Origin of the sequence: Alcaligenes sp. 13f (assembly GCF_020496585.1) — a bacterium.
In the GTDB taxonomy this organism is placed as follows: domain Bacteria; phylum Pseudomonadota; class Gammaproteobacteria; order Burkholderiales; family Burkholderiaceae_B; genus Alcaligenes; species Alcaligenes phenolicus.
The window spans coordinates 1-113,755 of the sequence record NZ_JAHKKC010000011.1; the positions used below are offsets into that span (position 1 = coordinate 1).

Sequence of the window (113,755 nt, forward strand, 5' to 3'; positions counted from 1 at the left end):
ATCTGATCCGCGTCGGAAACGTCGCCGAGGTTGATTGTGCCCATCCGTCCCGCGTCCGTGTCGCCATTGGTGATCTGACAACCAACTGGCTGCGCTGGCTGGAATTACGTGCCGGTGACACCCGCACTTGGTCCCCGCTGACGGTGGGCGAGCAGGTCGTGGTGCTGGCTCCCGAGGGGGACTTATCTGCAGGTATCGTGCTGGCCGGTCTGCCCTCCGATGAACGACCCGCGCCATCGTCAAACCCTGATGCCATCGTCACGACTCACAAAGACGGCACTCGTCATGAGCATGACGCAGCAGCAGGCCATTTGGCGACCACTGGCCTGAAGACTCGCCTTTTGCAGGCGTCCGACTCCATTACCCTTAAAGCCCCTCTGATCACTTTAGATGCCGACCAGGTCGTGTCCACAGGCAAGCACACCGTTGAGGGTTTGTTGACGTACCTAGCGGGTATGTCTGGTCAAGGCGGTAAAGGCGGCAGCACCCGCATTAGTGGCGAGTTTCGCCATAGTGGCGGTGAGCTTTCCTCCAATGGCGTGGTGTTGCACATCCACGTGCATGGCGGGGTTCGCTCGGGCGATAGCGATACGGAGAAACCACGATGAGCCGCTATCAGGGCCTGAACATGATGACTGGCCGCGCCGTGACGGATCACGACCATCTGGCGCAGTCCATCACCAAAATCCTGACCACGCCGATCGGCTCCCGCGTGATGCGTCGAGAGTTTGGCAGCTTGCTGCCTGAGCTGCTGGACCATCCTTTGAACGATTCCACGGTCGTGCTGCTGTATGCGGCATCCGCCACTGCTTTGGTACGCCAAGAACCACGCTTGCGACTGACGCGGGTGGAGCTGCAGCCAAGTCATGATGCGCCTGGTCAAAGCGACCTGGTCGTTCATGGCTATGAGCGGGACCAGGATTTGCCGGTCACTGTCCCAGTGAGCTTGCCATGAGTTTGTCTGACACGATTGACTTGTCGCGTCTGCCGCCTCCTGCGGTTGTTGAGGTGCTGGACTACGAGGCCATCCTCGCACAGCGTAAAGCCCGCCTGCTGGAGCTGCTGCCTGCCGAGCAGCGTATGGCCTTGGCCACTGTACTGGATCTAGACTCCGAGCCAGCGACCATTCAGTTGCAGGAGAACAGCTATCGAGAGTTGGTTTTGCGCCATCGCATCAATCAGGCAGCACGCTCGGTTATGTTGGCCACGGCCACAGGGACCGATCTGGATGCGCTCGTGGCGCTGTTGGGCGTAGGGCGTATGCAGATTGCCCAGGATGTTTTTGAGAGTGATGATGATCTGCGTCGCCGCGCTCAGCTGTCGCTGGAAGGCACCACCTCGGCAGGCTCTCGCGGTTCGTACCAGTTCCATGCCTTGTCTGCCCATCCTGATGTGGCCGATGTGTATGTGGATTCGCCTACGCCGGGTGAGGTGCGCCTTTATGTGCTGTCTCGTCGCGGTAATGGCACCCCGTCTGCACAAGTGCTGCAGGCTGTTTATGACTCCGTATCAGCTGAAGACGTCCGACCGCTGAGTGACTTTGTATCAGTTGTGGGGGCTGAGCTTGTTTCATTTGACGTAGCCGCTTCACTGTTTGTTCAGACGGGACCGGCTCCGTCTGCGGTGCTTGAGAATGCCCGAGCTGCGCTCCAGGCCTTCCTGGACAGGCCACGTCGTATTGGTGCGAGTGTTGCCATTTCTGCTATCTATTCTGAGTTACATCAACCAGGCGTCGTCCGCGTGGACATGACCAGGCCGACTACGGACATTGAGTGTGCGCCTCACCAGGCCGCTTACTGCCGGTCCATTGATCTGCGTGCCGAGGTGGCTTGATGGTCAATTTATTGCCACCGAACTCCACGACGCTGGAAAAAGCACTGGCCCAGGCCATGGCCCCGGAGCTGGATCCATCTGCCGATCTGATCCGTACTCTTTGGAATCCCGAAACGTGCCCATTGCAGCTCTTGCCCTGGTTGGCCTGGGCCTTGTCTGTCGATCTGTGGGATGAGTCCTGGAGCGAGGAGGCTAAACGTGCAGCCGTCGCGGGATCCATTGCATGGCATCGCAAGAAGGGCACCCCCTGGGCCGTCAAACAAGTCCTGGCGTCTATCGGCTTTCCTGACTCCCAGATTATTGAGCATCGGATCCTTCACCAGGCCTGGCTGCAGGCCGGTGGCGAGCTGCTGGATGGGGTCGGTTTCTTAGATGGTTCTGGTGATTTGTCGCCACCGCCAGGAGATTTTCGGTTTGCCACCAATCACTGGGCGGAGTTCGCAGTCAAGTTGAATGTAGGTGAGCAGGAATGGATAGATACACGCCAGGCTGAAATTCGGGCGATCTGTCGGGCCTATGGCCCAGCTCGTTCGCACCTAGTGGCCATCATCCTGAGTTCGCTGCATTCATTCGACAGCACGATCCGCATGAAAGGCTTTAAAGCCAAGGGCAAAGTCGTGTTTGACGGGTGCCGCCGGTTTGTTGTGCCTGGCTTTGACACGTTGAACGGTTGCGACATTCTGGGCGGTGACTCAGTACCGAATCTCCTTGATGGTTCTGGCGTCCTCGATGGCAGCTCCCATTTAATTCCTTGGACTGCGACCGGCGAACCACTGGACGGTGGCCAATTGGCCATCTGCGAGAGCATCAGCATTCCTTTGCAGGCCGGTCATTTGGGCGGTAACCGTGCTGAACCGCCAGAGGTGCTGTGTGGCGGCATGCTGCTTGATGGTCGTTACACCATCTCCGGCCCATTGCTGGACGGCCTGGATGCGCTTGATGGTCAGGGCGACCTCTCATATCCCTTGCTTTTAACCCCCGATGATTGCCTGGATGGCACATCGAACCTGGGCGATATGCCCGGCCCTGACATGCCCTGGTTCAGCGGCATGCTGCGCGTGCGCCGGGGTGCTCAGGTGATTCAGGAGCCTATCTGATGAGTACGACTGCAATCGCGGCTACTTATGCCTACCGCAAGAAAGTTGCCCTGGCTGCAGCTAATGGCGGCAGCCTTCCCAAGATCGCCTACCTAGCCTTCGGTACTGGCGACCGGCCTTACAGCCTGGACGATACCGCGCTGCATCAGCAATTCCTGGTTGTTGCGGCACAAACCTCAGTGTCTGGCGTTCTCGTCAAAGCGACAGCGGTGCTGACTGGCGTGCAGCTAGGCCAGAAGACATTGCGCGAAGTAGGTGCATTGGCGCAGGACGGCACCTTGCTCGGTCGTCGTGTGTTGCTTCCCAAGCAATTGGAGGCAGAGGCCCAGATCGAGTTTGAGCTTACTTTCCAATATTGAGGATTTGAACATGGCCAATTTGACCGGCAACCCTAAAGCGTTTAAGAGCACGCTTCGTAAGCTGGAAACTACCGATCCAAAGCATCCAGATACCTGGAATCCGAATTATCAGACGCTGATCGACAACGATGCCTACCTGAAGCAGTTCGCGGATGAGGTTGCTGGTGCTCGATCAGGCAAGGCCGATTTGTCAACTCGAATAGATGAGTTGGCCGGTAGCGTGGCAGGCCAATCGGAAGAGGCTGACAACAACAAGGTTGGCATTTTGCTATATGCGCTGCAGTTGGCAGGCCTGGCTAACTTAGGTGTGCAGAACCTGCGGGATGTTGCTCAGCAACAGGGTGAATTGCTTATTGCAAACCGGGGTCTGGTACGTGGGTGCGAGGCCAGTAAATCTACTACTGCTACACGGAACTTGAATTTTACTGAGGGTGTTTGTTTTGCTCAGGGACGGGCATTCTCAGTACGCGGCACCGATAATTCGGCCAGCGTGCCCAGCAATCCGTCAGGTGCAGCAGTGACGGTACGGGCCTATCTGTTCCAGGATAGCAATGACGTATGGCGCCCTGCTGTCACGCCCATTGGTAGCAGCATGCCGCCAGGTGCTATCCCGATGTATCAGCTCACCATCCCATCCGGTAATACGGATGCCACCGATCCTTATCTGACGAACGTGATTCTGACGAGCGTACGGCGCTTTGAGCCTGAGTTCCCTCTTATGTTGGATAGCCCGCCCAATCAGTCTGTCGTTATTAGGCTTGTTAATGCCTCGGACTATCAGCTCATTTTCGATGTGGTGGAGGCGCAGGGAGCACCCTGCGGCATTGATGCGGTGGTGGCTAGCAGTCGCGCCACAAATGGCTTCGTTGTTTCGTTGCATAGCGCAGCGGACAACGTCCGAGTGCGCTGGAAGCTAGTACGTCTGAGCAATTAATTACTTAAGGAGAAATTTGATGGCACGCATTGAACTCAAACAGCCTGGCCAGGCGGTAGCTGATTTTTCGGTGAATGGCCACCTCATCACCATCGCTGGTGTCTTGGTGGACTGCCTGTCTCTTCAAAATGACAGCGCCCAGATTATCGAGGTGCGTCTGTCTGAGCGGGGTGCACACATTGGTGGTGAGGGCGCTTATCTAGCGCATATCGAAATCCCTGCGAAAGCATATGCAGAGGTTGTAGTAGGTGAGGGCGATGTCGTCGAACGTGTAGCTCAGGATCTCGACGCAAACGCCATTACCGTGACTCTGTGGCCCGTGGCGAACTGATCAACGTAAAAAATATTAAATGGAGTTAATCCAATGCCCAGCATTTATGTGAAAGACGAGTTGCGTGCAGCTGTTGAGGCGGCCAGCGGTGGCAAACAAACCGTGTTGTACACGGCTAGTGGTCAGCCAAGCATCATGAACATCATCCCTAAGTTCAACCTGGAGGACATCGACCCGAGCCTGGGCAGTGGTGTTCACCCAGCGTTTATCGTGGGTGGTGTTGAGAAACGGGAACTGTTCATCGGTAGCTATCAGGGCATTATCAAAAACGGTGAGTTCATTTCACTCCCTGGTGTCGATCCAAGTGTGTCGGCTCCCTATGATTCCTTTATTAACGCTGCGCGCGCTGCTGGTCCGGGTTTCCACGTAATGACCAACGCGGAATATGCGGCCCTGGCTTTGTGGTGTTGGAAGAACGGTTTTCAGCCGCGTGGCAATACGAACTATGGGCGCTCGCATGAGGCGACCTATGAAACGGCACGACGTCAAGACGCTGGGGCGCCGGGCGATACCAATAATAATGGCCGCAGCCTGACTGGTTCAGGCCCTGTATCTTGGCGTCATGACAACAGCCCGAATGGAATCTCCGATCTGTGCGGAAATATTTTGGAGTGGGCGGCAGGCATGCGTTTGGTTGATGGTGAGATCCAGGTGATTGCAAATAACGATGCAGCCCTGCATACCACCGATATGGGCCGTAGTTCTAAGGCTTGGCGTGCTATCAGTTCCAGCGATGGTGCCCTGGTTGCGCCAGGGACGGCAGGAACGCTCAAGTATGACGCGGGAACCCCTACGGGAGGAGATGTCATCTTGTCCAATAGCATCGTTAACCAACTAGGTGATTCAAACGATGACTCGAATAGCGCCGGTTCAGCGAGTATGTCAGTGAAGAATCTGACTGCAAAGCCGGGTCTAAAGGTGCCTGAACTTGTGAAGGCTCTTGGTTTGTTTCCGGTTTCAGCCGAAGGCATGAAGGAGGACACAATCTATATGCGTAACTTCGGGGAACGGGTGCCATTTCGTGGTGGTAACTGGAACAACGGTTCGAGAGCGGGCATATTCACATTGAACCTGTCCTACCCACGCACGAGTAACCTCACCAATCTTGGTGCCCGTCCTGCTTTTGTGGAATAGCGCGTACCAATCCGGGCTTCAAAGCTCGCTAAGAAAGACGCGGCGCTGCCCCAGGTGTTAGAGCACCAGGAGCAGCCCGCTTCAGCAGTGTGTACCTGCATGAGTTGGCCAAGGCCGCGCCACCTGTCGACAGGCGGGGCAAAGGTTAACATACATAACACACCGTAACACAATGACTTCCCCCATTATTCCCTGGATGGGCGGCAAACGCCGTCTGGCCAAACACATCTTGCCCCTTTTCCCCGAACACCAGTGCTACGTCGAACCCTTTGCTGGTGGCGCTGCCATGTTCTTTGTCAGACCTGAGCCAGCCAAGGTTGAAGTGCTGAACGACATCAACAGTGACCTGGTCAATCTGTACCGGGTTGTGCAGCACCACCTAGAAGAACTGGTCCGTCAGTTCAAATGGTCCTTGGTCAGTCGCCAGATGTTCACCTGGTTAAAACTGACAGACGTGCGAACCCTGACAGATATTCAGCGGGCAGCGCGGTTCTTTTACCTGCAGCACACCGCATTCGGTGGCCGTAGTTATGGCCAATCGTTCGGGATCGCTACTACGTCTAAGCCACGTCTGAATCTGCTGCGTATTGAGGAGGCGCTATCGAGCGCCCACCTACGGCTGTCACAAGTGTTTATTGAGAACCTCTCATGGCAAGAGATCGTGAAGCGCTATGACCGACCGCATACGCTTTTCTTTCTGGACCCGCCTTATTGGCAGCTCTCAGGATACGGAGCGGAGTTCACCTGGGATCAGTATGAAGAGATGGCCACCGTCATGCGTAGCATGAAAGGTAAAGCTATTTTGACGATCAATGACCATCCCGATATAGCCGAACTGTTCCAGGAGTTCCGACAGCAGAAGGTGGGTATCCAGTACACGGTAGGTCAAGTTGCCGAACGTAAGAAGTCCTCCGAGCTGATCATTTGCAACTGGTAGCGTGGTGCTTCTTCGTAACGGCTATCTGAGAAATCACCAGCGGTGAACTACGCCGCCATGCACGCCACCATAGAGCTGTTCTAACCCGATCACGCTCATAGGGAGGCCCGCATGGCGGCTGACTATCATCACGGTGTCCGTGTCACTGAAATTGAAGGTGGCACACGACCCATTCGCACTATTTCTACCGGCATTGTCGGCATGGTGGCCACGGCTGACGATGCTGATGCCGAACTTTTCCCCCTCAATCGCCCGGTTCTGCTGACCAATGTGCTGTCTGCCGTGGGTAAGGCCGGTGAGAAGGGCACGCTGGCCCGCTCGTTGGATGCAATGGCTGCCCAGGCATCGCCCACTACGGTGGTCGTGCGTGTGGCCGAAGGTGTAACGCCAGAAGAGACCACGGCCAATGTGATCGGTGGTTCCGATGCCTCCGGTCGATACACCGGCATGCAGGCCTTACTAGCGGCGCAGTCATCCGGTCCTCGTGTCAAACCCCGCATTATTGGCGCCCCAGGGCTGGAGAATGCGGCCGTTACTGCCGAGCTGGCCACCACCGCACAAAAGCTGCGTGGCTTTGCCTATGCCTCTGACCTGGTCAGCCAGACCAAGGAAGAGGCCGCCGCGTTCCGTGAGACATTCGGGCAGCGCGAGCTGATGCTGATTTGGCCTGAGTTGATGCGCTTTGATACTGCATCCAAGAAGGAGTCGGCCATTGCTGCATCCGCTTTTGCCTTGGGTTTACGTGCCAAGCTGGACGAGCAGGTAGGCTGGCATAAGACGCTGTCCAATATCGTCATCAATGGCGCGACGGGTATCTCTCGGGATGTGTTCTGGGATCTGCAGGATCCAGCGACTGATGCGGGCTATCTGAATGAAAAAGACATCACCACCCTGATTAACCGGCAAGGCTTCCGGTTCTGGGGATCCCGCACTTGCGCCGGTCCGCAAAGCCTATATCCCTTTGAGAACTACACACGCACGGCGCAGGTCCTGGCCGACACGATGGCCGAGGGCCATATGTGGGCGGTTGACGGTCCGATGAACCCATCCTTGATCAAGGACATCATCGACGGGATCAATGCCAAGTTCCGCGAGCTGAAGTCCCTGGGCTACATCATTGATGGCCAGGCCTGGTTTGATGAGGAGCCCAACACTGCTGAGGTACTGCAGTCGGGCAAGGCCTACATCGACTACGACTACACGCCGGTCCCACCGCTGGAAAACCTGAATTTCCGTCAGCGCATCACTAACCGCTACCTGGTGGACTTCGCTCAGCGCGTCTCCCAGGCGGCATAACAGGGGCTAACGATGGCATTACCTGCAAAGCTCAAGAATTTCAATTTGTTCAACGAAGGCCAGAACTACATTGGCCAGGTCGAAGAGATCGTCTTGCCCAAGCTGACCGCAAAAATGGAAGAGTGGCGAGGTGGCGGCATGGACGTGCCTGTCGACATCGACTTTGGCATGGAAAAAATGACGATGGAGTGGACCGTGGGCGGTTTCGATCCCCAGGTGTTCCGCCAATTCGGATCTATGACACATGGTTCCTTCGGCCTGCGTTTCGCTGGTGCCGTGCAAAGCGATGATGTGGCCGAAGTGAAAGCACTCGAAATTGTGGTGCGAGGCCGTCATAGCGAGATCGACATGGGTACGGCCAAGGCCGGTGAAGACACCAAGAAGAAGATCACGACCTCGCTGAGCTACTACAAGCTCACGCTCAATGGCGAAGAGCTGATCGAGATCGATGCCATCAATCTGATCAAACGCATTGGTGGCAATGATCTGAGCCAGGGCATCCGTGCCGCTCTGGGCCTGTAAACCTTTTTCCGAAAGAGAAAACCATGAAAGACGAAACGATCCAGACACAAACCCCGGTCGCTGCTCAGCCTGGCCAGGTCGAGCTGGACACTCCCATCAAGCGCGGTGCCGATGTGATCACGCATGTGCAGTTGCGTAAACCTAAGTCCGGCGAGCTGCGTGGCCTGAATTTGTCCAACCTGGCCAACCTGGACGTGTCCAGTCTGATCAAGCTGATTCCCCGTATCAGTCAGCCAGCCCTGGTAGAACAAGAGGTGGCAAATTTGGATCCGGCTGATTTGACTGCCCTGGGCGTGGAAGTTGCCACTTTTTTGGCACCGAAGAAGCTGCAGCAGGACTTCCAATAAGTGTGGACGAGATCATGGCCGACCTGGCCGTGGTCTTTCACTGGCCGCCGTCGGCCATGACAGACATGACCGTGTCTGAACTGATGGACTGGCATGAACGCGCCCGCGAGCGCACTCAGCCCGAATCCTGACGGATGTAGGGTCTGGAATCGACATGAGCAAGACCCTACAACTCAAAATTCTCACTGCCCTGCAGGACAAGATCTCCGCTCCACTTCAGAGGATCCGAGGCGGGGCAGGCACATCCTCCCAATCCCTGAAGCAATTACGCGACCGGCTGCGCGGCCTGGAGGCCACCCAGAAGGATGTAGGCCGTTTTCGGGAGCTGTCGGCTGGGCTCAATCAAACCAAAACAGAGCTGCAGCAGGCCCAGGGCCGGGTTCAGCAGTTAGCACGCGCAATGGGCGGGGTGGCACAGCCTTCCCGAGCGATGCAGCAAGAGTTCAAGCGTGCTGTGGCGGACGCGCAGCGACTTAAACAAACGCATGGCCAGCAAATCACTGAGCTGCAGACATTGCGCACCAGACTCAACTCTGCTGGCATGTCGACCCGTCAACTGTCCTCTGGCGAACGTGAGTTGCGCTCAAACATCGCTCAAACCAATCGTGCGTTGACGGAACAGAAGTCGCGCCTGGACCAAGTCGCCCGGCAGCAGCAGCGTGTCAATGAAGCAAAAGAGCGTATGGCTCGCGGCCAAGCCCTGTCCTCAAGCATGGCTGCCAACGGCGCGACCGGGCTGGCCGTGGGGACTGGTGCGTTGTACGCCGGCGCGAAGATGATGGCTCCTGGTCTTGAGTTTGATGCCACCATGAGTAAGGTGCAGGCTTTATCTCGTCTGGGTAAAGAGGATGCGGCATTGGCGGCATTGCGCCAACAAGCGCGGGAGCTGGGTGCAGATACCATGTTCAGCGCCACAGAGGCAGCGCAAGGGCAAAGCTTCTTTGCGATGGCTGGATTCAAGCCCGAGGACATCATCGCCTCGATGCCTGCCATGCTGGATGTTGCAAAGGCGGGGGACATGGATCTGGCTCAGACGGCAGACATCGCCTCCAATATTTTGACGGGCTTTAGCCTGCAGGCAAGTGACATGACGCGAGTCGGTGACGTGCTTACAGCTGCGTTCACCAGGTCAAATACCTCTCTGTATATGCTTGGCGAGACCATGAAGTATGCGGCACCGAATGCCGCCGCCTACGGTCAGGACATCGAAATCATGGCCGCAGCAGCCGGGAAACTGGGTGATGCTGGTATTCAGGGGTCAATGGGTGGTACTGCCTTACGGGCAATCCTGAGCCGTCTTGCAGCTCCGCCCAAAGAAGCGGCTAAAGCGCTGGACCAATTGGGCATCAAGGTAAAGGACGCGCAGGGCAACATGCGTCCCTTGCCGGACTTGTTGGAAGAGATCCACGACCGCACAAAGAAAATGGGCAATGTTCAGCGGGGTGGGCTGCTTAAGCATATTGCAGGTGAGGAGGCCGGTGCGGCCATGACTGTGCTGACGCAGCAAGCTGGTAGTGGTGAGCTGCAAGCGCTGATTGCGACGCTTCGAGAAGCGCAAGGCGAAGCTTCAGCAACAGCCAAAACAATGGGCGATAACCTGGTAGGCGATTTGGACGAGCTGAGCAGCGGCTGGGAAGATCTGGGCATTCAGTTGCAGGAGCAGCAGAACGGAGCTTTGCGCGGCCTGGTGCAGTCTGTCACAGGACTTGTTGGGAGCATCAAAGCATGGACTGTTGCGAACCCTGAACTGACTTCGGGCCTGATTCGCGTGGCCGCTGTTCTGGCGGTTGTTATCGCTGCCGGTGGTGCGTTGACGCTTATGCTGGCCTCCATTCTTGGCCCGATAGTCATGGTTCGGTTCGGGCTCAGCATGTTGGGGATCAAGGGAGGAGGCGCATTATCTCTGCTTGCGAAAGTGGGTGGAAGTGCTTTTTCAATGCTGGCTCGTGGCTTTTTGGCGTTCAGTCGCTTGTTGCTACTCAACCCCATTGGCTTGGCGATCACTGCAATAGCGCTCGGTGCTTACTTGATCATCAAATACTGGGAGCCAATCCGGCAGTTCTTCGCTGGGTTATGGAGCCAGATTCGGTCCGCATTTGACCAAGGGGTAGGTGCCGTAGTCGCACTCCTAGTGAACTGGTCACCTTTGGGGTGGATCTACAAGGCCTGGGCAGGCGTATTGCGTTATCTAGGTGTCGAGGTGCCAGGTTCGCTAAGCGAAGCGGGTATGGCGATGCTCCGGGCTTTGGGCGAGGGTGCCACTCGGGCCTGGGCCGCTGTGCAGGCTTTGTTTACACGGCTTTGGTCGGGATTAATACAGGGGGCAGACCTGGTCGTTAAGTACTGGCAACCTATTCGGCAATTCTTTGCTGGGTTGTGGGGCCAGGTCAAATCCGCGTTTGACCAGGGAGTGGGAGGAGTAACTGCTTTGCTGGTGAACTGGTCGCCTTTGGGCTGGGTCTACAAGGCCTGGGCCGGGGTGATGCGCTACCTGGGCATTGAGTTACCCAGCTCGTTGAGTGAAGCAGGTATGGCAATGCTGCGCGGCCTGGGCGATGGTGCAAGTCGTGCCTGGTCGGCAGTGCAGGGGCTATTTACAAAGTTCTGGTCTGATTTGTCGCTGGGAGCATCAGGGGGTTTGGCTGGCATTGGTGCAGTCATTCTTAACTGGTCACCGTTGGGGTTGTTCTACCAGGTGATGTCTGGCGTCATGTCCTACTTTGGTGTGGAGCTACCTGAAAAATTTACGGGCTTTGGCTCGATGATGCTGTCGGGCCTAATCAACGGTATCCAGGGAATGGCCGGTGCCGTAAAGGACTCGATCACCGGCCTGGGCGACCAGGTCACCGGCTGGTTCAAAGAAAAGTTGGGGATTCACTCGCCCAGCCGTGTTTTTATGGGCTTTGGCCAGAATATTTCTGAGGGCGCGGCTATCGGTGTGACGCAGCGTAAGCCGACTGTAGGCAAGGCTGTTAAGGGGCTTGTCGCAACCGTGCTGTCTGCTGGTGTGGCAATGGCCGCTGGCGCAAATCCCTTGCAAGCCCAGGCACACAAGTACATCTCTAAAGCGGTTGAGGCAGTGGAGCAAGCGAAGCCTTTGGAGAAACTGCAGGAGCTGCGTGAGCGGAGTCGAACGGTTCCAAAGGTGCGTAAGCCAATCGTTCGTAAGGATCCTATCCCACAACTGGTGAAAGATGAGGGGACGATCCGCTGGCAGGAAAAGCTGCCTGTGTTGCCGCCGCCGGTGCCCACTACTGTGAGTGATGCGAGTAATCAGCCCATCTCTATGCTGGATCAATTACGCGAGCGCCTGGGCAGTTTCTTGGCCCCAGCCGGTGATGTGCTTTCTCGCGTGGGTCAGACCGTGGAGCAGGCCTTGCAGCGTATGGGTGCTTTGGTGTTCGACAGTCGACCATCTATTTATCACCAGGTCCAGCAGAACACTTATCGGCAAGAGTCCACAAACTCCCGCTTTAGCCAGGGAGGCGACCACATCGAGATCAATATCTATCCGCAGGCTGGTCAAAGTCCAACGGACATCGCGCAGGCTATACGTGTAGAGATGGAACGCTACGAGCGCGAGAAGCGTGCCCGGCAGCGCTCCAGCCTAACCGACTATTGAGGATCCCAAAATGATGATGGCATTGGGTCTGTTCATGTTTGGAATGAACACGGCAGCATATCAAACCCTTGAGCGGCAGACATCCTGGCGTCACGCGCAAAGCAGTCGTGTAGGTGCCAGAGCTGCTTTTCAGTACCTGGGCGTAGGCGACGAAACCATTACTTTGCCTGGGTGGCTCGCCCCTGGCCAGATGGGCATGGCAGCGTCTATCAGTTTCTTACGGAACATGGGTGATACGGGTAAGGCCTTCACTTTGGTGGATGGCCTGGGTTTTTTCCATGGGGTTTATGTGATTACGAACCTGACGGAAAGCCAGTCCGTACACAATCAATTTGGTCAGGCTCGTCGTATCGAGTTCAGTGTGTCCTTGACTCGCATTGATGAAGATAAAGCCGATGCCTTCCTGGGCGATTTAAAACTCCCATCACACGTATTGCTGTAAGGCGGCATGCTTTATGAATCCCCTTTATCCTCGTGCGGTTTGGCGCGTGCTGTTGGATGGTAAAGATCTGGCACCGGCGCTTAATCCGCGTTTGATCAGTCTGTCGATTCGAGAATGTCGTGGTGATGAGGCTGACCAGCTCGACATTACCCTTAGTGATCACGATGGCTTGTTGGAGATTCCGCCATTGGGAGCCGTGCTTGCAGTCTCAATTGGCTGGAGTCATATCGGCCTGGTCGACAAAGGTACGTTTACGGTAGACGAGCTGACGCATAGCGGCACACCCGACATCATCACGTTGCGTGGCCGCTCTGCGGATATGACCAGTCCGCTACGCACACGTACTGAGCGCAGCTTTCATAAGAAGACCGTGAAGGAAATTGTGGAGGCTGTGGCGGCAGATCATGGCTTGACGCCAGTTGTGGATCCGATGTTCGCGAAGATCAAGGTGGAGCACATTGATCAAACCAATGAGTCTGACCTGGCTTTCTTGAATCGTATTGGCAAGCGCTACGATGCCGTGGCCAACGTCAAAGATGGGCGACTGGTGTTCCTGGTGATTACTGGTGCCAGAACTCAGAACGGGCAACAGATGCCTCTGTTGGAGCTGCTACGAAGTGATGGTGATAGCCATAGCTTTCAGCAAGTGGGGCGGGATTCGTATACCGGCGTTAAAGCAATGTGGCTTGATACCCGTAAAAGTAAGAAGCGCTCTGTGGTCGTAGGGGTTCTGGGCAATGCCAAGCACCTGCGCGAGACATATGCCAACGAGACAGATGCTTTACAGGCCGCACAGGCTGAATGGCAGCGGATCCGTCGCGGCACAGCAAGTATGAAATTCAGTATGGCAGTGAGTCGCCCCGAAATGACACCACAGTATCGGGTCAAGTTTTTAAATATGAAGTCACCTATTCGGGAGATTGAATGGCTTGTAAAAAATCTGGAGCACAGCCTTGATGGTTCTGGTGGTTTACGACTGACGCTTGATCTAGAAACCCAAGAAGTCGAAGAACTCGAAAGCGAAGAAGAAAACGGATAGGGCTAAAATAGGCCCCTAATTAAAGGGGCTTAGCTTCTAAGTTTTTAAAATCAAAATGCGAACGTCAAACTGATCTGACTTGCAGTTAAGCCTGTGGCTTTTTTTTTAATTCGGACAGGTCAGTTTCCTCTAGTGGCGTAGCTTCTGCCAGGAGATCCCTTAGGTAGTCACGGTGAGGCGTAGTCTCCGTGGATGGTTCGCCAAAAAGATAATGCACGTTCATGCGGTATTTACAGCTCGTTGGTTGAAAAAACAAAATGTTATAAAAGATTACTTTATTAACATCCGCTAGGTCTATCAACGAGGAGAAGTAATGCGTTTTATGGTTCGCAGTTTAGTTGCAATTTGGATGGTGCTATTTGCATCAATGGCCCTAGCACAGCAATGGTATGAAGGAGGAACGTTGCACGAAGCAACCTTGGTAGAGTGGAATCAGGCAGCGCCAGAAAATAAATTAGCTACCATAGGAGACATGGTATCTGCCACATACAACCAAGGAAGTTTTGTTCCTCTTATTCAGAACACAATTAGTAGTGGCCGCATGCCGGCGATTAAGAAAATTGCTGAAACGCTTGTTGGGCAGATGGACCAGGTAGCGAATGACCCTAAAGTTTCAGCTTCTGATCATATGGTGGTAGAGGCACTGCTCATGCTCATGATGGCCAACGATATGCTCAAAAAATGATTTGAATCCAACCGCTCAGCAGAGCGGTTTTTTTATGCGGCTTTGCTAAGCAAGCGGGCCAGCGGTTTGGCTTCACCTTCCCCATGTTTGACAGCCATATACAGAGCTTCAGCAGCTTTGCGCTTTTTCTCTGATGGCAGCGTTTTCTTGGCCTCAGCCAGCGCCCAATCAATCGCTTCCCAGGCATCTGATAGCGCTGATAGTTCGTTGGCTAGTGACGGACCATTCGCAGCGCGTACACCAGAAAGCAAATAGCAAGTGTCTACCTTGTTCTCATGCAGCGCGCATAAATACTTCGCATCAGGGCTGCGTACATCCTTTTCGTAGTTGATCTGGCTCACCTTTGAGACACCGGCTAATGCGCCGAAGTCCGCTTGCGACAGTCCAATCCTTTCCCGTTCTTCTTTTAAGCGCTGCCCAAAGGTAAACATTTCTTTCCTTTCTGGTTGACAGGTAAACGTTTGTTTACCACAATAACGAATGTCACTTCTGTTATCGAGAGTCACGCCATGAAACATACCACTAAGGGGGCAGCACGCACCAGCCCCGAACAAAAGACCCAAATGATCGGCTTGCGTTTACCGCCAGCCGAGATGGCCCAAGTACGTGAGTTGGCTGCTGCTGACGAACGGACCCTTGCACAGTTCGCCCGAATCTGCTTCCGCATGGGGTTGGAGCAGATGCGTCAGGGCAAGAAGGAGTAGCGCTATGGCACTCCGTGTAGGCATGGACTGCCCACATTGCGGCAGCCGTGCGCAGATCCGAACCAGCACCGGCGTTTCCCGGACGATGCGCAAAGTCTATTTCTTATGCAACAAGGTGCCATGCGGCCATTCGTGGGTAGCCACGTTGGAAGCCGTACGCACTATTTCCCCTTCCGGTCTACCGGATCCAAGTGTTGACCTGCCCGTCATGGAGCGGTCCGAGGTCGAGCATGTTTTTGATGTGCTCAACCAGTCGTCACAGAGGAGCATTTTCGATGTCAATGAGTAATTCAATGCGTAGCACAACGGCAGTGGACGACCAGTTTGTTTTGCATCCTGACGATGTGAAAGAGGGTATTCGAGCACGGGCCTTGTCAGTTTATTTGCCTGACGCCACGAAAATGACCGAACCAGGGCAATGGATAAGTGTTTATGACCGGCTGCCAGATGTTCCTCCGGGCGTTCTTTCGAGCACAAAAGTGCTTGCGTTTTGGGAAGGTGGCGATCCAGATGAAGAGGCAACAGGGCCTGACGTGAGCTTGTGTGGAAGCGATGGTCGCTGGCAGCGTGCGAACGGTGAAATGGACTACCACGGCAACGGACGCGTTACTCATTGGCAGCCTCTGCCTGAGCCACCTGGTGTAACTGGTGAAGGAAAGCAGACATGAAACAGATCCGCCCATCTGCCGAGCAAAAATCTTTACATCGGCATCTCACTCAAGGCCAGTTGAACCTGGCACGTGCCAGCGCAGTTTACGAGCACAAGTCTTTGATAAATATGGAGGCCAGGAGCGCTTTTCGCGTTGCTGAGTTCCGCAAATTGGTTGACCGTTAAATGCTCATGTCCCCTGACATTTTGAACGAAGCCTTGATCAAGCTGGGTGAGTTTGACTTCAAGGAGCGCTCCGGCTGGCTGCGGCAGGGGCGCTGCCCTTCCTGCGGCAAAAAGGAGCTGTATACCAAAGCTGATAATCCCTGGGTCATTAAGTGCGGCCGCCTAAATAAATGCGGCTATGAGGTGCCAATCAAGGAGCTGTACCCGGACCTATTTGAACATTGGTCTCGTCGCTACCCCCAAACAAAGGAAAGCCCCACTGCAGCTGCAGATGCCTACTTAAACATAGGTCGCGGGTTTGATTTATCGCTGATTAAAGGCTGCTACACGCAAGAGAGCTACTACGATAAGAACCTGAATATAGGTACGGCTACAGTGCGTTTTGCTGTTGGCGATACCTGGTGGGAGCGTCTTATTGATGAGCCAGGCCGCTTTGAGAAAAAAGCTAATTTCAAGTTTGGGGTACCGTTCAAGGGGCATTGTTTTGTTCCTCCGTCAGTCAAGCTCCAGGAGGTTCGCAAACTCTGGATTGTGGAAGGGATTTTTGATGCTATCGCGCTGACTCAGGCAGGGGCGCCAGCGATCGCGGCAATGACCAGCAATGTTTACCCAGCATTGTTCTTGGATCAGTTGCGGGAGACCCGTAAGGGTCGTTTGCCTAGCCTGGTCTGGGCCTTGGATGGTGATAAATCAGGACGCACATACATTCCGAGGTGGAAGGCCCGTGCAGAGAAAGAAGGGTGGCTTTGTCAGGCAGCTATCATTCCGCAAGGGAAGGTCAAACGAGACTGGAGTGACCTCCTGCTTTTTGACCGTAACCAGGAGGATCCGGCCAGGCACTACCTAAGCAGCAAAGGGCTTGAGGAGTTTCTTTACGAAGGCGCAGTTCTAACGTCTAGAACAGCTGCAGAGCGTGGTCGGCTGATTTATGAGAAGAAAGGCCATAACTCCTTTGAGTTTGGCTTTGGCAATCGTCAGTACTGGTTTGACCTGGACATTGAGAAATACAACAAGGCAATTGATCGAATCTCAGAAGAAAAATCAGGCCTGGACCAGGAGGAATTACGCGAGCAGGCCATGCGTGAGTCTGGAAGCGTTCGTGAAATTGCCAATTGCTTGCCTACACCCCTGTACTTTCAACAGAACAAAATCACTGATGAGTCCTGGTACTACTTCAGAGTGGAGTTTCCACACGATGGCGCAGCCATCAAAAATACTTTTACTGCTGGGCAAATTTCTACAGCGAGTGAGTTCAAGAAACGGCTGCTAGGTATCGCACCTGGGGCCGTCTATACCGGCTCCAATTCCATGCTTGAACGGACCATGCGGCATCAATTGTTCGATATTAAGCGAGTGGAGACCGTGGATTTCATTGGCTATTCGCGTGAGCACGATACCTATGTGTACAAAAATGTGGCTGTGCGGGATGGCAGGGTCTATCCCCTAAATGAAGAAGACTATTTCGACGTCGGCAAGCTATCTATAAAAAGCCTACTGCAATCAGTGGATGTTCAGTTGAATAGTGACCTGCGTGACTATAGGTCCGACTGGTTTCAGTTCTATGCAGAGGCGTTTGGGAGTAATGGCCTGGCTGCGCTGACCTTTTTCTTTGGATCGCTTTTTGCAGAGCAAATCCGCAAGGAGCAAAAAAGCTATCCATTCTTAGAAATAGTAGGGGAGGCGGGCGCCGGCAAAACTACAGTGATTGAGTTCCTGTGGAAGTTGCTTGGGCGTGATGAGCATGAGGGGTGGGACCCTTCAAAATCCACGAATGCTGGGAGGGCGCGTAACCTTGCCCAAATTTCAAACATGCCATCGGTGCTGATCGAGTCCGAGCGGGAGCAAAGTGGCGACGGCAAGGCTCACGTTAAGTCGTTTGATTGGGACGAGCTAAAGACGGCCTACAACGGTCGCAGCCTGCGGTCGCGCGGTATGGCCACAAGCGGGAACGAGACCTATGAGCCACCTTTTCGAGGTGCGATTGTTATTGCTCAAAACAATGTTGTCAGTGCTTCTGAGGCGATTCTTTCTCGGATCGTGCATTTGTATTTTGACAAATCTAACCACACGAAAGGCTCAGCTGCGGCATACAAACGAATAAGTGGCATGACAGTCGAGGAGCTCAGTGGCTTCACGCTAAGGTCGATTTTGCGTGCCAAGGACGTGCTTGAGCTTGTTGTGTCAAAAACTGAGGAGCATAAAACAGCGCTTCTTGAGGAAGAGGGTATTAAGAATGTGCGTACTGCTTTGAATCATGCCCAGATGATGGCGCTTGCTGAAGCACTGCAACTGATCGTGCCAATGACCGATAACCAGCTTCATGAGTTGCATGAGCATTTTCGATTGTTGGCCAAGCAGCGTGAGCAAGCCTTGAGCGCCGATCATCCGCTGGTCCAGGAATTCTGGGAGGCATATGACTACCTGAACGGTTCAGACCCGGTGGCACCGCGATTGAACCATTCCCGTGACCCTGGGTTGATAGCCATCAATTTGAACCATTTTATTCAGGCAGCTGCAGAGGCTCGGCAGCAGATCCCTGCCATTCGGGACTTGAAAAAGGTCTTGAAAACCAGCAGGCAGCATAAGTTTTTAGATCGGCGTGTGGTCAATAGCGGGATTAAAGAGCGCGAAAGCCAGCCAGCCGGTACCAGCACTTCTATGAGCTGCTGGGTCTTCTCAAAAGAGTAGGCGTTATGCAGAACAGAGAAACTTTGAAGTCAATGATTAAACACGCCGAGGGAGGGTGTAATGTCTGAAAAAAAGCTCAATCCTGACGGCTTGTACCGTTGGAGGGATATTGCAGGCATAGTGCCAGTGTCCAGGGAGACTTGGCGCAAGCGGGTGACAGCTGGGACAGCACCGGCCCCTGTCCGGCTCAGCCTGCGTTGTACATGCTACCGTGGCCAGGATGTGCTGCTCTGGCTACAGGATCCTGGGGCTTACCGTCAGGATCCACCTAAGCAATAGGACATTACCCGTTGGCTGCTCGTAACAATGGGACCACATTGTTGCCGGTGGCCAGCGTGTCTAAGTAGTCGGACCAGGTCTGCATCAGCGCTACACGCTCTTTGAGCCAAGTTGTGCGGTTGTAGGCCCGCCCAAGGCTGTCAGAGACCTTGTGGCTGATCTGTAGCTCCAGCAGATCCTGGTCAATACCGAGCAGCTCGACAGCCATTGTCCTGGCAGATGCTCGGAATCCGTGTACTGTCATTTGCCCTTTAAATCCAAGCCGCTTGATCGCGGCCATTGGCGTATTGTTTGAGATAGGCTGCCTTGGTTTGAGCGGTGACTGGAACACCATGCCGCTGCTGCCGGTTACCGGCTGCAGTATCTTAAGGATCTCGACAGCCTGACGGGACAGAGGCACTAAGTGCGACTCCCAGCCGGTCAAGGATATTTTGGTGTCACCCAGTTGATCCTCTCTTTCTGACGGGATCTCCCACATGGGCGCACCCCACTTCTTCCCTTCTAAATCGAACTCAGACCACATGGCCAAGCGTAATTCTTTTGGGCGCTGGAACAGCATGGCGGACAAACGGAGGATGCACCTTGTCACCAGCTCACCCTGGTAGCCGTACATGCTGCGCAAGAGTTTCGCAAAATCACGAGGATTGGTGATAGCGGCAAAGTGTTTGGCCTTGGCAGTGACCAGAGCACCACGTAGGTTAATGGTGGGGTCGTAGGAGGCCCGGCCAGTTTGGATTGCGTATCGGAACACCTGGCCACAGTTCTCGCGGGCACGGTGAGCTGTCTCTATTACTCCACGTCCTTCAATTCGATTCAGAACGGCCAATAGCTCAGGTTCTTTGATGTTGTCCATCGAGAGTGAACCGATCCAAGGGAAAACATCCCGTCTAAGTCGTGCAGCCACTTTCTCAAAATGGCTCGGTGCCCATATGAGTTGTTTCTTAGCCAGGTATTCCTCAGCCACGCTTTGAAAAGTGTTGTTGGCTGAAAGGGCGGAGCGCACCTTGTCGACTTTGCGTTGTTGCATTGGGTCGACGCCGTCCGCAAGGAGCATTCGCGCCCTGGTGTGTAGATCGCGAGCGCGGATCAAGCTGACTTCAGGATAGATACCCAGGGCGAGAGTTTGGCGGCGACCGTGGAAGCGGTAGTCGTAGCGCCAGTATTTGGATCCTTTTGGGTCGATGAGCAGATACAGGCCACCGCCATCTGTGAGGCGGCGGACCTTCTCGGCTGGCTTGGCTTGTTTACAAGCCAGGTCAGTCAATTTTGCCAGGGTGGCCATAAGCGTTTTGCAGTGAAAAGACAGTATTTTTTTGATGTACCCGAGTGATTCAGGGTTCGTACTGTCAACTGTACTGTCAAAACAGTTTGCTGTCCTTGGGCAAACCTGGGCATCGTTGGGCAACAAAAAACCCGCAAAGCCAGTGCTTATGCGGGTTTGTTGGCGTTGCTGGGCAACGTTGGGAATTCGGGTGGTGGCCTGGGGCGGAATCGAACCACCGACACAAGGATTTTCAATCCTCTGCTCTACCGACTGAGCTACCAGGCCAACGTGTACTGCTCGGTAAAAATAGAACTATACCACGTTTTTTATTTGTGCGCATAGTACAACAAAAAATTTATGCATCTTTTCGACTTCAAATTTGCCGTACCCCTAGGGGGAGGCCCTTTTCAGCGAAAAGAGGGCTGCATAAAGGAGTGCAATTGTAATCACAAAAGGGCAATTCAAGTAACATTTTTGGCAAAATTGCGGCTTGCGGCGTAAAATCACTTAAATTTCATGCGTTTTGCCTTTGCAAAATTGCCAGTCTTGGTCTTTTCAGGGCTATAGCCTGTACTGCTCATGTCTGTAGATGTTCTAACCTTCGGTCTGAATCATGTGTCCGCGCCCGTTGCCGTGCGCGAGCGCGTTGCGTTTCCGATCGATGTGTTAAAGCCTGCGCTTGATACCTTGCGTGCCACGTTCGGCACCGGTGTCCGTGAAGCAGCCATTCTGTCTACCTGTAATCGTACCGAGATCTACTGTGCGGCCGAGCCCCATGTGGCTGAGCGTCTGCCCGAATGGATGGCAGACTTCAACAGCCTGCGCTCTGCCGAGCTGACCCCCCATCTATACCGCTACAACCAGAACGAGGCCGTGCGCCATGCGTTCCGTGTTGCCAGTGGTCTGGACTCCATGGTTCTGGGCGAGCCCCAGATTCTGGGTCAGATGAAAGATGCCGTGCGTGCCGCCAACGAGGCCGGCTCGCTGGGCACCTTGTTGCATCAATTGTTCCAGCGCACCTTCTCGGTGGCCAAGGAAGTCCGTACGCAAACCGCCATTGGTGCCCATTCGGTGTCCATGGCTGCCGCGGCTGTTCGTTTGGCCGAGCGTGTGTTTGGTGACCTGAGCCAGGCCAAAGTGCTGTTTATTGGTGCTGGGGAAATGATCGAGCTGTGTGCCACGCACTTTGCAGCAGTGAATCCCTGTAGCATCGTGGTCGCCAACCGTACTCAGGAACGGGCTGAAAGCCTGGCCTCGCGCTTCATGGCCAGCACCATGAAGCTGGCCGATGTGCCGGATCGTCTGGCAGATTTTGACGTGGTGGTGTCCTGTACGGCCAGTACCTTGCCCATTCTGGGTCTGGGTATGGTGGAACGAGCCGTACGTTCGCGTCGTCACCGCCCTGTGGTCATGGTTGATCTGGCCGTGCCACGCGATATTGAAACCGAAGTAGGTCGTCTGGACGACGTGTACCTGTACACCGTTGATGATCTGGGCCGCTTTGTACAACGGGGTGCCGATGCCCGTCAGGCCGCTGTGGTGCAGGCTGAAGCCATTATTGATACCCAGGTGCAGCATTACATGCACTGGCTGAGCACCCGTGCCATTGTGCCGGCCATTCTGGATGTGCAGCAGTCGGTCGAAAAAGTACGTCAACACGAGCTGGAGCGCGCGCGCCGCATGTTGGCCCGTGGCGATGATCCAGCAGAAGTCATTGAAATGCTGGCGCATGGCCTGACTCAAAAGTACATGCACGGCCCGATGGCTGAATTGACGCGCAGTGAAGGTTCCGAGCGCGAGCAATTGTTGAATCTGCTGCCTCGTCTGTTGCCCTCGACCACCCGTCGACGTTAGCGTTTGGGCTGTTGTCTGTTCACCGACTTTCCTGCGGTGCAGCCCGATAGCTTTGAACTGCGCCCAGACCCTCTGATTTTCCCTTTAGGCTGTTCCCTATGAAAGACTCTATGCGCAGTCGGCTTGAGCAATTGGCTCGCCGTCTGCATGAAGTTGATGCCATGCTTGCCGAGCCTGAAATTGCCAGCAATATGGACGAGTTTCGCAAACTGTCGCGCGAACGTTCCGAGCTGGACCCTGTTGTAGCAGCCTTCAAAAGCTATGAGGCTGCCGAAGGCGATCTGCAAGCGGCCCAGGACATGATGTCCGACCCTGAATTGAAGGAAATGGGCGAGGAAGAATACAAGTTGGGCAAGGAACGTATCGCTCAACTGGAAGATGAATTGCAAATCCTGCTCCTGCCGCGCGACCCGGACGACACCCGTAACGTGTTCATTGAAATCCGCGCCGGTGCCGGTGGGGACGAAAGCGCCTTGTTTGCCGGGGATTTGCTGCGCATGTACATGCGCTATGCCGAAAACTGCGGCTGGCGTACGGAGATCATGTCTGCCAGCGATTCGGAAGTGGGTGGTTACAAGGAAGTGATCGTTCGAATTGAAGGCCAGGATGTGTACGGGCGTCTGAAGTTCGAGTCCGGTGCGCACCGTGTGCAGCGTGTGCCTGAGACTGAAGCTCAGGGCCGCATCCATACCTCTACGTGTACCGTGGCCGTGTTGCCCGAAGCCGAAGGCCTGGCTGAAATCACCATTAACCCCGCTGACTTGCGTGTGGACACCTTCCGCGCCAGTGGTGCTGGTGGTCAGCACGTGAACAAGACGGACTCAGCTGTCCGTTTGACTCACTTGCCTACAGGTTTGGTGGTGGAGTGTCAGGACGACCGTTCCCAGCACCGTAACCGCGAAAAGGCCTTGCAGGTGCTGGCCGCGCGTCTGAAAGACAAGCAGCAGCGTGAGCAATCTGACAAAGAAGCCGCCGAGCGTAAAAGCCTGGTCGGTACGGGTGACCGCTCCGAGCGCATCCGCACCTACAACTTCCCGCAAGGCCGCATGACGGATCACCGTATTAATCTGACCTTGTACAAGCTGGGCTACATCATGGACGGCGATCTGGACGAGCTGATCAAGGCCTTGCTGTCCGAGCATCAAGCCGGTTTGCTGGCTGATCTGGCGCAGGCGTGAGCATGAACCTATCCGGTGAGCAGGCCGTGTCCTCAATGGCCACGCCTGCCGATTCTCCCCGTACCTTGCGAGCCTTGCAGCCGTTAAGTCCCTTGCCGCGCCTGGAGCGCGACATGCTGTGGATGCAGGTGCTGGGCGTCGGTCGTTCCTGGCTGATTGCGCACGACACGGACGAGTTGCCGCTGGACAAGATCCAAGCCTATCAAGCTCTGGAAGCCCGCCGTGTGGCGGGCGAGCCCATGGCGTATATCGTCGGTGTGCGTGAATTCATGGGTCACGAGTTTCTGGTGTCGCCCTCGGTGCTGATTCCTCGCCCGGATACCGAAACCCTGGTCGAGCGCGCACTGGAGCGCGTGCAGCATATCCAGTCTCCCCGCATTCTGGATATGGGCTGTGGCAGCGGCGCCATTGCGGTTTCTCTGGCACTGGCACGTCCTGATGCCCATGTGGTCGCCAGTGATATCAGCACGCTGGTATTGGCGCAGGCGGGCTTAAATGCTCAGCGTTTGTGTGGGAAAGTCGAGTTTTGCCTGGGGAGTTGGTACGATGCCGTGGCAGGCCAGGAACCTTTTGACCTGATCGTGTCCAACCCTCCATACATTGCAGTGGATGATGAACATCTGGCGCAGGGCGATGTGCGGTTCGAGCCGCGTCAGGCACTGACAGATGGCTCTGACGGCTTGACGGATTTGCGTACAATAGTTCAGGGAGCCGGGCCGTATCTGCGTCCTGGTGCTAGTCTTCTCATGGAGCACGGCTGGGATCAGGCCGACCATGTGCAAAATATGCTGCGGCAGGCAGGGTTCAAACAGGTCATCAGTTATGAAGATCTGGCAGGAATCCGGCGGGTCACAGGTGGACAGTGTTAATTCTTTTCTTAAGAGAACATCATGAGTGAAGTTCAAGATTTCATCCGCGAAACCGTAACGGAAAACCCCGTTGTGCTGTTTATGAAGGGCACAGCTCAAGCTCCTCAGTGTGGTTTCTCCGCACGTACCGTGCAGATTCTGCGCGCTGTTGGCCTGAGCCAGGTGGTTGTGGTCAACGTGCTGGACGACGCCGAAGTGCGTCAGGGCATCAAGGACTTCTCCAACTGGCCCACCATCCCCCAGCTGTACATCAAGGGCGAATTCGTCGGCGGTTCGGACATCGTGTCTGAAATGTACGAAAACGGCGAACTGGAAACCATGCTGCGCGAGGCTGGGGCTCTGGAGTGAGCACCAAGCGACGCCTGGTCATAGGTATGACCGGGGCCACCGGGGCGGTCTACACCGTGCGCCTGCTGCAAGTGCTGCAGTCCTGTCCGGATGTGGAAACCCATTTGGTGATCTCGCCCTCCGGGGTGCTGAACATCAAATATGAGCTGGATATCGGCAGGCACGAGATTCAGGCTCTGGCCGATCAGGTGCACAGCTTCCGCGATGTGGGTGCAACCTTGGCCAGTGGCAGTTTTCCTACGGCGGGCATGGTGATTGTGCCGTGCTCGATGCGTACGCTGGCCGCCGTGGCGCATGGTTTGTCTGACAACCTGATTACCCGGGCTGCCGACGTTACCTTGAAAGAGCGTCGTCGTTTGGTGATGATGGTGCGCGAAACGCCATTCAATCTGGCGCATTTGCGTAATATGACGGCCGTGACGGAAATGGGCGGGATCATTTTCCCGCCTATGCCCGCGTTTTACCTGCGACCCAAAAGCATCGACGATATTGTCGATCACACGGTGATGCGGGTGCTGGAATTGTTCGATATTCAGGTGCCCGGTGAACGTTGGGATGGTTCGCAAAAACCGAGCTAAGGCCTGATAGTCGTTCAGCGGGCGCAAAAAAAGCCCTGATATAAACCTCCACAATCTGGATATCATTCCAGACACTAGCGGTTTATATCGGGGCTTTTTATTGTCTGTCGCTTGTGTATTGGCAGGCGGCAAGCGCTACGCTAAGCCGTGTGTCATGTTTATTGGCCGGAACGACGCTTGCTCATGAACACAATCTGCTGTTCACCAGAAGCGGCAGGCTGAGCGGGGGTGAAGGCGTCCTGACGCACGCCCGGAGTAGCTTCGTCGTTATCTTCCTCAAAGCCTGCGGCCAGCAAACTCTCGGGCAGGTGATCGTCAAAATAATCCTGATCAAAGCCTTTATCGCCTTCCGGATCGGCCTGGCCTGTGACCTTCAGGTCTGCAAAGTTATGCAGCTTGGGGTCCATCAGGTGCGAAGGCACCACGCGAGTCAGGGCGCCAAACACGTTCCAGGAACGGTGCGGGAATTTCTTGTCCCATTCCGCAATCATGCGGTTGATCTCCTGGCGCTTCAGGTTTTCCTGCGAACCGCACAAATTACAGGGGATGATGGGGAATTCTTTGAGCTTGGCGTAGGCGATCAGGTCCTTCTCGGGCACATAGGCTAGAGGGCGGATCACGATGTGCTCGCCATTGTCCGACATCAGCTTGGGCGGCATGCCCTTCATGCGGCCACCGTAAAACAGGTTCAGGAAGAAGGTAGCCAGAATGTCATCACGATGATGGCCCAGGGCGATTTTGGTAGCGCCCAGCTCCTTGGCGACACGGTACAAGATGCCGCGACGCAAACGCGAGCACAGCGAGCACATGGTCTTGCCTTCGGCAATCACGCGCGTCACCACCGAGTACGTGTCCTGAGTTTCGATGTGATAGGGCACGCCCAGCTTTTCCAGATACTCGGGCAGGATGTGGTCAGGGAAACCGGGCTGTTTCTGGTCCAGGTTCACGGCCACGATGTCGAACTTGATCGGAGCGCGCTTTTGCAAAGTCATCAGCACGTCCAGCAAGCCGTAGGAATCCTTGCCGCCAGACAGGCAGACCATGATCTTGTCGCCTTCCTCGATCATGTTGAAGTCACCGATGGCGCGGCCCACCTCACGCATGATGCGTTTGCTCAGCTTGTTGTCATTGACGCGCTGCTTGCGTTCAGCCTTGCTGGCAAACACGGGAGTCTCGGTTTCGGAAGGAGGGAGGGTGCTGGTGTCTTGGGACATAAGGAAAAGCGGAAAGAAGTGTCGTCGTAGCCCCGGCCAGAGGCGGGGCAGGGGGCTTTAGCGGCTGCGTTCAATCTCGATGCCGACGGCATCACAGTCGGCAAAGGCCTCGGGTTTGCTGGCGCGGATTTTAACGCGTTCCACGGTCGGGAAATCATTCTGGATGCGATCAGCCAGGCGCTCTACCAGTGTTTCCAGCAGATTGGTGTGTTCCGTGGTGCTGACGTCGATCAGTGCCTCGCGTAGCTGACGGTAGTCCAACACGGTCCCGATGTCCTCGTCCTGAACGTCCTGCGTAATGGTGGTGTCGAATTCGGCATCAATATGCAGGGGCTGGCGGTGAACCAGTTCGTGGTCCAACATGCCGATAGAGGCTTGCACCACCAGATTGTTGATGAATATACGGCGTGTGGTCATGGCAAAAAAAAGTGTCAGGCCCGCCATGGTTGGCGGGCCTGGAAAGAAGATCAGGACTGGCGGCTCAGGACGCATTCGTCCAGAGCAGGGCGCGCCAGTTGTAGCGTGAAGCAGTGTAGTTCATCGCGGCGGAAGGCGTGAACTTGTACGGTCTGGCCGGGTTCATAGGCTGCCAGCAGGCGCTCCAGGCTGGCGGTGTCACTGACACGCAAGCCGTCAATAGCGACCAGGGCATCACCGGCAGACAGCCCGGCTTGATGCGCTGCACCATCAGTGAAGACGGTAGCCAGCTGGCATTGGCCTGCGCTTTGGCGCAAGCGAGCGTTCAGGCTGGGCAGCTTGGAGGAGGCTTGCCATTCCAGCTTCAAGCCTTGTTCGGCCAGCCAGGGTTTCAAGGGCAGGTCCTCGCAGCCTTCAACGTAGCGAGCAATGAAATCCGTGGTGTCGTAGCCAGTCGCTTCCAGAATCAGGGCGGGCATGGCATTTTCAGGAATGCCTTCTGGCTTGCCTTGATAGAAGTCACGACCATAGCGCTCCCACATCAGCAGCATCACATCGTCCAGACTCTTGGCTTGCTGGGTATGGCTGCGAATGCACAGGTCCAGGCCCAGGGCGATCAGTGCGCCCTTGCTGTAATAGCTGACCAGTGCGTTGGGGGAGTTCTCGTCCTGCTTGTAATAGCGCGTCCAGGCGTCAAAAGAGCTTTGTGCGGCGGACTGCTTGAAGCGCCCGGGGCCTCGTTCAACCGCATTGATGTTCTTGGCCAGCAGCTTGAGGTAATCGGCCTCGCTCAGCACGCCAGAGCGTAGCAGCATCAAATCGTCGTAGTACGAGGTGAAGCCTTCAAACACCCATAGCAAGCGGGTGTGGTTTTCACGGCTCAGGTCGTAGGGTGCGAAGACGGCGGGCTTGATGCGTTTGACGTTCCAGGTATGGAAGTACTCATGGCTGACCAGACCCAAAAAGGTCTGGTAGCCCGCGCTTTTCACCGATTTGTCCTGGCCCTGGGTAGGCAGGTCTCGACGCGAAGCCATCAGGGCGGTCGAGGCGCGATGCTCCAGCCCGCCGTAACCGTCATCGGTCACCATGGTCATGAACACGTAGCGCGAGCTGCAATCCAGGAAGGGCGCGCCACGGGTTTCAGGTTCGAAAAAGGCGATTTGCTCGGCACAGATTTTCTCTACGTCACGGGCAATGCGGGGCAGGTCCAGGTTCGGGATGACGCCAGTAAAGACCAGTTCGTGTTCAGCGCCGTGGGCAAAGAAGCTGATGACCTGGGGAGTACCCATCTCAATGGGGTGGTCGATCAGCTCGTCGTAATTGCTGGCGCGGTACAGGCCAAAACCATAGCGCTCTGCCGCGCCTGGCATGCCGGTGGCCTCGGGCAGGCTGGTGTAAACCTGCCAGTCTTCCATGTCCTCGTTGGACACCAGTTCCAGCAGGCACGGCTGTTCAGTCTGGCCCTCAACGGCCAGCAGGGCGCTGGTGCCATTAAAGAAAGCATGGGTCTGATCAATATGCGCGCCTCGTACGGACAGGTCCCAGGCATAGACCTGGTACTGAATGCTCAAGGGGCCCTCGCAGGGTTCGCACTGCCAGCGATGGTTGTCCAGCTTGCGGATGGAAACCGGCTTTTCGCCGGAGAAGGCGGCTATGCTTTCGATCTGACGCGAGAAGTCGCGGATCAGGTAGCTGCCAGGGATCCAGGCCGGAAGGCTCAAGATCTGGCCATCTGTTTGGGGGGAAGTGATCTGTATCTGGACAGTCAGGCGGTGGCCGGCGAGATCTGTCGGCTCGGCACGGTAAAGTACGGGTGTAGGTTCCATTCCCCTATTCTATTTAATTTTTCTGGGAGTCAGCATGAACGAACCCTTAGTCAAAGCAGAGGTGCATGGTCGTGTTGCTTTATTGACATTAAATCGGCCCAAGGCTTTGAATGCGCTCAATAACGAGCTGATCGCCGAGTTGTATGCCCTGTTAAAGAAATACGATGCCGACAACGAAATCGGTTGTATCGTGCTGACCGGTAATGAAAAAGCCTTTGCCGCCGGTGCCGATATCGGCGCCATGAAAGACTGGAATTACCACGATGTCAGCTCCCAGGACTATCTGGGTGGCCAGTGGGAAGAACTGCGCCGTTTCCGCAAGCCCATCATTGCCGCCGTCGCTGGCTATGCCTTGGGCGGTGGCTGCGAACTGGCCATGTTGTGTGACTTCATCATTGCCGCTGACTCCGCGCGTTTTGGTCAGCCAGAAATCAAGCTGGGCGTGATTCCCGGTTTCGGTGGTACGCAGCGTCTGCCCCGTGCCGTGGGCAAGGCCAAGGCCATGGATCTGATTCTGACTTCGCGCATGATGAATGCCGAAGAGGCCGAGCGCTCCGGTCTGGTGTCGCGCGTGGTGCCTGCCGACAAGCTGATTGAAGAGGCATTGGACGCCGCCACGGTTATTTCCAGCATGTCCCTGCCGTCTGTCCTGATGGCCAAGGAGTGCGTGAACCGTGCTTTTGAATCGTCGCTGGAAGAAGGTCTGCTGTTCGAGCGCCGCAACTTCCATGGCTTGTTTGCCACAGAGGATCAGAAGGAAGGCATGCGTGCTTTTGTCGAGAAGCGCAAGCCCGAGTTCAAGCACCGCTAAGTTTCTCAATCGCTGATAAAACAAGGGGTGTGTTGTAAAATTGCTGCACTGCAATGTTACAAAATAAGCTTACCCCTTGATGCCATTGAGATTGCGTAAATCAGCCTTGCATTAAGTATCAAACAAGCAAGGCTGAATTTGCTTACAACAAAAAAAAGACGCTATACTTTATGGGTTTGACGACACCGGCTTTTGAAAGGGGCCGATAATATTGCGCGGATGGATTGGCCAAGGCCTTTGCAGTACATCCACCCACACAACGTTATCTGATTGTTTCCTACTATGAATCAGCCGATTTATCAGCAGACAGGCACCACAGCCACGGTGCAGGCAGCAGGGGACAAGCCACCATTTCCGGAACCCGTAGTACTTACGCCCGAGCAACGTAGCCGCATGGCTCGCCGGGCAGGGCAAGGAATTGTGCGCACACTTGTTGCCCAGGCTTTTATGGGTCTGGTGGCAATTGGCCTGTCGGCATGGATTTCCGGCGCATATGCAGCAGCCTCAGCACTGATTGGTGCGGCTGCTTATTTTGTGCCTAACGCATTGTTCGCATTGCGTCTTTTGCTGGGTTTGATGGGCGGCGGCAACGCCGGAGCGCTTTCCTTCTTCTGGGGGGAGGCATTCAAACTCGGTTTTGCGGTATTGACACTGGCAACGGCTGCCATGGCAAACACGGGCTGGTTAGTTTGGCCTGCCTTGCTCTTTGGCCTGCTGTGTGTCTTGAAGGGATATGTGCTGCTGCTGTTTTTCCGCAAGCTGCCATAACGAATTTTTGTTTCACGGGCTCGTCCCATAACGTATACATCACAGGGTAAATACAGATGGCTGCTGCTAGTGATATTTCGCCTCAGTCAGGGTACATCCAGCATCACTTGGTTCACTTGAACAACTTGGGTGAAAAACAGGATGTTCTGGCCAACTTCGGTGTCATTAACTACGACTCCATGTTCTGGTCCCTGCTGATGGGTCTGGTTGTGGTTTTCTTTCTGTGGCGCGCCGCTTCGGCCGCAACAGCCGGCGTACCAGGCCGCTTGCAGTCTTTTGTAGAAATGCTGGTCGATTGGGTTGAAGACCAGGCCAAATCCATTGTTCCTAACGCTGAGTCCCGGAAATTTGTCTCGCCCCTGGCGCTGACCGTGTTCCTGTGGATCATCATGATGAACGTGCTGGACTTGCTGCCCGTTGATGGTCTGGGCTGGATCTTCATCCAGACCGGTCTGGCCGCTGAACATGGCGACCCTCTGTACTACCACCGTATTTTGCCAACCGCTGACTTGAACGTGCCTATGGGCATGTCCATGGGCGTGCTGCTGCTGATGTTCTACTACGGCATCAAGATCAAGCACCCCGGCGGCTTCGTCAAAGAGCTGTTTACTGCACCGTTCACTGCCACAGGCCTGATGGCCGTTGTGCTGGCACCTTTCAACTTCTTGCTGAACTGCATCGAATACGCGGCCAAGTCCGTGTCCTTGGGCATGCGGTTGTTCGGCAATATGTTTGCCGGTGAACTGGTTTTCATGTTGATCGCTCTGCTGGGTGGCGCATGGACAGGGTTTAATGGCGCCAGCCTGGGACTGGGTATCGGTCACATTCTGGCCGGTTCTGTGTGGGCAATCTTCCACATTCTGATTGTGTTGCTCCAGGCGTTCATCTTCATGATGCTCACCCTTGTCTATATTGGACAAGCACACGAAGGCCATTAATCCGATTCCGACTGGACAATGGTGTCTGGTTGGGGGGAGCAGGCCTGGCCTGCTAACGCTTTGATTTTTTTGAATTACACCTGATTTTTAACCAAGGAGTTGTCATGACCAACGTAGCTCTCGTTGCTCTTGCTTGCGGTATCATCATCGGTCTGGGCGCTTTTGGCGCTTGCATTGGTATCGCCCTGATGGGTGGTAAATATCTGGAAGCATCGGCTCGTCAGCCTGAACTGATGAACGCTCTGCAAACCAAGATGTTCCTGTTGGCCGGTCTGATCGATGCTGCTTTCCTGATCGGTGTCGGTATCGCCATGTTGTTTGCATTCGCCAACCCATTCGTTGGGTAATAAGGCGAGTCCGTTGCCGCTTTTGGCAGACGGGCAGGCAGTCGTCGTTAGCGGTGTGTTGCTCGGTTTGATCATGCACCGCTTGTCGACTTGAACATACATGTGTCAGGACGCATACCGCTTCCTACACACGTGGTATTGAAGGGATACGACCGTGAATTTAAACGCGACTCTCTTTTTTCAGATGATCGTGTTTTTCGTTTTGGCCTGGTTTACGATGAAATTCGTATGGCCGCCACTGACGAAAGCAATCGATGATCGTCGTCAGAAAATCGCTGATGGTTTGGCTGCTGCCGATAAAGGCAAGGCCGATCTGGCACAGGCCCAAGCGCGTATCAGCCTGATGGATGCTTCGGCCAAGTCCGAAAACCATCAACGCATTGTCGACGCTGAAAAACAAGCGACTGCTCTTTTGGAGCAAGCTCGTCGTGAAGCCGAAGCCGAAAAAGCCCGCATTATTGCGCAGGCCCAGCAAGACGCTAACCAGGAAGTGCAACGTGTACGTGAAGGTCTGCGTAGCGAAGTGGCTGCCTTGGCCGTCAAGGGTGCCGAGCAAATCTTGCGACGCGAAGTTGACGCTAATGCGCACGCCCAGCTGCTCGAGCAGCTCAAGGCAGAACTTTAACATCAAGGCAGGCCATGGCTGAACTATCGACTATTGCCAGACCTTACGCCGAAGCCCTGTTCGCCGCCGTGCGCGACGACAGCCAGGGTCTCGAATCGTGGTCGGCCCTGTTGTCCGAAATGGCTCAGGTGGCCGGTCTCCACGATGTGCGCGAGGCACTGAACGATCCGCGCCTGAATAACGGGCAGCGACTCGAACTCTTTACGGGCCTGGTTAAGTCACAGGTCACCGAAAAGGCTCGCAACTTTCTTCAATTGTTGGTGGATAACCAGCGCATCTTGCTGTTGCCACAAATTGCAGAACAGTTTGATCTATTGAAACACCAACTCGAAGGCACGGCGCAGGCACAGATTATCAGTGCTTTCCCGATGGCTGAGGCTCAGGTTGCTGAGCTGACCGCTGGGCTGGAGAAAAAGTTTGGCCTGAAGCTAAAACCGACTGTGACCGTCGACGCTGACCTTATCGGCGGTATTCGGGTGATTGTTGGTGACCAGGTGCTCGACACTTCCGTGCAGGCCCGGCTGGCCAGCATGCGCGATACGCTGACCGCATAGCGCGAGTCAGTAAACAGGATTTCAGGAGTCTGAACATGCAACTTAATCCGTCCGAGATCAGCGAACTGCTCAAGAGCCGCATCGAAGGCCTGGGTGCGTCGACTGACGTTCGTACACAAGGCACGGTCGTATCCGTGACCGACGGTATTACGCGCATCCACGGTTTGTCCGATGTGATGCAGGGCGAAATGCTCGAATTTCCGAACAACACGTTCGGTCTGGCCCTTAACCTCGAGCGCGACTCTGTCGGCGCCGTGATTCTGGGTGAATACACCGGTGTTTCCGAAGGCGACGCAGTTAAAACAACTGGCCGCATTCTGGAAGTACCCGTTGGCCCCGAACTGCTGGGTCGTGTGGTTGATACTCTGGGTATGCCTATCGACGGCAAGGGCCCGATCAACGCCAAGATGACTGACGTCATCGAGAAAGTGGCTCCTGGCGTTATCGCCCGTGAGTCCGTCTCCCAGCCCATGCAGACCGGTACGAAAGCCGTGGACTCCATGGTGCCAATCGGCCGTGGTCAGCGCGAACTGATCATTGGTGACCGTCAGACCGGTAAAACTGCCGTGGCTGTGGACACCATCATTGCTCAAAAGGGCAATGGCGTTAAATGTATCTACGTTGCCGTGGGCCAAAAAGCCTCCACGATCAACAACGTGGTGCGCAAGCTCGAAGAGCACGGTGCTCTGGAGTACACGATTGTTGTGGCCGCCTCGGCTTCCGAGTCCGCTGCCATGCAATACCTGGCTCCTTACTCCGGTTGCACCATGGGTGAATACTTCCGTGATCGTGGCGAAGACGCCCTGATCATTTATGACGACTTGACCAAGCAAGCTTGGGCCTACCGTCAAGTATCCCTGTTGCTGCGTCGCCCACCAGGCCGTGAAGCCTACCCCGGTGACGTGTTCTACCTGCACTCCCGTCTGCTCGAGCGCGCTGCTCGTGTGAATGCCGAGTACGTAGAAAAATTCACTAACGGTGAAGTGAAAGGCAAGACCGGTTCGTTGACCGCACTGCCTATCATTGAAACGCAAGCCGGTGACGTTTCCGCTTTCGTTCCAACCAACGTGATTTCGATTACTGACGGTCAGATCTTCCTGGAGTCCGACCTGTTCAACGCTGGTGTTCGTCCCGCTATTAACGCCGGTATTTCGGTGTCCCGCGTGGGTGGCGCTGCTCAAACCAAGGTCATCAAGAAACTGTCCGGCGGTATTCGTACCGACTTGGCTCAGTACCGTGAATTGGCTGCGTTTGCTCAGTTCGCTTCCGACCTGGATGACGCAACCCGTCGCCAGCTGGAACGTGGTAAGCGCGTGGTCGAACTGCTCAAGCAGCCCCAGTACCAGCCTTTGGCTGTGTGGGAACTGGCCGTGAGCCTGTACGCTGTGAACAACGGTTACTTCGACGATCTGGAAGTCGCTCAGGTTCTGCCTTTCGAGAAAGGCCTGAAAGATCACCTGCGCAGCAAGTTCGCTGCTCTGGTTGAGCGTATCGAAAGCAAGAAGGAACTGGTTAAAGAAGACGAGGCTGAGTTGGTTGCAGCCATCCAGGACTTCAAAAAGCACGGCGCTTTCTAATCATTGTTGGCAGGCGCCGGAAACCCCGGCGTCATGATTAGCGGGAGTCGACAGCCTAGTCAGGCTCCCGATAATGCCCTTACAGGAAAGTGTGATGGCCGGAATCAAGGAAATTCGTACTAAGATCAAGAGCGTGCAAAACACGTCCAAGATCACCAAAGCCATGGAGATGGTGGCGGCATCCAAGATGCGCAAGGCGCAAGAGCGGATGCGTGCTGGCCGTCCCTATGCAGACAAGGTGCGCGAGATTGCTTCGCATCTGATGCAGGCGCACCCCGACTACACTCACCCCTACATGGTTGAGCCCGCCGAAGTCAAATCGGTAGGTATCGTGGTTGTCAGCACGGACAAAGGTCTGTGTGGCGGCCTGAACACCAATATTCTGCGTCTGGTACTTGCGCGTGTTCGCGAGTTTGAGGACAAGGGTATTAAGGTTCAGACAACGGCTCTGGGTGGTAAAGCTGCTGGAACATTGGCGCGTGTTGGTGCCAATCTGGTTTCTCAGGAAGTGGGCTTGGGCGATGCGCCTAACCTGGAACGTCTGATTGGCGCTATCAAAGTGCAGATCGACGACTTCGTGGAAGGCCGCATTGATGCTGTTTATCTGGCGACCAGCCGCTTTGTCAATACGATGAAGCAGGACCCAACATTTATTCGCTTGCTGCCTCTGCCTTCCGGTCTGAAAGATCCTTTCCAGGCTGGTGATCAGGTAGTCGCTCAAGAAAGCGCTAACTCTTCCGAATACGGTTGGGATTACATCTACGAACCCGATGCCAAGTCGGTTATTGACGACTTGTTGCTGCGTTACGTAGAGGGTCTGGTGTATCAGGCCGTTGCCGAGAACATGGCCTCTGAGCAGTCTGCCCGTATGGTGGCCATGAAAGCCGCTTCGGACAACGCCAAGACCGTTATCGGTGATCTTCAGCTGGTCTATAACAAGACCCGCCAGGCAGCGATTACGAAAGAAATCTCTGAAATCGTGGGGGGTGCCGCTGCTGTGTAATCACGGCAAGGCACACCATCAAAGTTATATTGCAAGGACTCAACATGAGCAACGGTACCATCGTTCAGTGCATCGGCGCCGTGGTGGATATTCAGTTCCCCCGCGACAGCATCCCTAAAGTCTACGAAGCATTGACGCTCGTTGACGAAAGTTCGGCTTTCGCAGAAAAAGGCCTGACTTTTGAAGTACAGCAACAATTGGGTGACGGTGTAGTTCGCACCATCGCCATGGGTTCCAGCGACGGCCTGCGCCGCGGTATGGAAGTGGCCGGTTCGGGCGCTCCCATCTCCGTACCTGTGGGTGTTGGCACCCTGGGTCGCATTATGGACGTTCTGGGTCGCCCCATTGACGAAGTCGGTCCTATCCAGTCCGACGAGCGTCGCGCCATTCACCAGGCTGCTCCTACTTTCGACGAACTGTCGCCTTCCGTAGAGCTGCTGGAAACCGGTATTAAAGTGATTGACCTGGTTTGCCCGTTCGCCAAGGGTGGTAAGGTTGGTCTGTTCGGTGGTGCCGGTGTGGGCAAGACCGTGAACATGCTGGAGCTGATCAACAACATCGCCAAGGCACACAGCGGTCTGTCCGTGTTTGCCGGTGTGGGTGAGCGTACCCGTGAAGGTAACGACTTCTACCACGAAATGGCCGATGCTGGCGTTATCCAGATGGACAACCTGAGCGAGTCCAAAGTGGCCATGGTGTTCGGTCAGATGAACGAACCTCCAGGCAACCGTCTGCGTGTGGCACTGTCCGGCCTGACCATGGCCGAGAAGTTCCGTGACGAAGGCCGTGACATCCTGTTCTTTGTGGACAACATCTACCGCTACACGCTGGCCGGTACCGAAGTGTCCGCTTTGCTGGGTCGTATGCCTTCCGCAGTGGGTTACCAGCCTACGCTGGCCGAGGAAATGGGTAAGCTGCAAGAGCGCATTACCTCCACCAAGACCGGTTCGATTACGTCCATCCAGGCCGTTTACGTTCCAGCCGATGACTTGACTGACCCATCGCCTGCTACGACCTTCTTGCACTTGGACTCCACCGTTGTGTTGTCGCGTGACATTGCTGCTCTGGGTATTTACCCCGCTGTGGACCCTCTGGACTCCACCAGCCGTCAGCTGGATCCACAAATTGTGGGCGAAGAGCACTACGCAGTGGCTCGCGGTGTTCAGCAAACGCTGCAGCGCTACAAGGAATTGCGTGACATTATCGCGATTCTGGGTATGGACGAGCTGTCTCCAGAAGACAAGCAGGCCGTTGCCCGCGCTCGTAAGATCCAGCGCTTCCTGTCTCAGCCTTTCCACGTGGCAGAAGTGTTTACCGGCTCGCCTGGTAAGTACGTTCCACTGGCTGAAACCCTGCGCGGCTTCAAGATGATCGTCGACGGCGAGTGTGATGCACTGCCAGAACAGGCGTTCTACATGGTCGGTTCGATCGACGAGGCTTTCGAAAAAGCCAAGACTATTCAGTAATAAGGATTACTCATGGCTAAGCTTCATGTTGACGTGGTCAGTGCCGAAGAATCGATCTTTTCCGGTGAGGCAAAGTTCGTGGCGCTGCCCGGCGAGGCTGGAGAGCTGGGTATTTTGCCTGGTCACACTCCACTGATCTCGCGGATTCGTCCCGGCACGCTGAAGATCGTTATGGACGATGGCAGCGAAGAGCATATCTTTGTCGCTGGCGGCATACTCGAGGTTCAGCCTGGGAAAGTCACTGTATTGTCGGATACCGCGATTCGCGCACACGACTTGGATGAAGCAAAGGCTCTGGAAGCCCGCAAACATGCGGAAGAGGCCCTGCGCAACACCAAGGACAAGGCCGACATCGCTGTTGTGGAAGCCGAGCTGGCCATGCTGGCCGCTCAAGCAGCCGCAGCACGTCGCTTGAGCAACGTGCGCAAGCACTAAGCTCAAGTCGATAGCATCCGTGAAAAAGCCACCCTTAGGGGTGGCTTTTTTGTTTTTGTAGACTATTAGCAGAGCGAGAGGGAGGCGGATTGTTTTTCTGTTAGCACAATCAATACTACCGTTACTCAAAGCTGTGGTAGGTTTGACTAAGCGTATAGGATTGATGCTGGTTAGGCGTGATGATGCTGGTACGACAGGTGGACAACACAATTTAATAGCCTAGGAATTCTGTTTTTAGCGGTTTGCGGGTGGGGTCATGTCCTACTGGGATTTACTCAGGGCTAAAAGGCTGCTTTGGATCCCCTGTTTCCAATCTCGTTCTATGTTGTTTCGACCTAGTAAGGCATCTAGTCGGTGTTGATGCAGGCCAGAACGGGCGGGACGTCTAGCGGGTGTTGAATAGTGGTTAGTGGGGATAGGATTCAGAGTCGGAGCTCGGGATAGCAGACCCAATGTGACCGCTTGAGCAAAGATTTCCTGGGCGAACTCATACCAACTGGTGTTCGGCTCTCCCGCAAAATGGTAAATGCCGGAAGGGGCTTGCTGCTGATTGAGGTCTTCTTTTGATTGGTTCAGCTTCTCTGCCAACTGCAGCAACACTTGAACTATATGCGGCGCGTAGCTAGGGCCGCCAATCTGATCAGAAACAATGTTAAGTTCGGTACGCTCTCGGCCAAGATGAAGCATGGTTTTCAGAAAGTTGTTGCCGAATTGGCTGAATAACCAACTAGTGCGCAGAACGATGGCTGAGGGCAGGGCGGCCAGGACCGCTTGCTCTCCTGCCTGCTTGCTTTGCCCATAGACACTAAGGGGGTTGGTAGGGGCGTCCTCAGCGTAAGGCTGTGCGGATGAGCCATCAAAGACATAGTCGGTCGATATATGCACCATCCCTACCTCGTGTGCAGAGCAGGCCTTGGCGAGCAGGCCCGGGGCTATCTCGTTGACGAGATATGCTTGATCCGGCTCTGACTCTGCGCGGTCAACCTTCGTATATGCTGCTGCATTGATCACTACATCAGGCTGATAAGTCTCTAGTGCGTAGGCAATAGCGTGACTTTGGGTGATGTCGAGTTCGTGCTGACTTACAGTAATGAGCTCCAGCTTTTGATGAGGGGTAAAAAGGGGGGAGGGAAAGGGTGAAGCGGTTTGAATGACGGCCCTGGGTTCTTTAGCTCTTTCCCTTAGTTGAGATGGGACATATCTATTCGTGAATGCTCGTCCTAGTTGCCCCTGCCCACCTGTGATCAGAATGCGCATCATGGCAGTAGGAACTGTTCCAGTCCTGGATGAGTTTTGTCTTTTGCCGACAGAATGGGGTTTTGAATCGGCCAATGAATGGCTAGTCTAGGGCAGTTCCACGCCACCCCGCCTTCATCGTCGGACTGATAATAATCAGTGCATTTGTAGCTGATATCAGCCTCGGCACTGAGAACACAAAAACCATGGGCATAGCCGGGGGGGATCCAGAGTTGCTTGTGGTTTTCTTGGCTTAGTTCCACGCCTACGTATTGTCCAAAAGTGCGGGATTGTGGGTTGATATCGACAACGACGTCAAAAATGGTACCCCGCGTAACGCTAATTAATTTGCCTTGGGGTCTGGTTTTTTGAAAGTGTAGCCCTCTTAGAACCGAGCCTTTGGAATAGGACTGGTTGTCCTGCACAAAGGGGCTCTCGATTCCCGCCAACGTTTGATAGCGCGCTGCATTAAAGCTTTCTTTGAAAAAGCCGCGCTCATCGCTAAAGACGCTTGGCTCGATAATCAAGATGCCGGGTAAATGAGTTGTGTAAGTGCGCATATCATTATTAGAGCAAGCGGGCCAAGTATTTCCCATAGCTTGTTTTTTCTAAGGCACGGGCTTGTGCCTCAAGGGTTTGTCGGGAGAGCCAGCCTTGGTTGAAGCCGATTTCTTCCAGACAGGCTACTTTTAAACCCTGACGATGTTCAATGGTGCGAATAAAAGCACCCGCCTCCATCAAGCTTTCATGGGTACCCGAATCTAACCAAGTAAACCCCCGCCCCAACATGCAGACATGCAGTTCGCCTGTTTGCAGATAAGCGTTGTTCACATCTGTGATTTCGAGTTCACCTCGGGCAGATGGCGTGAGTCCACGGGCTATATCGATGACACGATTATCATAAAAATAGAGGCCTGTGACGGCGATACTGGATCTGGGCTGCACCGGTTTTTCTTCAATGTGGATCGCTTTGCCCGCATCATTGAGTTCGACGACGCCGAAGCGCTCTGGATCTGTCACCTGATAACCGAAGATCGTGGCTCCTACGCGACGAGAGCAGGCTTGCCGTAGCATCTGGCTGAAACCATAACCATAGAAGATATTATCGCCCAGGATCAGGCTGACGTTGTCGTTGCTGATAAAGTCTTCACCGATGATGAAGGCCTGGGCCAGTCCGTCAGGAGCGCTCTGTTCTGCATAAGAAAGTGTTAGGCCATAACGCGAGCCGTCTCCTAACAACTTGCGGAAGTTGGGTAGATCCTCAGGGGTAGAGATGATGAGGATTTCCCTTATTCCAGCCAACATGAGTACAGACAGGGGGTAGTAGATCATGGGCTTGTCATAGACCGGTAGCAGTTGCTTGGACACGCTAAGGGTGATTGGGTGTAGGCGGGTGCCGGAGCCGCCTGCCAGCACAATGCCTTTCATGTCTTGTTCCTCATATGCTTGAGTCGGTAGGCTCCGTTGAGAACATGCTCCCACCATTGTGTGTTGTTCAAATACCACTGTACGGTTTTGCGCAGGCCTGACTCAAAGGTTTCTACAGGTTGCCAGCCTAATTCATGTGTCATTTTTCCGGCATCTATGGCGTAACGATAGTCGTGCCCAGGCCGATCTATAACGAAAGTGATGAGGTCTGAATAATAACTAATTCCTGCTGGCTTGATAGGCGCCAGTTCTTCCAGGATGGCACAGATGCTGTGTACGACGTCGATGTTACGTTGCTCGTTGTGGCCGCCGATATTATAGGTTTCGCCGGCCTGCCCTCGTTTTATGAGCTCAACAAGGGCGCGGGCGTGGTCTTCCACGTACAGCCAGTCTCGCACTTGTTCTCCATTACCATATATAGGTAGAGCCCTGCCATGCAGGGCGTTGAGGATCATACGGGGAATGAGCTTTTCGGGAAAATGATAGGGACCATAGTTATTGGAGCAGTTGCTCACAAGGGTTGGCAAGCCATAGGTGCGATGCCATGCGCGCACTAGGTGGTCGGCGCTGGCTTTGCTGGCCGAATAAGGTGAGCTCGGTGCATAAGGTGTTGTTTCTAGAAATAGCTTAGGGGTGTCGCCCAGATCCCCATAGACTTCGTCGGTAGAAATGTGATGGAAGCGGAATGAGGCTTGGCGATCCGGCTCAAGTGTCAGCCAATAATGACGTGCTGCTTCCAGCAGGGTGTAGGTGCCGAGGATGTTGGTGTGGATGAATTCGGCTGGACCATCAATGGAGCGGTCAACATGGGACTCGGCTGCCAGATGCATGATGGCGTCAGGGTGGAAGTCCTTTAGCAATTTGTGAATCGCGGCGGCATCGCAAATGTCAGTTTGTGCAAATTGGTACCTTGGGTTCTCAGCCACCGAGGCGACGGACTCTAGATTACCCGCATAAGTTAGCTTATCGATATTCAGTACGGTGGAGTCCGTGTCTTGGATCAAGTGGCGGATGACAGCCGAGCCGATGAAGCCCGCGCCGCCGGTTACTAGGATGCGCATGGAGTGATCTCGATAGTTCGGGGTAGAGGAAATATTGATGTTCAGTCCCAAGAGGGTCAACGGCATTGCGTAGGAAGTGGGGTTAGAATCGGCGGTATATGTCTATCCCAAGGTAAGACCAGTGACTTTCCAGGGGTTAGTTCAGAGAGACCGCCGATCCAGATAGGAATGGCGATACCGTTAGGGTCGAGCGCTGGAAGGAGCCAAAGTAATAGCCTGGCCTCGCGGACTCGATTGTTGATTATCTATCGATCATTAAAGCGAGCAGGCGGGGTGCCTCGGAAATAAGCGATGCGGCTCGCCACGAGTGGTGATGGATGAGTCGTGTTGCCGGTAAGGTTACAAAAAGGGTTTTGAGTTAGTCTCGTGGCCCGCTTGCTAACTGATCGCTTGGTAGGTCACCCTTGTTTTTGAATAGACTCCAGAATGTCGCCAGGGTAATGAGGAAAAATAATAACGTATTATTTCTTTCCATCATGTTTTGGGTAAAGTTGGCAATGAAATAGACAAGTATCAAAATAGATCCGTTAATCGCTGCCTGTTGGGAAATTGGATTGTCGTTTCGAATATGCTTAATAAATTGGAAAAAACAATAAATTAATAAGGACAATAAGAGAATGAGCCCACTGATCCCCAGATATACCCAACTCTCTATGTAGTTGTTATGTGAATTGGCCAAGTTTAAAACGACATTGGGGCTTTGCTCGTCTCGGACCGCTTGTTCTAGCGCCTGTGTATGGTCAGCTTGGGACCAGCCAAGAAGAGGGCTTTGCTTGATCAGTTGCCAATTTACTTGCCAGATCGCTAGGCGTGCGCCGATAGAGGTATTGGTGTTGCCTGCATCGTATTGGGCAATGTCTTGCGCGGCTAGCTCGTAACGCTGTTGAATGAATGCGCTCTGGGAAAGCAGAATGCCGGAGATACCAACGATGATCGTGCAGGTGGCGACGCACCGTAGTGCGTAGCGTCTGGGCGTGTAGCCCACCACTATCACAGCCAGAGCCAATGGAGCGGCAATCCAACCGCCACGGCTGCCGGAGGCCAGAGAGGCGAAAAAACCCGCAGCTGCACCGCAGCCATATAGGGCGGCTAAACAATCAAATTTTTTAGAGCGCCATTGTGAAATCAAGCCGGTCAGACAGAACAAACCTAGTAGCAGGGCGATATTGCCGAACTGGATGGCACCGGTGTAACCATAGACCCGGCCATCGTATGCTTCTCCCCCCAATTGTTGGTAGACAAGCCACAACGATGAAAGGCCGCCCACGGCAAAGGAGGTAGTAACCAAGGACGGCTGCAGATGGGTTCGACCCAGAACATAGAGCAGTGGAATCAAGAGGACATAGCGGCTCAATAGATCCAACTGCCGTAAGGCATTATCATGGTATAGCCACATGGCTAAACCATTCAGGAAAATGAGTGAGAGAATGATGTATAAAACGCGGTTGTAGGGCTGTGCCGCAACACGATTGGACGACGATCGAGCGCATTTGATCAGGCAGGCAGCCAATAGCAGTCCTGCGCCGATTGCATATACGTTGCGTGTGGACAGGATGGTAGCAAAAAAAAGGAATAGGCCTGCATGAACGCCTGAATTAATGAGTCTTTCGGATGCGGAAGAATATGGTTGCATGGTAGGGTATATTGTACGCGCAAGCGTAAAGTCCCATGGGGGTTCGTTAAACGTCTGAGTCAGTGATGCGGCGAGTTACAACTCTAACGCTAGCGCATCGTACAACAAGTTTGGAAGTGGGATAATTTACTAAGGCGGGATTTCACAGAGCCTAGTGCTGCCTACGCTCTTATATAGTGCAGGCCTGATCTGTTTGTCTGGTATTTTTGTTACGCCAGATGCGTATAATGCGCCCTGAATTCAACCTGGAATATTGGATTTCCCAGCCCGTATGAGTCAGTTAAAAATCCGTCGGTTCCAGCGCATGCATGAAATGCTGCTGTTGTCTCTGCCTATGTCGCTGCTATTGGGGGTATTGTTGACCGTAGTGGCACCCGCTTTGGGTTTATGGGGGCTGCGTGTGCTGCATAACCCTGACGCGGGGCAATTGACGGCATGGGTGTTGACAGGTTGCGCCTTTGTGATTAGTAAGCTGAGTATCAGCAGGAGTTCGGCGCAGTATCCTGGTGCTCGTAGCGCATGGCTTATCGCTCCTACTGTATTGAGTGTGTATGGGCTGATTTACATTGTCACTTTCTTCTGGCGTTTTGACGCTTCGCGCGCACTGTTATTGGGTAGCGGTCTGTTGTCCATGATATGGCTGCATTTCGAATACATTGTGACTAGTCGATACCGCATCGTTAAGTTGGCGGTGATTCCCGGTGGGGAGGCAGATGGGTTGATCGGTCTGCCGGGGCTGGATGCCCGCTATATTGTGGACTTTGATCTGGAGGGGCGTCGTTTTGATGGGGTCGTGGCGGATTTTTCCTGTTTAGATGCGGATGCAGAGCGTTTCCTGACTCAATGTGCACTTGAACGTATCGCGGTATACAGTGCGCGCCAAGTCTTTGAGTCCGTCACGGGGCGGGTCAAGATTGATCGCATGTCGGAAAATAATATCGGGTCTTTGTTGCCTTCGCGGCAGTACGAAATTGTTAAGGCGGTGTTCGATTACGGGGTGGTCTTACTTAGTTCGGTGATTGTTGTTCCGCTTTGTCTGCTGACTGCATTGGCTATTCGGCTGGAGAGTCCTGGAAAAGCGATTTATAAGCAAACGCGGATTGGACGAGGAAATCGCCCCTTTACGATTTATAAACTGCGTAGTATGCGCTTTGATCGTGAGGCTCCTGAGCAGTTTGCGGGTGAGGACGATCCGCGCATTACCCGGGTGGGTAGGATCATCCGCAAGTTGCGTCTTGATGAGTTACCGCAATTCTATAATGTGCTGCGCGGAGAAATGAGTCTGATTGGTCCCAGACCTGAACAACCCTCTTTTGTGCGTGAGTTCGATGAGTTGATCCCTTTTTACAGCTATCGCCATGTGGTTAAGCCTGGTATCACAGGTTGGGCACAGGTCAGGCATGGCTATGTTTCTAATGCTGAAGATACTCGCGTTAAGATCCAGCACGACCTGTATTACATCAAGAACTGCTCGATGATGTTGGATTTGTACATTACTTTCCTGACCCTCAAAACGATGGCGACGGGTTTCGGTGCCCGCTGACCCTTATTAGTCTGAAGGGTATTCCTGATCTTGTCTTGATGCCTTGCCATACAGTTATCGAAGAGGTGGTAGAGGCGATGTTGTATGTGTCTTCAGTGTTGGGGGGCACTAGATGCTGTGTGGAAGTGCAGAAGGGGGCTTGGCTTCTTGAAAGGATATTGCACTATTGCAATCTGAGCTGATGCAGTTGCGGCGACAGGTCTTGTTGCTGGTCTGTCCGGCGAGATGCGAAAGCGCGTAGTCTTACGCTTGTTCGCAAATTTGACATCGGAAAACTGGATGGGTTCGTCCGAGGTTTCCGGGCCGCTCAGGTTCGGCAAACTCTATTTCTTAAGTTCCCAGTTCTGGCACTATAACCATATTTGCAAAATAATTCTCATTCAGAATTTGTTGAAAATGTTTTTTACTATCCTTAATTTTCCTGTTTATGGATAGAACTTATACTCATGAGACTGTGATCCGCAGGTCGCTTTGCTCCTTGTTTTGAGTTAGGAGTAAATCATTGGTCAGAGATGACGGATGCTAGCTGAGTGATACAGATTCAGTGAATCGATAAAGTTGCACTTGATAAAAAGTTAATGCATGAGAGCCTTCTCTGCCTGTGATATGCGTTCTGAAAAATGCGAGTGGTTTTGATGGCGCAAGAAATCCAATGCGCAAGATAATTGCAGGTCCCCGTAGGTTTGACCAGCCGCGAAAGGCTGCAATGGGGGAGGCACCTGATCGTTATCCGATGATGGTCGCGTTGTGCAGCATGCAGAGATTTTGCGCTCCTATATACCGATGCTGATCACAACGCATGGTGAGTTCGCTGCTCAACATGTTATGACACCATTGGTGTCGCCAGACGTATCCCTGGTTTTGTCAAGCGATTAAATTGAATCGAAAGCTGATCTAGTTTGGAGCCCCATGACACTTACTGCGCCTGACTCCCACACCTGTCAAGACTCACTAAGACTACACCAGTATTTGATCGCTGCATGGATTGCTCTGGCAACAGCTTTCATTGTTTGGCCTTTTTCTTGGTCTGGTTTTTCCAGCCAGATTGTTGGGGCTTGTATGCTGCTACCCTGCTTAATAAAAGGTCAGCATTGGCTGGACGCTATTAAGGCGTTTTTGGGTTTGGCATGGATACCTTATCTATTGCTGTGCTGCATTTTGTTATTGCATTTGGTGCAAGGAGGTGAGCATCCCGGTTTGCTGCTTTTTTTGACATATATGTTCAAAATACCGACGCTGGGTGTGTTGGTGTACGGTGGCACGCAGACCTTGAAACGCTCGGGCTTTCGCTCAGGCGCGAGGATGCAGATATTTTGGCTGGCCGTGCTGCTCCCGTTGCTTGTCATGCTGTTTCAGCTTTTCATTCCGTCGTTTAATGGGTGGGTTATTGAACAACTGGGGGGGTTCCGTGTTGAGCAAGTCATCAGTGGTAACAACCAGGGCCATCCATTCCGCTTTCTTGGTCTCAACGGCTTTCTCTTTGCTTCTCACGGAGTGGCTTTCGCCTTCACAGCCCTTGGTATGCTTGTCTGCCGCAACAATATGCGCCGTCCTTCTGTAACATATTCGTTTTTCTGTATAGAGCTGGTTTGTCTGCTGGCAGCGTTGCTTAGCGGTCGCAGCGCCTTGCCTTTGTTGGGTATTTATATAATTGCGAGCCTGTATTTTGCACATGGTCTGCGACAGCGGCTGGTGATGTGCCTCGTTTACCTAGTTATCGGCGTGCTAATGGCCCTATTGCCCAGAGTCTCTGAGGATGGGCGACAATTTATCACCTGGCTGATAGAACCGGTTCAGACCTCGCTGGAACGAGGTACCCTTGCTTCTGCCTCGATGGACATCACGCTCCAATCCTACCAAGGCCTTTCCAACAGAAAACCGCAGGAGGTTGATCAGGAGTCTTTTTCATTTCATGGTGAGGATCTTCTGAAGTCTTCGTCCCTGGTCGGCGAAGGAGTTTACTTCAGGAATAACGCGCAGTATGAAGAAAGGGGTTTGACCTCCAGTGACTCTGGCTTTGTCCGCTTGGTTTATTTGGCCGGGTATCTTGGCTGTACGTTGTTTGTCTTATTCTGGCTAGCACTTTTCGTGCGGGCATGGCAATGTTCGCGGTATTCACCCTGGCTACCCCGGGTTTATCTCGCACTCTTTACTAGCTACGGATTGCTTTTCTTTGTTAAATCCGAGTGGTTGTATCAGAATTTTTTCATATTTTATTTCTTTCTTTTGTTTTATTACTTTGATTCAGCGGCAAAACAGAACCATGCACATTACATTCGTCAGGGCGTTTCTGCCGCAGCTTGACTCCCGCATGAACAAATATGTTCAGGCTTTGAAGGCACAGGGGGATAGCGTCAGTTTTGTAGGCTGGGATCGTGGACAAACCCATGCCTCTGCCAGCGAAAGCGATATGTTTTTGTATCGCAAAGTCGCTGCCCTAGGCGCGCGTTGGCGAAATCTGTGGGCGTTGATAGGCTGGAATCTTTTCATCATCCGCACGCTTTTTCGTCAAAGGCGTCAGATATCTGTCGTCCATGCGGTGGACCTTGATAGCGCTCTGGCGGGGTGGCTTTTCTGCCGTTTATGTCGCAAACCGTTCGTTTTCGATATTTATGATCACTATGCGGATACTCGTGCAGTCTCCGGTCCGGCACGTCTGGTTCTTAACGGCATTGAGCGTTTTTTGGCTCTGCACGCCGATCTGACTTTATTGGCTGACGAATCCCGGTATCAGCAGCACTCCCTTGCTCCTGCCCCTCATATTATGGTTGTGGAGAATGTGCCTGCCAGTCAGTTGACCGCCCGGGCATTTGACCCCCTTGAGCCTGGCCCCATTCGTATTGGCTATTTTGGTGTCTTGGAGGAACGGCATCGAGGTCTGGAGAATTTGCTGGATGCCTGCGCGGGTCATCCAGGTGTCGAGTTACATTTTGGTGGCTATGGACCGTTGTCACCCCGCATCGAGGCAGTGGCACGTGAGCACAACAATATAATCGTACACGGCCCCCTTAGCCATGAAGCAGGCTTGGGCATGCTCTCTGATATGCATTGCACGGTCGGATTTTATTATTTGAGTATGCCCAACCATAGGTATGCTGCCCCTAATAAATACTACGAACATCTGCTCTTGGGGCGCGCCTTGCTCACGACAATAGGCACGCCACCCGGTCAGCGCGTCGTAACGGAGCAGACCGGATGGGCGTTGGCCGAAACTGCCGACGCGATTCGGGAGTGGCTGGCCAACGTTTCCAAGGCCGAGCTTGCCGCTCGCGGCTCACGGGCAAGGGCGCTGTGGGATCAATACTACCGGCAGTATGCCCACGACGTATATTCGTCGCAGTACCGTAACAAATTGGAGTCATTGATCCGACATGTGTGAATCTCCCCTGGTTTCGATTGTTATGCCGGCCTATAACGCGGCCCCTACCTTGGCCGAGTCTATTGAGTCTGCAATTGCCCAAACCTGGCCGCATTGGGAACTGTGGGTGATCGTGGATGCGGCGACTGACGATACGCTGGCCATTGCCAACCGGTTTGCAGAACGCGATGCGCGTATCAAGGTTTTGGCCTGCCAGTCTAATCAAGGAGCCTCCAAAGCCCGTAATCTGGCCTTAGAGCGAGTAACAGGCGACTATCTCGCTTTTCTCGATAGCGATGATCTTTGGGTGCCGACCAAGCTTGCGGAACAGCTTGCCTTCATGGAAGCAACGGGTACCGAACTATGCTATACGGCCTATCTGCGGTTCAATGAACAAGGCCCACTGAATTTAGTTGTTCCACCTGCGCAAGTCAGCTATGAGCAGTTGTTGCGCGGCAACGTCATTGCCAACTTGACTGGTATTGTGAAGCGCCAAGTCGTACAAGATCTCCGTTTCAAGAGTATCGGCCACGAAGACTATCTGTTTTGGTTGTCGGCTTTGCGTCGGGTTTCAGTAGGCCGCCGCCTGCCAACGACCAGTCCGATGGCCCGCTATCGTGTACAAGCAGAATCTCTCTCGTCGAAGAAAGTCCGCAATCTACACTGGCAATGGCATATTTATCGCAATGAGCTTGGGGTATCTACTCTGAAAAGCGCGTGGTTAATGATGCATTACGTGACCAGGGCCGTGCGTAAGCGCCTTGGGCCTGGGGTCGGCATGAGCAGCACGGACTCGTGATGACTGTGCTGCCTTTACGTCTGCGTCAGCTACTATCTCGTCGAGAGCTGTCCAGTCTGATCTGGCTGGTGTTGGAGAAAGTTCTTCAGCTTGCGTTCTCCGCCATATCCGTTGGTCTGATTGCACGTACGCTGGGTGTTCATGCTTTTGGTGAGTTCCAGTATGCACTTGCCTTGCTGTTCGTGTTCTCCGCCATTGGTCTTATGGCTGGTTCTGAAACAGTGGCACCGCAACTGGCCGCGAGTAGCGATCCTGCCAGTCGGAAACGCTTGCTAGGCTCGGTGTTCGCTCTGCGCTTGTTAGTGGGTTTGCTAGCTGGCATCAGTATGGTGGTCTGGACCGTCGCAGCAGAACCTGACTCACGCCAACCGCTTCTTTTTATTTTGGCGGCCTCACTGCTGGTTGCTGAGCCATTTAATACACTGCGTTTGATTAGGGAAGTCGGTCAGAATACCCGTGTTATTACCGTTATCAGGTTGGTGACATCATGTCTGAAGTTGATCTGTATTGTTGTTTTATATTTCCTGGATGTTTCTGTCACTTGGTTTGCCCTGATCTACTGTGTTGAGTATTTTGCGGTTGCTGCATGGTTTGTCTATACGATTCGAGATGACGGACCACCGTGGAGTTGGCAGCCATGTCGGGAACGCATGATCTACTTGTTCAGTAAAGGACTTGTTGTGTGGATTGGCGTGTTGGCTCTTATTCTGATCCAGCGTCTGGATCGGATTGTGCTGGAAACCCGTCTGACCGCTGTTCTCTATGGACAGTACACAGCTGCCTTTGGCCTTCTCGATAGTGGATGGTTCTTTGGTCCAGTCGCTATTGCTGCGCTGGCACCTTCTCTTGTTTATCGGCGTCAGTCGGTGACAGGCAAGGCCTCTGTTTTATTTGTGCCTATACTGCTCATGTTGGGGGTGTTTCTGACAGCAAGTATCGGCCTGTTAGCCCCCTTTTTCATTCCTTTGATTTACGGTTCTGCCTTTGACCCCGCCATTGGCATTATCCGCCTGGGTTCGTTTATTTTGATTCCAGGTTTTGCTGCGCTCAGTCTCGATGCCATCCTTATACGGACTGGGCTGCACTACGCCGTTACGATTAAATGGCTAGCCGGTCTGGGGGCGGCTGCTGTACTCCTGTTGCCTGATTTGCACCTTTCCTGGAGACAAGGGCCTTTGGCAGTTGGCACTGCTTATACAGTCAGTTTTGTAATCGGTGCGCTACTGTTGTATCACTCACGGGTTACATCCCAAAAGACTGCTGCCTCATGAAAATTGTTCAACTTTATGATAGCTACTCCATCAAGGGAGGCGTCGAACGTGTGCTGGCACTGCTGCTCAATAGCTGGGCTGCAAACGGACATGATGTTTCGCTGCTTGTACGAGAAGGTCAGATTACCGATGTTTATCCTCTGCATACGAATATCAGACGCAGCTGCCTGATGCATTCTTCCCAGCCTGGTCGTGGAAGACGTCTTCTGAATTATGTGCAGGATGTTTTTGCTCTTAGACGCCATTCCGAGGTGGGCGGAGCCGACATACTGATTGCTAACGGACCCTGGTGTGCTTTGCTGGCTATTCTGGCGCTTAAGTTTCCGCTTAGGCGACGATGTGCTCCTGCATTAGTTGTATGTGATCACAATAATCCGGCAGCATTTGGCTATCTGACTCGCTTTGCTTGTCGTCGGCTGTATCGGTATGCCGACTATGTCCTTTCGTTGACGCAGACTCAAGCAAAGCTTTACCAGGAGTTTGCACAGCGCATTGCAGTGATTGCCAATCCTGTAGACCTGCCTCCTGCTTGCGAGCAAGTCAGTGACGCAGTGCCTGATAACCAGGTGTTGGCCGTAGGCCGCTTGGCCCCTCAAAAGGGCTTTGATTATCTGCTCCAGGCTTGGGCCTTGGTGGTCAAAGAGCGACCAGATGCTCATTTGACCATTATTGGGGAAGGACCTGAACAGAAGGCTTTGCATGGTCAGGCTGAGAAGCTAGGCATTAGTTCTACACTTAGTTGGTTGCCTTTCACCAATCAGATTTTCAAGCATTACCAGACCGCAACATTATTGACTGTTAGCTCACGTTACGAAGGCCAAGGCTTGGTCTTGCTGGAAGCCCAGGCTTGCGGTTTGCCTATTGTGTCTTTTGATTGCGATTTTGGCCCGCGTGAGATTATTTCTGATGGACAGGATGGCTTGTTATGTGAACCTGCTAACCCCGCCGCTCTTGCTCAGGGGCTCTTGCAACTGCTAAATGATCCGGAACTATGCACCGCTATGCGTCAGAACGCCCGGGTTGCGGGGGCCCGATATATGCTGCCACAGGTGTTGCAACAATGGGAGGCGCTTTTTGAAAGGTTGCTTGTTTCCAAGCATAGAGCTTCTTCATAACAAGCGTTTGCGCTGTATTTAACCCAGGTGGGCTGTGACGAACTTGTTTTGTTGAAGCAACTCTCGTGGTGCGAGTAATTCAAAGAAATTTATTTAAAAATCGAGATCGTTATTGTTTTTGGGTATAAGCAAATAAAGATGCGTCTCCCCAACAGGTTTAAGCTTCAGTTTTCGCCTGTTTCACGAGATCGTTATGTTTTCCCGTTATTTAGCCCCTGGCCTTCTTGCTCTATCCGTCTCCTTCTCCGCACAGGCTGCCGAGCAAGCGCTGGAGATCGGCTATTTGCCCATCATGCCTGCCGCTCAATTGTTCGTGGGCTTAGGGTCTGGCGACTTATTGCCAGAGGGACAAGCGGAACCCAAGCTGGTTCAGTTTCAAAGCGGTCCAGCGCTGACCCAGGCCTTGATCGCCGGGCAGCTGGATGTTGCCTATGTGGGTATTGGCCCCGCTTTGGTGGCCAAGGCTAAAGAGGCCGACGTCAAAGTTGTTGCCTCCAACATCGTGGAGCAGGTCAGTGTGGTGGCTATTGGCGATCTGGCTGCTTATCTTGATGCCGACAAGCCTGATTTCGCAGCGGCTGTCGCCAAGTTCACCCAAGAGAAGGGTCACAAGCCCAAGGTTGCCAGCTACCCCAAAGGTGCTGTGCCTGAAGCTGCCTTGCAGTACTGGCTGCGCAATATGTTGAAAGTTGATCCGAATGTGGTCGAGGTGATCTACCAGGGCGAGGCCCAGATTCAACAGGCCTTGAGCAATCACGCTGTTGATGCCGCCGCCATTCTGGAACCGACGGTTAGCCAAATTCTGCAGCGCCAGCCCGATGCCAAGATTGTGGCTCATGGTGGTGAGTTGTTCCCCAATGAGCCCGGCTCGGTACTGCTGGTGCGCGAAGGCTTGATCAAATCCAATCCTGATCTGGTTCAGCACTTGGTGAATGCTCACTTGCGTGCCACTGCCATGCTGCGCGATGAGCCAGCCAAGGCAACACCTTATGTGCAGAAGTATGTAGGCGGTGGTCGCTTGCCTAAAGAGATTGTGCAAGCCGCTATCGAGCGCTCGCGTGATCAGTTCCAGCCTGACCCTCACAAGATTATTGATGGCACGGTTCAGCTGCAGGATTTCCAGGTTTCTTTAGGCACGCTGGCGACCAAGCTGGATGATGTTCAAAGCCTGTTTGACGTTCGCTTTTATGAAAAGGCAGCACCGTAATGAGCGTTGCGAAACAAGCAAGTTTGCCCGCCGCAGCACCCGCAACTGCGGGTGCCCTGGTTGATGCCTTGTGGCGTCGCGGTCTGGAGCGGATTGTTTACGGCGTAGCCGGTCTGGCCTTGTTTATCCTGGTGTGGCGTCTGGCTTATGTCTATGGCTGGGCTCCGCGCGGTACGCTGCCTGATCCATTGAGCTTGCCCTCGGCTTTGTTCCAGGAGATTGAAGCCGGTCGTCTTTGGCCGGCTGCTCAGTCCAGCCTGGTGCATTATTTCTGGGGCTTGGGCATCGGCACTTTCCTGGGTATTGCTTTTGGTCTGGCGGCGGCAACGATCCATCGCTTTGATTTACTGCAAGCTTACTTGGTTCGCTTGCTGCGTCCTATCCCGCCCTTGGCGTGGGTGGTGTTTGCCATTGCCTGGTTCAAGGTCAGCCACACTGGTGCAGCCTTTGTGATTGCAATCGGTGTGTTCTGGCTGAATTACTTTGCCACTTACAGTGCGGTGCGTTCGGTCGATCCCCGCTATTACGAATTGGCTGCGGCTTTTGGGCATAATTCTTATTTTTCTCGCGCCTGGACGGTGGTTCTGCCAGCGATCAGCCCCGGCTTGTTGAGTGGTGTGCGTGCTGGTATTGGTCAAGCCTGGATGACGTTGATTGCGGCCGAGTTGCTGGGCGTGCCTGGTATGGGTCAGGAAATGAATGCCGCTGCGGGTGTGGGTGCTTACGATGCGGTGGTGGTCTATATGTTGATCATCTCGGTGGTCTACACCTTGTGCGACATGCTTTTTCTGGCTTTCAACAAATGGGTACTTCAGTGGCAGCCTTGATTCAGTTCCAGGGGTTTGGTTTTCAGTACCCCGGTGCGCCTGCACCTGTGATCCGCGATGTGAATCTGGAAGTTCAGGCAGGGCATTTTGTGGCGATTGTAGGTGGTTCGGGTGTAGGCAAGAGCACCTTGTTGCGTGCGGCAGCCGGTTTGAGCCAGCCCAGCTTCGGACATCTGCGATCCAATCTGCAAGATAGTCCTGGCCGTCGTGCCAACGCCTTCGTGTTTCAGGACAGCCGCCTCTTGCCGTGGCGACGTATTGCTGCCAACGTGGCTTATGGTCTGGAAGGGTTGGGCCTGTCGCGTGAAGAGCGCGATCAGCGTGTGGATGCCGCCTTGAATCAGGTGGGTTTGGCGCATCTGAAAGACCGCTGGCCGCATCAATTGTCGGGTGGTCAGGTGCAGCGTATTGGCATTGCCCGTGCCTTGGCTGTGCAACCCGATTTGCTATTAATGGATGAGCCTTTTTCTGCGGTGGATGCTCTGACTCGTCAGGCCTTGCAGGACGAGCTGGTTCAGGTGTGGCAGCGCAGTTCGGCAGCGGTTCTGTTCGTGACGCACGATATTGATGAGGCTGTCTTTTTGGCCGATACCATTATCGTTCTGGGAGGCAGCCCGGCCGGTGTCAGCGCCCGGATAGAGGTAGATCTGCCGCGCCCGCGAGATCGCACTACGCCCCGCTTTGGGGAGTTGGTGAAAGAGGTCGGCCAGGCCTTGTAAGCTCGTTAGCCAATGCAATAAGACATACGGCCCATGCAGTGGGCCGTTTCTTTTGCCTGTTCGTGCCTGAGGGCGATGCATGATGATGCGCTTGTTCAAAATAGTCAGCACTCATGCTCACTTCCGTCTTGTGCGCTTTACACTGCTTGCTTGACGCCTAAGCACGTGACAAGGAGAGGACATGAAGCACCCGGTAAATGCGTTCAAGCAGGCTTTGCGGCAGGGCAAGTCCCAGATTGGTTTGTGGCATGGCTTGGCCAGCCCTTATGTAGCGGACCTCTGTGCTGGCCTGGGCTACGACTGGATTTTGCTGGATGGCGAGCATGCCCCCAATACGATACAGACCTTGCTGGCGCAGTTGCAGGCCGTCTCGGCTCATCCCATCGCGCCGATTGTGCGTCCCAGCTGGAATGACCCCGTGCAGATCAAGCTGCTGCTGGATATGGGGGCTCAGAATCTGTTGATTCCCATGGTGCAAAACGCTGAACAGGCCAAAGCGGCTGTTGCTGCGACACGTTATCCGCCTCATGGCATTCGAGGGGTGGGTGCAGCCTTGGCACGTGCTGCTCGCTGGGGAGCGACTACCGACTATGTGGCGCGGGCCAATCAGGAAATGTGTGTGATTTGTCAGGTGGAAACTCGCGAGGCACTGGATAATCTGGACGAGATTCTGGCGGTAGAGGGCGTGGACGGTGTTTTCATCGGACCGGCGGATTTAGCGGCCAGCATGGGGTATTTAACCGAGCCGGGGCACCCGGATGTCCTGTCAGCAATTGAGGACGCGATTGTGCGTATCAGCAAGGCGGGTAAGGCCCCCGGAATCCTGCAGTCGAATGTCGAGGCAGCGCATCACTATTTGTCTTTGGGCGCCTTGTTTGTGGCCGTAGGGGTGGATGCAGTGTTGTTGCGACAGGCGGCAACGGCTTTGTTGGGCCAATTCAAGGACGAGGTCGAGGTGCCAGTTGCTCCGCCCGGCGCAGCTTACTAAAGCTTGTTAGATCGCCAGGTGTCTTGCGGATAGCTGCTCTGTCTCAGTTATGTTGTAAAGGCCGGGCCTGCTTATTAGACGATATGACCTTGGCCGTAGCACCGGCTAAGGTCGGCCTTCTTAAGCGCCGCTCTCGAGCAGGAAGCTTAGCAAGCTTTCTGCGCTCGGTTGCAGGTCACTGCGGCGGCGTACACCGATCAGAATTTCTCGCTGGCTCCACTCTTCGTCCAGCTCAATCACACGCGTATTCGGGATCTTATAAATACTGGCGCTCTTGCGCGGCAAGATGCCAATACCCATGCCTGCATTAATCAACAAACACATGGCGTCGTAGCCTGATACCTCGGTGCGGATGCGCACGGAGCGGTTGGCTTCCATGGCGATTTTGGTGATCTGGTAATGCAGCTGCGTGCCCGTTAGCAGCGTGATCTGCTCATGCTCCAGCGTTTGCTCGAAGCGGATTTTTTCATGCTGAGCCAAGGGGTGATTGAGAGGCACCAGCACGACCAGCTTGTCACTGCGAAAAGGATAGGCCTCGATGTCGGCCGCGTAGGGCAGACGGGTAAATACTCCCAGATCGGCTTTACCTTCTGCCAGGGCCCGAATAATGTCCAGGCTGGTTTGTTCTTCCAGTTGCAGGGGAATAGCCGGGTGCAGACGTCCAAACTCGCCCAATGGCTCGGCCAGAAACTGAGAAATAGCCGATGTGTTGGCCAGAATATGCACCAGGCCTTGCTGGCCTTGCGAGAACGCCTGGAGGCGCGTTTCGATCTCTTGCGCGCTATTGAGCAATGCACGTGAGCGGTACAGCAGTTCCAGGCCCGCTGCAGTCGGGCTGACACCTTTGTTCGTGCGCAGTAGCAAGGTGGTGTTCAGAGACTGTTCCAGATCTGCAATCCGGCGGCTGACCGCGGCGGCAGCAATATGCTCACGCTCCGCCGCTTGGCTGATCGTGCCTTCTTCCAGTATGCGGACAAACAGTTTGAGGGTCAGCAGGTCCAGTTTCATGCAGGCATCATATCGCTTTTTTTTGCTGATCTGCACTTGGGGTGACTGTGGCAGCGTAGAGAATCATCGTCCTACGCCATATGCCCATATGGATGTAGTAGCAGAGGGCGGCATCAGCCTGTATCGAGGATGAATGACTGTTCTTGGCTTGGCATTTGTTTATGAGTCGGCACAACTGTGGTTTTTACGGCAGGCTTTGATGAGGTCTAAACATAAAAAAAGCCCCACCGACTGTATGTCGGCAGGGCTTTGTACAGCTAAGCCTGTTTGATCAGGCTTGTGGCTTGGCGCCCGACAGGATGTGGCCAGCGTTAGGTACGCGGGTTTCCAGACCCAGGGTCTTGAGCATTTGGTACACGGTGCAAACAGCAGCGGACAGAACGGGCTTGCCGATTTGGTCTTGAGCGCGCTGGATGGCGGGCAGGGAAGGCATCTGTACGCAAGCGGACAGGATGACCGCGTCCACGCCGTCGTGGTTCAGGCGTTTGACGTGCTCCAGCAGGTTTTCCGGGTTCAGCAGGCCCACTTCCAGGTTGTCCGACACTTCCAGGCTGATGGAGTCTTGAACTTCGATGCCTTCAGCTTCGATGTAGTCAGCCACGCGCTTGGTCAGCGGTTTCATGTAAGGGGTGATGATGGAGACTTTCTTGTAGCCGAATTCTTTCAGCGTATCGACCAGGGCACCGGCCGAGCTCAGCACAGGAATTTCCACGCCGTTTTCTTTAACGGTGTTTTGCAGACGGGCTTGCGAGACGCGGTGGTAGCCGTCGCCTTGGGCCATGATGGCAACCAGGCAAGCGTAGGCCATCACGCTCATGCGGGCGTCGCTCAGTTCAACCGCGCAGCGGTCGCTGGCGATATCCATGGCTTTCAGCTCTTCAGGGTTCACGTGCATCATGCGCATGCGCGAGGAGTGGAAGGTGAAGCGCTCTTCAGGAAACTCGGCGTAACGAGCCTGCAACATGGCAGGAATCTCGGTTTCCATAGTGGTGTTGGAGCTGGGAACGATCTGGCCGATGCGGTAGGTTTTCATAGGAATCTGTCTCTGAAGGTGGTTTTTAGATTGACGCCTTCATTCTAGGACCCGTTTTCTTCCTTGCAAATCAATCATCTGTCAACGTGCCATCGCCAACGGCGATGGCAGGATTGGCAGAGATCAGGACTGGCCGGATTGCCAGCGCCAGGCGTCGTCGCTCTCCGTTTGGAGACTGTGTAAGTGACCTTCAACTGCATGGTGCACTGCCAAGAGGGGCCAGCGTGTACTTGCTTTTTTTAGTCTATGCGTTTCAAAGCTGTTTTGTAGTGACTGCCGCGTTCGGCGTAAACACTGGCGTTCTGGCGCAGCTTGGCAATGTCTTCATCGCTCAGGGTACGCACGGCTTTGGCAGGCGATCCGATGATCAGGCTGCGTTCCGGGAAGACTTTGCCTTCCGTGACCAATGCGCCAGCACCAACCAGGCTATCGCGACCGATGACGGCACCGTTCAGCACGACCGCCTGGATACCGATCAACGCGCCTTCACCGATGGTACAGCCGTGCAGCATGGCTTGGTGGCCGATGGTGACATGGTCGCCAATATCCAGCGGGTAGCCTGGATCGGTGTGCAGTACTGCGCCTTCTTGCACGTTGGAGCCTACGCCCACGGTAATGGTTTCGTTATCGCCACGGATAACAGCACCGGGCCAGACACTGCTGTGCTCTTTCAATACGACCTTGCCAATCAGGGTGGCCTCTGCGGCAACAAAGCTGCTGTCGTCGATTTGTGGGGCGTGTTGATCTAATTGGTAGACAGGCATGAAAGATCCTTGGGTAAAGTGCCGGGCCGCCTATGCCTGAATGAGGAGGCTGGGCAGCAGAGCAGGTGAGCAGGGAAGTTAATGAGGGACTTGTGTACAAAAGCCAGTGTGGTCATTGTGACCCCACTGGCTTGATCAGGCTATCAGGACTAGCCAGTGCTTAGATCTGTTCACCAAACAAATCGTACTCACTGGAATCCGTAATGCGCACACGCACCATCTGGCCGGGTTCCAGTTTTTGTTCGCTGGTGATGAAGACGTTGCCATCAATTTCGGGGGCGTCGGCGCTGGAGCGGCCAACGGCATCGCCGTCTTCGTCGATTTCATCAATCAGCACGTCCATTTCGCGGCCCACTTTGGCGGCCAGGCGAGCGGTGGAGATGGCTTGTTGATGTTCCATGAAACGCTCCCAACGTTCTTGTTTGACTTCGTCGGGGACGATGCCGTCGAGCTTGTTGGCGGGGGCGCCTTCCACGGGGGAGTATTGGAAACAGCCGACGCGATCCAGTTGGGCTTCGGTCATCCAGTCCAGCAGGTATTGGAAGTCTTCCTCGGTCTCGCCGGGGAAGCCCACGATGAAGGTGGAGCGGATGGTCAGATCCGGGCAGTCCTGACGCCATTGCTTGATACGTGACAGGGTGCGATCTTCAAAAGCAGGGCGCTTCATGGAACGCAGCACCGAAGGGCTGGCGTGCTGGAAGGGAATATCCAGGTACGGCAGCACTTTGCCTTCAGCCATCAGCGGGATGATGTTGTCCACGTGCGGGTAGGGGTAGACGTAATGCAGACGCACCCAGGCACCCAGTTCGGACAGGGCGGCGCTCAGATCCAGCATGCTGCTCTTGACGGGGCGGCCATTCCAGAAGCCGGTGCGTTGACGGATATCCACGCCATAGGCGCTGGTGTCCTGCGAGATCACCAATAGTTCTTTGACGCCGGCCTTGACCAGACGCTCGGCTTCGCCCAGTACATCACCGACAGGACGGCTGACGAGCTTGCCGCGCATGGACGGGATAATACAGAAGCTGCAGCTGTGGTTACAGCCTTCGGAAATCTTCAAGTACGCGTAGTGACGTGGGGTCAGTTTGATGCCTTGTGGGGGTACCAGATCAATATAGGGATTGTGATCCAGTGAAGGCGGTGCGGCTTCACGCACGGCGCGCAGTACCTGTTCGTATTGCTGGGGGCCGCTAACGGACAGCACCGAGGGGTGCACGTCGCGAATCAGGCCTTCGTCCACACCCATACAGCCGGTGACAATGACGCGGCCGTTCTCAGCCAGTGCCTCGCCGATCGCTTCCAGCGATTCGGCCTTGGCGCTGTCGATAAAGCCACAGGTATTGACCACCACCACATCTGCATTGTCGTAGCTGGGGGTGATCTGATAGCCGTCGGTACGCAGCTGGGTAAGAATTCGTTCGGAATCGACCAGGGCCTTGGGACAACCCAGGCTCACGAATCCGACTTTGGGGGCGCTCATAGAGGGTCCTTCTGGAGCTTGAGGGCTCGAAATTGGGAAATAGGCTTGATTTTACCGTCCCATGCCCGGATGCGTGCGGATCTTGTGCGTTTGAGCCCGGTTTATGCGGCAAATAGTGCTACAGTCGCAGTCATATTTTTCTTTTCTAGCGGTTGTTCTGTGTCCGACACCCATCTTTCCCCCTCTTTGCCCCTGTCCGAAGTCATGCTGCTGAGCGCGCGCAATATTGAAGGCGTGCTGGCAGGCAAGTCCCTGACTGAAAGCCTGGCTGCAACGCCAGCGCCTGCCCGTGCGGCGGTGCAGTCTGTCAGCTTCCATGTTTTGCGCCGTTTGGGTCATGCCCGTCAGATTCGTATCACGCTGGTGCCACGCCAGCCCAGCAATACCTGGCTGGATGCCTTGCTGATGGTGTCGCTGGCCTTGCTGGATACAGCCATGCGTGTGCAAGAGGATGCCAAGACTTTTGAGGATCGCCCGGATGTGCCGGTCTATGCCGTGCATACGGTGGTGGATCAGGCTGTGCGTGCGGCTGATAGCCAAGCTGCGCTGCGTCTGTCCAAGGGTTTGGTGAACGGGGTGCTGCGTCGCTTTACACGCGAGCGCAAGATGATCCTGTCTCAGGTGGAGAGCCGCCCTGAAGCACGCTGGAATCACCCCGGCTGGTGGGTCAAGGAATTGCGCCGTGCTTACCCGCGTGATTGGGAAGCGCTGTTGCAAGCGGCCAATCGTCCCGGTCCTTTGACCTTGCGTGTGAATCAGCGTCGTTGTTCAGTGGAGCGCTTGCAGGCTGTGCTGACAGAGGCCGGCATTGCTTCCAGCAGCCCTGGCACGGGCGCCGTCACCTTGGACAAGGCGATGCCGGTTCAGGCGATTCCTGGTTTTGATCTGGGCTGGTGGTCGGTGCAGGATTGGTCGGCTCAGCAAGCGGGTCTGCTCTTGCCGGTCAAGGATGGCATGCGCGTGCTGGATGCATGCGCGGCTCCGGGTGGCAAGACGGCCCATTTGCTGGAACAGGCGGATGTTTCCTTGCTGGCCCTGGACTCGGATGGTGAACGTCTGGAGCGTGTAGGTCACAACCTGCGTCGTCTGGGTTTGGCCAGTGACAAGGTTCAATTAAAACGGGGTGATGCGGCGCGTACTGCTCAATGGTGGGATGGTCAGCCCTTTGATGCCATCCTGGCGGATGTGCCTTGCACCGCCTCGGGGATTGTGCGTCGTCACCCCGATATTCGCTGGTTGCGTCGCGAGTCGGACATTGCTGATACCGCGCGTTTGCAAAGCTCTATACTGGATGCCTTGTGGTCCACATTGCAGCCTGGCGGGCATTTCCTGTATTCGACCTGCTCGATTTTCCCGGCTGAAGGGGAACAACAGGTCGAGGCGTTTTTGGCTCGTCACCCCGAGGCGCAGCTTTTGGACTCTCCTGGCCAGATTTTGCCCGGCGTTGCGGGACGATCGCTGGCAGATGGCGACGGTTTTTTCTACGCCTTATTTACGCGCCCGGTTTGACTTGTCACAATTAGGGCTCTGACTTTGTCCTTTTTGCGGTTAATCACGATGTGGCGCGTTTTTCTGTCTTTTCTGCTGATTTTCAACTGCGCGCTAAGCTCGGCCAATACCATTGTGCCGGTCGCTACGTCGGGAGAGCGGGTCGTCAAGGTCGAGCCCCATATTCGGGATGAAAAACTGTATATCGACGCGGATGTCGAATTCGAGTTAAGCCCGGAATTGCGCACCGCTGCCGAGAAAGGGGTGCCGCTGTATTTCACGGTTGAAGTGGAATTGGCCAAACCCCGCTGGTACTGGTTTGACAAAAACGTTGTTAAAGAACAACAAACTTGGCGGGTCGTGTATAACGCCCTGACCCGTCAGTGGCGCGTGGGCACCGGGGACCTTTCTCTGCCCGAATCCTCCATGAACGACGCATTGGCCATGCTGCGACATATTCGCGGCTGGGCCGTGGCCTATGTGGCTGATCTGGACCGCGACCAGGAATATCAGGGTCGTGTGCGTTTGCGCCTGGATACCTCTTTGCTGGCCCGTCCGTTTCAAGTGGACGCCATCAATAGTTCTGCCTGGACATTGGCTACTCCATGGAAAACCTTTTCCTTTTCCGTCTCCGTCGACGAGCCCCAACCTTGATACGTTGGATCTTGCGCACCGCTCTGTTCGGAGCGGGTGTCAGCGCGTTGGCGCTGTTTTCTCTTCTTGTCTGGTCTACGGGTAACGCTTCGCGCTATGCGCAGCAGTATGACTTGCTGCTGGTGCTCAACGGTGTACTGGCCGCCACGCTGATTTCCTGGGTGCTGTTGCTGACGATTCGTCTGTTCAGACAAATACGCCGGCGTCAGTTTGGTGCCCGCATGACGGCGCGCTTTGCCTTTTACTTCACCTTGATCGGCATTATTCCGGGGGCGCTGATCTACCTGCTCTCGGTTCAGTTCATGTCGCGCTCGATCGAGTCCTGGTTCAACGTGCGGGTGGATACGGCCCTGGAGTCGGGCTTGAGCCTGGGCCGTGCCGCCCTGGATTCGCAGCTCAATGAGCTGGAAGGTCGTGCCAATGAAATGGTGTCGGCACTGAACAAGGCGGACAGCGCGCAGTACAGCAGCTTGCTGATCTCCTTGCGTGAAAACAGCGGGGTGACGGAGGCAATGGTGTTTTCGGGCAATGGTCGTCTGATTGCCTTTTCCTCGGGCCGCTACGACACGCTGCTGCCTGATATGCCGCCGTCCAGCGTGATGAATCAACTGCGTATTGCAGGCCGCTATTCGGCTGCCGAGGTGGATGATGATGCGCCTGTTCACGACAACGGCCTGGACGAAGGCGGGGTTCCCGCAGAGTCCACGGGCTTGCGTCTGCGCACGGTTCTACCATTGGCCGATCCCAATCGCTTTGCGGCAACCTTGAGTGGCACGGCAGACTCGCGCTGGCTGCAGGTCATTCAGCCTGTACCGGACAAGATTGCACGCAATGCCAACCAGGTGCAGCAAGGTTTCCGGGATTATCAGGAGCTGGCCTTATCTCGTCAGGGCTTGCGCAAGCTCTACGGCATAACGCTGACGCTGGCCTTGATTCTGGCGGTGTTTACGGCTGTGGCGGCTGCCTTGGCCTTGTCGCGCCGCCTGACGCGCCCTTTGCTGACATTGGCTGCCGGTACGCAGGCGGTAGGGGTGGGGGATTACCGGGCTTTGCCTGAGCCACCTGCCAAAGATGAAGTAGGCCAGTTGACGCGCTCTTTCAATGCCATGACCCGACAGCTGGATGAAGCGCGTCGCATGGTCGAGAAAAATCGTCTGCAGCTGGAGCGCTCCAATATGTACCTGGAGTCGGTACTCAGCAACCTGTCCAGTGGTGTGCTGGCTTTTGATGAGATGTTCCGCGTCACCATGTTCAACCAGGGGGCGCAGCGTATCTTGCAGGTGGATCTGCGTTCGATTAAAGGTCGCCCGTTGGAAACGCTGGAAGGGGCCATGACCTTTGCCTCGGTGATACGTGAAGCCTTTTCCACGCATCAGGCCATGGGCTCGGATCATCCTTACTGGCAGCAGCAGTTTGAATTGGAAATGCAAGAAGGTAATGAAGCGCGTGATACTATCGTCACCGTTTTGGCCCGTGGTACCTTGCTGCGTGTAGATGGTCAGCCAACCGGGTATCTGGTGGTGTTTGACGATATTACCGACGTGATTTCCGCCAGCCGTCTGGTGGCCTGGAGCGAGGTGGCTCGACGCCTGGCACACGAGATCAAGAACCCGTTAACGCCTATTCAGTTGTCGGCCGAACGACTGGCCATGAAACTGGAGTCGCAGCTGGATGAAGTCCATGCTGCCATGTTGCTGCGTTATACCAATACCATCGTCAATCAGGTCAGTTCGCTCAAGAAGATGGTGGAAGATTTCCGAGAGTATGCTCGTAAACCGGCGACTCAGATGCAAGCTCTGAATCTGAACGAGCTGATTACCGAAGTGCTGACTTTATATGGTTGGGACCCGGAAGAAGGCATGGTCCGGGACGATGGTTATAGTGTGGCAATTGATGTGGAGCTGGACCCTGATTTGCCCATGGTTCAAGGCGACCCCACGCAGCTGCGGCAGGTTATCCATAATCTGCTGGCCAATGCTCGTGAAGCGGCTGCCCAGGATCAATCACTTGACCAGGCGCATGTATTTGTTAAAACCATGATTGCGGGCGTAGAAGGTTCCGACTCTTCTGATGCGGTCAGTTTTGTGGTGTCAGATAACGGGCCAGGTTTTGATCCCCAGATGCTGGTGCGCGTTTTTGAACCTTACGTAACCACCAAGCCCACCGGCACGGGTCTGGGACTTGCTATAGTTAAGAAAATCATCGAGGAGCACGGCGGCAGAATCGATGTTTCCAATCGTCGTGAGGGGGGGGCTCGCATTTCCATCCTCTTTACCCGGCTTGCTGGCCAGCATATTCGTCTGGACTCTGGGCGGCGAGCAAACGATAATGCGTAAAAATCACGTAGGTGACGTTTTATGGCCAGAATTCTGGTAGTTGATGACGAAATCGGCATTCGGGAACTTTTGTCGGAAATTCTTTACGACGAAGGGCACACCGTGCAATTGGCAGAGAATGCCGCCCAGGCTCGCGAGGCACGCTTGCGGGGCCGCCCCGATCTGGTCTTGCTGGATATCTGGATGCCAGACACTGACGGTGTCAGCCTGCTCAAGGAGTGGGCTTCTCAAGGCTTGCTGGATATGCCAGTGGTCATGATGAGTGGCCACGCCACGGTGGATACCGCGGTGGAAGCAACCCGTATTGGTGCGGTGGACTTCCTGGAAAAACCCATCACCATGCAGCGCCTGCTCAAGACCGTCGCCTCGGGTCTGGAGCGTACCGTTGCACCCAAGGCGCTGGCAGCCGCTGCCCGCCCGGTGGCTCAAGGTGGTGATCGCCGCCCTGAAACCGCCACAATGGCTCCCGGTATGGCACCTGCCATGGCCGTCCCTGAAGTCGAGCAGGATGAGTCCCAGCTAGGCAGCATTTCTTTGGATCTGCCTTTGCGCGAAGCGCGTGACGAGTTCGAGCGCATTTATTTTGAATATCATCTGCGCCGCGAAAATCACAGCATGACGCGTGTGTCGGAGCGTACTGGTCTGGAACGCACCCACTTGTACCGCAAGCTTAAACAGCTGGGTATAGACTCGTCGCGCAAGCGTAACCAGTCTTGATACAGTAGTTACCAAATGCATGGCCAGCAAGCTTCTGGCCAGCTCTGGCGCTGCGGGTAAAAGCAGCCTGGGGGGTTTGGGATTGAGGCGGCCTTTTCAGGCCGCCTTGCCGTTTAGAGAGCGGCGACGGATGCCGCAGGCAGTGCTTGCAACTTGCTCACGGTATCCAGGCATGTACGGGCCGCTTCCTGGCCCTTGATTACAAAGTGACGGTGGAAGTAATCGTGGTGCTCTTTGCCATCATGGAAATGGTGAGGAGTCAGCACGACTGAAAACACCGGCACGTTGGTGCTGAGCTGGACTTGCATCAAGCCTTGAATCACTGCGGTAGCCACAAAGTCGTGGCGATAAATACCGCCATCAACCACCAGACCCGCAGCGACAACAGCAGCGTACTGTCCCGATTGGGCTAGACGTTGTGCATGTAGCGGGATTTCAAAGGCGCCGCCCACTTCAAAGAAGTCGATCAGGCTGCTGTCGTGGCCCAGGGCTTTGACTTCGTCGATAAAACCCAGTCGGGCCTGATCCACAATGTCCTTGTGCCAACAAGCTTGAATAAAGGCGATACGGGGAGCCAGAAGATTGGCTGAGGTAATACTGTTCATGTTGATTTCCTGTTTTATGACAACAAAAACAGGGCATGCAGGAAGCAGGATAGCTCAAGCCCATAGCAGGATGACTCCTGTACAGGTTATGAGGGTATCCCGTTCTCTCTTTATCCGGACTATACCGTCGGCCCCGGAATCACACCGGGTCTGCTGTCCCTGACCACAGGTCAGGCGCTCGCGGGCTAGGCTAGTGCCATTACCGCCGGTGGGGACTTGCACCCCGCCCTGAGAACGTAGTTGGCCGGGGAGGCCAACCGGACGAGTTTACCGCTAAACCGTTTTTTTGTCAGAGGCGGGAGCCGCTAGTGGCAGCAAGAGCCTCAGAGTGCAGGGTGCGCCGGGCAGGAACAGGGCCTGGCCACTGTGGCGCAACATAATCTGACGCACAATCGTCAGCCCCAGGCCCGCTCCTTTGCTGGCGCTGTCTTGCTTGTGAAAGCGCTCAAAGGCCAGATGAGCTGTTTGCGCATCCAAGGCTGCACCTTGATCGCTGATATCGATCGCGCATTGGTCTGGCTGTGGGTTATGCAAATGCAAGCTGACCGTGCCTTTGCCATGTGTTAGGGCATTGTCCAGTGCGTTGGCAATGGCTTCGGACAGATCGGCCTCACAGGCTTGAACCGTATCGAGCGAACTATCATCGTGAAATTGGATCTCTCGATTGGCCTGCTCGAAAAGCGGCCATAAGTCTCCCATCACACGGCGGCACAACGGTGCCAGGGCTGTGTGGTCTGTTAGCTCCGTAGCCTGCTCCTGCTTGCGGGCCAGGCTGAGCCATTGGCTGACCAGACGCTGCAAGTGGGTAATATCCTCGCGCAGCAAATCCCAGTCCTGCTCGCTGTGGTGTTCAGCCGTTTGCAGACGCAAGGACATCACAGCTAATGGGGTGCGCAGTTGGTGCGCGGCATCTGCGACCAGTTGTTGTTCATGGTGATAGGCCTGCATCAGGCGGTCCAGACTTTGATTGACGGCCTGTGCCAAGGGGCAAATTTCTTTGGGCAGTTCAGTGACCGGCAAGCGCAGCTCGGGTTGAGCAGGGCCCAGCGTCGCAGCCAGATTTGCCGCTTGTCGTACCGGGCGCAAGGTCCAATGAATCAGCCAGGCGATCAACAACAGACCCAACGCACACACCGGCAGCCACAAAAGCAGTGAGCGCCACATGCGGGTTTGCAGCAAGGCTCCGATCAACTCTCTTTCGCGCTGGTCTCGTTTGGCCACCATCAGGATTTCGCCACTGGGCAGCGTGACCGAAACCGACACCACATAGCCACTGCGATGCTTCAGCCTGAACAAGGCCAGCTCGTCTTCGGGCTGAGCAGGGCGCAGGCGTCGTGGACTTGCCAGATTGGATGAGGCCTGGAGCAGCTCACCCTCGGCGCTGTACAGCGAATAGGACATTTCCCCACCGGCGTACTGACGCGGCAAGCTATCCAATGATTCCGAGGGTTTAAAGTCGCGGGCGATTTCTTCGGCCTGCAAAAACAGGCTGATGCGGCGCAGCTCGTCGCGGGTATCGAACAAGGACAGGGCCAGAGCGCAAAAGCCCAAGGCCAGCATCAGCAGCAGGCTGATCAGTAATCGCCCGCGCAGACTGAAGGCGCGCCTGCTCACAGAGCGCGCAAGCGGTAGCCCACACCGCGCACCGTGTCGATGCAAACCAGGGCATTTTGCTCGCGCAGCTTGCGGCGTAGTTTGGAGATCAACGCTTCGATGGCATTCAGACTGATGTCGGTCTGGTTTTGATAGAGCTGCTCCAGCAAATAATCCTTGACCAGCAAACGGGGGCTGGCCTGCATCAGCTCCAGCAAGAGCAGGCTTTCCCGCCGTGGCAACATCAAGGCTTGGTCATTGACCCAGGCTTGTCGCACTTCAGGCTCGAATCGTAGATTCGCGATCACCAGTTGCTGGTAACGATGGGGCGCAGCCCGCCGCAGGATTGCGCCAAGGCGGGCCTCCAGCTCAACCAGATCAAAGGGTTTGAGCAGATAGTCGTCCGCACCGCCACGCAGCCCTTGTATGCGATTGTGGACGGCATCGCGCGCACTCAAGATCAGGCAGGGCAGGCGCTGGCTGCGATCTGGGCGATGCAGCTGCGCCAGAACTTCCATGCCGTCCATATCGGGTAATCCCAGATCCAGAATCAGGGCATCAAAGCTATGTTCTTGCAGCAGGGCAAGACCAATCCGCCCCGTCGTAGCGGTGCGAATTGCATATCCCTGCCCTTGCAGATGGCTTGCCAACAGGCTCAACAAAGGCCGGTGGTCTTCAATAATCAGAATAGTTTTCATCAGACTACGGTCAGAAACCGGGCTCATGATAGTAGCAAATAGAAATGAGTTTGGTTCGTATTATAAATAATGGAAGAATTCTGATGAAAATGAGAACGGGCCTGCGTTGGCCCTTGGCCGCCTTATCCTTGGCGTGTATGTCCGCCTGGGCTCAGGAACGCAATGAAGTTGAGCAGTTAAGTGCAATCTCGGTGACCGCCTCGGGATTCGCTCAGGAAGTGGTGAGCGCACCAGCCTCTATCACCGTGATTCCGCGCGAGGAGCTGGAGGGGAAACGCTTTGAGTCTTTGGCCGATGCCTTGCGCCAGGTGCCGGGCGTCAGCATTTTAGGTGGCGACAAAGGGGCTATCTCGATTCGCGGCATGGAGTCCGAGCATGTGCTGGTCTTGATTGATGGTCGCCGCCAGGACATGCGTCAGATCACTATGAAGGGTGGGGTGTCTGAGGCTCTGGACATGAACTGGATTCCCCCGCTGGAAGCCATTGAGCGTATCGAAGTGGTGCGTGGCCCCATGTCGACCTTGTACGGCTCTGAGGCTTTGGGCGGAGTCATCAATATTGTGACGCGCAAAGTGGCCGACAAATGGCACGGCTCCTTGACCGGTGGCTATACCTTGCAGGACAGTGGTTCGGCTGGAAATAGCGGCTCGGCTGATTTGTACTTGTCTGGCCCCATCGTGCCGGGGCGCTTGGGCTTGCAGTTCTGGGGCTACCACAAGCAACGTCAGGAAGATCAGGTGTTGAATGGCTTTGCGCGTGCCAAACGTCAAAACGGTACGGTGCGTTTGTGGGCAACCCCCAATAACAATCATGAGTTCATGTTTGAAGCTGGCCGCACGACCCAGCATTTCTGGACCACCCCCGGCAAGTCATTGGCTTTGACGGGCAAGGCCAATGAAAACGAGTACGTGCGCGACAGCTATACGCTGGCCCATACGGGGCGTTGGGGCCGCTTTGATACGGAGCTAAGCCTGAACCGTGAACAAGCCTATCGCGATGGCCCCACTCAAAGCGCCCGCCCTGATCTTCGCAATACCGTGATTGATGGCAAGCTCACCCTGCCTTTGGCCGATCACATGCTGGTGGGTGGTTTTCAGTGGCGCAAAAGCGAGTTGAAGGCCGATGGCTACTACGCCAATCCGAATGGCGCAGGTGTGGATACTTCCGTGCGTGAATACTCCCTGTTCCTGGAAGATGAATGGAGCCTGAGCCCATCCTTCGCCCTGACCGGCGGCGTGCGTATGGACGACAACGAGTTCTATGGCCGTCACTGGACTCCCCGTTTGTACGGTGTCTGGAGTGCGACGGATGCCTGGACGCTGAAAGGCGGGATCGCCAAGGGTTTCAAGTCTCCGACCATCATGCAAAGCAATCCGCAAATCGGTTTGCCGCAGCGTGGCGGTGCTTATACCTGGGGCAATCCGGATCTGGAACCTGAGGTCAGCACCAACGTAGAACTGGGCTTGTACTTTGACGATGGCGGACCGTTGAGCGCCAACGCTACTTTGTTCCACACCCGCTACAAAAACAAGATCGCCAATACCGGCTCGCGTCAGCTGTACTACCCCGATGGCCGTCCTGTGCCACCGGACCCGTATACCAACAGCATGTATAGCACCTACTTCAATATCACTGAAGCACGGGTTCAGGGTCTGGAACTGGGCTTGGCCTATCGCTTTAACGAGCAATGGAAAGTGCGCGGCAGCTATACCTTTACGGACTCCAAGGTGCGTAATGGCAGCGCCACTATCCTGGGCTTTGGCTACCCGCAGTCTGAAGGACAGCCCTTGGTGGCGACCCCACGCAATATGGGCAGCCTGACCGTGGACTGGACGCCGAATGAAGCCGTGTCAGCCTTCTCGACCTTGAACGTGCGTGGTCGGGAAACCAATATTTCCTGGGGACAGGGCGGTGCTGTCAGCGAAAGCATGGGGACGATTGCTACGGTGGATCTGGGAGCTAGCTGGCGTGCCAGAAAAGATCTGAGCTTGAGTGCGGCCGTCTATAACCTGACCGATCGTCGTCGCGACTCGGGTACCAGCGGAGCCTATTCCTATGCGGAAGATGGCCGCCGCTTCTGGTTGCAGGCCGAATACCGTTTCTAAGCGCGGTTTATTCCTGGGGTTTGGGGCGGCGGCTGATTGTGGAGATCGGCACGCTGACCTCGCCCTGGGTGCTGCGACGGCTACGAGCGCGCCAGGCGTGCCCGTAAGCAATTTCCAGACTCAGATGCAAAGTGCCGTCCATATGGCGCTGTTTCTCCAGCGCATTGAGCAGGCGTTGACGCCAGGGCAGGGTGCTCAGGCTGGCCTTGCGTTGTGGGTGCGGATTGCCGCCCAGCAGACGCAAATCATCCAGCAGTTTTTCAGCGCTGCGATACGTCAGCGTCACGACCTCCTGATCCATCACGGGATCAGCAAAACCGTTTTCCAGCAACAGATCGCCAAAGTCGTGCATGTCCACGAATTCCAGCGTTTGGGTGCCCAGATCCGCTTGCTCCATGGCACTGCGCAGCTCGGCAAAAGAGCCGGGACCCAAGCAGGAGAACATGACCAGCGTCTCGGGTTTCAGCAGGCGGTTCCATTCAGCCAGGACTCGATGCGGTTCCGGGTGCCAGTGCAGTGCCATGTTCGACCAGACCAGCTCCTGGCTTTCTGCGGGCAGGCCGCTGTTGGCCATATCGGCTTGAACCCAGTTGGCAGCAGGGGTAGGTTGGTTGCGCAGTTTTTGCCACAGGCTGGGTTTGGATTGGTAGCGCTCGCGGGCAACCTCCAACAGCTTGGCGCTGCGATCCAGACCGGTGTAGTTCATATCCGGGTAGCGGGAACGCAAAGGCTCCAGCGCGTGGCTGGCACCACAGCCGGCATCCAGAATATGAGTGGGTTGCAAGCGCACCAAAGCCAGCCGGGACAACATCCGTTGGGCGACTTCACCATAAAGAAACTGAGCGTGATCCAGGGGAGCGCGGCGATTGAATTGCTGCTCGACGTGGGCGGAGTTGATTGGTAAAGAAGGTAACTGGGACATAGTTGCGCGGACGTTGCTGGCCTGGATCAGTGGCATGTGCTGTGATCGAATCAGCCTGGCTCTGAAAGGTAATGATCTATTATGGCGCATCCCCTGTTTCGGCGCGAGCCGACCCACCGTCTTGTAGGGATTCCACTGTTGGCACGGCCTTGTGTGCTGTGCGGATTGCGTTCGCAAAGTGGCGCACTGTGCCGCTTTTGCCGACACGCGCTGGCAACACCCGCCCAGGATTTGCGCTGCCCTCGTTGTGCTTTGGCCTTGCCGCCCTTGGCTTTACTGGCCTGCCCGGATTGCGGAGCAGGGCAATTGTCCCTGCAAGCGACGGTTGCCGGATTCGATTATGAACATCCTGGCGATATGTTGATACATGCGTTTAAAATTTCCCGTCGGCTGGAAATGGCAGCGGTGTTGGCGGAGCTGATGGTGCAGCAATGGCGTAGGCATGGGCCTGTGCTGAACGCCGCTTGCCGGGTCATTCCAGTGCCTTCGCAGCGTAAAGCCTTGCACCGGCGGGGCTTTAACCCGGCAGCCGTGCTGGCCAAGCGCGTGGCACATGAATTGGGTTTGTCAGCACGTTTGCATATCGTCACGGCGCAGCTACGGCACGAGCAGGCCCAGAAGAACTTGGGGCGTCAGGCTCGCAGGCAGGCCATGCGGGGTGCTTTTAACCTACGGGAGTCGCTACAAGGGTGTGATGTGCTGTTGGTCGATGATGTGCTGACCACAGGGGCCACTTTGGATGCCCTGGCACGGGCCTGCCGTTTGGCGGGCGCACAGTCTGTTTATGCCTTGGTCGCTGCACGAGCTCCCTGGAAATTGAAGGCATCCTAGCCCTGTATACTTCCTCGCTTGTTCGCGGCTTTTTCTGCACTTTTTAGGTTTTTCATGTTTCATATTGTCCTGGTTTCGCCCGAGATCCCTCCCAACACGGGTAACGTCATTCGACTGGCAGCCAATACGGGCTGTGTCCTGCACTTGGTGCGGCCCCTGGGCTTTGAGCTTGAAGACAGCAAGCTGCGTCGTGCCGGGCTGGATTATCACGAGTGGGCGCAGGTGAAGGTACATGACAGCCTGGAAGAAGCCCTCCAGGCCACCGGCTCCGCGCCGGATCGCGCGTTTGCCTTGACTACACGTGGCAGCCATTTGCTGGCTGAGCAAAGCTTTCAGCGGGGTGATGTATTTGTATTTGGCCGCGAAACCGCAGGCTTGTCTGCAGAACAACTGGCCTTGTTTCCCAACGAGCAGCGGATTCGTCTGCCCATGTTGGCGGGGCAACGCAGCTTGAACCTGTCCAATGCCGTGGCGATTTGTGTTTTTGATGCCTGGCGGCAAGCGGGTTACGAAGGTGGGGTTTAAGCTTGTGTAGAGACAGGCCGCAATGGTGTAGTCCTGGGCGACGCCACATTTTTCATTGAACTGCGCGTATTTATTTTTGAGTGATGGCTGCAAAGAAAACGGCCCCGCGAATCTTGAATTTGCAGGGCCGTTTTTTTCGATCTTGTCCTTATTCCAGCGACAGATTCAGGCGTTCAATCACTTCATCCCAACGAGCCTTGTCGGCAATGATCTTGTCCGTCATTTCCTGCGGGGTGGAAGGCTCGGACGAGAAGTAAAAGGCGTTGAGCTTGGCTTTGATGTCGTCGCGTTGCAGGATGGTGGTGATTTCCTGGTTCAGGCGCTTGACCACATCGTCCGAGGTATTGTGGGGCACAAAGAAGGCGTCCCAGGAAATCGCCTCGAAGTTTTCCAGACCGGCTTGTGCCATGGTGTCCAGACCGGGCAGCAATTCGCTGGGCTGCAAGGAGGTTACGGCCAGAGCTTTCACCTTGCCCGCTTCAACCTGGGGCATGGCAATGCCGGGCACCATGAAGGCGGCGTCAATGTCGCCACCAATAATGGCGGTCAGGATTTGTGGAAAGCCCGAGTAGGGGATTTGTTCCAGTTTGATATCAACCGCATGTTCCAGCATGGCCATGGCCAGGTGGGCCGAGCTGCCGGGGCCAACTGAACCGTAGTTCAATTCGCCAGGACGAGATTTCGCCAGGGCAATGAACTCTTCCACCGTGTTGGCGGGCGAGTTGGCCGGCACGACCAGCACGTTGGGGCTGGTGCCAATCATGGAGATGGCCTGCAAGTCTTTCAGCGGGTCGTAGCCCAGCGAGGTCTTGTACAGGGTGGGGGCGGTCACCATGGGACCATTGATGGTCAGCAGCAAGGTGTAGCCGTCGGGCTTGGCATGCGCCACAAAGCGCGTGCCGATATTGCCACCAGCACCAGGACGGTTATCAACAATGACAGTTTGGCCCAAAGCTTGGGACAGGGGCTCGGAAATGGCACGGGCCAGGGCGTCAGGCGAGGAGCCTGCTGGAAAGGGCACGACCATTTGAATCGGGCGCTCAGGCCAGCTGGATTGGGCCAGAGCCGATTGAGCCAGCAAACCAGTGCAGGCCAGCCCCAGGACGGAGCGGATCAGAAGATCACGAGAACGAGCAAGCAATGACATTGTTTTATTCTGAGTAAGAGACGGTTGACTGCAGTTCTGGCAGCGCGGGTGAAGTGCCAGATCGGGCAGACGAAGGTATTAGTGGCCTTCCTGCTTTGCCTCGCGGGTAAGCAAGGCGTGGACAGCTTCGCGCGGGGCCAGTTTTTCAAACAGGATTTGGCAGACCGCGGCGGTAATCGGTAATTCAATCTGGTGCGCTCGGCCCATTTCCAGAACCGAACGGGCACAGCGTACACCTTCAGCGGTAATGCCGGTGGCCAGGATGCTGTCCAGGCTTTCACCAGCACCCAGTGCCAGACCTACTTGGCGATTGCGGGACAATTCGCCCGTAGCCGTCAGGACCAGATCTCCCAGGCCCGCCAGGCCGGAGAAGGTTTCGGCTTGACCACCCAGCGCAACACCCAGGCGCTGCATTTCAGCCAGGCCTCGGGTAATCAGGGCAGCACGGGCGTTATGGCCCAGGCCCAGAGCGTCGGCAATGCCACAGGCAATGGCCATGATGTTTTTGACAGCGCCGCCCACTTCCACGCCGATCATGTCGGTGCTGGTGTACAGGCGCGCTTGCTTGCCATGCAAAGCCTCCAGGGCAATGCCGGCCATATCAGCAGGTTCGCAGGCCAGTGTCAGCGCAACAGGCAGGCCTTTAGCCACTTCCAGGGCGAACGAAGGGCCAGAGAGCACGGCACGGCCTAGCCAGGGATGGTCGGGCAGGCTTTCACGCACAATTTGGTGGGGTAACAAACCGCTTTCCTGATGGAAGCCTTTACAGGTCCAGACCAGCAGGACGGGATGGCGGCGTGTGGCAGGCAGGTACTGCGCCAGATCCACACAGGTTTGCGCCAGACCACGCACAGGCACGCCCAGAATCAGCAGGGCAGGGCCGGTGTCATCAGCCAGGGCAAACTCCATGACTTGCTGCAGGCTGTCGCTGGCCTGTAGCGAGTCGGGCAGCACGACATCGGGCAGGTAGGCTGGATTGCGATGATCCTGCCCGATGGCTTGTGCGGTTGATGCTTTGCGCGCCCATACCATCGTGGGAGCCTGGGTGCTGGCCAGAGCGGCCAAGGCCGTTCCCCAGCTGCCTGCGCCCAGGACTGCAACACGAACAGGAGTGTGCGCGCTTGACATCATCAGGCCTGCAAAGGCTGGCCGTCAGCGGGGGCGGCTTGCTGGGCCAGACGCTGCTCGTACAGGGACTGGAAGTTCACTTCAGTCAGGTGCAGGGCAGGCAGGGACGTGCGGTTGATGGCGTCGGCCACGGCAGCGCGCAAGTAGGGGTACAGCATGGTGGGGCACACAATGCCCAGCAGGGGTTCGAGCTGCTCTTCAGGAATGTTGGCAGCTTCAAAGATACCGGCTTGGGTGGCTTCGACCAGGTACATGACCTTGTCGCCAATGCGTGTGGTCACAGTAGCGGTGACGGTGCTTTCGTAGACGGTGTCAGCCAGGCGTTGGCCGCCTACATTGATGGACACTTCCACGGAAGGGGCCTCTTGCTCCAGAAAGATCTGGGGAGCGTTGGGCATTTCGATGGACAGGTCTTTGATGTAGGTGCGCTGCAGGCTGAAGCTGGGTTGTTGAGCTTCCTGGTCAGCGGCTGGGGTGTTCTGGTCGGCCATGGGTGATCCTATGGGATAAAAAAATTGTTAGAAAAAAAATCAGGCAGCCAGCAGAGGCAGCAGGCCACCTTCGCGGTCCAAAGCGGCCAGATCATCGTAGCCACCTACATGGGTGTCGCCAATGTAGATTTGGGGAACGGTACGCCGACCGGTGCGCTCCATCATGAGAGCGCGCTGTTCGGGTTCGCGATCAATCATGATTTTATTGATTTCAGTTACGCCGCGTTGCTTGAGCAGCATTTCAGCGCGCACACAATAAGGGCACACCATTGTGGAGTACATCGTGACTTTTGCCATGAGAGCCTCGTAGAAGGGGGAGCTTACGATTTTTTGACGGGCAGACTGGACTGCAGCCAGCCTTGAATACCGCCTTGCAATGTGTAGGCTTCGTTGATGCCGTGCTTGCGCAGGACGGCCACGCTGCGCGGAGCGCTGCGACCGGTATCGCACACCAGAATGACAGGCTTGTCTTTGGGCAGTGTGCTGGCCTTGGCGTCAAGGTCGGCAGCAGGAATGTTGCGAGATTGTGCAATTGCCCCGGCCTTGAACTGATCGGCGCTGCGCAGATCAATCAAAATAGCGTCTTTCTGGTTTACCATCTGTACCGCTTCCGAGCTTGAAACTGCGCGTCCCGCACGGCCTTTGAAAAAGCTGGGTATTAACAGCATAATGCCGGCAAGCACCGCAATTGCTAAAATTAGAAGATTGTTCTGACTTAAGATGAAGTCCACGTTAAATCCTGTTGATTACCAAGAAAAGCAAGAAAAAAGGGCAAGATCACACGATTATAGAGTGGCGCCAATTTTTCAACCTCGAGGCTGTTTTTACCATGTATAAACTTGTACTGATGCGGCACGGCGAAAGCCAGTGGAACCTGGAGAACCGGTTTACTGGCTGGACCGATGTCGATCTTACCGAAACCGGGCGTCAACAGGCAAAGCAGGCCGGTGATCTGCTTAAAGAAAACGGTTTTGAGTTCGACCTGGCTTTCGCCTCGGTCCTCAAGCGCGCTATCCGTACCTTGTGGATCGCCCTGGATTCGATGGACGCCATGCACACCCCCATAGGTTTGAGCTGGCGCCTGAACGAACGCCATTATGGTGCTTTACAGGGCTTAAATAAAGCCGAAACCGCACAAAAGTACGGTGAGGATCAAGTCCTGGTCTGGCGTCGTGCCTACGCAATCGCTCCCGAGCCCGTCGCTGAAGACGATCCACGCAATCCGCGTTTTGATGCTCGCTACGCTCGTGTGCCAGCTGATCAGCTGCCTCGCACCGAGTGCTTGCAAGACACCGTAGCCCGCGTGGTTCCTTTCTGGGACGAGTCCATTGCTCCTGCAATCCGCTCCGGCCGTCGCGTTCTGGTGACGGCTCACGGCAACAGCTTGCGCGCGCTGATCAAGCACCTGGACGGCATCTCTGACGAGGACATCGTTCACCTGAATATTCCTACCGGCCAGCCTTTGGTGTACGAGCTGGACGAAAACCTGCGTCCTATCCGTCATTACTACCTGGGCGACCAGGAAGCGATTGCGGCTCAGATGCAAGCCGTGGCCAATCAGGGCAAGGCGCAGTAAATAATGTGGCGCTACAGCGTTTGCCTGTTGCTGGCAGCCTGGACCTTACCGGCCCTGGCTGCTGATCCGGACTTGGCCGCCCGCCAGGCCCAGGCTCAAAAGCAGCAGGCAGAGCTGCGCCAGAAGATCGAATCGCTGCGCAAAACCATCGACACCAGCGAAAGCTCGCGTCGTGACGCCGCCAATGCCTTGCGCGAATCCGAGCAGGCTATTTCCGATATCGATCGCACGCTGGCTCAGATTGAGCAGCGGCAGGAACAATTGCACCAGCAGCTAGGTACGCTGGGCAAACAGATCAGCGAACAGCAAGTGATCAAAGAGCAACGTCAGCAGGAGCTGGCCGAGCAATTACGAGCGCAATACGCCAATGGTGTGTCGCCCTGGTCTGCCCTCTTGTCGGGTGATGATCCCAACGCCATTAACCGCGAATTGCATTACCTGGGCTATGTCTCGCGTCAGCAGACCGAGCAGGTTCATAAAGTACGTCGCACCGTAGAGCGTCTGGATCGCTTGCAGACCCAGGTTGCCGCGCGTGAGAAAGAGCAGGAGCAACTGGCCAAGGAGGCCGCGGCTCAGAAGGAAGCTCTGGAAGAACAAAAAGAAAAACGAGCCAAGGTGGTGGCTGACATCAGCGCCGAGCTGGAACGCCAGCGCGGTCAGGCTGCCAACCTGCAAAGTAATGACAAACGGCTGGGAGATTTGATCTCCGGCCTGGAAACTGAAATTGCCCGACAGGCCGAGCTGGCCCGTCGCGCCGAAGAACAACGCCGACGGGAAGCGGCGCGCCGTGCAGAGGAAGCGCGCAAAGCCGAGCTGGCTCGTCAGCAAGAGTTGCAGCGTAAAGCCAAACAAGAGCAGGCCGCCCGTGAACAGGCGCGTCTGGAGCGCGAGCGGGAGTTGCTGGAGCGGGCTCGTGCCACGCAACCGCCTTTGCCTGCGGCCTTGCCACCTAGCAAGCCGGAACCTGCTGCGCCACAGAAGCCAGATCCGGAACCCATGATTCCGCGTCCACCGCTGACCTACACGCCGCCGACCGCGAACGAGCGTCTCTTGTCAGACAGCCTGGAAGCGTCGTCCGAGCCTAGCGAGCCGATCAGCAAACCAGCCGCTCCCAAAGTGCGCGAGGTTCAGGTCGTTGAGGAGCCCGTCGAGCAGGCATCTGCTCCCGCCTTGGAACCAGAAGGTGGTTTCCAGGGTCTGAAACGTGGCTTGCCTTATCCGGTACGCGGCGAAATGCAAGGCAAGTTCGGGGCTGAACGTCCTGATGGCGGCATTTGGCGCGGTATTGTGTTGCGAGCACAGGCCGGCACCACGGTTCGCGCGGTAGCTCCAGGCCGAGTGGTTTTTGCCAGCTGGATGACCGGTTTTGGTAATTTGCTGATTATTGATCATGGTCGCGATTACTTGAGTGTCTATGCCTATAACCAGAGCACCCTCAAGCAAGTAGGCGATATTGTGGGGCGTGGGGATGCGGTTGCGCGGGTGGGAGCCACCGGCGGCCAGGTTGAACCCGGCCTGTACTTCGAGTTGCGCCATCAAGGCAAGCCAATCAATCCGCAGGTTTGGTTAGGTTCCTAAGCCACTTTTGCCTGCGGTGCTTACGTTTGCTCGCATTTGTTGCGCGGGGTAGCGACTCCAGCCCAGTTCACGCTGGTCGACGCTTTACGCTACTCTTATAATGCATGGTCGGGTCAGCTCCGGGAGGTGGCCCCGTCTTGAATCTGAAAATAATGGGAATGTGCATGAGCACTCGAAGGATTGGCAGCATTGGTCTAGTGGCAGCAGGTGCTGTGGGCGGTATCTTGATCAGCCTGGGCATTACTGCGGTCGCTCAACGCGGCGAGCCATTGCCTTTGCGCGAACTGCAGCAGTTCGCCAATGTGTTCGCTGCCATCAAGAACACGTATGTGGAGCCCCTGACGGATCAGGCCCTGGTCAATAACGCGATCAAGGGTTTGTTTACCGATCTGGATCCGCACTCGGCCTATCTGGATGCCGACGCTTTCAAGGAAATGGAAGCCATGACCCAAGGCGGGTTCGGCGGTCTAGGCATAGAGATTGGTAGCGAAGACGGGATGCCTAAAGTTATCTCGCCTATCGAGGATACGCCTGCGGCGCGCGCCGGTATTCTGGCGGGCGACATCATCACGCACATCAATGGCAAACCCACCAAGGATTTGAGCCTGAATGATGCCGTCAAGCAAATGCGTGGCGAGCCCAAAACCTCTATCAAGCTGACTATCCGTCGTGCCGGACGTGACAAGCCGCTGGAGTTCAACCTGGTGCGTGATGTCATCAAGGTACGCAGTGTGCGCTCCAAGATGCTGGCTGACGATGTGGCCTATGTACGCATTGCCCAGTTCCAGGAACGTACCGCTGCTGATCTGGTCAAGCAGTTGTCCGAGGTTCATAAAGGCCCAGGCGCACCAAAAGGCTTGGTGATTGACCTGCGTAACGACCCCGGTGGCTTGCTGGAAAGCGCTATCGGCGTGACTTCCGCCTTCCTGGATTCGGGTGATCTGGTGGTTTCCACCAAGGGCCGTATTCCTTCCTCCAACCGCGAGTACTACGTCAAATCCATGCAGTCCGTTCTGGGCGAGCTGGATACGGACGCGGATGTTCTGAAGAAACTGGATTGGCTCAAGAACGTGCCTATCGTGGTGCTGGTAAATGTGGGTTCGGCCTCGGCGTCGGAAATTGTGGCCGGTGCTTTGCAAGACCACAAACGCGCCACCATTATCGGTAACCGCACCTTCGGCAAGGGCTCGGTGCAAAGTGTGGTCCCTCTGTCCGAGGAATCGGGCCTGAAACTGACGACTGCCTTGTACTACACACCTAACGGTACTTCTATTCAGGTAACGGGCGTACAGCCGGACGTGGTCGTGGATGACACCGCCCAGGGCAATCTGTTCCGCCTGCCGCGTGAAGTGGACTTGAAGCGTCACCTGGTCAACAGCAAGGTGGATGAAACTACCGAAGAAGAACAGCCTGATCTGGGCATGAGCCCGGAGTTCAAGATGTTTGAATTCGGTGGTGACGACGACTTCCAGTTGCAGCAAGCGCTGAACCATCTGGCTGGCCGTCCTGTGATCAAGAATGATCCAGCCAAAGTAGCTGCCGCCAAGGAAGCGGCTGCCAAGCGCGAAAAGGAAGTGGAGTCCGAGTCGCCGGAAAAAAAAAGTCCCCTGAGTCAGCAACCCAGCGTTGAGCGGTTCCGAATCACCCCCAAGGGGCTCGAACCGGTAAAGCCGTAAACACAGGTTCCTGACGTGGAAGATCAGCAATTACTGCGCTATGCGCGGCATATTCTGCTCGATGAGTTCGGGGTAGAAGCGCAGGAGCGGATTCTGGCTTCTCGCATTCTGGTCGTTGGAGCCGGGGGACTGGGTTCCCCCGTGGTGGCTTATCTGGCGGCCTCGGGTGTGGGCTCCATCATTTTGGTGGATGATGACCAGGTGGAACTGAGCAATCTGCAGCGTCAGATTGCTCACACCACCGATCGTCTGGGCTGGGACAAGGTTGAATCTGCCAAGCTGCATATCGAGCAGCTCAATCCCGAAGTGAAGGTGACACCCGTCGTTCAGCGTCTGGACGAAGCGGGCTTGATGCATTGGGTTCAGCAAGTGGATCTGGTGCTGGATTGCTGCGACAACTTCGCAACCCGCCATGCGATCAACCGTGCTTGCGTGGCATTACGTAAACCTTTGGTGTCAGGTGCAGCGATTCGCTTTTCGGGTCAGGTCAGTACTTACGACTTGCGTCAGCCCGAAGCTCCTTGCTACCACTGTCTGTTCCCTGAAGCGGACGACGTCGAGGAACTGCGTTGCGCCACTACAGGCGTTTTGTCGCCCTTGTTGGGTATGGTGGGCAGCGCACAGGCGGTTGAAGCCTTGAAGCTGTTAGGCGGCTTCGGAGAGCCTTTGGTGGGCCGTTTGCTAAGTGTGGATGCCTTCAATATGAATTGGCATACCGTACGTTTCCGCAAAGATCCGGCTTGCCCGGTATGCGGTTCAGCGGCTGAACACGCCGATCACACTTGATCTGTTTCTGATCTCTGCTTCACGACTTCAGGCCATGAGCATGAAAATGGCCTGGCGTGATGCCAAAGCGCCGTCTAAATTGGCGGTGAAAGTAGGACAGATCTGAAAACCCTACTGAATAGGCTATTTGCGCCACCGTGTTTGACGGTGTCTGGCGCAACAGCTGTGCGGCTGCATCCAGCCGCAGCTGCATTAACTGGACTGTAAAAGTACTTCCCTGTGCTTTGAACAGTTCCTGAACGGTACGCGGTGCCATACCCAGGTGCTTGGACAGGGCTGCAATATTCAAGGCGGGATCACCCAGTCGATCAGACAGATAGCCCAATGCATCTTCGTACCGAGCTGTGCCTGGGGCAGGCGGGGCAGAGCGCCGCTCGTTAATGCTCATGGCCAGCAGGTCGCGCAGACAACGCCAGGCCTGATCGTGCTGATTCGCCCGCAAGTCATCGGCAGACAGCAGCAGGCCTTGCAGATAGTGTTCCAGCAAGTGCAGGCTGGCGCCTTGCGCCAGGGGCTGGGCGACCACGTCATTCAAAGGGCCGGTATAGGGCAACAGCCCATCCAGCGGCAAACGCAGCGTGGTCATAATGACCTCGTCCACAAAATCCAGTGTGAAGGGGCTAGTGCCTATATTCAGGCTCAGGCTCCCGGCGGGGAGCCATTGCTCACGCCCGTTCTGAATCAGGCGGCAGTGGCCTTGTTGATGCACATTCAAGAACAACCAGGGCTGATCCGTTTGCGGCCTGCTTGTGCTGACCCGATAGGGCTGAGCGGTCAGCCGGTTGATCGCTACCTCCCCCAGACGTTGCGAGCGCAAGGTGCCATGAAAGTTTTGTCCGTGGCACTGCGTTTGCACATGCTGAAAGGACAGTGAAATGGCTTGAGTCCAGAGCTTGGCGCCTTGTCCGGGTGGCAAAGCCTGCGTATCCCAGTGGTAGTTCGTGCTCATGCGTTTTTTTCCGTCTTCTGCGCCATTGTCCAGATTGGGCTGCGCCCCAGTCCACGACACAGAGAGGCATTCGGCTCAAGAATAGTATCTAAGACAGTACTGCATGGTGAGCTATGGCGCACCTCGGTGGCTATCGGGTTTAACCATGAAGGGTGCCCAAAGCGCACCTGGAGACAACACAGGAAAGGAGCAGTCATGACAGAGCAGCTAAAGCAGGTCTACCCCTACATCAACGGACAGGCCTGGAAATCAGAAGGTCAGTTGCATAAGGACCTGGTCAATCCCTATACGGGCAAACCGCTGGCTCGCGTTTTTCTGGCGACCAAACAGGACATTGAAGAAGCGCTAGCCAGTGCAGAACGTGCACAGCGCATCTGGGGCAAGATGCTGGCCCGTGAACGTGAAGCGATTTTGTGCCGTGCGGCTGACATTGTGGAACGCCGTCGCGACGACATCGTGCGTGTGCTGGTTGAAGAGGGCGGTAACGTCTTTGGCAAGGCCATGTTCGAGTGCGATTACATCGTCAGCACCTTCCGTATTGCCGCCGGTCAGACCCGCGATATTCGGGGTGAAACCATGCCGTCGGACCTGCCAGGGCGTATTTCCATGAGCATTCGTCGTCCTTTGGGCGTGGTGGCTGGGATCGGGCCTTTCAATGCACCTTTGCTGCTCAATGGCAAGAAGTTGGCCCCGGCACTGGCGGCGGGTAACAGTTTCATCCTGAAGCCTTCGCCGCATACGCCTATGGCTGCCTTGATGTTTGCCGAGATTCTGGAAGAAGCCGGTCTGCCTCCCGGTGTGTTGACCGTTCTGCTGACCACCGACGAAGCTCTGGGCGATACCTTGTTCTCTGATCCGCGCGTCAAACTGGTGACTTTCACGGGCTCGGCTCGAGTGGGTCGTATCCTGGCGGATCTGGCTGGTCGCCATCAAAAGCGCATTGTGCTGGAGTTGGGTGGTAAAAGCCCGGTCGTGGTGCTGGATGATGCCACGCTGGATTACGCTGTGCGCTCCGCCGCTTTCGGCATCTATTTCAATCAGGGCCAGGTGTGCATGGCCAACTCGCGCATCATTGTGGAGCAGGGCATTTACGATGCGTTCTGCGAAGCCTTTGCCAAGCAGGTGGCTCGTATTCCTACTGGTGATCCTGCTTTGCCACAAACCGCGGTTGGTCCGCTGATCAGTTCCGAACAGGCTGATTTTGTGCAGGCCCACATTCAGGACGCCGTCTCCAAGGGGGCAACCTTGCTGGCAGGTGGTGGCCGCGAAGGCAATGTGATCCAGCCTACGGCCTTGTGCGATGTGACCCCGGACATGCATCTGTACCACGAGGAGACTTTTGGGCCTGTGGCTGCCATTTATAAGGCGCGTGACTATGAGCATGCTCTGGAAATGGCTAATGATACGTCCTACGGCTTGTCCTCTGCCATTCTGACCAACGATCTGCAAAAGGCCATGGATTTTGCCGAGCGTATCGAGGCAGGTTCGGTCCACATCAACGACAACTCCTTTGATGATGATCCGAATGCGCCTTTCGGTGGCTTCAAGGACAGTGGCTACGGCAAGGAAAATGGCCGCTACTCGATTGCGGACATGACCGAATTGAAGTGGGTCACCATTCAGCAAGGGGAGCGCCAGCTGGCGTTCTAAGCAGGCCTAGGGACGTGGCCAGTTCTTGACCAGTTGCGCGATGCGGTTGATGCGATGGTCAACATACGGGCTGCGTCCATGATACAGAGCGCTGAATGGAGTGCCTGCGTTATAGATATGGATGGTTTGCATCCCTAACTGGCGGGCACTTTTCAAATTGCGCAGGGTGTCTTCGACCAGAACAATGTCGCGGGCCTGGGATTTCAGCACAGCCAGAGCCTGCTTCATCAATGCCTGAGAGGGCTTGGGGCGATAACGGCCTTGCAGCTGCATATGCTCGATGGCCCATAGCCCGTCAAAGACAGGCAGCAGATTCAGGGCTTTCAAGACGCGCTGTGCGTACTCCAGCGGTGCATTGGTCAGCAGCAGTTTGTAGCCAGGCAGACGGCGCAATTGGTAGGCCAGGCCTGGTTCGGCGCTGATCAGGGAAGGCACGTCAAAGTCGTGAGCGTGTCTCAGGAATGTCGCCGGGTCTGCTCCGTGGTGGCGTTGCAGGCCGATCATGGTGGCGCCGTAGCGTTTCCAGTATTCCAGACGCAGCCGGTCGGCCTCGTCCATATCCACGCCCAGCGTTTGCGCCACGCCGATGCGCATGCGTCCATCAATCGCCTGGAAAATGCCTTTGGAGGCATTGTGCAGGGTGTTATCCAGATCAAACAGCCAGATGGTTTCATCTGGCTGACAGGCTGACAAAGGCCGTGCCCAGGCATGGGCACGGATAGGAGCGCGCACGGATTAGTGCGAGCTGATCATGGTGCCCACACCACGGTCAGTCAGGATTTCCAGCAACAGGCAGTGAGGGACACGGCCATCAATGACATGTACGGAGTTGACGCCATTGCGCGCTGCATCCAGGGCCGAAGAGATCTTGGGCAGCATACCGCCGGAGATGGTGCCATCAGCGAACAGTTCGTCGATGGTCTGAGCTGACAGGCGACGCAACAGTTGACCTGCCTTGTCCAGCACACCGGGAGTGTTGGTCAGCATGACCAGTTTTTCAGCGCTAAGCACTTCGGCCATCTTGCCGGCAACGACGTCGGCATTGATGTTGTAGGCCTGACCGTCCTCACCGTATCCAATTGAGGAGATCACGGGGATGAACTGATCGTCCTGCAGGGCTTTGACCACTTCTGGCTGGATGCTTTCAATATCACCCACAAAACCAATATCCAGCAGCTCGCCAGGATGCTCGGCATCCGGCAGCATTTTCTTGGTGACGCGAATCATGCCACCGTCTTTACCGGTCAGGCCCACGGCCTTGCCACCGGCTTCATTAATCATCATCACGATGTCTTGCTGCACCTGCCCGCCCAGCACCCACTCCACCACTTCCATGGTTTCGGCATCGGTGACACGCATGCCCTGAATAAAGGTGCCTTCTTTGCCCACTCGCTTGAGCGCGTCATTGATCTGGGGGCCGCCACCGTGCACCACAACGGGGTTCAGGCCAACCAGCTTGAGCAAGACGACGTCATGGGCAAAGCTGCGCTGCAACGCTTCTTCAGTCATGGCGTTGCCACCGTATTTGATGACGACGGTCTTGCCGTGGAAACGACGAATATAGGGCAGGGCCTCGGACAAAACTTCTGCTTTGACGGTCGAGGAGTAATTCTGCGAATCTGTGGTGCTCATTGATGCGCTCACTTGAAGAAAACCCGGGTCCACTGCTGGTACCCGGGGTTATGTGGCTGGGGGCAGAAACAGGCTTTTAGCTGCTGGCCAGGGCTTTTTCGACGGTGGCAATGAATTCCTGCTTGTCGTAGTTACCCAGGTAGCGCTTGATGATGTGGCCCTGTTTGTCGAGTAAAAAGGCAGTGGGCGTCAAACGGACGTCCCCAAAAGCCTTGGCGATTTCGCCCTTGTCGTCATGGACAACCGTGAACGGCAGTTGGCGGGATTGGGTGAAGTTGCGCACGTAGTTGATGGGGTCGTGCTTCATGGCCACGGCAACAATATCGAACCCTTTGCCGGACATGGCATTGAAGTTCTCAATGTTGTCAGGCATTTGCGCCACGCAAGTGGTGCAGTCCGTGGCCCAGAACTTCACCAGGACGACCTTGCCTTGCAAGTCTTTGGTTTCAAAGTGCTTGCCATTCAGATCGGTAAAGGCGACATCCGGGGCGCTGGCCTTGGCGCTGCCGGACATGGTCCAGACGCCCAGACCCACGGCAATGGCAACAGCAAGGGCAATGATGACTACTTTTTTCATTGGACGGGCATGACTTCTACAGAGGAGGCGGGCGCAGGCTCAGTTGCAGGGGCCGCTGTGCCAGAACTATTGCTTGGCTGATTATTGGTGCTCAAAGGCTGTGCCAGGCTTTCGGCGCTGACGTATTCAAAGAGCTTGGCCACCTTGTTCACGCCAGGGACGCTGGAGGCAGCAATCGCGGCGCGTTCGCCTTCTTCACGGGTGACGCGACCCAGCAGATAGACCACGCCACGCTCGGTGGTGGTGGAGATCGTGCGGCTGGGAACGTCTTTGGCGTTCAGCAAGGCGGTGCTGACTCGGGTGGTGATCCAGGAGTCATTCGAGCGTACGCCCAAGGGGGTAGGTTCACCCACACGCAGCTCGTTGACCACGCGGATTACCTTATCAACTTTGGAAACCAGGCGAGCGGCTTCTTCCTTGTCGGCCTGGGTAGGCACATCACCCGTCAGCAGGGCAACCCCGGCGTAAGACGTGGTATTGATGCGGCCTTCCTTGTTTTCCAGCAGGCGGCGTGTTTCCGCACCGGCTTTCATGACAATGGTTTTGTCCTCGACCTGCTCGCCCGTAGTGCGGCGGTCGGTAGCGACAACGGCGGTTGTGGCAGCAGCGCCGCCAACGACCAGCAGACCGCAACCGGTCAGCGTAGTGCTGGCCAGCAAGGCGGCCAGAATCAAACGGTGTTTCATAGTGGATCTCCGAGCAGCAGCGCATCAATGCCATCGCACATAGCGTGCAACAGAACAATGTGTACTTCCTGAATACGCATGGTTCGATCGTGCGGGACGCACAGATGGATGTCGGTATCCGAAAGCAGGTCGGCGATTTGTCCGCCGCCCTTGCCAGTCAGGGCAATGATGACCATATCGCGCTCGCGAGCCGCTTCGATGGCGCGGATTACGTTTGGCGAATTGCCGCTGGTGGAGATGGCCACCAGAATATCGCCAGTCTGGCCCAAGGCACTGACCTGGCGTTCAAAGATGCTGTCAAAGCCATAGTCATTACCCACCGCCGTCATGATGGAGGTGTCGGTATTCAAGGCAATGCCAGCCAGGGGCAAACGGTCGCGCTCAAAGCGGCCCACCAGCTCAGCAATAAAGTGCTGGGCGTCGGCTGCTGATCCGCCGTTTCCGCAGGCCAGAATCTTGCCGTCGTTGGCCAGGGTGGCAAACAACAGCTCGACAGCGGCGGCCAAAGGTTCGGCCAGTTCGCGTGTGCTGGCTTTGAGAGTATCGACGGAATCGTCGAAATGCGAAGTCATTAAGGCGATAAGGTCCATAGCGCGCATTATCGCACGGAGAATTTCCCCGTGGGGCAGGCAGATCGTGTCATGTTGAAAAAAACGCCACGGTATTGAAACCAGATGCTGTAACAGGGCCGAAATACGGCGTGGCGGCTGGGTTTTTTGTATAGGACAGCGTTCTTGTCTGAAAATTCCCAGGGCGGCTTTGCTGCTTTTTATTTTTCAGCGCTGCTCGAAGGCGTTCTGGATCCAGGTCAGGGTGTCGTCTTCAATGGCGATAACGTCAAATCGGCAGGCCGGCAGCCTGCCCTGGAAATAGCGCTGGCATAGCGTCGGCAGCCATTGTTGGGCTGTCAGGATCAAGCGCCGTTGCTTGTCCCGGTTTACACTGGCAAGCGCCCCGCCGTAGCCCTTGTGATTGCGCTGGCGCACTTCCAGAAAGACAAGATGATCTTGATGCCACAGAACCAGGTCAATCTCCCCAAAGCGAGCACCCAGTTGACGGGCCAGAATATGGGCACCCTGCGCGGTGACATGATCGCAGGCGCGCTGTTCAGCCTGGTCGCCGCATTGCTGGCTGGGAGAGCGCCGTGGCCTGTCCTTTCGGGCTGCAGGACGACTACGCTGTTTGCGCCGCAGTTGCCGGTTTTGAGCCTGGCGAGCGTATTCAAAGGGATTCATAGGGATACACGATGATCAATAAGCAGGATCAAGCATGAGCGATACCGAAAACCGAACAGGGAATGCCGGCGTCTGGCAAAGCATGATGGACAAGGTGCAAGGTCAGGTCTGGCCACAGTCTTGCCTGTATGTGGTGGCCACGCCCATTGGCAATATGGGAGACCTTAGCCTGCGCGGCTGGCAGGCGCTGGAACTATGCGACATTATTGCGGCAGAGGATACGCGGGCAACCCGTCCTTTCCTGCAGGCTTGGGGCATACAAACGCCTTTGATGGCGGCGCATCGCCATAACGAGGCCCAAGCCGCTCAGGCAATTATCGAGCGTCTGGAGCAGGGGCAGCGAGTGGCCTTGGTATCGGACGCGGGTGCGCCTGCTGTCAGTGACCCCGGTGCTCGCGTCGTACGTTCAGTGCGGGAGGCGGGCTTTCAGGTGATTCCTTTGCCCGGTGCCTCGGCAGTCATTACCGCTCTGATGGGTAGTGGTGCAACCAGTGACGAGAACCCCGCTTTTGCTTTTGCCGGTTTCATACCGCCCAAAACTGTGGCGCGCCGTAAGTGGCTGCAGCATTGGTCCAGCCTGGGTATGCCGGTATTGATGTTTGAGTCTCCTCACCGTTTGCGTGCGGCCTTGCGCGATATGGAAGAGGTGTGTGGCCCGGAGCGCGAACTGACTTTTGCACGTGAACTCAGCAAGCGTTTTGAGCAAATTCATACCGTGCCTTTGGGGCAGGCCTTGGGCTGGCTGGATGAAGACAGCCACCGCGAGCAGGGTGAATTTGTCCTGATTCTGCATGACGCTGTGCGCGAAGTGGACGAAGATGCGCCTGCGCTGGATGCCACTACAGAGCGCTGGATGAAAGCCTTGCTGGAGCAGGTCTCGCTGCGTGATGCAGCCCGGATTGCCAGCCAGGCGACCGGAATTCCTCGTGATGTTCTGTATGCCTGGGGTCTGGCGAACTCGCCCAAGGACTAGGGCGCCTGGGTTTAGCGAACGGCAACCGAAGGGCTCAAGCCAGTTTGCTGCTGGATACGGTAAGCCGCGTTAATTGCTTCGGTCCGATTCTGATACGGGCCAATTTGTACCCGGTACAGATCGTTGTGCATCTGTACTTGGGCATCGCGATACTCTATCTGCGCAATCTGGCGATTCAACTGCTGTGCCAGGGCAGCCGCATTTTCACGGGCAGAAAAAGCGCCAAATTGCAGGTAGACCCGGCTCTGGCCGGACGGGGCCTGCGGCTTGCTGGTGGCAGCGGGCGAGGACTGCACAATCAACTGCTGATCGCTGGCGTCGCTGCTCCAGCTAGGCGAATCGTCCAGCTCTACCTCTATGTCTTGCTCAGACAAGGCGGCCAAGGCGTCCGGCGTGGGCTCCAGCTTTTCGGTAATCACTAGGCTGGATTTGGGGGCCGGAGCGGCGGGAGCCGGCTTGGGAGCCGGAGCCTCGGCAAGTTCAATGTCACCCCGGCCAAAACTGCCACTGCGTATTTCTTCCTGTGTGATGGATTCAACCACCACGGTGCCGCTGCCGGGCGCAATCAAGTCCAGCTTGGCGGCGGCAACGTAGGACAAGTCGATGATGCGTGAGCTATGAAATGGCCCGCGGTCGTTAATACGCACAATGACGGATTTGCCTGTTTTGGGCCGGGTCACGCGAGCATAGCTGGGAATGGGCAAGGTGGGATGCGCCGCCGTCATGGCGTACATATCGTAGGTTTCGCCATTGGCTGTTTTCTTGCCGTGAAACTTGCGTCCGTACCAGGAGGCGGTGCCGGTCTGGGTAAAGGCTTTGTGTGAAGTGTGGGGAACAAAGCTTTTGCCGAGCACGGTATAGGGGCGGGTATTGCTGCGGGCGATGGGTTCTATTCGGGGAACTGCGTCGGGGGTGGCTTGAAGATTGGCTGGGATGCGGGCGTCGGGGCCATCGTCTTTGTAGTAGCCCCCGCCTCGGGGAGCTGAAACGGTGGCCCCTGATTTGGCTTTGGGCTTGGCGCGTTTGGGGCTGGAAGCGCATCCAGCCAATAAGGCCAGGATGCTCAGGATGGCGCCTAGTTTGCGTACAGTTGGGCTCATGGGACGGGATTAATGGGCGGTTGATTGCGATGGCGCACCAGCAAGGGGGCGTAATCAGCAAAACGCAGCGCCAGTTGTTCGGTAACGTACACAGAACGGTGCTGACCGCCGGTGCAACCAATGGCGACCGTCAGGTAGTTGCGGGTGTCCTGCATATACAAAGGCAACCAGCGACGTACAAAGCCGGCGATGTCATCCACCATGGTTTCGACAGAACCGAACTGGGCCAGCCATTTGGCTACTGGTTCGTCGCGGCCTGTCATGGGGCGCAGCTCCGGGTCGTAGTGGGGGTTGGGCAGGCAGCGAACGTCGAACACCAGATCTGCATCGCCGGGCACGCCACGCTTGTAGGCAAAGGATTCGAAAGTCAGCACCACGCTGGCGCGGTCGGCCTGCACCAAATCCCGAATCCAGGCGCGTAATTGGCCAGGGGTCAGGTCGGTAGTGTCGATGATGTGGCCCAGCTCGCGCAAGGGGGCCGTCATTTCACGCTCAACGGCAATACATTCTTCCAGGGAAGGCGAACGGCCATCCTGACGCAAGCGGTCTGTCAACGGATGACGACGGCGTGATTCCGAGTAACGCTGCATCAGCGTGTGATCGCTGGCGTTCAGGAACAGGACGCGCAGGGAGTAGCCTTCTTCATTCAGTTTGCTGATGACACCGGGAAGGATGTCCAGATCACCGGCGCCGCGCACGTCAATGGCAACGGCCAGCCGCTCCAGCCCTTGTTCGGCAGAGCGCTCGACAAATTCGGCCAGAAATCGGGGTGGCAGGTTGTCGATGCACAGGTAGCCGGTATCCTCCAGCAAGCGCAAGGCAACTGATTTTCCCGAACCGGATATGCCGGTAATCAATACAACTTTCAGCATCGTGGCAAAGGGCTCCGAGTCGCCGCCCGGCGGGCAGCGTTTAGGTGAAACAGGACAAAGCCGTCAAGGCCGTTAAGTGCTAACCAGCCTTTGAGCGCCTAGTCGTCGCGACTATTCATGATAGCCAATGCTTGGCGCTCGATGAAGTCGCCCATGGTATCAATGCCGCGGAAGGCCAGAATGGTGTTGCGCACGGCGGCTTCCACCAGCACGGCCAGATTTCGGCCGGCTGCCACTTGAAGCATGACGCGTTTGATGTCCACCCCCAGCACTTCTTGAGTTTGGTCCTGCGTAGGCAGCCGCTCGAAGCTGTCGGGGTTGGAGCGAACCAGGTGCACAATTAGTTTAAGCTTCATTCTACGACGAACGGAGGTTTCGCCGAAAATGGTGCGAATGTCCAGTAGTCCCAGCCCGCGTACTTCCAGCAGGTTCTGCAGCAGGGGCGGGCATTGGCCGTCAATCATGTTGGGAGCCGTGCGGGACAGCTCAACCGCATCGTCTGCAACCAGCCCGTGCCCACGGGAAATCAGCTCCAGTGCCAGTTCACTTTTACCCAGACCGGATTCGCCGGTAATTAGCACGCCCAGACCCAGCACATCCATGAACACGCCATGCATGGTGGTTTTGGGGGCCAGACGTTTGCCCAGGTAGATGCGCAGCAAATCGATCAGTTGGGCCGCATCGATAGGGGTGTAGAGCAGCGGCACCCCTTGGGTTTCGCAAAACTGGATCAGATCGTCGGGCGCAACGGCGTCGTTGGCAATGAACAGGGCAGGAACACCGCCTTGCCTGAGATCATCCAGATGATGCAGGCGACGTTTGACGTCAAAGCGGTTGTAAAAAGAGAGTTCTTCAGGACCGAAAACCTGAATGCGGCCAGGGTGGATCAGGTTCAGGTGGCCGACCAAATCCGCGGCAGAGGCGCCAAGATCGGGGATGGGGCGTTGGGCAGCTTGTTTTCCGGCTGCCCAGCTTACCTCGAGCTTGTCATGATTATCATTGACCAGTTCTTGAACTGTCAGCATCGGGGTGTTCCGCGTTGAGATCAGGGGTCTGGGTCAGGAGTTGGTGGATTTGAACAGGGTCCGTTTCCTGGGCCAGCGCCTGGCGGATGTCCTGATCGGCCATTAAACGGGCGATCTCGGCCAACAGGTCCAGGTGAATTTGAGTAGCCGTTTCGGGAACCAGCAAAAAGAACAGCAAGCTGGCGGTACGACCGTCGCTGGCATCAAAACGCACCGGTTCGGCCAAGCGCATGAAAACGGCACAAGGCTCCTTCAAGTCCTTGATGCGGCCATGCGGGACGGCTACGTCGTGGCCAAGGGCTGTGGAGCCCAGACGCTCGCGAGCGATCAGGCTATGGAAAACGGCTGTCCGGGCAATGCCGTGATGGTTCTCGAAAATCAGTCCGGCTTGTTCAAAAGCGCGCTTCTTGCTGGTAACAGCAAGATCCAGAACCACGTTGGACAAAGGCAAAATACGCGACAAGAGATTCATGACGGCCATTATAGGGGGGAATGTTTTTTAGCTAAACATTTTTTGGATGGCTAACAACAGGCGGACACTGTGCCAAGAAACACAAAACCCCGAACTTCTGAAAGAACGGGGTTTGTCGGCAGGCGGCTATGCCTGCTGTAACAGTTCGGCGTGATCAGGCTGCCGGAACTTCGAGCCGCTTGGCGGGCTCATGCGCATGGCTGTTTGCCTTTTCCTTGTATTTCAGAATCTGGCGGTCGATCTTGTCGGCTAGCAGATCGATGGCGGCATACAAGTTTTCGTCTGAAGAGGCGCAGTGTATATCTTTGCCGGGGACACGGACGGTCACTTCGGCATTGTGCTTCAGGCGTTCAATGGAAAGCATAACCTGCGAGTCAACCACGTTGTCGAAGTGCTTTTCAATTCGACCAATTTTGCTTTTGACGTAGTCGCGAATGGCAGGAGTTATGTCAAGATTACGGCCAGTGATGTTAAGGCTCATATAGGCTCTCCGTAGTAGTCAAACAACATGTTTCAGAGGGGGGAATATCTTCGTGTTTAGCCTCCTTACTACTGATCTTGGATATTCCAGTATACCTATATGTTGGTCAGATAACATGACCTGGATCAATCTGCGGTGTGCAGGAAAACCCTTGCTCCGACAGGCCCCGTTACAGGGCCACAAGTCGGCTTACATTCGGAAGTTCGAGCCCAGGTAAACCTTGCGCACGGCTTCGTTATCGATGATCTCGGACGGGTGCCCGCTGGTCAGTACCGTGCCTTCGCTGATGATGTAGGCGCGGTCACAGATGCCCAGGGTTTCACGCACGTTGTGATCGGTAATCAGCACGCCAATATTGCGGCCTTTCAGAAATTGCACAATGCGCTGGATTTCAATCACGGCGATCGGGTCCACCCCGGCAAAGGGTTCGTCCAGCAGAATGAAACGGGGGTTGCTGGCGAGCGCTCGGGCAATTTCTACGCGGCGGCGCTCGCCACCAGACAGGGATAGGGCGGTATTTTGACGAATGTGCGCAATTTGCAGCTCGCTGATCAAGGTTTCCAGGCGCTCGTTGATGTCGTTCCTGCTGATGCTGCGGCCGTTATCGTCCAGTTGCAGCTCCAGCACAGCGCGGATGTTTTCTTCAACCGTCAGGCGGCGAAAGACGGAAGCATCCTGGGGCAGATAGGACAGGCCCAGCCGTGCCCGCTTGTGCATGGGCATGGCGGTAATGGGCGTGCCATCAATTTCAATACGGCCTGCATCGGCGGGCACAATGCCCACAATCATATAGAAGCTGGTGGTTTTACCAGCCCCGTTCGGGCCTAGCAGGCCCACCACTTCGCCGCTTTCCACATTCAAAGAAACATCCTGCACGACCGTACGTTTGCCGTAGGTCTTGCGCAGTCCCTGGGCAATCAGACTGCCTTTGGTCGAGTGGCTGGCGCGAGTAGGGGTAGACGGGTTGTTAGAAGCAACCATGATTCAAGGGGGTCCGGGCTATTTGCGGGGGGAGGACTTGCGTTGGCATTCGGCCAGAGCAGCATCGGCATTGGCGCGTGGGCGGGCCACAGAGCGGACCCGGCCATCACGTGTGGCGGAGTCCGAACCACCAAAGGCCTGGTACGTGCCATCTTTTTGGCGGTAGATAATGCGCTGGCCCTGGACAGAGTCCTGCAGCTTGCCGCAAACATAACGATTGACGACTGCCTTGCCAATCAGCTCGACCTCTTCGGTTTTGCCGTTGTAAATAGCTCGGACACCTTCGGCGACCATCAGTTCAAACTTGGCCGGATCTTCCTGACGAATCGTCACGCGGGCGCGCTCGCTGACCGTGGCCGTGCCGTGCTGGAAACCTTCCGCGTCCTGCTCGATGGCCAATTGGTCAGCCATCAAGGTCATGGCGCCACGGGTCAGGATGATGTTGCCTTTGTAAATGGTCTGCTTGGCAATATCGTCGTAAGTCAGGGTATCGGACAGCACGGAGGTGTCCGGTTCGGCGGCAGCAGAGGCAGCCGCTTGGGCCAGAGCAGGGGCCGTAGGCAGCAAAGCCAGGCTGGCAGTGCTCAGGCACAGGGCCAGGGCACCACGCAAAAGGCTAAGAGAGAGCTTGGGCTTGTGGCCCAGGCGGGCGCTGTCAGGCGTGGTCATGGAGGGGAATCCTTAGAGCTATTGGAAGAACGCGCTTTTTGTGTTTGTTGGCCAGAGATTTTAACGTCGGATTCCGACATGACGTTCAATTGGCGAACGCGATTATCGTAACGCATCCCGGTACCGCGCATGGTGGATTGGCCGTTGACGACCAGGGCCGGTTCGTTGGTGTACACCACGTCCTCTTCGGGCAGGATGATCAGCACTTCGCTGCGCACGTCCATCGCCTCGTCATCAGGTGTGGCCTGGCGGTGAATATGGGCATTGCCTTTCATGGTGATGGTGTCCCCGCCTGCATTCATATGTGCCGTGTCGGAAGTAGCAATGGTCAGGGGCGAATCGGCCCGGTTGCTGACCGCGCGCGGGGCCGTAATGTCGTGCGAGTCGTCATCCGGGTAGTGATAGGCAATCTTGCCATCCAGGCGGCTGATGGCCATCCCGGTTTGGTCGGAGCTGATCATGGTGAAGTCGCGCGCCCAGGAGTCGGGTTCGTGGGTAATGCGGCGCGGCGGGTCAATGGCGACCGAGCTTTGGGTGTAATCGACCGCCCACAGCGTTGCCAGCACCAGCAAGGTCAGCAACAACAGGGAAATGACGGTGGGTAGACGGTCACGCATGATTACTGGATGACTCCCGTGGTCTTCAAAGGACCACCTGTAATAAAGGGCGCAAGGCGACCCTGGGAGGCCAGAATGGCATCACAGCATTCGCGCACTGCGCCGTGGCCGGCGGGCTGTGTGGCTACCCAGCTGGCAATTTGACTGATATAGAAGGGGGCTTCAGGCACGCTGGCGGAAAAACCCACGCGCTGCATGGCGGGCAAGTCGATCAGATCGTCGCCCATATATCCCACTTCACTTAGGGACAGGCCGTTTTCCTGAGCCAGCTGGGTCAGGATGGCAATTTTGTCGCGTACGCCCTGGTAAACAAAAGGAATGCCCAGTTCGGCAGCGCGACGCGATACGATGCCGCTTTCGCGTCCGGTAATCAGGGCGACATTAATGCCGCTTTCGCCCAGCATGCGTAAACCGTGGCCGTCCAGAGCGTGAAAGCTCTTGAACTCCTCGCCGTTCGCGCTGTACCACAGGCGTCCGTCGGTCAGCACGCCGTCCACGTCAAACACCATCATGCGCAACTGACGTAATTGGGTGCGCACGTTCTCGGGCAGCTTGGCCAGAATTTGAGCTTCAGCGGGATGGAGCGGGATGGTGGGCGTATTCATCATGATCAGATTACCTTTGCAGCCAACAGGTCGTGCATGTGCAGAGCTCCCAATAGTAGCCCGTTTGTGTCCAATACCAGCATTTGGCTGATACGCAGGGCATCCATTTGCTCGGCTGCTTCAATGGCCAGGGCTTCGGCGGCAATGCTGCGCGGTTCGCGCGACATGCCTTCAGATACTGGCAGATTGCGTATATCGCCGGCACGAGCAATCAGGCGGCGCAGGTCGCCATCGGTGAACATTCCAACGGGGTGGCCTTGTGCGTCCGTGACAATAGTCATGCCCATGCCTTTGCTGGACATTTCTATCAGGGCATCGGGAATCAGGGTCTCGGGGGAGACGATAGGCAGTTGTTCGCCGCTGCGCATGATGTCGCGCACAAACGTCAGTAGTTGACGGCCCAGCGCACCACCGGGGTGGGAGCGGGCGAAGTCTTCGCGGCTAAAGCCTCGTGCTTCCAGGCAGGCAACGGCCAGTGCATCGCCTAATACCAAGGCGGCTGTGGTACTGGCCGTGGGAGCCAGGTTGAGTGGGCAGGCTTCATGTTCTACATGGGCATCCAGATGCAGGTCGGCATTTTGGGCCAGTTCGGACTGGGCATTGCCGGTGATCGCAATCAGTTTGGCACCCATGCGGCGCAGCACAGTCAGCACCGTGACCAGTTCCTGGGCCTGCCCAGAGTAGGAAATGGCAATGACCACGTCCTGCTTGGTAATCATGCCCAGGTCGCCGTGCAAGGCTTCGGCAGCGTGCATGAAAAAAGCGGGAGTGCCGGTCGAGGCCAAGGTAGCCGCGATCTTGCGGGCTACGTGGCCGGACTTGCCTATGCCGGTCACCACCACACGGCCCTGACAGTGCACGAGCAGTTTGGTGGCTTCTACAAAACTTTGGTCCAGACGCCCGCCCAGCGCTTGTAACGCGTCAACTTCAATGGCGAAGGTGCGTTGTGCCGAGGACAGGATATGTGCGGGGTCTAAAAGTGCCGGTGTATTCATGGCGAAATTGTAAACGTGAAGTGTCTGCTTGGCATGTAGATTTGCAGGAGGCAAATTGTAAGGTCAGATGGCCTTGGACCAGTGGCAAGCCGAATAGTTTAGGGTTAAGATACGTCTTGTTTTGTAATTTCAGTAATTACTGAAAATTCAGGAAGCCATGAATCTAGGACCACAGGCAGAGCGTTTTATTCTGCACTTTGGGGAGATGGGCGGGCGCTGGGGGGTCAACCGGACGGTGGGCCAGATCTATGCGCTGCTGTTCATTGCCCCCGAAGCCCTCCACGCCGACGAGATCGCTGAAACGCTAGGCATCTCCCGCTCCAATGTCAGCATGAGCTTGCGCGAGTTGCAGTCCTGGCGACTGGTCAACATGACGCACAAGATTGGCGAGCGCCGCGAATACTTTGAATCTCCCAAGGATGTATGGGATATTTTCCGTACTTTGGTGGAGGAAAAGCGTAAGCGCGAGATTGATCCCACATTGACCTTATTGCGAAGTATCCTAATGGAAGCGCCCGTCAATGACGAAGAGGAATATGGGCAGCAGCGCATTAACGAAATGCTGGAATTGATCGAGTTGGCTTGTGGTTGGTTTGACGAGGTTCATCACTTACCGCCCGAAACCCTGCAAAATCTGATGCGTTTAGGTAGCAAAGTTCAGAAAGTGCTGGGGTTCGCCGGGAAGATTCGCAAAGCTGATCAAACTGGGGGTCGTCATGATTGATCTGGATGTCGTTACCTTGTCGCGGTTGCAATTTGCTTCCACCGCGATGTTCCACTTTTTATTTGTTCCCTTGACGCTGGGCCTGTCTTTTTTGCTGGCCATTATGGAAAGCGTCTATGTCATGACGGGCAAGGCCATCTGGCGCCGCATGACCAAGTTCTGGGGCGTACTCTTTGGCATTAACTTTGCCCTGGGTGTCGCAACCGGGATTGTGATGGAGTTTCAGTTCGGTATGAACTGGGCCTATTACAGTCATTATGTAGGCGATATTTTCGGCGCGCCGCTCGCCATTGAAGGTTTGATGGCTTTTTTCCTGGAAGCAACCTTTGTCGGCCTGTTCTTTTTCGGCTGGGATCGCCTCTCCAAGCTGGGACACCTGATTGTTACCTGGCTGGTTGCCATCGGTACCAACCTGTCGGCCCTATGGATTCTGGTCGCTAACGGCTGGATGCAAAACCCGGTCGGTGCCATCTTCAACCCCCACACCATGCGTATGGAAATGACCGACTTTGCCGAGGTCATTCTCAATCCCGTTGCGCAAGCCAAAGTTGTTCATACCGTTAGTGCCGGCTATGTCCTGGGTGCCATGTTCGTGATGGGCATCAGTGCCTGGTACTTGCTGCGTGGTCGCCATATTGATCTGGCCAAGCGCTCGATGACGGTAGCGGCCAGTTTCGGCTTGGCAGCGTCCCTGTCCGTGGTGGTGCTGGGTGATGAAAGTGGTTACCTGACTACTGAACACCAGCAAATGAAGATTGCAGCCATGGAATCCATGTGGGAAACCGAGGAAGCCCCTGCCAGTTTCAATCTTTTGGCCTGGCCTGATCAGGAGGCCCGTGAAAATCGCTTTGCCGTGGAAATTCCATGGGTGATGGGTTTGATCGGTACACGCTCAGTCAGTACCCCCATGCTGGGCATTAATGAACTGGTCGAACATGCCAAGATTCGTATTGCCAATGGCTTGCGCGCTTACGAGGCACTGCAGCTGGTGCGCGCTGATGACAGCAATATCGAGGCCCGCCGCGTCTTTGACAATAACTGGAAAGACCTGGGCTATGCCTTGCTGCTCAAGCGTTATACGGACGACATTACCAAAGCCGATACCGAGACCATCGCCCAGGCTGCCTGGGATACGGTGCCACAGGTTGCACCCCTGTTCTGGAGCTTCCGTGTGATGGTGGCGCTGGGGCTGTACTTCATCCTGTTCTTTGGCGTGGCTTTTGTGCTGGCATCGCGTGACCGACTGCAACGTCACCCGCGCTTGCTTAAAGCAGCGGTCTGGAGCATTCCCCTGCCTTGGATTGCGATCGAATGTGGCTGGTTTGTGGCCGAGTTCGGACGTCAGCCCTGGGCGATTGAAGGTGTCTTGCCTACCTACTATGCGGCCTCTGGTCTGTCCTTTGTGGACTTGATGATCAGTATGACCATCTTCCTGTTGCTCTATACCACCTTGGCGGTGATTGGCATCAAGGTCATGTTGCACTCGGTGCGTAAAGGGCCGGACGAGGCTGGCGAGACCGCCGCACCTTCCGCTTTGTCTTATGGTTCGCGCAACGCTCCGTTGCTGCGCGGTTAAGGAGGGGGAACCATCATGGAAAATTTGATTCTTCTCGATTACGACACCTTGCGCATCATCTGGTGGTTGCTGCTGGGCGTTTTGTTGGCGGCATTTGCCATCATGGACGGGGCCGACCTGGGTGTGGCCATGGTGTTGCCGCTGGTTGCTCGCACTGATGATGAGCGGCGCACGTTGTACAACGTGATTGGCCCGGTCTGGGAAGGTAACCAGGTTTGGTTGATCGTGGCCGGTGGTGTGGCCTTTGCGGCCTGGCCTTTGCTGTATGCCATGGCTTTCTCGGGCTTTTACCTGGCCATGATGTTGCTTTTGGTCGCCTTGATTGTTCGCCCGGTGGCCATCAAGTACCGCAGCAAGCTCAGCTCGTCGCGCTGGCGTCGTAACTGGGATGCGATCTGGACCGCCTCCGGTCTGGTTTGTGCTCTGGTGTTTGGTGTGGCTATTGGGAACGTGATGCTGGGCGTACCTTTCGGCTTTGACGAGACCACGCTGCGTCCCATGTACCAAGGCAACTTCTTCGGTCTGTTCCAGCCCTTTGCCATTCTGTGTGGTTTGCTCAGCGTTCTGATGCTGGCTTTCCAAGGTGCGGTGGTTGTTGCCTGGAAGGGCAGTGATCATGTGGCTCGTCGTGCGCGTGCCTGGGCCATGCCTTTGGGCCTGCTGTCCATTGTGGCTTTTGCTGCCGGCGGCTGGTGGATCAGTGCCATGAATGGCTATAGCATGCCTTGGCCCGAGGCGGCCCACGCCATGTCCAACCCGATTGGCAAGACGGTCGATATGGTTGAAGGTGCCTGGTTGGCTAACTATCGTACCTGGCCTGCCTTGTGGGCAGCCCCCATTGTCGGTTTTGCGGGCTTGCTGTTCGGTGCCTTGCTGGCTGGTCGTGGTCGCGGCTTGTTGGCTCTGCTGTTCTCGTCCTTGGCACTGGCTGGCATCATCCTGACTTTTGGTTTTGCCGTCTTCCCATTCCTGCTGCCTTCGTCCTTGAACCCCGGTTCCAGCCTGACCCTGTTTGATGCCTCTGCCAGTCATCTGACCTTGTGGATCATGCTGCTGGTGACACTGGTGTTCCTGCCCATCATCGTGCTCTATACCTCCTGGGTGTATAGCGTAATGCGTGGCAAGGTGTCGGTTGCCAGCATGAAAGATTCTTCTCATTCTTACTAAGGAGGCCAGCGCATATGTGGTACTTCTCTTGGGTTCTAGGTTTGGGTCTGGCCTGCGCATTCTCCATCCTGAATGCGATGTGGTTCGAGCTGCGTGAAAACACGGCTTTGCAGAGCGCAGCCGCCTCCAAGGCTAAAGCAGATATCGAGGTCTGATTGACACCGCAAAGTCCAACGGCGCAACAATGGCTGGGGCAATTTTCCAGCCGCGCCCGCACGGCTTTGCGGGCTTCCATGCTGGCCCCTGTGCTGGCCGGCGCTTTACTGATTCCTCAGGCCTGGTTGCTGGCAAAGATTGTGCAGGCAATTGTGGTCGATGGCTTGCCCTGGACAGGGCAGCTTTTCTCTATCCTGATGGTGGCCGCACTTTTGTTGCTGCGTGCCGCCATTTCTGCTTTTGGCGAGCGCCGTGCGCAAAAGGTTTCAGAACATCTGAAACAAGGGCTGCGCTCCGAGCTGTTTGCCCGACTGTTCCGCAGTACGATGCCGCGTTTGCGGGGCAGCAATAGCGGCGAACTGTCCACCAGCTTGATCACGCAAATTGAAGCCCTGGATGGTTTTGTGACGCGTTACATTCCTTGCATGGCAGCGGCGGCCCTGGTGCCTTTGGCACTAGTGCTGGCAGTGTTGCCGGTGGATGGCATTGTGTCCTTGATTCTTTTGTTGAGCACGCCCCTGATTCCCCTGTTCATGGCCTTGGTGGGCTGGGGGGCGGAAGCGGCCAGCCGTGAACAACAACAAACAACGCTGCGACTGTCCGGTTTTTTCGCCGACCGGCTGCGCGGCATTTTTACTCTTAGCTTGATGGGGCGTGGGCAGGACGAGTTGCAGCGTGTGGAATTGGCCAGTCAGGAGCTGCGCACACGTACCATGAAAGTGCTGCGAATCGCGTTTTTATCGTCGGCTGTGCTGGAGTTCTTCGCGGCATTGGGTGTGGCCGGGATAGCCGTCTACATTGGCTTGGGTTACCTGGGCTATCTGGGCGAGTCCTTCTCGGGCATTAGCCTGCAACAAGGCTTGTTCTGTTTGCTCCTGGCTCCGGAGGCCTACCAGCCCTTGCGCCAATTGGCCGCTAATTATCATGATCGGGCAGCGGCGCGTGCGGCTGCGGTAGAAGTCGACAGGCTGTGGGCAAACTTGGGCCAGGATTTGATTCCTGCGGCTCCCACCAGCGCCGACAATGAAGCGGTTTTTCCCAACTTGCCGGTACTGGTCTTGCGTCATCTGCATTTGCCGCAGTTGGGCGGGCAGGGGACCTTGCTGGAAGTGCCCGGCCTGCAACTTTATATAGATCAGTCTTACGCCTTGCTGGGGGCCAGCGGCTCCGGCAAGACCAGTCTGCTGGAAAGTCTGATTGGTTTGCGCCCCTTGGCGCAGGGTGAAATTTTACTGCGCAATAGCGATACTGCCGGGCGCTTGCTGACGCGCCATGATGGCGTCGTACTGATTTCCCAGCAGGCCTTTTTATCCATGGGGACCATTGCCGATGGCTTGCGTCTGGCGGCCCCACAAGCCAGTGATGAACAGCTGTGGCAAGCCTTGGAACAAGCCTGTGCAGCCGAATTTGTACGGACCCTGCCCGATGGTTTGCAAACGGCGCTGGGCGAGGGTGGTTTTGGCCTTTCCGGTGGTCAGATTCAGCGCTTGGCACTGGCCCGCCTGTTTTTGACAGACCCGCATGTGGTTTTGCTGGACGAACCCAGCTCCCGCCTGGATGCGGCGACCCGGGATCGTGTCATGCGCAATATTCTGCGCTTCTGTCAGGGACGCTGTCTGGTCGTGGCCACGCATGACCAGCAACTGGCGGCCATGTGCTCGAACCAACTGCACATTGCCCAAGGAGTCCTGACGGCATGAAAGCGTGGTTTCGTCTCTTAGGTTCCAGCCTGCGCGCCCGACGCGGGGCCGTATTGTTTACGGTTCTGCTGGCGATCAGCACGGTGGCGGCCGGTGTTGGTCTGCTGGGTGTAGCTGGTTGGTTTCTAAGCAGCGCTTTTCTGGCTACGTTGGGCATCGTATTCAATCTGTTTGGCCCTTCGGCCATGATTCGCGGCCTGTCTTTTTGGCGTATCGCCTCCCGGTATCTGGAGCGCGTCGTCGGTCATGCCCTGACGCTGGATTTGCAAGTACGCATTCGCAGCCTGGTTTTCGGACGCTTGAGCCGATTCAGTCAGTCTCGCTTGGCCCAGTTTCGAGATGGGGAGCTGGCTTCCAGTCTGACCTCTGACGTGGCTGTGCTGGATCTGGTGCTTTTGCTGATTTTGGTGCCGCTGACTACGGCTGTGGTGGCTGGTCTGGTGTTTAGCGCTGTGCTGCACACCTGGCTGTCCTGGTGGGCCTGGCTGATTCTGGCTTGTTTGCTGATTGCCGCTTGTTTGATTCCGTATATTTGCGCCCGTGGCGCCAGCCGTGCAGCCCAGCAAGTCCATCAACTGGAAAACCGCCAGCGTGTTCTGGTGCATCAGGCCATCCGCGCCTATGCTGATATTCAGGTGTTTGCCGCTGCGGATGCCGTGCAGGAACAAGTGGACAAGCTGGGCCTGGAACTGGGGCAAGCCCGTTTGCGTAGTAATGGCTGGGGCATTGTCGGGCAGTTTTCCCAGCAGGTCTTGATGGGCGTGGCCTTGATGACCTGTCTGCTGGTTGGAGCGCAACAAGTCAATCTGCAAGCCATGAGCGGCCCCTTGTGGGTGGGGCTGGTGCTGGCTTTGCTGGGCTTGTTCGAGATCATGGCACCCATGATGCGCGGTGCGTCCCGCTTGGGAGAGGTTCAGGCAGCCAGCAATCGTTTGCTGACCATTCTGGACGAGCCCGAGGAAACCGATCAGGCGCAAGGGCAGGCGATTGCGTTGGACAAGCCGGCCTCCCTCGAAATCACAGATCTGAATTTTGCCTACGGTTCACAGCCTGTATTGGAGCAGTTGTCGCTGCAAGTCCAAGCTGGCGAGCACATTGCTATTTTTGGCCCCAGTGGTTCCGGCAAGTCCACCTTGCTGGGTGTGCTGATGCGCTTGTTGCCTGTTTCGGGAAAGCAGTATCTGGTTGAGGGTAAAGCAGCCCAGCATTGGAGCCGCACCAGTTGGTTTGATCATTGCGCCTTGCTGGCACAGGACTCGCCGCTGTTTCTGGGTTCGGTGCGAGATAACCTTTTGCTGGCAGAACCGACAGCTTCAGAGCAACAAATCTGGCAGGTGCTTCACGACGCCCAACTGGACAGTGTGGTACGTGATTTGCCCCAAGGGCTGGATACCTGGCTGGGCGAGGGCGGGCAGCAATTGTCCCTGGGGCAGCAGCGCCGCCTGTGTCTGGCACGTGTGCTGTTGTCGCCTGCCCATATCTGGTTTCTGGACGAGCCTACGGCCAGTCTGGATGGCCCGACCAGCCAGGCCTTGATGCGGGATATTCTGGCTGCAGCGCAAGGAAAAACCGTGATTATGGCAACCCACGATACCCGTTTGCTGCCTTTGGTCGATCGCGTTTACCAGTTTGAAGCGGGGCGCTTGCAGGGCAAATCAAGCCTGGAAATAAATGCTTTAGAACCAAACTAAAAGGACGCTGCGGGTCAAGTCTGCAGGGATTTTTGCTCAATCGCGTCGTATTAGTACAACTTACGAGCACAAGCCGGGCGAGCCCTTGTTGCTGCTGCCCAATTGTGTACACTTGCAACGTATCCAAGTGCGCCCTTCGCGCCCGGATTTTTTGTTGTAGAAGCTTTGACATGCAAATTGATCCCACCCAGTACATCCGTCAAATCATTCGCAATGTGCCGGACTGGCCCAAGCCAGGGGTGACTTTCCGCGATATCACCACCGTCTTGCAGGACCCGCGCTCCTTCCGCGTTCTGATTGACCTTTTTGTCTACCGTTACATGGGACAAAAGCTGGATCTGGTGGCGGGTGTGGATGCGCGTGGCTTTATTGTGGGCTCGGTTCTGGCTTACGAGCTGAACTTGGGTTTTGTGCCTGTGCGCAAGAAAGGCAAGCTGCCTTTCAATACCGTGGCCGAAGAGTATTCCCTGGAATATGGCAATGCCAGCGTCGAGATGCACACGGACTCCGTGCGTCCTGGTCAGCGCGTCCTGCTGATTGACGACCTGATCGCGACCGGCGGCACCTTGCTGGCGGCGGCTCGTTTGCTGCAGCGCCTGGGTGCCAACGTGGTGGAAGCTGCCGCGATTATTGATCTGCCTGAACTGGGTGGATCCAAGGCCGTGACAGATTCCGGCTTGTCGGTTTACACCGTCTGTAGCTTTAACGAATCTGACCGCTAATTGCCAGGACCGGCGTATTGCCGGTTTGGCTTTGTAGCCTGAATCCCTGCCATGCCCGGAGCATCGCAGGGATTTTTCATGTCTGTCTGCTTGAGAGCGGGGCTGGCGCACGGCCAGCTCCGCGCTTTGTTGTGTTGCTTAGAAACGGACCTTCATGAACAGGGAGCCAGCATGATCCTGATTGCGGCCAAACTGCCCCTGATAGTTCAGACCAAAAGAAGTGCTCTTGCCTGCTTTGAGCTCTGCGCCCAGCTCGGCAACAGCGGCATTCTTGGCAATAGGAGCACCGCTGATACGGAAGTTGCTGCCGGGCAGGGCGGCAAAGGCCAGTTCACGTTCGGGTGTGGTGTCGCCCAGGGCATGACGCCAGCCTAAACCGGCGCTCAAGGACAGCGTGGTTTTGGACAAGTCCAGTTCCGTGGTGCCGCGCAGACCCAGCGTGACAGTGCTCAGGTTCTGGCGCTGCGAGTCGCCACGCAAGGCGGCTTGACCGCCCGATTCACTAAAGGAGCCGTGACGCAGTTGATGCCAGTTCACGCTGGCATAGGGTTCCACGCTGGAGCGTGGGCTGACCGGCATGCGGTAGCCCAGTTGGGCAAAGGCATGGATGCTGTGCGCTTTGTAATCAGCCTTCAGTGTTTCGCTTTGGTGAATCGAAATCGAGCGTTCGCTGTCCAGGCTGTGGCGGGTGTAAGCACCACCTGCCAGCAGGTTCAGACTACCCGAACCCATTTCCCAAGCTTGTGTTCCATACAGGGCCGCGCTGTAGCTGTTGCTGCGTGAGGTCTGGCGACGATCATCCAGCTTGATACGGTTTTCCAGATAGCCCAAGGAGGCCCCCATGCGCCAGCCTTGTTCGCCGATAGCCGTATCGCCACCCAGGAACAGACCGCCCACTTTATGACGAACATCCTGGCTGTTGTCGTCACCGTCCAGATCGCGCTGTTGATGGATCACTTCAGCCCAGAGCACTGCCTCTTTGCCTACGGTATTACGCGCACTTGAAGCCTGTTTGCCCAAAGCACGGGGCAACAGATCTCCGTTGCTTAGCAAGGCGGAAGTCGTACCTGCATGGATCTGGCCTTGTAGCTGTTCCATATAGCCTGCCACGCTACCGGATTGGGCATTGAGTACCGTGTCATACAGTTCAGCCATAGCCGCAGGAGGCTGCGTTGAGCCGGCATCCAAGGCCTGTGCGACAGATTTCTGATTGCCTGTATGAGCAAAAGCGGCAAAGGGGATGTCATTGCGTTCGACCATCACGGACAGACTGGAGCCGTAAAGCAGTGTGGGTGACAAGAAGGCCATGTCATAAGCGACGCTGCTGTATTGCCCGCTCACGCCATTGGCCGCATCCAGGAAGGAATAAGCCACGTTCTGGCGAAAAGGGCCGCCGGCCAGTTTCAGTGTGCCGTCGATATGGGCTGCACCGCCTACTACTAAACGATCGGTGGCACCTGCAGGGCCAACTTCCAGCTCATGCACCGAACCGGCATGGGCGGTGTAGTCGCCGCTGACGGTCAGAGTGCCAACAGAATTACCTGGAGCCAGGGTGCCGTAGTTATCGACTTGAGCGACTGTACCGGAACCACCCAAGGTGCCTTCGCGTTCCACTGTGACTGCAGAAGCCAGCGTGCCATTGACGGCCAGACGACCGCCGCTGATGGTGGTGTCACCGGTATAGCTGTTATTGCCCGTCAGCTCCAGGGAGCCGGAACCGCGCTTGTGCAGCCCACCCGTGCCACTGATGTCATTGGCGAAGGTGGAGTGGTAGCCCAGCGTATCGACGTCGAACAGACGAGTAAATTGTGCTGGCCCTTGCACGGCCTTGCCCACATTCATCAGACCCCAGCCGTAAATGCTGGGGTCTCCCAGAGGGGTGGCGGTGGTCAGCAGGGTTTGTTGCAGATGATAGGCGGTGAAGTAGGGGAACGCTTCCTTCACCAGCGCCGCACCGCCCGCGACGTGCGGGGAGGCCATGGAGGTGCCACTTTTATAAATATAGCCTCCATCCGAGTTGACGGAGTTAATGCCAGGGGCCCACTGCCCCCCTGGCGCGGTCAAACACCACTCGGCGGCAACACCACATTTATTGGCGTAGACGGCCAAGGAACCATCTTCCCCGACTGCCGTCACGGCCAGCCAGTTGTCTTTCAGTTCGGGAAACCAGTAAGGAGAGCCGGCCAGAAAATCAGGGTGGTCTTGAGACTCATTGCCGGTAGCAAGTACCATCAGGGAGCCAGCCTGCGCACTGTTCTTGAAGGACTCAATGATCAGAGGTTGAGCCTCTAGGGCGCTTTGAGCTGAGCCATAGTCCACAATATGGCAGGGTGGGTTATAGGACCTTGAGCAGTCATTGAGCCCCAGACTGCTATTGATAATGGGCAGCTTGAACTGGGCGAGATAGTTCCAGCCATTAGAAAGCATTCGATCTTGAAAGGCCCTTATATCGTCTGGAGTCGGGGTAGCGTCGTCACCACCATCATCATCGTCGTCATCAGTATTGATGCCGTAGGCAACCGCAAAAAGCTGGCTATTGAAGGCGACGCCGTGCATGCCTGCTTCGTCGCGTCTCGCACCGATGATTCCGGCAACATGGCTCCCGTGTCCGGCAGGGGGCTGAGTATCGACTCCTTGGCCATTGGCGTAGGGGGTATTGTTGGCAAAGTCAAAGCCCCCAGCAATGGCGCCGGCAAACTCAGGGTGATCTGCCTGAATGCCCGAGTCCAGATAACCGACCGTGACGCCTTTGCCGGTAAAGCCCAGCGAATAGGCTTTGGCTGCATTGATCATGTCCAGGCCGGGTTGACGCTTATATTCTTTGGTGCGCCATTGCTCCAGTGAGCTCTCAGAATCGGCATGGACGATGCCAGGTAAAGTCAGGCTTAACAAAGCCATCTGCACCAGCATAGAGGTGTTGCGTTTCTTGTTCGACATGTCTTATCTACTTGGATTTTCTAAGGAGGGTGGCCACTCGTTGTGAAAACCTGCCTTGGAGGTCCTCAAGGCATTTTTAATTTAACGGCATAGCCGTTTAATCCGGCAGTTATGGGCTGCTGTATTGTCGAGATCGTGTTCTTGTGGGGCCCCTGCCATGCACGCGCATCGCAGGGATTCTTGATGGCCGTCTGTTATGCCTGCCGCGGGATCGGCGGAACGCCAACCCCGCCTCGGGGCCTTAAATCAGAAGCGCACCTTCATGAATAGCGAGCCAGCATGGTCCTGATTACGACCAAACTGACCCTGGTAGTTCAAGCCAAAGGAGGTGCTTTTGCCGGCTTTCAGTTCAGCGCCCAATTCGGCGACAGCAGCATTTTTGGCGATAGGCGCGCCGCTGATGCGGAAGTTGCTGCCGGGCAGTGCGGCAAAGGCCAGTTCACGTTCGGGGGTGGTGTCGCCCAGGACATGACGCCAGCCTAAACCGGCACTCAAGGACAGCGTGGTTTTGGACAGATCCAGTTCCGTGGTGCCACGCAGACCCAGCGTCACGGTGCTCAGGTTCTGGCGTTGTGAGTCTCCGCGCAAAGCTGCCTGACCACCCGATTCGCTAAAGGAGCCGTGACGCAACTGGTGCCAGTTCACGCTGGCGTATGGTTCTACGCTGGAGTGGGGGCTGACGGGCACGCGGTAACCCAGTTGGGCAAAGGCCTGGATGCTGTGCGCTTTGTAATCAGCCTTCAGCGTTTCACTTTGGTGAATCGAAATCGAGCGTTCGCTGTCCAGGCTATGGCGGGTGTAAGCACCACCTGCCAGTAGATTCAGACTACCCGAACCCATTTCCCAAGCTCGCGTTCCGTACAGGGCGGCGCTGTAGCTGTTGCTGCGTGAGGTCTGACGGCGGTCATCCAGCTTGATGCGGTTTTCCAGGTAGCCCAGAGAGGCACCCATGCGCCAGCCTTGTTCGCCGATGGCGGTATCGCCACCCAGGAACAGGCCGCCCACCTTATGACGAACATCCTGGCTGTTGTCGTCACCGTCCAGATCGCGTTGTTGGTGAATCACTTCGGCCCACAAGACGGTGTCTTTGCCGTTTGTATTACGTGCGCCTGAGGCTTGTTTACCCAGGGTGCGGGGCAGCAGGTCGCTGTTGCTCAGCAGAGCCGAAGTAGTTCCTGCATGGATCTGACCTTGTAGCTGTTCCATATAGCCTGCCACACTGCCAGACTGGGCATTGAGCACCGTGTCATACAGTTCAGCCATCGCGGCTGGCGGTTGATCCGAGCCGGTATCCAGCGCGTTGGCCACGGCTTTCTGGTTCCCCGTATTGGCAAAGGTGGCAAACGGCGTGTCATTGCGCTTGATCAGCAAGGACAGGCTGGGGCCATAAAGCAGTGTGGGCGACAGGAAAGCCATGTCATAAGTGATGTGACTGTATTGACCAGTCACACCATTGGCCGCATCCAGAAAGGAATAGGCTACGTTCTGGCGAAAAGGGCCGCCGGCCAGTTTCAGCGTGCCGTCGATATGGGCGGCACCACCTACTACTAAACGATCGGTGGCACCTGCAGGGCCAACTTCCAGCTCATGCACCGAACCGGCATGGGCGGTGTAGTCACCGCTGACGGTCAAGGTGCCAACCGAATTACCTGGAGCCAGGGTGCCGTAGTTATCGACTTGAGCGACTGTACCGGCACCCCCCAAGGTGCCTTCGCGTTCCACTGTGACCGCAGAAGCCAAGGTGCCATTGACGGCCAGACGACCGCCGCTGACGGTGGTGTCGCCGGTATAGCTGTTATTGCCCGTCAGCTCCAGGGAGCCGGAACCGCGCTTATGCAGGCCGCCAGTGCCACTGATGTCATTGGCAAAGGTGGAGTTGTAGCCTAGCGTGTCTACATCGAACAGGCGGGTGAATTGCCCGGGTCCTTGTACGGCCTTGCCTATATTCATCAGGCCCCAGCCAAAAACGCTGGGGTCGCCCAGGTCAGTGGCGGTGGTCAGCAAGGTCTGCTGCAGGTGATACGCCGTGAAGTAGGGGAAGGCTTCCTTCACTAGCGCAGCACCGCCCGCGACGTGCGGTGAGGCCATGGAGGTGCCGCTAAAGGCGACATAGCCGCCAGAGGATTGGACCGAATTAATCCCTGGATTGTCGTCACCACCGGGGGCGGCCAGACACCACTCGGCTGCTACGCCGCACTTGTTCGCATAGGAGGCTAAAGATCCATCCTCGCCCAGAGCCGTCACGGCCAGCCAGTTATCTTTCAGTTCAGGAAACCAGTAGGGGGAGCCTGCCAGCAGGTCAGGGTGGTCCTGTGATTCATTGCCGGTGGCAAAGACCATCAGGGAGCCTGCGTCTACGCTGTTATGGAAAGCCTCGATCGCCAGTGGCTGCCAATCCAGTACGCCTTCAGGCGAGCCATAGTCCAAGACATTGCAAGGTGGTGGGGAACTGGCATCGTTGCAACCATTGACGCCCAGGCTGCTGTTGATGATGGGCAGTTTGAACTGTGCCAGATAGTTCCAGCCTCGGGAGGCAACGCGGTCAAATGCGGCGGCTTGTTCGCGTGGGTCCGGTTCATAAGGATCGTTGCCAAGCATGTCATCATCATCGTCTTCTCTCGCATCGTAGGCGACCGCAAAGAGCTGACTGTTGAAGGCGACACCGTGCATGCCTTTGCCGTCGCGACGTGCGCCAATAATGCCCGCAACGTGGCTGCCATGACCTGCTGGAGGATCGGCGTCTATGCCTTGGCCGTTGGCATAGGGGGTATCCGTGTTGAAGTCAAAGCCGCCCGCAATGGCACCCGCAAACTCCGGGTGTTTGGCTTCAATTCCCGAGTCCAGATAGCCGACCGTCACGCCCTTGCCCGTAAAGCCCAGCGAGTAGGCTTTGGCCGCATTGATCATGTCCAGGCCAGGCTGGCGTTTGTATTCTTTAGTACGCCATTGCTCCAATGAGCTGTCTGCTTGCGCATGGGCAAGGCCAGGTAAAGTCAGGCTCAGCAAGGCCATCTGCACCAGCACATAGGTGCTGCGTTTCTTGTTCGACATCTCTCCCTCTCCTGGGTGATTTTCTCTGTGTGGCGGCAACGTGTTGCGAGGTCGTGTTGTCGAGTCCTTGCGTGCCATTTAACGTCGTAGCTGTTGAATCTTATAGCGGCCAAATTTACGTTTTGTCATGCTTGGCGTTTGAAACACACGAAAACGGACGAGTGCACCGGAAGGGCAAGGAGAAGGAGTGGCGATTTCTCTGGTCAGAAAGGCGTTTAATGAGTGATCTGTTTTCTTTGTCTGGAAATCAGTTGGTGACGACTTTGTTGCAGGGTCTGCAACATTTTGGGTGCAGGCCGGGGCTTGTAAGGGGCGAAGGCTTACCTGTTTGTCGTTGTATTAAGGTGCTTTGACGTGGTGAAGGCTGGAGCACAGATCCAGCGCTTCCAAGGCTTGCTGCGATTGCGAACTCGGGGACTTCAACCGGCCACAGGCTCTGCCAGCAAGGCACGCACTAGCTCAGGTTTCAAGGTTCGTGCCGCCGCAAACCCGGCAATATGGCGCACCCTGACCAGATCCAGAGCGAAGAAATGAAAGTCCGTAAAGCTGCTTAGAAATTCCATATCGGGAAAACGGGCGGTATAGGCTCCTTTGGCCTGTTCCCAGTCGGGCTGCTCGCGCTCCAGTTTGCGGGCCTTCATTTGGAAGGTGACGCGGGGCAAGTCATGGACAGCATCCTGGCCATGCTCGCTTTGGCTGACCATCAGGCTGGCATCGGGACGTTGCAGCAAATAACGGGTGTGAGCCGCCATTTCGCTGATGTGGATGATGATGCTGGCTTGTTCGGGGCAGATCGCAAAAGGGACGCGAGAGACCACCGGCAAGCCCTGATTGCTGAGTGTGCCCAAAGACGCAGTGCGTTCGCTGCGGAGCAGGGCCTGCAGGCTGTTTAGCAATGGATCATCAACAGACATAAAGACACCTATTCTGAAAAAGCTTCCATACTGCGGTTGGGACTTCATTCGTCCCTAAGGGAGTTTCCTTGGGCTGCTCCGCAGAAAAATCTCCGCGCAGCCCCTTTGCTTTATTGCTATCCGAGTGGCGCTTCTGGGGGAGGGCCTGGCGATGAATAGCGATCACGCTGAGCTTTCTCCCCACCAAGGGGCATTTTTATCCTGGAGCAGTCCAGCGGTAAAAGATACTTGCTCACCCCTTACAAAACAGGCCGACATAAAGCCGGCCTGTTCAGGGGGAGTGATGCGTATGGTTTACACCAGAACGCGCTCAATACCACCGTCGTTGGCACGGCGTACGTAGTCCGCCATCCAGTTCTCGCCCAGCATGTGCTTGGCCATTTCCACCACGATGTAATCCGCATCCATCTTGGTTTCGTCCTCGTAGCGGGACAAACCTTGCAGGCAGGACGGACAGGAGGTCAGCACTTTGACTTCGCCCTGGAAACCATCGGCACGGACGGTGTCCTGGTTCTTTTGCAGTTCTTCGTGCTTGCGGAAACGGATTTGCGTGGAAATATCCGGACGCGACACCGCCAGCGTGCCCGACTCGCCACAGCAGCGGTCTGCCTTGATGGTGCTGTCGCCCACCAGGGATTTGACCGTTTTCATGGGGTCTTGCAGCTTCATGGGGCTGTGGCAAGGGTCGTGGTACATGTAGCGCACGCCTTGCACGTCTTCCAGCTTCAAGCCTTTTTCCAGCAGGTATTCGTGGATGTCGATCAGGCGGCAGCCAGGGAAGATCTTGTCGAATTCATAGCCTGCCAACTGGTCGTAACAGGTACCACAGCTGACCACCACGGTTTTGATATCCAGGTAGTTCAAGGTGGTGGCCATGCGGTGGAACAGCACGCGATTATCGGTAATGATTTTCTCGGCCTTGTCGCTTTGACCGCTGCCGCGCTGTGGGTAGCCACAGCACAGGTAGCCAGGAGGCAGAACCGTCTGCACGCCGACATGCCAGAGCATGGCTTGAGTAGCCAGACCCACTTGCGAGAACAGACGCTCCGAACCACAGCCGGGGAAGTAGAACACGGCTTCCGAATCCACGGAGGTGGCTTCAGGGTTACGGATGATAGGTACGTAATCCGAGTTCTCGATATCCAGCAATTTACGGGCAGTCTGCTTGGGCAGGCCGCCGGGCATCTTGCGGTTGATGAAGTGGATGACCTGTTCGCGGATTGGTGCCTTGCCGATGGTGGCAGGGGGAGCGCTGACCTGTTTGCGAGCAGGGACAGCCAGCAGATTGTGCACCGCACGCTGGGCCTTATAGCCCACTTCAATCATGGCGGTACGAGTGGCCTTGATGACGCGCGGGTCCTTGGCGTTCAGGAAGAACATGGCCGCAGCCGAGCCCGGATTGAAGGACTTCTTGCCCATGCGGTTCAGTAAGGAGCGCATTTCCATGGACACATCGCCAAAGTCGATGTCCACCGGACAGGGGTTGTAGCACTTGTGGCACAAGGTGCAGTGGTCGCCTACGTCTTCAAACTCTTCCCAATGCTTCAGGCTGATCCCGCGACGTGTTTGCTCTTCGTACAGGAAGGCTTCGATCAGCAGGGAGGTGGCCAGGATCTTGTTGCGGGGCGAGTACAGCAGGTTGGCGCGTGGCACGTGGGTGGCACAGACCGGTTTGCACTTGCCGCAACGCAAGCAATCCTTGATGGCATGGGAGATGGAGCCGATTTCGCTGCGTTGCATGATCAGCGATTCGTGGCCCAGCAGGTTGAAGCTGGGGGTCCAGGCGCGGCTCAAGTCCGCACCGGGCATCAGCTTGCCAGCGTTGAAGTGGTTGTTCGGGTCCACTTCGCGCTTGTAGTTCTGGAAGGGATCCAGCTCCTCCTGCGTCAGGAACTCGTACTTGGTCAGGCCAATACCGTGCTCACCGGAAATCACGCCGTCCAGACCGCGCGCGATTTGCATGATGCGGGCTACGGTGACATTGGCTTGTTGCAGCATGCCGTAGTCGTCCGAGTTCACGGGGATGTTGGTGTGTACGTTACCGTCACCGGCGTGCATGTGCAGCGCCACAAACACACGGCTTTTCAGCACACGGTCATGAATGGCTTGCAGTTCGGTCAGCACGGCTGCGCAGTCGGCGCCGGGGAAAATATGTTCCAGGTTTTCGCGGATCTCGCTCTTCCAGGAGGTGCGGATCGTGTGATCTTGCAGCAGCTGGAAAATCGAGGTGTTCGGGTCTTCTTGCAGACGGGCCTCGATCGCGGCGCTATCCAGCGGCACACCAATCTCGGCCAGATCAGCTTGCGAGTCTTTCAGCGGCTTGTCCAGATTGTCCTGCAGCCACTGCCAGCGCTGGCGCACATCGCGCACGATCTGCAGGGCGTCGTGACGGCGCTCGTCCAGAATCTCTTCGCGTGTGTGCTCGGCGTCGTTGTGATCTTCGATCTTGCCTACGGGCAGATCGCCTTGCAGGAAGTCTTCCAGTTCACGGGTCAAGCGCAGCTTGTTGTCCGTAGACAGTTCAATATTGATACGTTCGATTTCTTCGGTGTACTCACCCATGCGGCGCAGGGGGATCACCACGTCTTCGTTGATCTTGAAGGCGTTGGTGTGACGGGCAATGGCGGCGGTGCGGGAGCGGTCGGCCCAGAACTTCTTGCGGGCTTCAGCGCTGACGGCTACAAAACCTTCACCGGAGCGGCCATTGGCCAGACGCACCACTTCAGAGGCAGCTGTGGCCACGGCATCGGGATCGTCGCCCACGATGTCGCCAATCAGGACCATCTTGGGCAGGCCGTCGCGCTTGCTCTTGGTGGCATAGCCCACCGCACGCAGATAGCGTTCGTCCAGGTGTTCCAGACCGGCCAGAATGGCGCCGATGCGCTTGCCTTCGCCGTTCAGGTAGTCAATGACTTCCACAATGGAGGGCACGGCCTGTTTGGCCTGGCCGAAAAATTCCATACAGACGGTGCGTGTATGCGCCGGCATGCGGTGCAGCACCCAGCGGGCCTGCGTGATCAGGCCATCACAGCCTTCTTTCTGAATACCGGGTAAACCTGCCAGGAATTTGTCGGTAACGTCTTTACCCAGGCCTTCCTTGCGAAAGCGCCGCCCCTCAATGTGCAGGGTTTCGCTGCGCAGCAACTGCGCGCCGGGAGCGTAACGGCCATCAAACCATTTTACTTCAAAGTGGGCCATTTCCACGTCGTGGATCTTGCCCATATTGTGTTCAAGACGGGTCACTTCCAGCCAGTTGCCCTGGGCATCGACCATGCGCCACCAGGCGAGGTTATCCAGTGCAGTACCCCACAGCACGGCTTTCTTGCCGCCTGCGTTCATGGCGATATTGCCGCCCACACAGGAGGCATCGGCCGAGGTCGGGTCTACCGCAAACACGGCACCGGCGGCTTCGGCAGCGTCAGCCACACGACGAGTCACTACGCCAGCACCCGTCAGAATGGTGGTGACGGGCTCGGACATGCCGGGCAACGTGGTTTGTTCAGGCTTGCCAATGGCATCCAGCTTTTCGGTGTTGATGACAACCGAGCGCCAGCTAAGTGGAATGGCACCGCCGGTGTAACCGGTACCACCCCCACGCGGGATGATGGTCAGCTTCAGTTCGATACAGGCGCGCACCAGTGCGGCCATCTCGTTTTCGTGATCGGGGGTGAGCACGACAAAGGGATATTCCACACGCCAGTCGGTGGCGTCTGTCACGTGCGAGACGCGCGACAGGCCATCAAACTTGATGTTGTCCTTGGCGGTCAGGCGCGACAGGGAGCGCACAATTTTCTGACGCAACTCGCGGGTATCGGTAAATTCTTGTTCAAACGCGGCTACTGCACCCCGAGCAGCGTGCAACAGGCGCAGAACCTTGGCATCGCGATCGGGCACGGCGCTGTCGCGGCGCTGGTCAATCTCGTTCAAGCGATGGTTCAGGGCCTCGATCAGTTGATGCTGGCGCTTGGGATTGTCCAGCAGATCGTCCTGCAGATAGGGGTTGCGCTTGACGACCCAGATATCACCCAGCACTTCAAACAACATGCGTGCGGAGCGGCCGGTGCGGCGTTCGGAGCGTAGCTCGGACAGCTTTTCCCAGGCCTCTTCACCCAGCAG

Annotated in this window: 111 protein-coding genes, 1 tRNA gene and 1 riboswitch (1 of these 113 cut by a window edge); of the genes, 67 read left to right on the plus strand and 45 right to left on the minus strand. The window is 55.9% G+C overall.

The window, feature by feature from the left end:
- The 17 genes from KOE80_RS10870 to KOE80_RS10950 all read left to right on the plus strand — a co-directional run.
- On the plus strand, positions 1–608 hold a 608-nt coding region (locus KOE80_RS10870), incomplete at its 5' end, for a phage baseplate assembly protein V (protein WP_319002414.1).
- Complete coding sequence (locus tag KOE80_RS10875) at positions 605–955, plus strand: GPW/gp25 family protein (RefSeq protein WP_226349125.1); 351 nt, start codon at positions 605–607, stop codon at positions 953–955. The genes KOE80_RS10870 and KOE80_RS10875, both read left to right, overlap by 4 nt.
- Positions 952–1,833, plus strand: a complete 882-nt coding sequence (locus KOE80_RS10880; RefSeq protein ID WP_226349126.1) for a baseplate J/gp47 family protein — start codon at positions 952–954, stop codon at positions 1,831–1,833. The genes KOE80_RS10875 and KOE80_RS10880 overlap by 4 nt, the downstream gene beginning before the upstream one ends.
- Positions 1,833–2,930, plus strand: a complete 1,098-nt coding sequence (locus KOE80_RS10885) for a phage tail protein I (RefSeq protein WP_226349127.1) — start codon at positions 1,833–1,835, stop codon at positions 2,928–2,930. Before KOE80_RS10880 ends, KOE80_RS10885 begins: the two co-directional genes overlap by 1 nt.
- Positions 2,930–3,289 carry a hypothetical protein gene (locus KOE80_RS10890; RefSeq protein WP_115634162.1) on the plus strand — a complete coding sequence of 120 codons (360 nt, stop codon included), beginning with the start codon at positions 2,930–2,932 and terminating at the stop codon, positions 3,287–3,289. The genes KOE80_RS10885 and KOE80_RS10890 overlap by 1 nt, the downstream gene beginning before the upstream one ends.
- A gap of 10 nt (positions 3,290–3,299) precedes the next feature.
- Positions 3,300–4,223 (plus strand): hypothetical protein, encoded by a 924-nt coding sequence (locus KOE80_RS10895; RefSeq protein ID WP_226349128.1) that lies wholly within the window; start codon positions 3,300–3,302, stop codon positions 4,221–4,223.
- Between the two features lie 19 nt (positions 4,224–4,242).
- Entirely contained in the window at positions 4,243–4,554 is a 312-nt protein-coding gene (locus tag KOE80_RS10900; protein WP_226349129.1) for a hypothetical protein, read from the plus strand.
- A 33-nt stretch (positions 4,555–4,587) separates the two neighbouring features.
- Positions 4,588–5,688, plus strand: a complete 1,101-nt coding sequence (locus KOE80_RS10905; RefSeq protein ID WP_226349130.1) for a hypothetical protein — start codon at positions 4,588–4,590, stop codon at positions 5,686–5,688.
- A gap of 172 nt (positions 5,689–5,860) precedes the next feature.
- Positions 5,861–6,625, plus strand: a complete 765-nt coding sequence (locus KOE80_RS10910) for a DNA adenine methylase (protein ID WP_226349131.1) — start codon at positions 5,861–5,863, stop codon at positions 6,623–6,625.
- A gap of 111 nt (positions 6,626–6,736) precedes the next feature.
- Positions 6,737–7,921 carry a phage tail sheath protein gene (locus KOE80_RS10915; RefSeq protein ID WP_226349132.1) on the plus strand — a complete coding sequence of 395 codons (1,185 nt, stop codon included), beginning with the start codon at positions 6,737–6,739 and terminating at the stop codon, positions 7,919–7,921.
- Positions 7,922–7,933: 12 nt separating this feature from the next.
- A complete protein-coding gene (locus KOE80_RS10920) occupies positions 7,934–8,443 on the plus strand; it encodes a phage major tail tube protein (RefSeq protein ID WP_115634157.1) in 510 nt (169 codons plus the stop codon).
- A gap of 23 nt (positions 8,444–8,466) precedes the next feature.
- On the plus strand, positions 8,467–8,790 hold the full coding sequence (locus KOE80_RS10925) for a phage tail assembly protein (protein ID WP_226349133.1): 324 nt from the start codon (positions 8,467–8,469) through the stop codon (positions 8,788–8,790).
- Positions 8,791–8,804: 14 nt separating this feature from the next.
- Entirely contained in the window at positions 8,805–8,921 is a 117-nt protein-coding gene (locus KOE80_RS10930) for a GpE family phage tail protein (protein WP_115634321.1), read from the plus strand.
- Positions 8,922–8,944: 23 nt separating this feature from the next.
- Complete coding sequence (locus KOE80_RS10935; RefSeq protein WP_226349134.1) at positions 8,945–12,412, plus strand: phage tail tape measure protein; 3,468 nt, start codon at positions 8,945–8,947, stop codon at positions 12,410–12,412.
- Between the two features lie 10 nt (positions 12,413–12,422).
- Positions 12,423–12,854, plus strand: a complete 432-nt coding sequence (locus KOE80_RS10940) for a phage tail protein (protein WP_226349135.1) — start codon at positions 12,423–12,425, stop codon at positions 12,852–12,854.
- Between the two features lie 13 nt (positions 12,855–12,867).
- On the plus strand, positions 12,868–13,893 hold the full coding sequence (locus KOE80_RS10945) for a contractile injection system protein, VgrG/Pvc8 family (protein WP_226349136.1): 1,026 nt from the start codon (positions 12,868–12,870) through the stop codon (positions 13,891–13,893).
- Between the two features lie 313 nt (positions 13,894–14,206).
- Complete coding sequence (locus KOE80_RS10950; protein ID WP_226349137.1) at positions 14,207–14,578, plus strand: hypothetical protein; 372 nt, start codon at positions 14,207–14,209, stop codon at positions 14,576–14,578.
- 32 nt (positions 14,579–14,610) lie between these two features.
- On the opposite strand, the gene KOE80_RS10955 is transcribed toward KOE80_RS10950, so the two are convergent.
- Positions 14,611–15,084 carry a helix-turn-helix domain-containing protein gene (locus KOE80_RS10955; protein ID WP_226349138.1) on the minus strand — a complete coding sequence of 158 codons (474 nt, stop codon included), beginning with the start codon at positions 15,082–15,084 and terminating at the stop codon, positions 14,611–14,613.
- Positions 15,085–15,087: 3 nt separating this feature from the next.
- Here KOE80_RS10955 and KOE80_RS10960 point away from each other — a divergent pair, with 3 nt between their 5' ends.
- The 5 genes from KOE80_RS10960 to KOE80_RS10980 are packed head-to-tail and all read left to right on the plus strand — an operon-like array spanning position 15,088 to position 18,805.
- Positions 15,088–15,282 (plus strand): hypothetical protein, encoded by a 195-nt coding sequence (locus KOE80_RS10960; protein WP_226349139.1) that lies wholly within the window; start codon positions 15,088–15,090, stop codon positions 15,280–15,282.
- Between the two features lie 4 nt (positions 15,283–15,286).
- Positions 15,287–15,571 carry an ogr/Delta-like zinc finger family protein gene (locus KOE80_RS10965; protein WP_226349140.1) on the plus strand — a complete coding sequence of 95 codons (285 nt, stop codon included), beginning with the start codon at positions 15,287–15,289 and terminating at the stop codon, positions 15,569–15,571.
- Positions 15,572–15,575: 4 nt separating this feature from the next.
- A complete protein-coding gene (locus KOE80_RS10970; RefSeq protein WP_226349141.1) occupies positions 15,576–15,950 on the plus strand; it encodes a DUF551 domain-containing protein in 375 nt (124 codons plus the stop codon).
- Complete coding sequence (locus KOE80_RS10975) at positions 15,947–16,117, plus strand: hypothetical protein (protein ID WP_226349142.1); 171 nt, start codon at positions 15,947–15,949, stop codon at positions 16,115–16,117. Before KOE80_RS10970 ends, KOE80_RS10975 begins: the two co-directional genes overlap by 4 nt.
- A 6-nt stretch (positions 16,118–16,123) precedes the next feature.
- Positions 16,124–18,805, plus strand: coding sequence for a toprim domain-containing protein (locus tag KOE80_RS10980; RefSeq protein ID WP_226349143.1), 2,682 nt, complete (start codon positions 16,124–16,126; stop codon positions 18,803–18,805).
- A 283-nt stretch (positions 18,806–19,088) separates the two neighbouring features.
- On the opposite strand, the gene KOE80_RS10985 is transcribed toward KOE80_RS10980, so the two are convergent.
- Positions 19,089–20,366 carry a tyrosine-type recombinase/integrase gene (locus KOE80_RS10985; protein ID WP_226349144.1) on the minus strand — a complete coding sequence of 426 codons (1,278 nt, stop codon included), beginning with the start codon at positions 20,364–20,366 and terminating at the stop codon, positions 19,089–19,091.
- Between the two features lie 191 nt (positions 20,367–20,557).
- A tRNA-Phe gene (locus KOE80_RS10990) sits at positions 20,558–20,633 on the minus strand.
- Positions 20,634–20,927: 294 nt separating this feature from the next.
- Between KOE80_RS10990 and hemA the strand changes: the two genes are divergently transcribed.
- The 5 genes from hemA to KOE80_RS11015 all read left to right on the plus strand — a co-directional run bounded on the left by hemA (position 20,928) and on the right by KOE80_RS11015 (position 25,175).
- Positions 20,928–22,202 (plus strand): glutamyl-tRNA reductase, encoded by a 1,275-nt coding sequence (gene hemA, locus KOE80_RS10995; protein WP_021447198.1) that lies wholly within the window; start codon positions 20,928–20,930, stop codon positions 22,200–22,202.
- Positions 22,203–22,300: 98 nt separating this feature from the next.
- Positions 22,301–23,380: a peptide chain release factor 1 gene (gene prfA, locus KOE80_RS11000; RefSeq protein WP_009464100.1), complete on the plus strand. Its 1,080-nt coding sequence runs from the start codon at positions 22,301–22,303 to the stop codon at positions 23,378–23,380.
- Between the two features lie 2 nt (positions 23,381–23,382).
- Positions 23,383–24,249, plus strand: coding sequence for a peptide chain release factor N(5)-glutamine methyltransferase (gene prmC, locus KOE80_RS11005; protein WP_083054779.1), 867 nt, complete (start codon positions 23,383–23,385; stop codon positions 24,247–24,249).
- A gap of 21 nt (positions 24,250–24,270) precedes the next feature.
- Positions 24,271–24,597 carry a Grx4 family monothiol glutaredoxin gene (gene grxD / locus KOE80_RS11010; RefSeq protein ID WP_003804985.1) on the plus strand — a complete coding sequence of 109 codons (327 nt, stop codon included), beginning with the start codon at positions 24,271–24,273 and terminating at the stop codon, positions 24,595–24,597.
- The gene (locus KOE80_RS11015) at positions 24,594–25,175 is read left to right on the plus strand and encodes a UbiX family flavin prenyltransferase (RefSeq protein ID WP_080748002.1); all 582 of its coding nucleotides are present in this window, start codon (positions 24,594–24,596) and stop codon (positions 25,173–25,175) included. Before grxD ends, KOE80_RS11015 begins: the two co-directional genes overlap by 4 nt.
- A 158-nt stretch (positions 25,176–25,333) precedes the next feature.
- Here the strand turns inward: KOE80_RS11015 and ttcA are convergent, their stop codons facing one another.
- From ttcA to KOE80_RS11030, 3 genes are read right to left on the minus strand one after another with little or no spacing between them, the layout of a single operon-like run.
- Positions 25,334–26,389 (minus strand): tRNA 2-thiocytidine(32) synthetase TtcA, encoded by a 1,056-nt coding sequence (ttcA, locus tag KOE80_RS11020; protein ID WP_226349145.1) that lies wholly within the window; start codon positions 26,387–26,389, stop codon positions 25,334–25,336.
- Between the two features lie 57 nt (positions 26,390–26,446).
- Positions 26,447–26,806 (minus strand): dihydroneopterin aldolase, encoded by a 360-nt coding sequence (gene folB / locus KOE80_RS11025; protein WP_026483715.1) that lies wholly within the window; start codon positions 26,804–26,806, stop codon positions 26,447–26,449.
- A 50-nt stretch (positions 26,807–26,856) separates the two neighbouring features.
- Positions 26,857–28,632 (minus strand): M61 family metallopeptidase, encoded by a 1,776-nt coding sequence (locus KOE80_RS11030; protein WP_226349146.1) that lies wholly within the window; start codon positions 28,630–28,632, stop codon positions 26,857–26,859.
- A 34-nt stretch (positions 28,633–28,666) separates the two neighbouring features.
- Between KOE80_RS11030 and KOE80_RS11035 the strand changes: the two genes are divergently transcribed.
- From KOE80_RS11035 to KOE80_RS11080, 10 genes are all read left to right on the plus strand, one after another.
- Positions 28,667–29,443, plus strand: coding sequence for an enoyl-CoA hydratase (locus tag KOE80_RS11035; protein WP_009464111.1), 777 nt, complete (start codon positions 28,667–28,669; stop codon positions 29,441–29,443).
- A 282-nt stretch (positions 29,444–29,725) separates the two neighbouring features.
- On the plus strand, positions 29,726–30,211 hold the full coding sequence (locus tag KOE80_RS11040) for an ATP synthase subunit I (RefSeq protein ID WP_226349147.1): 486 nt from the start codon (positions 29,726–29,728) through the stop codon (positions 30,209–30,211).
- A 56-nt stretch (positions 30,212–30,267) separates the two neighbouring features.
- The gene (gene atpB / locus KOE80_RS11045; protein ID WP_035270224.1) at positions 30,268–31,149 is read left to right on the plus strand and encodes a F0F1 ATP synthase subunit A; all 882 of its coding nucleotides are present in this window, start codon (positions 30,268–30,270) and stop codon (positions 31,147–31,149) included.
- Positions 31,150–31,253: 104 nt separating this feature from the next.
- Positions 31,254–31,496, plus strand: coding sequence for a F0F1 ATP synthase subunit C (gene atpE / locus KOE80_RS11050; RefSeq protein WP_009464117.1), 243 nt, complete (start codon positions 31,254–31,256; stop codon positions 31,494–31,496).
- 154 nt (positions 31,497–31,650) lie between these two features.
- On the plus strand, positions 31,651–32,121 hold the full coding sequence (locus KOE80_RS11055; RefSeq protein ID WP_009464119.1) for a F0F1 ATP synthase subunit B: 471 nt from the start codon (positions 31,651–31,653) through the stop codon (positions 32,119–32,121).
- Between the two features lie 14 nt (positions 32,122–32,135).
- Positions 32,136–32,675: a F0F1 ATP synthase subunit delta gene (locus tag KOE80_RS11060; protein WP_003805005.1), complete on the plus strand. Its 540-nt coding sequence runs from the start codon at positions 32,136–32,138 to the stop codon at positions 32,673–32,675.
- 35 nt (positions 32,676–32,710) lie between these two features.
- The gene (gene atpA / locus KOE80_RS11065; RefSeq protein ID WP_026483720.1) at positions 32,711–34,252 is read left to right on the plus strand and encodes a F0F1 ATP synthase subunit alpha; all 1,542 of its coding nucleotides are present in this window, start codon (positions 32,711–32,713) and stop codon (positions 34,250–34,252) included.
- 94 nt (positions 34,253–34,346) lie between these two features.
- Positions 34,347–35,255, plus strand: a complete 909-nt coding sequence (gene atpG, locus KOE80_RS11070) for a F0F1 ATP synthase subunit gamma (RefSeq protein ID WP_035270228.1) — start codon at positions 34,347–34,349, stop codon at positions 35,253–35,255.
- A 44-nt stretch (positions 35,256–35,299) separates the two neighbouring features.
- Positions 35,300–36,721 carry a F0F1 ATP synthase subunit beta gene (gene atpD, locus KOE80_RS11075; RefSeq protein ID WP_035270229.1) on the plus strand — a complete coding sequence of 474 codons (1,422 nt, stop codon included), beginning with the start codon at positions 35,300–35,302 and terminating at the stop codon, positions 36,719–36,721.
- 12 nt (positions 36,722–36,733) lie between these two features.
- Positions 36,734–37,156: a F0F1 ATP synthase subunit epsilon gene (locus KOE80_RS11080; RefSeq protein WP_045929555.1), complete on the plus strand. Its 423-nt coding sequence runs from the start codon at positions 36,734–36,736 to the stop codon at positions 37,154–37,156.
- Between the two features lie 261 nt (positions 37,157–37,417).
- Here the strand turns inward: KOE80_RS11080 and rfbD are convergent, their stop codons facing one another.
- From rfbD to KOE80_RS11105, 5 genes are all read right to left on the minus strand, one after another.
- On the minus strand, positions 37,418–38,416 hold the full coding sequence (rfbD, locus tag KOE80_RS11085) for a dTDP-4-dehydrorhamnose reductase (RefSeq protein WP_226349148.1): 999 nt from the start codon (positions 38,414–38,416) through the stop codon (positions 37,418–37,420).
- The gene (gene rfbC, locus KOE80_RS11090) at positions 38,413–38,952 is read right to left on the minus strand and encodes a dTDP-4-dehydrorhamnose 3,5-epimerase (protein ID WP_226349149.1); all 540 of its coding nucleotides are present in this window, start codon (positions 38,950–38,952) and stop codon (positions 38,413–38,415) included. The genes rfbD and rfbC overlap by 4 nt, the downstream gene beginning before the upstream one ends.
- A gap of 7 nt (positions 38,953–38,959) precedes the next feature.
- Positions 38,960–39,820, minus strand: a complete 861-nt coding sequence (gene rfbA / locus KOE80_RS11095) for a glucose-1-phosphate thymidylyltransferase RfbA (protein WP_226349150.1) — start codon at positions 39,818–39,820, stop codon at positions 38,960–38,962.
- Positions 39,817–40,881, minus strand: coding sequence for a dTDP-glucose 4,6-dehydratase (gene rfbB / locus KOE80_RS11100; RefSeq protein WP_226349151.1), 1,065 nt, complete (start codon positions 40,879–40,881; stop codon positions 39,817–39,819). Before rfbB ends, rfbA begins: the two co-directional genes overlap by 4 nt.
- Positions 40,882–41,239: 358 nt before the next feature.
- Positions 41,240–42,514 carry an O-antigen ligase family protein gene (locus tag KOE80_RS11105; protein WP_226349152.1) on the minus strand — a complete coding sequence of 425 codons (1,275 nt, stop codon included), beginning with the start codon at positions 42,512–42,514 and terminating at the stop codon, positions 41,240–41,242.
- 271 nt (positions 42,515–42,785) lie between these two features.
- Here KOE80_RS11105 and KOE80_RS11110 point away from each other — a divergent pair, with 271 nt between their 5' ends.
- The 10 genes from KOE80_RS11110 (at position 42,786) to hpaI (ending at position 54,341) form a co-directional block, all read left to right on the plus strand.
- Positions 42,786–44,057, plus strand: a complete 1,272-nt coding sequence (locus KOE80_RS11110) for an exopolysaccharide biosynthesis polyprenyl glycosylphosphotransferase (protein WP_226349153.1) — start codon at positions 42,786–42,788, stop codon at positions 44,055–44,057.
- A gap of 909 nt (positions 44,058–44,966) precedes the next feature.
- Positions 44,967–46,361, plus strand: a complete 1,395-nt coding sequence (locus tag KOE80_RS11115) for a hypothetical protein (protein ID WP_226349154.1) — start codon at positions 44,967–44,969, stop codon at positions 46,359–46,361.
- A gap of 7 nt (positions 46,362–46,368) precedes the next feature.
- Complete coding sequence (locus KOE80_RS11120; RefSeq protein WP_226349155.1) at positions 46,369–47,436, plus strand: glycosyltransferase; 1,068 nt, start codon at positions 46,369–46,371, stop codon at positions 47,434–47,436.
- 22 nt (positions 47,437–47,458) lie between these two features.
- Entirely contained in the window at positions 47,459–48,214 is a 756-nt protein-coding gene (locus KOE80_RS11125; protein WP_226349191.1) for a glycosyltransferase family 2 protein, read from the plus strand.
- Positions 48,214–49,485: an oligosaccharide flippase family protein gene (locus KOE80_RS11130; RefSeq protein WP_226349156.1), complete on the plus strand. Its 1,272-nt coding sequence runs from the start codon at positions 48,214–48,216 to the stop codon at positions 49,483–49,485. Before KOE80_RS11125 ends, KOE80_RS11130 begins: the two co-directional genes overlap by 1 nt.
- Positions 49,482–50,600 carry a glycosyltransferase family 4 protein gene (locus KOE80_RS11135; RefSeq protein ID WP_226349157.1) on the plus strand — a complete coding sequence of 373 codons (1,119 nt, stop codon included), beginning with the start codon at positions 49,482–49,484 and terminating at the stop codon, positions 50,598–50,600. Before KOE80_RS11130 ends, KOE80_RS11135 begins: the two co-directional genes overlap by 4 nt.
- 193 nt (positions 50,601–50,793) lie before the next feature.
- Complete coding sequence (locus KOE80_RS11140) at positions 50,794–51,807, plus strand: ABC transporter substrate-binding protein (protein WP_042486807.1); 1,014 nt, start codon at positions 50,794–50,796, stop codon at positions 51,805–51,807.
- The gene (locus KOE80_RS11145; protein ID WP_226349158.1) at positions 51,807–52,634 is read left to right on the plus strand and encodes an ABC transporter permease; all 828 of its coding nucleotides are present in this window, start codon (positions 51,807–51,809) and stop codon (positions 52,632–52,634) included. The genes KOE80_RS11140 and KOE80_RS11145 overlap by 1 nt, the downstream gene beginning before the upstream one ends.
- Positions 52,610–53,353 (plus strand): ABC transporter ATP-binding protein, encoded by a 744-nt coding sequence (locus tag KOE80_RS11150; protein ID WP_223253990.1) that lies wholly within the window; start codon positions 52,610–52,612, stop codon positions 53,351–53,353. Before KOE80_RS11145 ends, KOE80_RS11150 begins: the two co-directional genes overlap by 25 nt.
- 181 nt (positions 53,354–53,534) lie before the next feature.
- Complete coding sequence (gene hpaI / locus KOE80_RS11155; protein WP_226349159.1) at positions 53,535–54,341, plus strand: 4-hydroxy-2-oxoheptanedioate aldolase; 807 nt, start codon at positions 53,535–53,537, stop codon at positions 54,339–54,341.
- Between the two features lie 120 nt (positions 54,342–54,461).
- Here the strand turns inward: hpaI and KOE80_RS11160 are convergent, their stop codons facing one another.
- The 4 genes from KOE80_RS11160 to rimO all read right to left on the minus strand — a co-directional run bounded on the left by KOE80_RS11160 (position 54,462) and on the right by rimO (position 58,626).
- Positions 54,462–55,349 (minus strand): LysR substrate-binding domain-containing protein, encoded by an 888-nt coding sequence (locus KOE80_RS11160; RefSeq protein ID WP_199265064.1) that lies wholly within the window; start codon positions 55,347–55,349, stop codon positions 54,462–54,464.
- 271 nt (positions 55,350–55,620) lie between these two features.
- The gene (locus KOE80_RS11165; RefSeq protein WP_042486802.1) at positions 55,621–56,382 is read right to left on the minus strand and encodes an aspartate/glutamate racemase family protein; all 762 of its coding nucleotides are present in this window, start codon (positions 56,380–56,382) and stop codon (positions 55,621–55,623) included.
- A gap of 239 nt (positions 56,383–56,621) precedes the next feature.
- The gene (locus KOE80_RS11170; protein ID WP_226349160.1) at positions 56,622–57,146 is read right to left on the minus strand and encodes a gamma carbonic anhydrase family protein; all 525 of its coding nucleotides are present in this window, start codon (positions 57,144–57,146) and stop codon (positions 56,622–56,624) included.
- A gap of 160 nt (positions 57,147–57,306) precedes the next feature.
- Complete coding sequence (gene rimO / locus KOE80_RS11175) at positions 57,307–58,626, minus strand: 30S ribosomal protein S12 methylthiotransferase RimO (RefSeq protein WP_042486799.1); 1,320 nt, start codon at positions 58,624–58,626, stop codon at positions 57,307–57,309.
- Between the two features lie 204 nt (positions 58,627–58,830).
- Between rimO and rsmB the strand changes: the two genes are divergently transcribed.
- The 4 genes from rsmB to KOE80_RS11195 are packed head-to-tail and all read left to right on the plus strand — an operon-like array spanning position 58,831 to position 63,821.
- Complete coding sequence (gene rsmB, locus KOE80_RS11180; RefSeq protein WP_226349192.1) at positions 58,831–60,135, plus strand: 16S rRNA (cytosine(967)-C(5))-methyltransferase RsmB; 1,305 nt, start codon at positions 58,831–58,833, stop codon at positions 60,133–60,135.
- Positions 60,136–60,183: 48 nt separating this feature from the next.
- The gene (locus KOE80_RS11185) at positions 60,184–60,768 is read left to right on the plus strand and encodes a DUF4390 domain-containing protein (RefSeq protein WP_026483737.1); all 585 of its coding nucleotides are present in this window, start codon (positions 60,184–60,186) and stop codon (positions 60,766–60,768) included.
- Positions 60,768–63,104 (plus strand): sensor histidine kinase, encoded by a 2,337-nt coding sequence (locus KOE80_RS11190; RefSeq protein ID WP_035270606.1) that lies wholly within the window; start codon positions 60,768–60,770, stop codon positions 63,102–63,104. Before KOE80_RS11185 ends, KOE80_RS11190 begins: the two co-directional genes overlap by 1 nt.
- A 21-nt stretch (positions 63,105–63,125) precedes the next feature.
- Positions 63,126–63,821 carry a response regulator gene (locus KOE80_RS11195; protein WP_137430621.1) on the plus strand — a complete coding sequence of 232 codons (696 nt, stop codon included), beginning with the start codon at positions 63,126–63,128 and terminating at the stop codon, positions 63,819–63,821.
- Between the two features lie 113 nt (positions 63,822–63,934).
- On the opposite strand, the gene KOE80_RS11200 is transcribed toward KOE80_RS11195, so the two are convergent.
- From KOE80_RS11200 to KOE80_RS11210, 3 genes are all read right to left on the minus strand, one after another.
- Entirely contained in the window at positions 63,935–64,426 is a 492-nt protein-coding gene (locus KOE80_RS11200) for a 6,7-dimethyl-8-ribityllumazine synthase (RefSeq protein WP_226349161.1), read from the minus strand.
- A gap of 97 nt (positions 64,427–64,523) precedes the next feature.
- Positions 64,524–64,666, minus strand: a riboswitch (FMN riboswitch).
- A gap of 33 nt (positions 64,667–64,699) precedes the next feature.
- A complete protein-coding gene (locus KOE80_RS20445) occupies positions 64,700–66,040 on the minus strand; it encodes an ATP-binding protein (protein ID WP_226349162.1) in 1,341 nt (446 codons plus the stop codon).
- The gene (locus KOE80_RS11210; protein WP_226349163.1) at positions 66,037–66,717 is read right to left on the minus strand and encodes a response regulator transcription factor; all 681 of its coding nucleotides are present in this window, start codon (positions 66,715–66,717) and stop codon (positions 66,037–66,039) included. The genes KOE80_RS20445 and KOE80_RS11210 overlap by 4 nt, the downstream gene beginning before the upstream one ends.
- 83 nt (positions 66,718–66,800) lie before the next feature.
- On the opposite strand from KOE80_RS11210, the gene KOE80_RS11215 reads away from it, so the two are divergent.
- Positions 66,801–68,822, plus strand: a complete 2,022-nt coding sequence (locus tag KOE80_RS11215) for a TonB-dependent receptor domain-containing protein (RefSeq protein WP_137430624.1) — start codon at positions 66,801–66,803, stop codon at positions 68,820–68,822.
- A 7-nt stretch (positions 68,823–68,829) separates the two neighbouring features.
- Here the strand turns inward: KOE80_RS11215 and KOE80_RS11220 are convergent, their stop codons facing one another.
- Positions 68,830–69,744, minus strand: a complete 915-nt coding sequence (locus KOE80_RS11220; RefSeq protein ID WP_031232879.1) for a methyltransferase domain-containing protein — start codon at positions 69,742–69,744, stop codon at positions 68,830–68,832.
- A gap of 81 nt (positions 69,745–69,825) precedes the next feature.
- Here KOE80_RS11220 and KOE80_RS11225 point away from each other — a divergent pair, with 81 nt between their 5' ends.
- Positions 69,826–70,575 (plus strand): ComF family protein, encoded by a 750-nt coding sequence (locus tag KOE80_RS11225; RefSeq protein ID WP_226349164.1) that lies wholly within the window; start codon positions 69,826–69,828, stop codon positions 70,573–70,575.
- 54 nt (positions 70,576–70,629) lie between these two features.
- The gene (locus tag KOE80_RS11230; protein WP_060185351.1) at positions 70,630–71,100 is read left to right on the plus strand and encodes a tRNA (cytidine(34)-2'-O)-methyltransferase; all 471 of its coding nucleotides are present in this window, start codon (positions 70,630–70,632) and stop codon (positions 71,098–71,100) included.
- A 148-nt stretch (positions 71,101–71,248) separates the two neighbouring features.
- Here the strand turns inward: KOE80_RS11230 and KOE80_RS11235 are convergent, their stop codons facing one another.
- The 5 genes from KOE80_RS11235 to KOE80_RS11255 form a co-directional block, all read right to left on the minus strand.
- Positions 71,249–72,247, minus strand: coding sequence for a Bug family tripartite tricarboxylate transporter substrate binding protein (locus KOE80_RS11235; RefSeq protein WP_035270263.1), 999 nt, complete (start codon positions 72,245–72,247; stop codon positions 71,249–71,251).
- A gap of 78 nt (positions 72,248–72,325) precedes the next feature.
- Positions 72,326–73,378, minus strand: coding sequence for an NAD(P)H-dependent glycerol-3-phosphate dehydrogenase (locus KOE80_RS11240; protein ID WP_226349165.1), 1,053 nt, complete (start codon positions 73,376–73,378; stop codon positions 72,326–72,328).
- The gene (secB, locus tag KOE80_RS11245) at positions 73,378–73,866 is read right to left on the minus strand and encodes a protein-export chaperone SecB (protein ID WP_009458614.1); all 489 of its coding nucleotides are present in this window, start codon (positions 73,864–73,866) and stop codon (positions 73,378–73,380) included. Before secB ends, KOE80_RS11240 begins: the two co-directional genes overlap by 1 nt.
- A gap of 39 nt (positions 73,867–73,905) precedes the next feature.
- Positions 73,906–74,163, minus strand: a complete 258-nt coding sequence (grxC, locus tag KOE80_RS11250; RefSeq protein ID WP_009458616.1) for a glutaredoxin 3 — start codon at positions 74,161–74,163, stop codon at positions 73,906–73,908.
- Positions 74,164–74,186: 23 nt separating this feature from the next.
- Positions 74,187–74,534: a rhodanese-like domain-containing protein gene (locus KOE80_RS11255; RefSeq protein WP_226349166.1), complete on the minus strand. Its 348-nt coding sequence runs from the start codon at positions 74,532–74,534 to the stop codon at positions 74,187–74,189.
- Positions 74,535–74,695: 161 nt separating this feature from the next.
- Between KOE80_RS11255 and gpmA the strand changes: the two genes are divergently transcribed.
- The 4 genes from gpmA (at position 74,696) to KOE80_RS11275 (ending at position 79,482) form a co-directional block, all read left to right on the plus strand.
- The gene (gene gpmA / locus KOE80_RS11260) at positions 74,696–75,442 is read left to right on the plus strand and encodes a 2,3-diphosphoglycerate-dependent phosphoglycerate mutase (RefSeq protein WP_009458620.1); all 747 of its coding nucleotides are present in this window, start codon (positions 74,696–74,698) and stop codon (positions 75,440–75,442) included.
- 3 nt (positions 75,443–75,445) lie between these two features.
- Positions 75,446–77,020 (plus strand): murein hydrolase activator EnvC family protein, encoded by a 1,575-nt coding sequence (locus KOE80_RS11265; protein ID WP_115634451.1) that lies wholly within the window; start codon positions 75,446–75,448, stop codon positions 77,018–77,020.
- Positions 77,021–77,184: 164 nt separating this feature from the next.
- The gene (locus KOE80_RS11270) at positions 77,185–78,696 is read left to right on the plus strand and encodes a S41 family peptidase (RefSeq protein ID WP_021447177.1); all 1,512 of its coding nucleotides are present in this window, start codon (positions 77,185–77,187) and stop codon (positions 78,694–78,696) included.
- 15 nt (positions 78,697–78,711) lie between these two features.
- Complete coding sequence (locus tag KOE80_RS11275) at positions 78,712–79,482, plus strand: HesA/MoeB/ThiF family protein (RefSeq protein ID WP_226349167.1); 771 nt, start codon at positions 78,712–78,714, stop codon at positions 79,480–79,482.
- Between the two features lie 19 nt (positions 79,483–79,501).
- Here the strand turns inward: KOE80_RS11275 and KOE80_RS11280 are convergent, their stop codons facing one another.
- On the minus strand, positions 79,502–80,431 hold the full coding sequence (locus tag KOE80_RS11280; protein ID WP_226349168.1) for an AraC family transcriptional regulator: 930 nt from the start codon (positions 80,429–80,431) through the stop codon (positions 79,502–79,504).
- Positions 80,432–80,626: 195 nt separating this feature from the next.
- On the opposite strand from KOE80_RS11280, the gene KOE80_RS11285 reads away from it, so the two are divergent.
- A complete protein-coding gene (locus KOE80_RS11285) occupies positions 80,627–82,081 on the plus strand; it encodes an aldehyde dehydrogenase family protein (RefSeq protein ID WP_021447176.1) in 1,455 nt (484 codons plus the stop codon).
- Positions 82,082–82,087: 6 nt separating this feature from the next.
- Here the strand turns inward: KOE80_RS11285 and KOE80_RS11290 are convergent, their stop codons facing one another.
- The 6 genes from KOE80_RS11290 to KOE80_RS11315 form a co-directional block, all read right to left on the minus strand.
- A complete protein-coding gene (locus KOE80_RS11290) occupies positions 82,088–82,813 on the minus strand; it encodes a pyrimidine 5'-nucleotidase (protein ID WP_035270278.1) in 726 nt (241 codons plus the stop codon).
- Between the two features lie 3 nt (positions 82,814–82,816).
- Positions 82,817–83,713 carry an acetylglutamate kinase gene (argB, locus tag KOE80_RS11295; RefSeq protein WP_009458643.1) on the minus strand — a complete coding sequence of 299 codons (897 nt, stop codon included), beginning with the start codon at positions 83,711–83,713 and terminating at the stop codon, positions 82,817–82,819.
- Positions 83,714–83,789: 76 nt separating this feature from the next.
- Entirely contained in the window at positions 83,790–84,290 is a 501-nt protein-coding gene (locus KOE80_RS11300; protein WP_226349169.1) for a peroxiredoxin family protein, read from the minus strand.
- Complete coding sequence (locus tag KOE80_RS11305; protein WP_226349170.1) at positions 84,287–84,976, minus strand: BON domain-containing protein; 690 nt, start codon at positions 84,974–84,976, stop codon at positions 84,287–84,289. Before KOE80_RS11305 ends, KOE80_RS11300 begins: the two co-directional genes overlap by 4 nt.
- Positions 84,973–85,566: a phosphoheptose isomerase gene (locus KOE80_RS11310; protein WP_009458645.1), complete on the minus strand. Its 594-nt coding sequence runs from the start codon at positions 85,564–85,566 to the stop codon at positions 84,973–84,975. Before KOE80_RS11310 ends, KOE80_RS11305 begins: the two co-directional genes overlap by 4 nt.
- A 186-nt stretch (positions 85,567–85,752) precedes the next feature.
- Positions 85,753–86,211 carry a YraN family protein gene (locus tag KOE80_RS11315; protein WP_035270287.1) on the minus strand — a complete coding sequence of 153 codons (459 nt, stop codon included), beginning with the start codon at positions 86,209–86,211 and terminating at the stop codon, positions 85,753–85,755.
- 34 nt (positions 86,212–86,245) lie between these two features.
- Between KOE80_RS11315 and rsmI the strand changes: the two genes are divergently transcribed.
- Positions 86,246–87,184, plus strand: coding sequence for a 16S rRNA (cytidine(1402)-2'-O)-methyltransferase (gene rsmI, locus KOE80_RS11320; protein WP_226349171.1), 939 nt, complete (start codon positions 86,246–86,248; stop codon positions 87,182–87,184).
- A gap of 11 nt (positions 87,185–87,195) precedes the next feature.
- On the opposite strand, the gene KOE80_RS11325 is transcribed toward rsmI, so the two are convergent.
- From KOE80_RS11325 to KOE80_RS11370, 10 genes are all read right to left on the minus strand, one after another.
- Positions 87,196–88,284 carry a septal ring lytic transglycosylase RlpA family protein gene (locus KOE80_RS11325; RefSeq protein ID WP_035270291.1) on the minus strand — a complete coding sequence of 363 codons (1,089 nt, stop codon included), beginning with the start codon at positions 88,282–88,284 and terminating at the stop codon, positions 87,196–87,198.
- Positions 88,281–89,156 carry an RNase adapter RapZ gene (gene rapZ / locus KOE80_RS11330; protein ID WP_009458649.1) on the minus strand — a complete coding sequence of 292 codons (876 nt, stop codon included), beginning with the start codon at positions 89,154–89,156 and terminating at the stop codon, positions 88,281–88,283. The genes KOE80_RS11325 and rapZ overlap by 4 nt, the downstream gene beginning before the upstream one ends.
- 98 nt (positions 89,157–89,254) lie before the next feature.
- Positions 89,255–90,181 (minus strand): HPr(Ser) kinase/phosphatase, encoded by a 927-nt coding sequence (hprK, locus tag KOE80_RS11335; protein WP_009458650.1) that lies wholly within the window; start codon positions 90,179–90,181, stop codon positions 89,255–89,257.
- Positions 90,153–90,653, minus strand: coding sequence for a PTS sugar transporter subunit IIA (locus KOE80_RS11340; RefSeq protein WP_051316301.1), 501 nt, complete (start codon positions 90,651–90,653; stop codon positions 90,153–90,155). Before KOE80_RS11340 ends, hprK begins: the two co-directional genes overlap by 29 nt.
- 154 nt (positions 90,654–90,807) lie before the next feature.
- The gene (hpf, locus tag KOE80_RS11345; protein WP_009458652.1) at positions 90,808–91,134 is read right to left on the minus strand and encodes a ribosome hibernation-promoting factor, HPF/YfiA family; all 327 of its coding nucleotides are present in this window, start codon (positions 91,132–91,134) and stop codon (positions 90,808–90,810) included.
- A gap of 189 nt (positions 91,135–91,323) precedes the next feature.
- Positions 91,324–92,115: an LPS export ABC transporter ATP-binding protein gene (gene lptB / locus KOE80_RS11350; RefSeq protein ID WP_088451994.1), complete on the minus strand. Its 792-nt coding sequence runs from the start codon at positions 92,113–92,115 to the stop codon at positions 91,324–91,326.
- Between the two features lie 18 nt (positions 92,116–92,133).
- The gene (gene lptA / locus KOE80_RS11355; protein ID WP_060185341.1) at positions 92,134–92,784 is read right to left on the minus strand and encodes a lipopolysaccharide transport periplasmic protein LptA; all 651 of its coding nucleotides are present in this window, start codon (positions 92,782–92,784) and stop codon (positions 92,134–92,136) included.
- Positions 92,781–93,401, minus strand: a complete 621-nt coding sequence (gene lptC / locus KOE80_RS11360) for an LPS export ABC transporter periplasmic protein LptC (RefSeq protein ID WP_060185340.1) — start codon at positions 93,399–93,401, stop codon at positions 92,781–92,783. The genes lptA and lptC overlap by 4 nt, the downstream gene beginning before the upstream one ends.
- A 2-nt stretch (positions 93,402–93,403) precedes the next feature.
- Positions 93,404–94,009: a KdsC family phosphatase gene (locus tag KOE80_RS11365; RefSeq protein ID WP_080748003.1), complete on the minus strand. Its 606-nt coding sequence runs from the start codon at positions 94,007–94,009 to the stop codon at positions 93,404–93,406.
- A 2-nt stretch (positions 94,010–94,011) separates the two neighbouring features.
- A complete protein-coding gene (locus tag KOE80_RS11370) occupies positions 94,012–95,001 on the minus strand; it encodes a KpsF/GutQ family sugar-phosphate isomerase (RefSeq protein ID WP_021447172.1) in 990 nt (329 codons plus the stop codon).
- A 157-nt stretch (positions 95,002–95,158) separates the two neighbouring features.
- On the opposite strand from KOE80_RS11370, the gene KOE80_RS11375 reads away from it, so the two are divergent.
- The 7 genes from KOE80_RS11375 to KOE80_RS11405 all read left to right on the plus strand — a co-directional run bounded on the left by KOE80_RS11375 (position 95,159) and on the right by KOE80_RS11405 (position 102,737).
- Entirely contained in the window at positions 95,159–95,725 is a 567-nt protein-coding gene (locus tag KOE80_RS11375; protein ID WP_009458660.1) for a GbsR/MarR family transcriptional regulator, read from the plus strand.
- A complete protein-coding gene (locus tag KOE80_RS11380; protein ID WP_226349172.1) occupies positions 95,718–97,301 on the plus strand; it encodes a cytochrome ubiquinol oxidase subunit I in 1,584 nt (527 codons plus the stop codon). Before KOE80_RS11375 ends, KOE80_RS11380 begins: the two co-directional genes overlap by 8 nt.
- Before the next feature lie 15 nt (positions 97,302–97,316).
- On the plus strand, positions 97,317–98,468 hold the full coding sequence (gene cydB / locus KOE80_RS11385) for a cytochrome d ubiquinol oxidase subunit II (protein ID WP_035270300.1): 1,152 nt from the start codon (positions 97,317–97,319) through the stop codon (positions 98,466–98,468).
- 14 nt (positions 98,469–98,482) lie between these two features.
- Positions 98,483–98,623: a cytochrome bd-I oxidase subunit CydX gene (gene cydX / locus KOE80_RS11390; RefSeq protein ID WP_009458674.1), complete on the plus strand. Its 141-nt coding sequence runs from the start codon at positions 98,483–98,485 to the stop codon at positions 98,621–98,623.
- Positions 98,624–100,324, plus strand: a complete 1,701-nt coding sequence (cydD, locus tag KOE80_RS11395) for a thiol reductant ABC exporter subunit CydD (RefSeq protein WP_226349173.1) — start codon at positions 98,624–98,626, stop codon at positions 100,322–100,324.
- A complete protein-coding gene (gene cydC / locus KOE80_RS11400; RefSeq protein WP_226349174.1) occupies positions 100,321–102,015 on the plus strand; it encodes a thiol reductant ABC exporter subunit CydC in 1,695 nt (564 codons plus the stop codon). The genes cydD and cydC overlap by 4 nt, the downstream gene beginning before the upstream one ends.
- Positions 102,016–102,185: 170 nt before the next feature.
- On the plus strand, positions 102,186–102,737 hold the full coding sequence (locus KOE80_RS11405) for an adenine phosphoribosyltransferase (protein ID WP_009458676.1): 552 nt from the start codon (positions 102,186–102,188) through the stop codon (positions 102,735–102,737).
- 138 nt (positions 102,738–102,875) lie between these two features.
- Here KOE80_RS11405 and KOE80_RS11410 read toward each other — a convergent pair whose 3' ends face one another.
- The 4 genes from KOE80_RS11410 to KOE80_RS11425 form a co-directional block, all read right to left on the minus strand.
- On the minus strand, positions 102,876–105,674 hold the full coding sequence (locus KOE80_RS11410) for an autotransporter domain-containing protein (RefSeq protein WP_226349175.1): 2,799 nt from the start codon (positions 105,672–105,674) through the stop codon (positions 102,876–102,878).
- Positions 105,675–105,920: 246 nt separating this feature from the next.
- On the minus strand, positions 105,921–108,725 hold the full coding sequence (locus tag KOE80_RS11415; RefSeq protein WP_226349176.1) for an autotransporter domain-containing protein: 2,805 nt from the start codon (positions 108,723–108,725) through the stop codon (positions 105,921–105,923).
- Positions 108,726–109,144: 419 nt separating this feature from the next.
- Positions 109,145–109,639 carry a HugZ family protein gene (locus KOE80_RS11420; RefSeq protein ID WP_226349177.1) on the minus strand — a complete coding sequence of 165 codons (495 nt, stop codon included), beginning with the start codon at positions 109,637–109,639 and terminating at the stop codon, positions 109,145–109,147.
- Positions 109,640–109,933: 294 nt separating this feature from the next.
- A protein-coding gene (locus KOE80_RS11425; protein WP_226349178.1) for a DUF3683 domain-containing protein crosses the window boundary here: on the minus strand, positions 109,934–113,755 show its 3' portion. The gene runs 120 nt beyond the window's last position; only the last 3,822 of its 3,942 coding nucleotides appear in the window; its start codon lies off the right edge, out of view — the gene reads right to left on this strand; the stop codon is at positions 109,934–109,936.

Coding starts and splice junctions, on each gene's coding strand:
- lptC (WP_060185340.1), bottom strand. CDS start 93,401: ATGCGTGACCGTCTACCCACCGTCATTTCCCTGTTGTTGCTGACCTTG.
- KOE80_RS11325 (WP_035270291.1), bottom strand. CDS start 88,284: ATGAGCCCAACTGTACGCAAACTAGGCGCCATCCTGAGCATCCTGGCC.
- KOE80_RS11150 (WP_223253990.1), top strand. CDS start 52,610: ATGGGTACTTCAGTGGCAGCCTTGATTCAGTTCCAGGGGTTTGGTTTT.
- hpf (WP_009458652.1), bottom strand. CDS start 91,134: ATGAGCCTTAACATCACTGGCCGTAATCTTGACATAACTCCTGCCATT.
- argB (WP_009458643.1), bottom strand. CDS start 83,713: ATGAGCACCACAGATTCGCAGAATTACTCCTCGACCGTCAAAGCAGAA.
- KOE80_RS11035 (WP_009464111.1), top strand. CDS start 28,667: ATGAACGAACCCTTAGTCAAAGCAGAGGTGCATGGTCGTGTTGCTTTA.
- atpG (WP_035270228.1), top strand. CDS start 34,347: ATGGCCGGAATCAAGGAAATTCGTACTAAGATCAAGAGCGTGCAAAAC.
- KOE80_RS11265 (WP_115634451.1), top strand. CDS start 75,446: ATGTGGCGCTACAGCGTTTGCCTGTTGCTGGCAGCCTGGACCTTACCG.
- KOE80_RS10970 (WP_226349141.1), top strand. CDS start 15,576: ATGCGTAGCACAACGGCAGTGGACGACCAGTTTGTTTTGCATCCTGAC.
- KOE80_RS11285 (WP_021447176.1), top strand. CDS start 80,627: ATGACAGAGCAGCTAAAGCAGGTCTACCCCTACATCAACGGACAGGCC.
- KOE80_RS11130 (WP_226349156.1), top strand. CDS start 48,214: ATGACTGTGCTGCCTTTACGTCTGCGTCAGCTACTATCTCGTCGAGAG.
- KOE80_RS11105 (WP_226349152.1), bottom strand. CDS start 42,514: ATGCAACCATATTCTTCCGCATCCGAAAGACTCATTAATTCAGGCGTT.
- KOE80_RS10980 (WP_226349143.1), top strand. CDS start 16,124: ATGTCCCCTGACATTTTGAACGAAGCCTTGATCAAGCTGGGTGAGTTT.
- rfbA (WP_226349150.1), bottom strand. CDS start 39,820: ATGAAAGGCATTGTGCTGGCAGGCGGCTCCGGCACCCGCCTACACCCA.
- KOE80_RS11040 (WP_226349147.1), top strand. CDS start 29,726: ATGAATCAGCCGATTTATCAGCAGACAGGCACCACAGCCACGGTGCAG.
- KOE80_RS11410 (WP_226349175.1), bottom strand. CDS start 105,674: ATGTCGAACAAGAAACGCAACACCTCTATGCTGGTGCAGATGGCTTTG.
- KOE80_RS10945 (WP_226349136.1), top strand. CDS start 12,868: ATGAATCCCCTTTATCCTCGTGCGGTTTGGCGCGTGCTGTTGGATGGT.
- KOE80_RS11270 (WP_021447177.1), top strand. CDS start 77,185: ATGAGCACTCGAAGGATTGGCAGCATTGGTCTAGTGGCAGCAGGTGCT.
- KOE80_RS10930 (WP_115634321.1), top strand. CDS start 8,805: ATGGCCGACCTGGCCGTGGTCTTTCACTGGCCGCCGTCGGCCATGACA.
- ttcA (WP_226349145.1), bottom strand. CDS start 26,389: ATGTCCCAAGACACCAGCACCCTCCCTCCTTCCGAAACCGAGACTCCC.
- KOE80_RS11310 (WP_009458645.1), bottom strand. CDS start 85,566: ATGGACCTTATCGCCTTAATGACTTCGCATTTCGACGATTCCGTCGAT.
- secB (WP_009458614.1), bottom strand. CDS start 73,866: ATGGCCGACCAGAACACCCCAGCCGCTGACCAGGAAGCTCAACAACCC.
- KOE80_RS11235 (WP_035270263.1), bottom strand. CDS start 72,247: ATGTCATTGCTTGCTCGTTCTCGTGATCTTCTGATCCGCTCCGTCCTG.
- KOE80_RS11115 (WP_226349154.1), top strand. CDS start 44,967: ATGACACTTACTGCGCCTGACTCCCACACCTGTCAAGACTCACTAAGA.
- KOE80_RS10950 (WP_226349137.1), top strand. CDS start 14,207: ATGCGTTTTATGGTTCGCAGTTTAGTTGCAATTTGGATGGTGCTATTT.
- KOE80_RS11240 (WP_226349165.1), bottom strand. CDS start 73,378: ATGATGTCAAGCGCGCACACTCCTGTTCGTGTTGCAGTCCTGGGCGCA.
- KOE80_RS10885 (WP_226349127.1), top strand. CDS start 1,833: ATGGTCAATTTATTGCCACCGAACTCCACGACGCTGGAAAAAGCACTG.
- rfbD (WP_226349148.1), bottom strand. CDS start 38,416: ATGATGCGCATTCTGATCACAGGTGGGCAGGGGCAACTAGGACGAGCA.
- KOE80_RS10975 (WP_226349142.1), top strand. CDS start 15,947: ATGAAACAGATCCGCCCATCTGCCGAGCAAAAATCTTTACATCGGCAT.
- KOE80_RS11405 (WP_009458676.1), top strand. CDS start 102,186: ATGCAAATTGATCCCACCCAGTACATCCGTCAAATCATTCGCAATGTG.
- KOE80_RS11230 (WP_060185351.1), top strand. CDS start 70,630: ATGTTTCATATTGTCCTGGTTTCGCCCGAGATCCCTCCCAACACGGGT.
- rsmB (WP_226349192.1), top strand. CDS start 58,831: ATGCTGCTGAGCGCGCGCAATATTGAAGGCGTGCTGGCAGGCAAGTCC.
- KOE80_RS11120 (WP_226349155.1), top strand. CDS start 46,369: ATGAACAAATATGTTCAGGCTTTGAAGGCACAGGGGGATAGCGTCAGT.
- KOE80_RS10900 (WP_226349129.1), top strand. CDS start 4,243: ATGGCACGCATTGAACTCAAACAGCCTGGCCAGGCGGTAGCTGATTTT.
- cydB (WP_035270300.1), top strand. CDS start 97,317: ATGGAAAATTTGATTCTTCTCGATTACGACACCTTGCGCATCATCTGG.
- hpaI (WP_226349159.1), top strand. CDS start 53,535: ATGAAGCACCCGGTAAATGCGTTCAAGCAGGCTTTGCGGCAGGGCAAG.
- KOE80_RS10875 (WP_226349125.1), top strand. CDS start 605: ATGAGCCGCTATCAGGGCCTGAACATGATGACTGGCCGCGCCGTGACG.
- KOE80_RS10940 (WP_226349135.1), top strand. CDS start 12,423: ATGATGATGGCATTGGGTCTGTTCATGTTTGGAATGAACACGGCAGCA.
- KOE80_RS11375 (WP_009458660.1), top strand. CDS start 95,159: ATGAATCTAGGACCACAGGCAGAGCGTTTTATTCTGCACTTTGGGGAG.
- cydC (WP_226349174.1), top strand. CDS start 100,321: ATGAAAGCGTGGTTTCGTCTCTTAGGTTCCAGCCTGCGCGCCCGACGC.
- KOE80_RS11420 (WP_226349177.1), bottom strand. CDS start 109,639: ATGTCTGTTGATGATCCATTGCTAAACAGCCTGCAGGCCCTGCTCCGC.
- KOE80_RS10915 (WP_226349132.1), top strand. CDS start 6,737: ATGGCGGCTGACTATCATCACGGTGTCCGTGTCACTGAAATTGAAGGT.
- KOE80_RS11185 (WP_026483737.1), top strand. CDS start 60,184: ATGTGGCGCGTTTTTCTGTCTTTTCTGCTGATTTTCAACTGCGCGCTA.
- atpD (WP_035270229.1), top strand. CDS start 35,300: ATGAGCAACGGTACCATCGTTCAGTGCATCGGCGCCGTGGTGGATATT.
- KOE80_RS11125 (WP_226349191.1), top strand. CDS start 47,459: ATGCCGGCCTATAACGCGGCCCCTACCTTGGCCGAGTCTATTGAGTCT.
- KOE80_RS11135 (WP_226349157.1), top strand. CDS start 49,482: ATGAAAATTGTTCAACTTTATGATAGCTACTCCATCAAGGGAGGCGTC.
- KOE80_RS10880 (WP_226349126.1), top strand. CDS start 952: ATGAGTTTGTCTGACACGATTGACTTGTCGCGTCTGCCGCCTCCTGCG.
- KOE80_RS10890 (WP_115634162.1), top strand. CDS start 2,930: ATGAGTACGACTGCAATCGCGGCTACTTATGCCTACCGCAAGAAAGTT.
- KOE80_RS11110 (WP_226349153.1), top strand. CDS start 42,786: ATGAGTCAGTTAAAAATCCGTCGGTTCCAGCGCATGCATGAAATGCTG.
- KOE80_RS10910 (WP_226349131.1), top strand. CDS start 5,861: ATGACTTCCCCCATTATTCCCTGGATGGGCGGCAAACGCCGTCTGGCC.
- KOE80_RS10925 (WP_226349133.1), top strand. CDS start 8,467: ATGAAAGACGAAACGATCCAGACACAAACCCCGGTCGCTGCTCAGCCT.
- KOE80_RS11280 (WP_226349168.1), bottom strand. CDS start 80,431: ATGAGCACGAACTACCACTGGGATACGCAGGCTTTGCCACCCGGACAA.
- KOE80_RS11030 (WP_226349146.1), bottom strand. CDS start 28,632: ATGGAACCTACACCCGTACTTTACCGTGCCGAGCCGACAGATCTCGCC.
- KOE80_RS11255 (WP_226349166.1), bottom strand. CDS start 74,534: ATGCTGTTAATACCCAGCTTTTTCAAAGGCCGTGCGGGACGCGCAGTT.
- KOE80_RS11210 (WP_226349163.1), bottom strand. CDS start 66,717: ATGAAAACTATTCTGATTATTGAAGACCACCGGCCTTTGTTGAGCCTG.
- KOE80_RS11305 (WP_226349170.1), bottom strand. CDS start 84,976: ATGAAACACCGTTTGATTCTGGCCGCCTTGCTGGCCAGCACTACGCTG.
- KOE80_RS10965 (WP_226349140.1), top strand. CDS start 15,287: ATGGCACTCCGTGTAGGCATGGACTGCCCACATTGCGGCAGCCGTGCG.
- KOE80_RS11220 (WP_031232879.1), bottom strand. CDS start 69,744: ATGTCCCAGTTACCTTCTTTACCAATCAACTCCGCCCACGTCGAGCAG.
- KOE80_RS10935 (WP_226349134.1), top strand. CDS start 8,945: ATGAGCAAGACCCTACAACTCAAAATTCTCACTGCCCTGCAGGACAAG.
- atpB (WP_035270224.1), top strand. CDS start 30,268: ATGGCTGCTGCTAGTGATATTTCGCCTCAGTCAGGGTACATCCAGCAT.
- KOE80_RS11380 (WP_226349172.1), top strand. CDS start 95,718: ATGATTGATCTGGATGTCGTTACCTTGTCGCGGTTGCAATTTGCTTCC.
- rfbB (WP_226349151.1), bottom strand. CDS start 40,881: ATGCGCATCCTAGTAACCGGCGGCGCGGGCTTCATCGGCTCGGCTGTC.
- KOE80_RS11365 (WP_080748003.1), bottom strand. CDS start 94,009: ATGATGAATACGCCCACCATCCCGCTCCATCCCGCTGAAGCTCAAATT.
- KOE80_RS11315 (WP_035270287.1), bottom strand. CDS start 86,211: ATGAATCCCTTTGAATACGCTCGCCAGGCTCAAAACCGGCAACTGCGG.
- KOE80_RS10985 (WP_226349144.1), bottom strand. CDS start 20,366: ATGGCCACCCTGGCAAAATTGACTGACCTGGCTTGTAAACAAGCCAAG.
- KOE80_RS11160 (WP_199265064.1), bottom strand. CDS start 55,349: ATGAAACTGGACCTGCTGACCCTCAAACTGTTTGTCCGCATACTGGAA.
- rapZ (WP_009458649.1), bottom strand. CDS start 89,156: ATGCTGAAAGTTGTATTGATTACCGGCATATCCGGTTCGGGAAAATCA.
- KOE80_RS10905 (WP_226349130.1), top strand. CDS start 4,588: ATGCCCAGCATTTATGTGAAAGACGAGTTGCGTGCAGCTGTTGAGGCG.
- hemA (WP_021447198.1), top strand. CDS start 20,928: ATGTCTGTAGATGTTCTAACCTTCGGTCTGAATCATGTGTCCGCGCCC.
- KOE80_RS11170 (WP_226349160.1), bottom strand. CDS start 57,146: ATGCCTGTCTACCAATTAGATCAACACGCCCCACAAATCGACGACAGC.
- rimO (WP_042486799.1), bottom strand. CDS start 58,626: ATGAGCGCCCCCAAAGTCGGATTCGTGAGCCTGGGTTGTCCCAAGGCC.
- KOE80_RS10920 (WP_115634157.1), top strand. CDS start 7,934: ATGGCATTACCTGCAAAGCTCAAGAATTTCAATTTGTTCAACGAAGGC.
- KOE80_RS11225 (WP_226349164.1), top strand. CDS start 69,826: ATGGCGCATCCCCTGTTTCGGCGCGAGCCGACCCACCGTCTTGTAGGG.
- KOE80_RS11195 (WP_137430621.1), top strand. CDS start 63,126: ATGGCCAGAATTCTGGTAGTTGATGACGAAATCGGCATTCGGGAACTT.
- prmC (WP_083054779.1), top strand. CDS start 23,383: ATGAACCTATCCGGTGAGCAGGCCGTGTCCTCAATGGCCACGCCTGCC.
- hprK (WP_009458650.1), bottom strand. CDS start 90,181: ATGCTGACAGTTCAAGAACTGGTCAATGATAATCATGACAAGCTCGAG.
- grxD (WP_003804985.1), top strand. CDS start 24,271: ATGAGTGAAGTTCAAGATTTCATCCGCGAAACCGTAACGGAAAACCCC.
- rfbC (WP_226349149.1), bottom strand. CDS start 38,952: ATGCGCACTTACACAACTCATTTACCCGGCATCTTGATTATCGAGCCA.
- rsmI (WP_226349171.1), top strand. CDS start 86,246: ATGAGCGATACCGAAAACCGAACAGGGAATGCCGGCGTCTGGCAAAGC.
- KOE80_RS10895 (WP_226349128.1), top strand. CDS start 3,300: ATGGCCAATTTGACCGGCAACCCTAAAGCGTTTAAGAGCACGCTTCGT.
- KOE80_RS11370 (WP_021447172.1), bottom strand. CDS start 95,001: ATGAATACACCGGCACTTTTAGACCCCGCACATATCCTGTCCTCGGCA.
- grxC (WP_009458616.1), bottom strand. CDS start 74,163: ATGGCAAAAGTCACGATGTACTCCACAATGGTGTGCCCTTATTGTGTG.
- atpE (WP_009464117.1), top strand. CDS start 31,254: ATGACCAACGTAGCTCTCGTTGCTCTTGCTTGCGGTATCATCATCGGT.
- lptA (WP_060185341.1), bottom strand. CDS start 92,784: ATGACCACGCCTGACAGCGCCCGCCTGGGCCACAAGCCCAAGCTCTCT.
- cydX (WP_009458674.1), top strand. CDS start 98,483: ATGTGGTACTTCTCTTGGGTTCTAGGTTTGGGTCTGGCCTGCGCATTC.
- KOE80_RS11165 (WP_042486802.1), bottom strand. CDS start 56,382: ATGAAAACCTACCGCATCGGCCAGATCGTTCCCAGCTCCAACACCACT.
- KOE80_RS11080 (WP_045929555.1), top strand. CDS start 36,734: ATGGCTAAGCTTCATGTTGACGTGGTCAGTGCCGAAGAATCGATCTTT.
- folB (WP_026483715.1), bottom strand. CDS start 26,806: ATGACCACACGCCGTATATTCATCAACAATCTGGTGGTGCAAGCCTCT.
- KOE80_RS11145 (WP_226349158.1), top strand. CDS start 51,807: ATGAGCGTTGCGAAACAAGCAAGTTTGCCCGCCGCAGCACCCGCAACT.
- KOE80_RS11215 (WP_137430624.1), top strand. CDS start 66,801: ATGAAAATGAGAACGGGCCTGCGTTGGCCCTTGGCCGCCTTATCCTTG.
- atpA (WP_026483720.1), top strand. CDS start 32,711: ATGCAACTTAATCCGTCCGAGATCAGCGAACTGCTCAAGAGCCGCATC.
- KOE80_RS10960 (WP_226349139.1), top strand. CDS start 15,088: ATGAAACATACCACTAAGGGGGCAGCACGCACCAGCCCCGAACAAAAG.
- KOE80_RS11415 (WP_226349176.1), bottom strand. CDS start 108,725: ATGTCGAACAAGAAACGCAGCACCTATGTGCTGGTGCAGATGGCCTTG.
- KOE80_RS11200 (WP_226349161.1), bottom strand. CDS start 64,426: ATGAACAGTATTACCTCAGCCAATCTTCTGGCTCCCCGTATCGCCTTT.
- KOE80_RS11060 (WP_003805005.1), top strand. CDS start 32,136: ATGGCTGAACTATCGACTATTGCCAGACCTTACGCCGAAGCCCTGTTC.
- KOE80_RS11340 (WP_051316301.1), bottom strand. CDS start 90,653: ATGAATCTCTTGTCGCGTATTTTGCCTTTGTCCAACGTGGTTCTGGAT.
- KOE80_RS11140 (WP_042486807.1), top strand. CDS start 50,794: ATGTTTTCCCGTTATTTAGCCCCTGGCCTTCTTGCTCTATCCGTCTCC.
- KOE80_RS11300 (WP_226349169.1), bottom strand. CDS start 84,290: ATGAAAAAAGTAGTCATCATTGCCCTTGCTGTTGCCATTGCCGTGGGT.
- prfA (WP_009464100.1), top strand. CDS start 22,301: ATGAAAGACTCTATGCGCAGTCGGCTTGAGCAATTGGCTCGCCGTCTG.
- lptB (WP_088451994.1), bottom strand. CDS start 92,115: ATGGTTGCTTCTAACAACCCGTCTACCCCTACTCGCGCCAGCCACTCG.
- gpmA (WP_009458620.1), top strand. CDS start 74,696: ATGTATAAACTTGTACTGATGCGGCACGGCGAAAGCCAGTGGAACCTG.